Annotated in this window: 102 protein-coding genes and 2 pseudogenes (2 of these 104 running past the window's edge); 28 read left to right on the top strand and 76 right to left on the bottom strand. The window is 38.7% G+C overall.

Annotated features, from left to right (window positions below; all coding sequences use genetic code 11):
• Positions 1 to 1,275: the 5' portion of an MFS transporter gene (locus MMY79_RS08365; protein ID WP_252612938.1), read on the bottom strand. 36 nt of this gene lie to the left of the window's left edge; 1,275 of the gene's 1,311 nt are visible here — the first part of the coding sequence; the start codon lies at positions 1,273 to 1,275; the stop codon falls past the left edge of the window.
• 273 nt (positions 1,276 to 1,548) lie between these two features.
• On the opposite strand from MMY79_RS08365, the gene MMY79_RS08360 reads away from it, so the two are divergent.
• From MMY79_RS08360 to MMY79_RS19410, 3 genes are all read left to right on the top strand, one after another.
• On the top strand, positions 1,549 to 2,319 hold the full coding sequence (locus MMY79_RS08360; RefSeq protein WP_252612936.1) for an enoyl-CoA hydratase-related protein: 771 nt from the start codon (positions 1,549 to 1,551) through the stop codon (positions 2,317 to 2,319).
• Between the two features lie 384 nt (positions 2,320 to 2,703).
• Positions 2,704 to 3,180: a MarR family transcriptional regulator gene (locus tag MMY79_RS08355; protein ID WP_252612934.1), complete on the top strand. Its 477-nt coding sequence runs from the start codon at positions 2,704 to 2,706 to the stop codon at positions 3,178 to 3,180.
• A 122-nt stretch (positions 3,181 to 3,302) separates the two neighbouring features.
• A complete protein-coding gene (locus MMY79_RS19410; RefSeq protein ID WP_289781527.1) occupies positions 3,303 to 3,395 on the top strand; it encodes a hypothetical protein in 93 nt (30 codons plus the stop codon).
• 368 nt (positions 3,396 to 3,763) lie between these two features.
• Here the strand turns inward: MMY79_RS19410 and MMY79_RS08350 are convergent, their stop codons facing one another.
• The 6 genes from MMY79_RS08350 to MMY79_RS08325 are packed head-to-tail and all read right to left on the bottom strand — an operon-like array spanning position 3,764 to position 10,933.
• Positions 3,764 to 4,381, bottom strand: coding sequence for an NIPSNAP family protein (locus MMY79_RS08350; RefSeq protein WP_252612932.1), 618 nt, complete (start codon positions 4,379 to 4,381; stop codon positions 3,764 to 3,766).
• Positions 4,378 to 6,114 (bottom strand): FAD-dependent oxidoreductase, encoded by a 1,737-nt coding sequence (locus MMY79_RS08345; protein WP_252612930.1) that lies wholly within the window; start codon positions 6,112 to 6,114, stop codon positions 4,378 to 4,380. The genes MMY79_RS08350 and MMY79_RS08345 overlap by 4 nt, the downstream gene beginning before the upstream one ends.
• A gap of 12 nt (positions 6,115 to 6,126) precedes the next feature.
• A complete protein-coding gene (locus MMY79_RS08340) occupies positions 6,127 to 7,902 on the bottom strand; it encodes an FAD-dependent oxidoreductase (RefSeq protein ID WP_252612929.1) in 1,776 nt (591 codons plus the stop codon).
• 5 nt (positions 7,903 to 7,907) lie between these two features.
• Positions 7,908 to 8,735 (bottom strand): TIM barrel protein, encoded by an 828-nt coding sequence (locus tag MMY79_RS08335; RefSeq protein ID WP_252612928.1) that lies wholly within the window; start codon positions 8,733 to 8,735, stop codon positions 7,908 to 7,910.
• Complete coding sequence (locus MMY79_RS08330; protein WP_252612926.1) at positions 8,725 to 9,540, bottom strand: shikimate dehydrogenase; 816 nt, start codon at positions 9,538 to 9,540, stop codon at positions 8,725 to 8,727. The genes MMY79_RS08335 and MMY79_RS08330 overlap by 11 nt, the downstream gene beginning before the upstream one ends.
• Before the next feature lie 37 nt (positions 9,541 to 9,577).
• Positions 9,578 to 10,933, bottom strand: a complete 1,356-nt coding sequence (locus tag MMY79_RS08325) for an MFS transporter (RefSeq protein ID WP_252612924.1) — start codon at positions 10,931 to 10,933, stop codon at positions 9,578 to 9,580.
• 209 nt (positions 10,934 to 11,142) lie between these two features.
• On the opposite strand from MMY79_RS08325, the gene MMY79_RS08320 reads away from it, so the two are divergent.
• The gene (locus MMY79_RS08320) at positions 11,143 to 11,913 is read left to right on the top strand and encodes an IclR family transcriptional regulator (RefSeq protein ID WP_252612922.1); all 771 of its coding nucleotides are present in this window, start codon (positions 11,143 to 11,145) and stop codon (positions 11,911 to 11,913) included.
• A gap of 87 nt (positions 11,914 to 12,000) precedes the next feature.
• On the opposite strand, the gene MMY79_RS08315 is transcribed toward MMY79_RS08320, so the two are convergent.
• Positions 12,001 to 13,209 (bottom strand): MFS transporter, encoded by a 1,209-nt coding sequence (locus tag MMY79_RS08315; protein ID WP_252612920.1) that lies wholly within the window; start codon positions 13,207 to 13,209, stop codon positions 12,001 to 12,003.
• 101 nt (positions 13,210 to 13,310) lie between these two features.
• Here MMY79_RS08315 and MMY79_RS08310 point away from each other — a divergent pair, with 101 nt between their 5' ends.
• Positions 13,311 to 13,928 (top strand): TetR/AcrR family transcriptional regulator, encoded by a 618-nt coding sequence (locus MMY79_RS08310; protein WP_252612918.1) that lies wholly within the window; start codon positions 13,311 to 13,313, stop codon positions 13,926 to 13,928.
• Positions 13,929 to 13,966: 38 nt separating this feature from the next.
• Here the strand turns inward: MMY79_RS08310 and MMY79_RS08305 are convergent, their stop codons facing one another.
• The 5 genes from MMY79_RS08305 to MMY79_RS08285 form a co-directional block, all read right to left on the bottom strand.
• Entirely contained in the window at positions 13,967 to 15,313 is a 1,347-nt protein-coding gene (locus tag MMY79_RS08305) for a carbohydrate porin (protein ID WP_252612917.1), read from the bottom strand.
• Positions 15,314 to 15,513: 200 nt separating this feature from the next.
• Entirely contained in the window at positions 15,514 to 16,866 is a 1,353-nt protein-coding gene (locus tag MMY79_RS08300) for an aromatic acid/H+ symport family MFS transporter (RefSeq protein WP_252612916.1), read from the bottom strand.
• 87 nt (positions 16,867 to 16,953) lie between these two features.
• Positions 16,954 to 17,286, bottom strand: a complete 333-nt coding sequence (locus tag MMY79_RS08295; protein ID WP_252612914.1) for an NIPSNAP family protein — start codon at positions 17,284 to 17,286, stop codon at positions 16,954 to 16,956.
• Positions 17,276 to 19,060, bottom strand: coding sequence for an FAD-dependent oxidoreductase (locus tag MMY79_RS08290; protein ID WP_252612912.1), 1,785 nt, complete (start codon positions 19,058 to 19,060; stop codon positions 17,276 to 17,278). The genes MMY79_RS08295 and MMY79_RS08290 overlap by 11 nt, the downstream gene beginning before the upstream one ends.
• A gap of 311 nt (positions 19,061 to 19,371) precedes the next feature.
• Positions 19,372 to 20,178 (bottom strand): IclR family transcriptional regulator C-terminal domain-containing protein, encoded by an 807-nt coding sequence (locus tag MMY79_RS08285; protein ID WP_289781526.1) that lies wholly within the window; start codon positions 20,176 to 20,178, stop codon positions 19,372 to 19,374.
• Positions 20,179 to 20,368: 190 nt separating this feature from the next.
• Here MMY79_RS08285 and MMY79_RS08280 point away from each other — a divergent pair, with 190 nt between their 5' ends.
• A complete protein-coding gene (locus MMY79_RS08280; protein ID WP_252612909.1) occupies positions 20,369 to 21,109 on the top strand; it encodes a glucose 1-dehydrogenase in 741 nt (246 codons plus the stop codon).
• A gap of 585 nt (positions 21,110 to 21,694) precedes the next feature.
• On the opposite strand, the gene MMY79_RS08275 is transcribed toward MMY79_RS08280, so the two are convergent.
• Positions 21,695 to 22,405 (bottom strand): helix-turn-helix transcriptional regulator, encoded by a 711-nt coding sequence (locus MMY79_RS08275; RefSeq protein ID WP_252612907.1) that lies wholly within the window; start codon positions 22,403 to 22,405, stop codon positions 21,695 to 21,697.
• A gap of 130 nt (positions 22,406 to 22,535) precedes the next feature.
• Between MMY79_RS08275 and MMY79_RS08270 the strand changes: the two genes are divergently transcribed.
• Positions 22,536 to 23,936: an MFS transporter gene (locus MMY79_RS08270; RefSeq protein ID WP_252612905.1), complete on the top strand. Its 1,401-nt coding sequence runs from the start codon at positions 22,536 to 22,538 to the stop codon at positions 23,934 to 23,936.
• 133 nt (positions 23,937 to 24,069) lie between these two features.
• Here the strand turns inward: MMY79_RS08270 and MMY79_RS08265 are convergent, their stop codons facing one another.
• The 3 genes and pseudogenes from MMY79_RS08265 to MMY79_RS08255 all read right to left on the bottom strand — a co-directional run bounded on the left by MMY79_RS08265 (position 24,070) and on the right by MMY79_RS08255 (position 30,741).
• Positions 24,070 to 29,226 carry a DUF4011 domain-containing protein gene (locus tag MMY79_RS08265; protein ID WP_252612903.1) on the bottom strand — a complete coding sequence of 1,719 codons (5,157 nt, stop codon included), beginning with the start codon at positions 29,224 to 29,226 and terminating at the stop codon, positions 24,070 to 24,072.
• Positions 29,227 to 29,346: 120 nt separating this feature from the next.
• Positions 29,347 to 29,558 (bottom strand): annotated as a pseudogene (locus MMY79_RS08260) (hypothetical protein); the annotation flags it as partial.
• Positions 29,559 to 29,679: 121 nt separating this feature from the next.
• Positions 29,680 to 30,741, bottom strand: a complete 1,062-nt coding sequence (locus MMY79_RS08255) for a sigma-54 dependent transcriptional regulator (RefSeq protein ID WP_252612901.1) — start codon at positions 30,739 to 30,741, stop codon at positions 29,680 to 29,682.
• Positions 30,742 to 31,228: 487 nt separating this feature from the next.
• Between MMY79_RS08255 and MMY79_RS08250 the strand changes: the two genes are divergently transcribed.
• Both MMY79_RS08250 and MMY79_RS08245 read left to right on the top strand, forming a co-directional pair.
• On the top strand, positions 31,229 to 32,425 hold the full coding sequence (locus tag MMY79_RS08250; protein WP_252612900.1) for an acyl-CoA dehydrogenase family protein: 1,197 nt from the start codon (positions 31,229 to 31,231) through the stop codon (positions 32,423 to 32,425).
• An 82-nt stretch (positions 32,426 to 32,507) separates the two neighbouring features.
• Positions 32,508 to 33,584: a sigma-54 dependent transcriptional regulator gene (locus MMY79_RS08245; protein ID WP_252612898.1), complete on the top strand. Its 1,077-nt coding sequence runs from the start codon at positions 32,508 to 32,510 to the stop codon at positions 33,582 to 33,584.
• Positions 33,585 to 33,651: 67 nt separating this feature from the next.
• On the opposite strand, the gene MMY79_RS08240 is transcribed toward MMY79_RS08245, so the two are convergent.
• From MMY79_RS08240 to abaQ, 14 genes are all read right to left on the bottom strand, one after another.
• Complete coding sequence (locus MMY79_RS08240; protein WP_252612896.1) at positions 33,652 to 34,431, bottom strand: ABC transporter ATP-binding protein; 780 nt, start codon at positions 34,429 to 34,431, stop codon at positions 33,652 to 33,654.
• A 17-nt stretch (positions 34,432 to 34,448) separates the two neighbouring features.
• Positions 34,449 to 35,846 carry an ABC transporter substrate-binding protein gene (locus MMY79_RS08235; protein ID WP_252612894.1) on the bottom strand — a complete coding sequence of 466 codons (1,398 nt, stop codon included), beginning with the start codon at positions 35,844 to 35,846 and terminating at the stop codon, positions 34,449 to 34,451.
• A gap of 43 nt (positions 35,847 to 35,889) precedes the next feature.
• Positions 35,890 to 36,960 carry a branched-chain amino acid ABC transporter permease gene (locus MMY79_RS08230; protein WP_252612893.1) on the bottom strand — a complete coding sequence of 357 codons (1,071 nt, stop codon included), beginning with the start codon at positions 36,958 to 36,960 and terminating at the stop codon, positions 35,890 to 35,892.
• Positions 36,961 to 36,963: 3 nt separating this feature from the next.
• A complete protein-coding gene (locus MMY79_RS08225; RefSeq protein ID WP_252612892.1) occupies positions 36,964 to 37,845 on the bottom strand; it encodes a branched-chain amino acid ABC transporter permease in 882 nt (293 codons plus the stop codon).
• A 41-nt stretch (positions 37,846 to 37,886) separates the two neighbouring features.
• Positions 37,887 to 38,678, bottom strand: coding sequence for an ABC transporter ATP-binding protein (locus MMY79_RS08220; protein WP_252612891.1), 792 nt, complete (start codon positions 38,676 to 38,678; stop codon positions 37,887 to 37,889).
• A 9-nt stretch (positions 38,679 to 38,687) separates the two neighbouring features.
• Positions 38,688 to 39,845 carry an AMP-binding protein gene (locus tag MMY79_RS08215; protein WP_252612889.1) on the bottom strand — a complete coding sequence of 386 codons (1,158 nt, stop codon included), beginning with the start codon at positions 39,843 to 39,845 and terminating at the stop codon, positions 38,688 to 38,690.
• Positions 39,846 to 40,332: 487 nt separating this feature from the next.
• Positions 40,333 to 41,922 (bottom strand): rhodanese-like domain-containing protein, encoded by a 1,590-nt coding sequence (locus tag MMY79_RS08210; protein ID WP_252612887.1) that lies wholly within the window; start codon positions 41,920 to 41,922, stop codon positions 40,333 to 40,335.
• Position 41,923: 1 nt separating this feature from the next.
• Positions 41,924 to 42,487, bottom strand: coding sequence for a cysteine dioxygenase (locus tag MMY79_RS08205; protein ID WP_252612885.1), 564 nt, complete (start codon positions 42,485 to 42,487; stop codon positions 41,924 to 41,926).
• Positions 42,488 to 42,489: 2 nt separating this feature from the next.
• A complete protein-coding gene (locus tag MMY79_RS08200; RefSeq protein ID WP_252612883.1) occupies positions 42,490 to 43,482 on the bottom strand; it encodes an ABC transporter substrate-binding protein in 993 nt (330 codons plus the stop codon).
• A gap of 17 nt (positions 43,483 to 43,499) precedes the next feature.
• Positions 43,500 to 44,588, bottom strand: coding sequence for an LLM class flavin-dependent oxidoreductase (locus MMY79_RS08195; protein WP_252612882.1), 1,089 nt, complete (start codon positions 44,586 to 44,588; stop codon positions 43,500 to 43,502).
• Between the two features lie 218 nt (positions 44,589 to 44,806).
• The gene (locus MMY79_RS08190) at positions 44,807 to 45,703 is read right to left on the bottom strand and encodes a LysR family transcriptional regulator (RefSeq protein ID WP_252612880.1); all 897 of its coding nucleotides are present in this window, start codon (positions 45,701 to 45,703) and stop codon (positions 44,807 to 44,809) included.
• 582 nt (positions 45,704 to 46,285) lie between these two features.
• Entirely contained in the window at positions 46,286 to 47,860 is a 1,575-nt protein-coding gene (locus MMY79_RS08185; protein WP_252612878.1) for an aldehyde dehydrogenase (NADP(+)), read from the bottom strand.
• A gap of 10 nt (positions 47,861 to 47,870) precedes the next feature.
• Complete coding sequence (gene araD1, locus MMY79_RS08180) at positions 47,871 to 48,869, bottom strand: AraD1 family protein (protein WP_252612876.1); 999 nt, start codon at positions 48,867 to 48,869, stop codon at positions 47,871 to 47,873.
• 11 nt (positions 48,870 to 48,880) lie between these two features.
• Positions 48,881 to 50,185: a multidrug efflux MFS transporter AbaQ gene (gene abaQ / locus MMY79_RS08175; RefSeq protein ID WP_252612874.1), complete on the bottom strand. Its 1,305-nt coding sequence runs from the start codon at positions 50,183 to 50,185 to the stop codon at positions 48,881 to 48,883.
• 169 nt (positions 50,186 to 50,354) lie between these two features.
• On the opposite strand from abaQ, the gene MMY79_RS08170 reads away from it, so the two are divergent.
• Both MMY79_RS08170 and MMY79_RS08165 read left to right on the top strand, forming a co-directional pair.
• Positions 50,355 to 52,088: an IlvD/Edd family dehydratase gene (locus MMY79_RS08170; protein ID WP_252612873.1), complete on the top strand. Its 1,734-nt coding sequence runs from the start codon at positions 50,355 to 50,357 to the stop codon at positions 52,086 to 52,088.
• 82 nt (positions 52,089 to 52,170) lie between these two features.
• Entirely contained in the window at positions 52,171 to 52,887 is a 717-nt protein-coding gene (locus MMY79_RS08165) for a FadR/GntR family transcriptional regulator (RefSeq protein ID WP_252612871.1), read from the top strand.
• A 66-nt stretch (positions 52,888 to 52,953) separates the two neighbouring features.
• On the opposite strand, the gene MMY79_RS08160 is transcribed toward MMY79_RS08165, so the two are convergent.
• Positions 52,954 to 53,748: a TorF family putative porin gene (locus tag MMY79_RS08160; protein WP_252612869.1), complete on the bottom strand. Its 795-nt coding sequence runs from the start codon at positions 53,746 to 53,748 to the stop codon at positions 52,954 to 52,956.
• A gap of 81 nt (positions 53,749 to 53,829) precedes the next feature.
• Positions 53,830 to 54,744 (bottom strand): LysR family transcriptional regulator, encoded by a 915-nt coding sequence (locus MMY79_RS08155; protein ID WP_252612868.1) that lies wholly within the window; start codon positions 54,742 to 54,744, stop codon positions 53,830 to 53,832.
• Positions 54,745 to 54,844: 100 nt separating this feature from the next.
• On the opposite strand from MMY79_RS08155, the gene MMY79_RS08150 reads away from it, so the two are divergent.
• The 7 genes from MMY79_RS08150 (at position 54,845) to pcaD (MMY79_RS08120) (ending at position 61,240) form a co-directional block, all read left to right on the top strand.
• Positions 54,845 to 55,951, top strand: coding sequence for a muconate/chloromuconate family cycloisomerase (locus tag MMY79_RS08150; RefSeq protein ID WP_199112665.1), 1,107 nt, complete (start codon positions 54,845 to 54,847; stop codon positions 55,949 to 55,951).
• A 23-nt stretch (positions 55,952 to 55,974) separates the two neighbouring features.
• Positions 55,975 to 56,265 carry a muconolactone Delta-isomerase gene (gene catC / locus MMY79_RS08145; protein ID WP_003651954.1) on the top strand — a complete coding sequence of 97 codons (291 nt, stop codon included), beginning with the start codon at positions 55,975 to 55,977 and terminating at the stop codon, positions 56,263 to 56,265.
• 161 nt (positions 56,266 to 56,426) lie between these two features.
• Positions 56,427 to 57,347, top strand: coding sequence for a catechol 1,2-dioxygenase (gene catA, locus MMY79_RS08140; protein WP_252612866.1), 921 nt, complete (start codon positions 56,427 to 56,429; stop codon positions 57,345 to 57,347).
• A gap of 144 nt (positions 57,348 to 57,491) precedes the next feature.
• The gene (locus MMY79_RS08135) at positions 57,492 to 58,163 is read left to right on the top strand and encodes a 3-oxoacid CoA-transferase subunit A (RefSeq protein WP_252612821.1); all 672 of its coding nucleotides are present in this window, start codon (positions 57,492 to 57,494) and stop codon (positions 58,161 to 58,163) included.
• 18 nt (positions 58,164 to 58,181) lie between these two features.
• Positions 58,182 to 58,835 (top strand): 3-oxoacid CoA-transferase subunit B, encoded by a 654-nt coding sequence (locus MMY79_RS08130; RefSeq protein WP_252612864.1) that lies wholly within the window; start codon positions 58,182 to 58,184, stop codon positions 58,833 to 58,835.
• Between the two features lie 400 nt (positions 58,836 to 59,235).
• Entirely contained in the window at positions 59,236 to 60,450 is a 1,215-nt protein-coding gene (gene pcaF, locus MMY79_RS08125; RefSeq protein WP_252612863.1) for a 3-oxoadipyl-CoA thiolase, read from the top strand.
• A 10-nt stretch (positions 60,451 to 60,460) separates the two neighbouring features.
• Positions 60,461 to 61,240, top strand: coding sequence for a 3-oxoadipate enol-lactonase (gene pcaD, locus MMY79_RS08120; RefSeq protein ID WP_252612862.1), 780 nt, complete (start codon positions 60,461 to 60,463; stop codon positions 61,238 to 61,240).
• 59 nt (positions 61,241 to 61,299) lie between these two features.
• Here pcaD (MMY79_RS08120) and MMY79_RS08115 read toward each other — a convergent pair whose 3' ends face one another.
• The 13 genes from MMY79_RS08115 to MMY79_RS08055 form a co-directional block, all read right to left on the bottom strand.
• Complete coding sequence (locus tag MMY79_RS08115; protein ID WP_252612861.1) at positions 61,300 to 62,787, bottom strand: NAD-dependent phenylacetaldehyde dehydrogenase; 1,488 nt, start codon at positions 62,785 to 62,787, stop codon at positions 61,300 to 61,302.
• A 33-nt stretch (positions 62,788 to 62,820) separates the two neighbouring features.
• The gene (locus MMY79_RS08110; protein WP_252613484.1) at positions 62,821 to 64,038 is read right to left on the bottom strand and encodes a hypothetical protein; all 1,218 of its coding nucleotides are present in this window, start codon (positions 64,036 to 64,038) and stop codon (positions 62,821 to 62,823) included.
• Positions 64,039 to 64,182: 144 nt separating this feature from the next.
• Positions 64,183 to 66,498, bottom strand: a complete 2,316-nt coding sequence (gene tynA, locus MMY79_RS08105) for a primary-amine oxidase (protein ID WP_252612859.1) — start codon at positions 66,496 to 66,498, stop codon at positions 64,183 to 64,185.
• Positions 66,499 to 66,707: 209 nt separating this feature from the next.
• Positions 66,708 to 67,622 carry a transcriptional regulator FeaR gene (gene feaR / locus MMY79_RS08100; protein ID WP_252612858.1) on the bottom strand — a complete coding sequence of 305 codons (915 nt, stop codon included), beginning with the start codon at positions 67,620 to 67,622 and terminating at the stop codon, positions 66,708 to 66,710.
• A 197-nt stretch (positions 67,623 to 67,819) separates the two neighbouring features.
• The gene (locus MMY79_RS08095; RefSeq protein ID WP_252612856.1) at positions 67,820 to 68,776 is read right to left on the bottom strand and encodes a p-hydroxyphenylacetate 3-hydroxylase reductase component; all 957 of its coding nucleotides are present in this window, start codon (positions 68,774 to 68,776) and stop codon (positions 67,820 to 67,822) included.
• 45 nt (positions 68,777 to 68,821) lie between these two features.
• Entirely contained in the window at positions 68,822 to 69,775 is a 954-nt protein-coding gene (locus MMY79_RS08090) for a PDR/VanB family oxidoreductase (RefSeq protein WP_252612855.1), read from the bottom strand.
• Positions 69,776 to 69,809: 34 nt separating this feature from the next.
• The gene (locus MMY79_RS08085) at positions 69,810 to 70,547 is read right to left on the bottom strand and encodes an SDR family oxidoreductase (protein WP_252612853.1); all 738 of its coding nucleotides are present in this window, start codon (positions 70,545 to 70,547) and stop codon (positions 69,810 to 69,812) included.
• Positions 70,548 to 70,557: 10 nt separating this feature from the next.
• Entirely contained in the window at positions 70,558 to 71,043 is a 486-nt protein-coding gene (locus MMY79_RS08080; protein WP_252612852.1) for an aromatic-ring-hydroxylating dioxygenase subunit beta, read from the bottom strand.
• 10 nt (positions 71,044 to 71,053) lie between these two features.
• Positions 71,054 to 72,331 carry an aromatic ring-hydroxylating dioxygenase subunit alpha gene (locus MMY79_RS08075; protein WP_252612850.1) on the bottom strand — a complete coding sequence of 426 codons (1,278 nt, stop codon included), beginning with the start codon at positions 72,329 to 72,331 and terminating at the stop codon, positions 71,054 to 71,056.
• Between the two features lie 29 nt (positions 72,332 to 72,360).
• Positions 72,361 to 72,894: a nuclear transport factor 2 family protein gene (locus MMY79_RS08070; RefSeq protein ID WP_191901099.1), complete on the bottom strand. Its 534-nt coding sequence runs from the start codon at positions 72,892 to 72,894 to the stop codon at positions 72,361 to 72,363.
• A gap of 4 nt (positions 72,895 to 72,898) precedes the next feature.
• Entirely contained in the window at positions 72,899 to 73,258 is a 360-nt protein-coding gene (locus MMY79_RS08065) for a hypothetical protein (RefSeq protein ID WP_000387554.1), read from the bottom strand.
• Between the two features lie 25 nt (positions 73,259 to 73,283).
• Entirely contained in the window at positions 73,284 to 74,432 is a 1,149-nt protein-coding gene (locus MMY79_RS08060) for an acyl-CoA dehydrogenase family protein (protein WP_252613483.1), read from the bottom strand.
• A 36-nt stretch (positions 74,433 to 74,468) separates the two neighbouring features.
• A complete protein-coding gene (locus tag MMY79_RS08055) occupies positions 74,469 to 75,578 on the bottom strand; it encodes an amidase (protein WP_252612848.1) in 1,110 nt (369 codons plus the stop codon).
• A 149-nt stretch (positions 75,579 to 75,727) separates the two neighbouring features.
• Here MMY79_RS08055 and MMY79_RS08050 point away from each other — a divergent pair, with 149 nt between their 5' ends.
• The 3 genes from MMY79_RS08050 (at position 75,728) to MMY79_RS08040 (ending at position 79,326) form a co-directional block, all read left to right on the top strand.
• On the top strand, positions 75,728 to 76,195 hold the full coding sequence (locus tag MMY79_RS08050; RefSeq protein ID WP_009392094.1) for a MarR family winged helix-turn-helix transcriptional regulator: 468 nt from the start codon (positions 75,728 to 75,730) through the stop codon (positions 76,193 to 76,195).
• Positions 76,196 to 76,610: 415 nt separating this feature from the next.
• Positions 76,611 to 77,960, top strand: coding sequence for an MFS transporter (locus MMY79_RS08045; protein WP_039252245.1), 1,350 nt, complete (start codon positions 76,611 to 76,613; stop codon positions 77,958 to 77,960).
• Between the two features lie 109 nt (positions 77,961 to 78,069).
• Positions 78,070 to 79,326 carry an OprD family outer membrane porin gene (locus MMY79_RS08040; RefSeq protein WP_252612847.1) on the top strand — a complete coding sequence of 419 codons (1,257 nt, stop codon included), beginning with the start codon at positions 78,070 to 78,072 and terminating at the stop codon, positions 79,324 to 79,326.
• A 36-nt stretch (positions 79,327 to 79,362) separates the two neighbouring features.
• Here the strand turns inward: MMY79_RS08040 and MMY79_RS08035 are convergent, their stop codons facing one another.
• Genes MMY79_RS08035 through MMY79_RS08020 form a run of 4 tightly spaced genes read right to left on the bottom strand, consistent with a single transcriptional unit; the run spans position 79,363 to position 83,200 of the window.
• Positions 79,363 to 80,106, bottom strand: a complete 744-nt coding sequence (locus MMY79_RS08035) for an SDR family oxidoreductase (RefSeq protein WP_252612845.1) — start codon at positions 80,104 to 80,106, stop codon at positions 79,363 to 79,365.
• Between the two features lie 15 nt (positions 80,107 to 80,121).
• Entirely contained in the window at positions 80,122 to 80,820 is a 699-nt protein-coding gene (locus tag MMY79_RS08030; RefSeq protein WP_252612843.1) for a histidine phosphatase family protein, read from the bottom strand.
• Entirely contained in the window at positions 80,817 to 81,938 is a 1,122-nt protein-coding gene (locus MMY79_RS08025) for a phosphotransferase family protein (protein ID WP_252612840.1), read from the bottom strand. Before MMY79_RS08025 ends, MMY79_RS08030 begins: the two co-directional genes overlap by 4 nt.
• 17 nt (positions 81,939 to 81,955) lie before the next feature.
• Complete coding sequence (locus MMY79_RS08020; protein WP_252612839.1) at positions 81,956 to 83,200, bottom strand: acyl-CoA dehydrogenase family protein; 1,245 nt, start codon at positions 83,198 to 83,200, stop codon at positions 81,956 to 81,958.
• A gap of 88 nt (positions 83,201 to 83,288) precedes the next feature.
• On the opposite strand from MMY79_RS08020, the gene MMY79_RS08015 reads away from it, so the two are divergent.
• Complete coding sequence (locus tag MMY79_RS08015) at positions 83,289 to 84,209, top strand: LysR family transcriptional regulator (protein ID WP_252612837.1); 921 nt, start codon at positions 83,289 to 83,291, stop codon at positions 84,207 to 84,209.
• 42 nt (positions 84,210 to 84,251) lie between these two features.
• A complete protein-coding gene (gene pcaU / locus MMY79_RS08010; protein WP_252612835.1) occupies positions 84,252 to 85,064 on the top strand; it encodes an IclR family transcriptional regulator PcaU in 813 nt (270 codons plus the stop codon).
• A 92-nt stretch (positions 85,065 to 85,156) separates the two neighbouring features.
• Here pcaU and MMY79_RS08005 read toward each other — a convergent pair whose 3' ends face one another.
• From MMY79_RS08005 to ftsB, 19 genes are all read right to left on the bottom strand, one after another.
• Complete coding sequence (locus MMY79_RS08005) at positions 85,157 to 86,023, bottom strand: MBL fold metallo-hydrolase (RefSeq protein ID WP_252612834.1); 867 nt, start codon at positions 86,021 to 86,023, stop codon at positions 85,157 to 85,159.
• Between the two features lie 4 nt (positions 86,024 to 86,027).
• On the bottom strand, positions 86,028 to 86,441 hold the full coding sequence (locus MMY79_RS08000; RefSeq protein ID WP_013197677.1) for a DUF6691 family protein: 414 nt from the start codon (positions 86,439 to 86,441) through the stop codon (positions 86,028 to 86,030).
• 4 nt (positions 86,442 to 86,445) lie between these two features.
• Complete coding sequence (locus tag MMY79_RS07995) at positions 86,446 to 86,859, bottom strand: YeeE/YedE thiosulfate transporter family protein (RefSeq protein ID WP_174766254.1); 414 nt, start codon at positions 86,857 to 86,859, stop codon at positions 86,446 to 86,448.
• A gap of 135 nt (positions 86,860 to 86,994) precedes the next feature.
• Positions 86,995 to 87,453 carry a DUF6438 domain-containing protein gene (locus MMY79_RS07990; RefSeq protein WP_080645698.1) on the bottom strand — a complete coding sequence of 153 codons (459 nt, stop codon included), beginning with the start codon at positions 87,451 to 87,453 and terminating at the stop codon, positions 86,995 to 86,997.
• A 650-nt stretch (positions 87,454 to 88,103) separates the two neighbouring features.
• Entirely contained in the window at positions 88,104 to 90,533 is a 2,430-nt protein-coding gene (locus MMY79_RS07985) for a glucose/quinate/shikimate family membrane-bound PQQ-dependent dehydrogenase (RefSeq protein WP_252612832.1), read from the bottom strand.
• Between the two features lie 81 nt (positions 90,534 to 90,614).
• Complete coding sequence (locus MMY79_RS07980; RefSeq protein ID WP_252612831.1) at positions 90,615 to 91,934, bottom strand: carbohydrate porin; 1,320 nt, start codon at positions 91,932 to 91,934, stop codon at positions 90,615 to 90,617.
• A 69-nt stretch (positions 91,935 to 92,003) separates the two neighbouring features.
• Positions 92,004 to 93,458 (bottom strand): right-handed parallel beta-helix repeat-containing protein, encoded by a 1,455-nt coding sequence (locus MMY79_RS07975; protein WP_252612830.1) that lies wholly within the window; start codon positions 93,456 to 93,458, stop codon positions 92,004 to 92,006.
• A 19-nt stretch (positions 93,459 to 93,477) separates the two neighbouring features.
• Positions 93,478 to 94,305, bottom strand: coding sequence for a type I 3-dehydroquinate dehydratase (aroD, locus tag MMY79_RS07970; protein ID WP_252613481.1), 828 nt, complete (start codon positions 94,303 to 94,305; stop codon positions 93,478 to 93,480).
• 69 nt (positions 94,306 to 94,374) lie between these two features.
• A complete protein-coding gene (gene pcaG, locus MMY79_RS07965; RefSeq protein ID WP_252612828.1) occupies positions 94,375 to 95,004 on the bottom strand; it encodes a protocatechuate 3,4-dioxygenase subunit alpha in 630 nt (209 codons plus the stop codon).
• Between the two features lie 14 nt (positions 95,005 to 95,018).
• On the bottom strand, positions 95,019 to 95,744 hold the full coding sequence (gene pcaH, locus MMY79_RS07960) for a protocatechuate 3,4-dioxygenase subunit beta (protein WP_252612827.1): 726 nt from the start codon (positions 95,742 to 95,744) through the stop codon (positions 95,019 to 95,021).
• Positions 95,745 to 95,754: 10 nt separating this feature from the next.
• Positions 95,755 to 96,168: a 4-carboxymuconolactone decarboxylase gene (pcaC, locus tag MMY79_RS07955; RefSeq protein WP_005306044.1), complete on the bottom strand. Its 414-nt coding sequence runs from the start codon at positions 96,166 to 96,168 to the stop codon at positions 95,755 to 95,757.
• A gap of 15 nt (positions 96,169 to 96,183) precedes the next feature.
• A complete protein-coding gene (locus tag MMY79_RS07950) occupies positions 96,184 to 97,539 on the bottom strand; it encodes an MFS transporter (RefSeq protein ID WP_252612825.1) in 1,356 nt (451 codons plus the stop codon).
• Between the two features lie 42 nt (positions 97,540 to 97,581).
• A complete protein-coding gene (gene pcaD / locus MMY79_RS07945) occupies positions 97,582 to 98,367 on the bottom strand; it encodes a 3-oxoadipate enol-lactonase (protein ID WP_252612824.1) in 786 nt (261 codons plus the stop codon).
• Entirely contained in the window at positions 98,364 to 99,722 is a 1,359-nt protein-coding gene (gene pcaB / locus MMY79_RS07940) for a 3-carboxy-cis,cis-muconate cycloisomerase (RefSeq protein WP_252612823.1), read from the bottom strand. The genes pcaD (MMY79_RS07945) and pcaB overlap by 4 nt, the downstream gene beginning before the upstream one ends.
• 2 nt (positions 99,723 to 99,724) lie before the next feature.
• On the bottom strand, positions 99,725 to 100,936 hold the full coding sequence (gene pcaF / locus MMY79_RS07935) for a 3-oxoadipyl-CoA thiolase (RefSeq protein WP_252612822.1): 1,212 nt from the start codon (positions 100,934 to 100,936) through the stop codon (positions 99,725 to 99,727).
• A 12-nt stretch (positions 100,937 to 100,948) separates the two neighbouring features.
• Positions 100,949 to 101,602, bottom strand: a complete 654-nt coding sequence (locus MMY79_RS07930) for a 3-oxoacid CoA-transferase subunit B (RefSeq protein ID WP_174730018.1) — start codon at positions 101,600 to 101,602, stop codon at positions 100,949 to 100,951.
• A gap of 18 nt (positions 101,603 to 101,620) precedes the next feature.
• A complete protein-coding gene (locus tag MMY79_RS07925; RefSeq protein ID WP_252612821.1) occupies positions 101,621 to 102,292 on the bottom strand; it encodes a 3-oxoacid CoA-transferase subunit A in 672 nt (223 codons plus the stop codon).
• A gap of 340 nt (positions 102,293 to 102,632) precedes the next feature.
• The gene (gene ispD, locus MMY79_RS07920; protein ID WP_252612820.1) at positions 102,633 to 103,349 is read right to left on the bottom strand and encodes a 2-C-methyl-D-erythritol 4-phosphate cytidylyltransferase; all 717 of its coding nucleotides are present in this window, start codon (positions 103,347 to 103,349) and stop codon (positions 102,633 to 102,635) included.
• Complete coding sequence (ftsB, locus tag MMY79_RS07915; protein ID WP_004643028.1) at positions 103,315 to 103,704, bottom strand: cell division protein FtsB; 390 nt, start codon at positions 103,702 to 103,704, stop codon at positions 103,315 to 103,317. The genes ispD and ftsB overlap by 35 nt, the downstream gene beginning before the upstream one ends.
• 408 nt (positions 103,705 to 104,112) lie before the next feature.
• On the opposite strand from ftsB, the gene MMY79_RS07910 reads away from it, so the two are divergent.
• Positions 104,113 to 104,784: an HAD family hydrolase gene (locus tag MMY79_RS07910; protein WP_252612818.1), complete on the top strand. Its 672-nt coding sequence runs from the start codon at positions 104,113 to 104,115 to the stop codon at positions 104,782 to 104,784.
• Positions 104,785 to 104,915: 131 nt separating this feature from the next.
• Here the strand turns inward: MMY79_RS07910 and MMY79_RS07905 are convergent, their stop codons facing one another.
• Together MMY79_RS07905 and MMY79_RS07900 are read right to left on the bottom strand one after the other, a co-directional pair.
• Complete coding sequence (locus tag MMY79_RS07905) at positions 104,916 to 105,896, bottom strand: bifunctional helix-turn-helix transcriptional regulator/GNAT family N-acetyltransferase (RefSeq protein WP_252612817.1); 981 nt, start codon at positions 105,894 to 105,896, stop codon at positions 104,916 to 104,918.
• 119 nt (positions 105,897 to 106,015) lie between these two features.
• Positions 106,016 to 106,384, bottom strand: a pseudogene (locus tag MMY79_RS07900) (TonB-dependent receptor); the annotation flags it as partial.
• A 259-nt stretch (positions 106,385 to 106,643) separates the two neighbouring features.
• On the opposite strand from MMY79_RS07900, the gene MMY79_RS07895 reads away from it, so the two are divergent.
• Positions 106,644 to 107,324, top strand: a complete 681-nt coding sequence (locus MMY79_RS07895; RefSeq protein ID WP_252612815.1) for a hypothetical protein — start codon at positions 106,644 to 106,646, stop codon at positions 107,322 to 107,324.
• Between the two features lie 23 nt (positions 107,325 to 107,347).
• Here the strand turns inward: MMY79_RS07895 and MMY79_RS07890 are convergent, their stop codons facing one another.
• The gene (locus MMY79_RS07890) at positions 107,348 to 107,725 is read right to left on the bottom strand and encodes a hypothetical protein (protein ID WP_252612814.1); all 378 of its coding nucleotides are present in this window, start codon (positions 107,723 to 107,725) and stop codon (positions 107,348 to 107,350) included.
• Positions 107,726 to 108,087: 362 nt separating this feature from the next.
• Here MMY79_RS07890 and MMY79_RS07885 point away from each other — a divergent pair, with 362 nt between their 5' ends.
• Positions 108,088 to 108,765 (top strand): YetF domain-containing protein, encoded by a 678-nt coding sequence (locus MMY79_RS07885; RefSeq protein WP_252612812.1) that lies wholly within the window; start codon positions 108,088 to 108,090, stop codon positions 108,763 to 108,765.
• A gap of 83 nt (positions 108,766 to 108,848) precedes the next feature.
• Here MMY79_RS07885 and eno read toward each other — a convergent pair whose 3' ends face one another.
• The 3 genes from eno to MMY79_RS07870 form a co-directional block, all read right to left on the bottom strand.
• Positions 108,849 to 110,138, bottom strand: a complete 1,290-nt coding sequence (gene eno / locus MMY79_RS07880; protein WP_017392264.1) for a phosphopyruvate hydratase — start codon at positions 110,136 to 110,138, stop codon at positions 108,849 to 108,851.
• A gap of 61 nt (positions 110,139 to 110,199) precedes the next feature.
• Positions 110,200 to 111,057 carry a 3-deoxy-8-phosphooctulonate synthase gene (kdsA, locus tag MMY79_RS07875; RefSeq protein ID WP_003652054.1) on the bottom strand — a complete coding sequence of 286 codons (858 nt, stop codon included), beginning with the start codon at positions 111,055 to 111,057 and terminating at the stop codon, positions 110,200 to 110,202.
• Between the two features lie 30 nt (positions 111,058 to 111,087).
• The gene (locus tag MMY79_RS07870; RefSeq protein ID WP_252612810.1) at positions 111,088 to 112,725 is read right to left on the bottom strand and encodes a CTP synthase; all 1,638 of its coding nucleotides are present in this window, start codon (positions 112,723 to 112,725) and stop codon (positions 111,088 to 111,090) included.
• Between the two features lie 223 nt (positions 112,726 to 112,948).
• On the opposite strand from MMY79_RS07870, the gene MMY79_RS07865 reads away from it, so the two are divergent.
• Both MMY79_RS07865 and MMY79_RS07860 read left to right on the top strand, forming a co-directional pair.
• Positions 112,949 to 113,422: a hypothetical protein gene (locus tag MMY79_RS07865; RefSeq protein ID WP_013197658.1), complete on the top strand. Its 474-nt coding sequence runs from the start codon at positions 112,949 to 112,951 to the stop codon at positions 113,420 to 113,422.
• A gap of 232 nt (positions 113,423 to 113,654) precedes the next feature.
• Positions 113,655 to 114,500 carry a metal-dependent hydrolase gene (locus MMY79_RS07860; protein WP_252612808.1) on the top strand — a complete coding sequence of 282 codons (846 nt, stop codon included), beginning with the start codon at positions 113,655 to 113,657 and terminating at the stop codon, positions 114,498 to 114,500.
• A 63-nt stretch (positions 114,501 to 114,563) separates the two neighbouring features.
• Here the strand turns inward: MMY79_RS07860 and MMY79_RS07855 are convergent, their stop codons facing one another.
• On the bottom strand, positions 114,564 to 115,343 hold the 3' portion of the coding sequence (locus tag MMY79_RS07855) for an alpha/beta fold hydrolase (RefSeq protein WP_252612807.1). The gene runs 315 nt beyond the window's last position; only the last 780 of its 1,095 coding nucleotides appear in the window; its start codon lies beyond the right edge, outside the window; it ends in the stop codon at positions 114,564 to 114,566.

Genomic DNA, 115,343 nt, shown 5'->3' with positions numbered 1-115,343 from the left:
TAAAGCAATTGCACCAATTAAACCTGCTGCTGCAATCACCATGAAATTTTGTTCAATCGGTAAATTCAGGGCCATAATCATTCCTATCAGTAATGGCGCACCTATCGCTCCTAAACGTCCTACACCCGATGCCAAACCAATGCCGGTTGAACGAATCTCAGCAGGATAAAACTGACCGCAATAAGAATAAGCAACAATTTGAGCACCAGTAGAGCAAGCTCCAACTACTGCAATCGTGATATACAACATATGTATTGGCATTGGCAGAGTCATTAAGTACAAAAATACACTTCCCAAACTGTACATAAACACCAATACCCACTTGATATGCATACGGTCAGCCAGCCAACCTCCACCTACGGCACCAATGATGCCGCCAATATTTAGAGCAACCACGAAGCTTAATGCTGAACCAAGCGTATAGCCCGACATAGCCATTAATTTAGTCAACCATGTACTTAATGAATAGACCATAAACAGTCCAGTGAAGAACGCCACCCAAAACATAACTGTGCTAAAACCACGGCCATTAGCAAATAATTGTGTAACAGGAATATGATCAGAGCTAGTATCTTTCATACTGAGTAACTCTGTTTCATTATTTATCTGAATATTTGGTTCAATAAGCCGAACAATCTCTTTTAGTTCTAGATCTTTTTTATTCTTACTTAGATATGCCAATGATTCTGGCATTGATTTCATAATAAAAGGAATGAGTAATACAGGGATACCTGCCGCAAAAAACACAACCTGCCAACCAAATTCCACAATAAATTGTTTACCCAGCAAAGCTGCCAGAATTCCCCCAATAGCATAGCCAGAAAACATCAAGGCAGTCATGAAATTACGTATTTTTTTCGGGGCATACTCAGTCATTTGTGCTACAACATTAGGCATAACACCACCGATACCTAAGCCTGCAATAAAACGCATAATACTGAAACTAATAGGATCATTCGTCATTCCAGCTACTGCTGTGAAGACACTAAATAGGAATACACAGATCGCGATAGTCAAACGCCGGCCAATTTTATCGGATATAGCTCCTAAAAAAATGGCACCAACCATCATACCGAATAATGCAGAACTAGCCATAAAACCTGCAGTCGAAGCACTGACCCCCATCTTTTCCATAATTGAAGGGATAGCTATACCAGCAACAGCTATGTCATAGCCATCAATAATAATAACAATGAAACACCAAAGTAATACTTTGGCATGAAACTTATTAAACGTTGCATCACTAGCAATTTTGTGTACATCAATGTACTGCATGATCATCTCCTTGATATGCATGACTCTTTATTATCTGCAATTTTATTAATTACATTTTGCCCATACTTGTTGATTGAAGAGTTCACACTCCATTTCAATCAAGAGTAATGAGAGTGATATTTTATGTCAATATATTGATATATTTTTATTTTAAATAATTTTAAATCTTTGTTTTTATTTAATATAAATATTTTAAATAAATAAATAATGTAAATACATTGACATAAATAAATATTTCAATATGCTTTTTAGTATCAAGAAGGAGGTTGAAAAATGAATGCAACGCTAAATTATCAGAATGATATCGCTATAATTACTCTTTGTCGGCCAGAGGCAAGAAATGCTCTAAACAAGGAAATGATTCAAAATATTGATGACTTACTTAACAAAGTTAATCAGGCCCATCCTCGTGCTCTCATTTTTACTGGGCAAGGTGAAAAAGCCTTTTGTGCTGGAGCAGATATTACAGAACTAAAAAATAAAACGCCTGCTGAATATCTCGAGCTTTCACATAAAGGGCAAAGTGTTTTCAATAAAATTAGCAACCTACCATTTCCTACAATAGCCGTAATTAAAGGTACTGCTTTAGGCGGAGGCTTAGAATTAGCTATGGCTTGTACTTTTCGTATCTGCCGCCTTGATTCTAAATTTGGTTTACCTGAAATTAAATTAGGATTACTTCCTGGTTATGGAGGTACACAACGCTTACCTCGTATCGTAGGCTATACAAAAGCGTTAGAATTGATTTTAAGTGGAAGAATTTTCGATGCAGTAGAAGCAAAAGAAATTGGTCTGATTACACAAATTACGGCGACTGAAAGTTCTACTCAAGCAGGTTTGGAGTTCTTATCAAATTTTGGAGAGAAATTTCCTGCATCCACAGCATTTATCATAAAAGCTGTTCAATCGGCATTAGATTTAAATATTACTGATGGTTTAGCGCTCGAAAGTGAAATGTTTCTTGCCAGTACCCAAACTAAAGATGCTGCTGAAGGCATCCAAGCATTTATTGAAAAGCGTAAAGCACAATTTACAAATCAATGATATTTAAACGGTGAAATTAACTCATAAGGATATTAATGTTCTGAATGGTGTTTGTCGTGCTATAGCAGATATTCAATACTTTATTTGGTATTTGTAGTCCGAAGCCAGGAACAGAAAAATAAAAGATAAATTCGTACATAGAGTTGTTGATAGCAATTTCCCAGCTATGTTTACAGATCTAAAACTAATGGTTAAATCGACTTGAAATATTGCCTAATATATAGCTGATTTGATAATTTTTGGTAAAAAAACTACCAAATCAGACTATCTAAATCGATACCGATATTACATAAATCATCAATATTCCATTTTTTATTTTCAATAAATGCATCTGCTTATAAGTATATAATATAGATAAATCCTCAATACTTAGCAGTTTAGATTATGACCCAAAAAGATCAACAAAGTTATGATCAATCTCTTTATGCAATCCACAACAGATTATTCTTCAGATTATTTCAACTTGGAAACTCATTAGATCGCCAATGCGTAAATGAACTAGGAATCTCATCAGTACATTGGGCAGTTTTAGGTGCATTATCAAGGCCACAAACTAATTCAGTTATGTCATTTACTGAATTAACTGAATATCTAGATGTAAGTAGACAAAATTTAGATGGTGTTTTGAAGCGACTCGAGCGTGAAGGATATGTAATACGTCAAATTGATACAACAGATCGTCGTGCAAAAAATATCATGCTAACCCAAGAAGGAATTGCTCGATGGGAACAATTACAAGAAAATATTTATAACTTTTATAAGCAGGCTCTAAATGGCTTTACACTTGACGATATGATTTCATTTACTCATTTAGCAAATAAATTAACAAATGGCCTTAATGATATTAAAATAAACGGTTAAGCTAGAGTGCTCTATTAATATTAACTAATAAATTAGGAAATATTGTTTTTCCTAATTGTACAATTCCGTACGCCAATGACGGCCAAAATGCTAGAAATTCGTCCTACTGATAAAATTTTCCACTGGACCGTTTTGTTGAAGCGTCTGAAGTTGCCGAGTTAGCTATTTTCCTCGCTTCCGATGAAGCGCGCTTTATGAATGGCTCATGCAATTGATAGCGGATATACTATTATTTAATAAGATATTTTTAGTCGATTTTCATCTTTATTTACTTGTAAGAAACTATTTATACAACTTTTAGTACTCTAGATAAGTTTTCTAAAAATTAAAAAAAAGACAAATATCTCATCTTTTCTGACTGTAATTATATATAAAAACTACGCTAGATAATTCTACGCTTAGATGTTATTGGGGATGCTCAGGTGGTACTTAATTTGCCAGTTAAAATTTAGTAATGCTTGTATTCAATAATAATTAAAGTAGCTAAACTAGTTATATAAACCTATTTCTTACTTGTATTTTCTAAATTTAAAAGCCTACTACCTAAATAGTAGGCTAGTTTTCAATCCATTCTTACCAAATTTTATTTCAGTGGCGATACTGAAGTTGGTAGTGCAATCATTGACTTCATTGCATGAGTTAACCACTGTGGGCCGCCTTTTGGTGGCCAAATGCCATCTGCCACTGATTTGGCACGAACTTCCGAACGTTTATTCAATGATGCGTATGGCCAAATACTTACAATACGTGGTGTACCATCAAGAGCATACATCGCTATTGTTAATTTTGAGTATTGAGTACGAGTTGGCACTGCATTTTTCCATGCCTCAAGGACATGAGGGACACCACCATGTTTCAACTCATAAGTACGGATTTCATATACAGGACCAAATTCACCTACCTCAACTTCTGGTAAGAAGTCAAAACCAGCAAAATTTTCTACTGAATATCTAATAATATTTTCAGATGTCTCAAACAAGTTTTCTTGTGCTGCTAAACGCGCATTTTCATCACCTAATTCTTGTTGTGAAGCATAGCTACGTAATACAACAACTTGGTTGAGCTCGCCTATATCAGAGAAAAATACTCCAAGTAACTTACCCTTAGCTGTCTCATCTTGGTAAAAACTTTGAATACCTGCTGCAACAGTTGCAGTTGTACCCATTTTGATAGTGATGTTAATCAGTTGATAAAGCTTCATGCGGTTCTCCGTGGTTGTGTCATTTGTGTAGGTTGCTCAGTCACTTGTTTATTTAGTTTTCCTGCGGCAAATTGAGCAATTCGCCAAGCAAATACCATCCCTGGCCCTAGTGTTGTTCCTGGGCCTGGATATGTTCCTTTAAAAATTGAAGATAGGTCATTACCGCAGGCAAATAGCCCAGAGATAACCTGATTATTCTGATCAAGCACTCGACCATAAATGTCGCCAGCTAATCCACCACTACTCGCACAGTCCATTGGAATGACAGGTAAAGCGTAAAAGGGGCCTTGCTCAAGTTTGCCCAAACATGGATTAGGTTTGACTTCTGGATCTCCGTTAAACCGGTTCATTACACCACTACCTTTACCAAAGTCAGTGTCTACACCCTGTTCAACGAGGTGATTAAAACGTTGAACTGTATTCACTAATCCTTGAGCGTTAATCCCAACCTTTTGGGCAAGCTCCTCTAGTGAATTTGCAGAGAATAAATATTTTTCTTTGAGGTAGTAATCGAGTTTTTTTGCACCAGGCAGAACAAAACCTAACCCATATTTTTCAATCGCAGTTTGGTCGCAAATCAGGTAAGACTGAATTTTTGCTTTACCTTGATTTGTTTTAAGCTGAGCCATACAAAAGTCGTGGTACGAATCTGACTCATTGACAAAGCGGTTACCATCGTCATTGACAGCTATTACACCCGGTTTAGCCCGATCTAAAATAATGTGTGGCCAAATAGCTTTATAACCGTTGGCATGAACATGGATGGAGCATGGAAAATAAAGCACACTACTATCCACAGAGGGGTCAAGTTTTGCACCTTTTTCCATAGCTTTACTAAGCCCATCACCCGTGTTTGAGTAAGGTGAAAGTGAGTATGAAATTAAACCTTTTGGGAACAATTGTTGACGTAACTTTATATTCCACCCCACACCACCAGTGGCTAAAACTACACCTTTTCTGGCACGAACAACTTTCACACCTTGCTCGGTTTCAATTTTGGCTCCCACCACTTTGCCTTTTTCAACCAGTAGCTCTTGCAGTGATGCATTGAACCAAACAGGAACATGTTTTTGTTTAAGGTTATAAAATAAGTTACCTACCAAAGCATTACCCATAACAAGCCGGGTACCCCGATTAAAGCGTAGACGTGACAGAAAATAAGGCACCACAACTTTCAAGGTAGTCATAAAGTTCTGAAAACTGTGTATAGGATTTAACAGTGCATTTAATTCAGTACGGTTGACCATCATGCCGCCTAAGCCCATAAATTCCGCTCGTGGAGGACGTACATATTTAAAGTCAGCACCTAAAACACTTGCATCAAATTCAGCAGGAGCAAGTGCACGACCACCAAATGCTTCTCCTGGTTGGTTTTTCACATAATCGGGATGTGCTAAACAAGCATTAAGCTTAACTGTAGTTTTCTCATCTAAATCACGAACCATATCAGCACATGACGCTAGAAATGCTTCGCGAAGTTCTTCACCACCACGTTCACCCACTACAGATTTAAGAAAAATTCGAGCTTGCTCAATATCATCGGGAACACCTGCTTGAACACTTAAATGTGATCCTGGCGCCCAAATCGTTCCACCTGATGTTGCTGAAGTACCACCTACTTGGGAAGCCTTTTCGCAAAGTAAAACATCTAATCCATTAAGCTTGGCAAAAAGCGCTGCGGACATGCCTGCGGCGCCACCGCCAATAACCAATAAATCAACTTCTTTATCCATGTTCAATTCTCCTTAATCTTGCTTATGTGGCGTGAACGCTACTGTTTCAGTTCGAGCTTGTTCAGCAATTTTTTTTGCAGCAAGATAACCAAATGTCATGGCTGGACCTAAGGTAATTCCACCACTTGGATATTGGCCCCCCATGATGCTATTGAGGTCATTTCCAGCCGCAAATAATCCATTAATCGGTTGCCCAGCTTTATTTAGAACTTGGGCATATTCATCTGTAATCAGTCCTGCAAATGTGCCTAAACTTCCTGGCACCACTTCAACTGCATAAAATGGTCCATTTTCAATCGGGGCAATACATGGGTTCGGATGATGATCAGCATCACCCTGTGCTTTTTGATAAGGAGTACTACCCCGCTGAAACTCGGGGTCTTGGCCTAAATAGGCATATTGGTTGTACTGCTCAACTGTTTTTAAAAACTGAACTGGATCTATACCGCATGCCACAGCCAGCTCTTGAATAGTGTGTCCTTGTTTTAAATAACCATTGTCTAGCCAAGGCTTTAGAGAAATTGGAAAAGGTTTAACAGCGCCTAAGCCGTAACGGCGAATGAACTTGTGATCGCAAATCAACCAACAATGTGCTTGTTTGCCTTGCGGTGTATGTTTGAATAGATCTTTAATAAATGCAGGATAAGAATCTCCTTCATTCGTGAAGCGGCATCCATTTTTTAAAACTGCAATTAATCCCGGTTTACCTCGCTCAACCAAATGTGGAAAACGACCTAAAGTTCCATCTAAACGCGGAATTAATGAAACAGGTGCCCATGCGCCAGACCAAGGCAAAGTTTGATCAACAGTTGCTCCTATTGCTTCTGCTGCAATTAAGCCATCACCTATATTTGTTTCAGGGGCAGCTGAATGATGGGGAGTACCTTCACTCACATGTTTGAATAAAGCTTGTTTACGTTTTTCATCATGCGGAAAACCACCAGTTGCTAATATCACGCCATGTTTTGCGATCATCTTGACGATGCCAGCTGGTGTTTTAAATAATGCTCCAATCACTCGACCATTTTCTTCAACTAATTCAGTCATGGCATGATTTGCTAATAGTTGTACTTTGTAATCAAATGCAGATTTGAGTAGTCGAGCCACCAAAGCATTACCATTCACAATTTGAGTTGAGCGCTTAGTAAAAATTAGATCAAAAAAATGTCGTAATACGCGTTTGGTCGCATAGATGAAGGATGGAATTGCATTAAAAGTATTAATGAAATGCTTCATATCTGTGCCAGAAGCGATACCCATTCCCCAAAGTGTAGTTTCAGGAATTGGTGGACGTAGGATATTTAGTTTCTGACCAAGTAAACGGCCATTATAAGGTGCTGCAACAATCGAACGCCACCCAACCCTAGCACCTTCAATATTGAAAAAGTCAGGTACCGCCGCACCAATATTAAATTTAACTTCCGTTTTGGCTTCGAAAAATTCCACCATTTTGGGTGCTTGAGTTAAATAAGTATGAATCTTTGTTTCATCATACTTTTCACCCAAAATACTTTTTAAATATAGCTTCGGTATATCAATTGGTTCAGCTTGGCCTTCCCGTTCAGCATGAGGTGTATTAGGAATCCATAACCACCCTCCCGATACAGCAGTTGTTCCACCAAATACGGATGCTTTCTCTGCGACAATAACCTTTAATCCTTCATATGCTGCGGTCACGGCGCTTGAAAGCCCACCTGCACCTGAGCCAATGACTAAAACATCACATTCGTAGCATTCACGAATTGGTATCGGAATCATCTGAAATGGTTGTTGGGTTTTTGCGTTCATACTTCTTACCCCGTAACAGTGCCCAATTGAGCGAGCGCAACGAGCTGTTTCATTGCTTGCAAATTAATTTCAGCGCGTTCGAGAGCGGGACGTTCAGCTAGTACCAAATTGGGGACTTCTGCAGCTAACATAATTTCTTTGGGTAAAGCACGAATTAACCCTATAAGATCAATTTCGCCTTGTCCGGGCACTAATCGATTAGAACGTGCGATCTTAATTAAGCCTTCATCACGCGGATCATATTCAGCAAAACCATCGCAAAGCTGAACATAGTTTAACTGCTTTGGATCAAGTGCTTTGATCTGCTCAAGTGTTGAATCTGATCGGTCAAAATGTAATGCATCAATTAAAATGGCAGCATTTTCTTGCCCTGATTGATTCACGATATATTCAGCCTGCGCCAAATTTTTCACATTGGTCCATGGCATGAACTCTAGGTCACAACTCAAGCCAAACTGTTTACTTAATTCACAAAATTGTGCGAAGTGATGTATTTGTCTTGACTGCTCAGGATCATTTCCTGCAACTAAAATATGCCTAGCACCGAGCTGCTCAGCGGTACTTAAAAACTGCAAATATTTATTTGCTTCAAAGTCAGAAGTAATTCGTACAATTTCAACATCAGCGATACGAACACCTGTGTCATCCAAAGCAGCCCTTGTTTCCTTAATCAGCTTGCTATCATTTAAAATTGGATAATCTACTTCGTTAGGTGCTGCTGGCAGCAGGCGTAAGCCCACTGCTGCATAACCACACTTTGCTGCAATTTTGACTGCTTCTACAGGACTCACATCTGCAACTGTCAAAAATGAAAGTGAATATTCACGCGACATCTTGTTGCTCCTGCTCTTTCTCAAGTAAATAAGCAATCATTAAGTCGCGAACCTCAATAAACATGTCCGTTCCTTTGACTGCGTTACATCCCAAAGTCGACGCATGTTGAATAAATGGTGTGTTTTCAGGACTAGTCACGACATCTGCAACCGACATTTGTGCAGTTATTTTTTCTAATTGAAAAGCTGCTGAAGGATCACCATTCATTCCCATAGGTGTCGCATTGACTACAACGTCGAATCCTGTTGGATCATTGTTATGTGCAACAACTTTGCCTTTGCCTAACTGTTGAAGTTGTTCAACTAGTTGTTGTTGACGCGTTTGATCTACATCAAAAATTGCTAACTCAGCCACTTCAGCAAGAAGTAATTCATAAGCAATCGCTTTACCTGCTCCACCAGCTCCCGCCAAAATGGCGCGTTTATCTTTCAACTTGATTAACTTATTTCGTATCGCTTGTACCATGCCTTTACCATCAAGCATGTCTCCTTCCCACCCTTCTTTACAGCGGCGAATCGTATTTACCGCCCCAATAAACTGTGCGCGTGAAGTTAATTTTTGGCAGCAATTCAAAGCCGAAATTTTATGAGGAACCGTGACAATCAAGCCGTCACTATTATTTAAATACAAATTTTGCTGAACAAAATTTGGGAAGTGTTCTGGTGCTACATCGGCTGGTACAACAACTGCATTTAAATCCTTTTTAAGCAGCTCCATCGTTACACCCTCAGGTGATTTGACCTGTACAATCGGATGTCCGACCACAAAATAAAGACGAGTTGCTCCATTCAATTGAATATCCATTATTCAATCTCCTTAAAAATCGGTGAGTTAGAAAATTTTAGATTTGAACTTTTTTAAGTTCGTGCTGACGTATCTTTGTTGGTGAATATACCAGTTTCATAATAATTAATGCGGCGACCATACCGGCAGTTGGCAAGCAAAGCACAAGGAAAATTTTGCTTGTCTCCCAACCTAGGCTTAAAAAATATGCTCCAGCAAATGCACTACCCACTGCTCCTAATCGGCCTATACCATGCATCCAGCTGTTTCCTGTTGCACGTGCAAAAACTGGATAGAATGAACTTGAAACACTGTTGAGACCTGCATTCGCACCATTCATCCACATACCGATGAAGAAACACATCATGCTATACATTACAAAGTTATGACCCACTGCACCTAGAAAGAACATGAAGCCAATCGCTAAAAGATATGCAATCACTAAACCAAGGTGTGGATTCAACTTGTCCATCAAATAACCGCATGCGATACAACCTATTGGGCCTCCTAGCTGATAAATCGCAGTGATAATTGAAGCTTCACTAATGCTGAAACCAAATTCATGGCTCATCATTGGTAACCAACTTCCAAGTAAATACACCACAAACAAACCAGAGGCGTAGCTCCACCAAAGCAAAAAGCTGCCTAAGAAATAAAAAGGACTGAGGACTGCTTTTACTGGATTATCGACCGTGTTGGTTTTTGCTTTAGGTAAAATAAAAACCGTGTTAGTTGTATCAAAATCTGGTGCCATTTTATGAATAATGGCATCAATCTCTGCTTTTGGATGTTCTTTAAGGACTTTATAACCAATAGATTCGGGTAATTTAAATGCTGCGATAACGGCTAAAATAAGTGGTAGGACTCCACCAATAATCATCATGGCATGCCAGTTAAAATGTGGAATCACCCAAGCAGCCAAAAAACCTCCAATAGCAGCACCAATTGTGAATCCACTTAAAATGATGGTAACCATACGGCCATTCATTTTCATGGGTGAGTAATCTGTTACCAACGTAACAGCTTGCGGCATTACTCCTCCCATAAATAAACCAGCAATAAAACGGAACATCATCAGTTCTGTCACATTGCTAGAAACTGCTGCACATAAAGTAAATACGCCAAAACCAATTAAGTTAATAATGAGTAGTTTTTTACGTCCAAACTTGTCTGCCAAAGGTCCTGAAATCACTGCGCCTACAGCTAAACCAATTAAAGCTGCACTCATTACGGGTGCAAGATCAGTTGTAGTAATTCCCCATTGCTGCTTAATGACGGGAGCTACAAATCCCATGATTGATATATCAATACCATCAACAACGATAATCATTAAACATAAAAAGATGACTAGTTTTTGTATTGGGGATATGCGATTTTCATCAATAAACTCCCTTAAATTTACCTGTTGAGTCATACACTTACTCCATTAGTGTGTATCAGCAAATATGCGTTTTCCATCGCTTATTCAGTTTTGCTCCCTAGTTATTATCAAAAGCTGAATAATTAGGAAACTCCGTATCTGAATGATTCATCTGTACAGCATTTGAGATAGAATCTAAAACAACTATAATCTGTTTTTAATTTTTTTGGAACACCGTTCCAAAAAATAATATTAGGATTTTTATGCTCAGCAATACCGATCGTTCTTTGCTCATCCTTGAAGCACTATTAAAAGAAGTGGATGGATGTGCACTTAGTCAGCTTTCTGTTGATCTTGATATCCCAAAGTCTGCAATGCATCGCATCCTGACTGCGATGAAAGACATGGGGTACATCTATCAAGATGAAATCACGCAGCACTACAAGCTCACTCTTAAAATTGCCTCAATGGGTTTGAGTTTTCTATCATCGCGCTCGATTACCGAAACATTTCAACCCTATCTTGATGAATTGGCAGAAACCTCTTCTGAACTGGTTCGCCTCGGTTTAATCGAAGACGAAAAAATTATCTGGATTGGTAAAGCTCAAGGAGCCAAATCAGGTCTAAAATATGATCCTGACTCTGGCAACGTGGCCTATTTACCTGCTTCAGCTTGTGGTTTAGCGTATTTATCTACTCTTGATCAAAATGACTTTTCACGAATTGTGGAACGTGAAGGTTTCGATAAAGCTAAGAACTTTGGACCAAACTCACCAAAAGACCTTACAGAACTAGAGCAAATGATTAAGGCTTCTAGAGAGCGAGGTTATGGTGTGATTAGTGACACCTATGAGCTAGGCATGTCTGCTATGGCTAAAATCATTCTCAATCCACAGACAGGTGAGCCTTTTGGTACAGTCAGTATTGCAGGGCCTTCTGTACGCTTAAGTCCTAAACGTATTGAAGAGCTAGCACCAGCACTCATGGTCACTTCAGAGAAAATTGCTTCCATCATCAATTTAATCCATATCTAATTTTTAGCCTCTAAGGCAATCAAAATCATATTTCGATTGCCTAAATACCCTTTAAACATATTTTAAGTTCCCAAAATTGATCAATCGTTATTTATGACGAGCTAATGTAGGCGCCACCTTAAATTTAAGTTGATGCATCAACCATACGATAGTCACCATTAATAATGCTGCTATCAGCCCTAATGTGATGACAACTCCGAAATATTCAATAAAATAACTGGAAAGGATGACAGGCCAGATCGTACCTTGATAAGCAATAAACAAATAACTAGAGAAGACCAGCGGATTTTTTTCCCGATCCATCATATTGCCAATAAAGTGATAGGCAGCACTTAGGGTAAAACCATGTCCCATACCCGTCAGCAAAATACTGATCAATAAAAACCAAATAATGTGTTCAACTTCTGCCATAACCAAACTAATCGTTCCAAGCAATAAAGCTAATAGGCCTGTATACAACACATGCAATTCTTTAAACGATTTACAAAATAATTGACTCAGCACTGACACAAATAAAATGATTGAAATCGATACACCTGTTAAGGTGGCTGATGATGTAATCGGTAATTCTTTAATAAAAGTCCCAGCCAAAGCTGCATATAAGCTGAAAGCCCCGAAACTACAAAGTGCGGCCACACTACAGACCCAGAAAACTTTGCGTGAAGCTACCTGCGGCAATACTAAACCTTGTAGTTTTAATAACTCATTTAACTGATATTTTTTCTCAACTTTAAATCTTGGTTTGACCCAGAACACACTGATAAATATCAGAATTGAAAAAAAGATAATAATCCAATAAGGATCAGCCAATGGCCGCGCGGTATGGTCAGCCAATATACCACCGACCAAAGGCCCCAAACCAAAACCCAAAACAGTAATTATAGAAGTAAGCTTTTCAGCTAATGCCTTATTACGAAACGGATATTGGTCTTTGAGTCCTACCATTGCAGCGGTGGTAATAAGTCCTGAAGCAATTCCTATCAGAAACCTTGAAAAGCCCAGTAACCAAACAGAACTTGCCAATGCAGACAACATTAAACCTAAAATGGTTAAAGCCAAACTGACCAAAATCACATTTTTATAGTGATAAATTGCATTGAGTTTATTTAAAAACAGGAGTGAAAAAACTACGCCTAACATATAGGAAATAAAGATATAGCCTATTTGAGATGTTGAAACGCCCCACTGTTGTTCATAGATTGCATATAGAGGACTTGCTAAAGCTGTGCTTAAAGCAGCAAGGCATAGTGCAAAACTAATAATACAATATTGAACACTGGACTTTGGTGTCTGCATAATTCAACCAAAAGTGACTTTTAAGTCGATTTTAATTCAAATATGACCCACGGGTCAATTTATGTTAAAATAATCTTGTTAACAATGAAATCTAGTTCAACATGACGAAATCTAAAACACGCGGCCCAAGCCTAGAAAAGACGCAAGAAACTAAAAAGAAAATTATTGACTCTGCTCTACAACATTTTATTGAAGTGGGTTTTGCAAGAGCAAAAATTTCAGATATTGCTAAACATGCTGAATTAGGCAAAGGTACAATTTATTCTTATTTTGAAACTAAAGATCAGTTATTTGAAGCAGTAATTGATGCTCTCATCAACGATTCATTTCGCCCTATTCGCGCCTCTGAAATCACTCAAAATGAAACCGTTTACGAGTTCATTTGTAAAAAGATTATTCCCAGTGTTTTAACGCTTGAAACGACTGGTCGTGCGGATATGGCACTCTTAATTTTACGTGAAGGAAATAATTTTCCGCATATTCGTCAAACTTACGTGAATAAGATTTTTTTACCTATTCAGTATGAGCTTGAGCAATTAACCAGTTTAGCGATTCAACGTGAAGAATTATCAGCCACGATTTCCCCACAGCAATTTGCATTGCTTATTGTGAGCCCTATGTGGATGGGTATGATTCACAATGGCATCCTGAATCCCAATGAAATTTTATCACTTGAAACGCTTTTTCAAGAAAATCTAAAAATCTTGTTTGGAAAATAAAAAGGCAAACCTTTGTTTGCCTTTTTACTCATACATATTTAAAAATTAAGCTTCATGGTCATACCTGCTACCCAAGCATCATCCACTTGTTTTACACCACCAGGTTGATGCACATATTGAATATTTGGTCGTAAAGCAATACTAGGTGACCATTGAAAGTTATAGTTCAATTCAATATTCAATTCGTCATGCTGAATCGGTGTATATTTCGGATTCGCATAGTCAGCTTCGGTTAATCCCAGTAATTGATTAGATGCATTTTGGCGTTCTTGGACACGATCATTCACATCAAAACGTGCCAGACCCAAACCGATGGTATCATTTGGTCGATGCTCGAATATGCCCTTATACCAAAGCGCTAGTTGCTGTGTGCTTTCAACAACAGTTGTAGATTTATCATTAAAAGTAAAGTTTGCTGAAATAAATAAACCGCGCTTAGAGTCGTCCGCAGGCGCAAAAACCTGTTGTTGTGCATTTAACCAGACACTATGCTTATTGTTTTGCCATTTTCGATCTGCTGCATTTGGCTCAATATTACCATTTTCATCTGTACTAACATTACGTGCATCTGCCGTTGACAAAAATGCACCGACTTTATATTCACCACTTAAGCCATCGAAAAATGCTAGATTGGGTTTCCACGATAGTTCCGCAGGAATTAAAATACCTTTACGTTGATCCATATCCAAATTAAAACCATGTTGCTCTAAGGCATTTTCAGGATTGACCTCATAAATCCCTGTTCCAAACCAGAGTGAAGGTAAAACTTGATATTTGGCGTTAATTCCCCATTGGCTTACAGGACTATTGAACCAAATATCTCCTACCGTTTTACCTAACTGACCTCCGCATAACATTAAGTTCTGAAACTCACAATGCGATGCATTAAAATCATCTGAAAGCCCCATACGACCTACCTTAATTTGTAGATCATTATTCAAAAATCCTTTTTTAACCCATGCACTGGTTAAGCGCCACCATTGTCCACGACCATAAATCTCTTGAGCACTACTAAATTGCGGCGCTCTAGGATCACTAATCCGATCAGTAGAAAGCGGTTGTCCATCTCGTTTCGTTATGCTCAACTGTGCTTGAGTATCTTTCCAACCTGCGATTTTTTCTAAATCTAGACGTGTACCAAATGTCCATTGGTTTGCATTAAATAGTCGTGATGAATCGTCATATCCCCCACTCAAATTAACAGCACTTTCATTTTGAAAAGCGGTGGTAAATTGATAACCTTGCTGTTCGAGTTGAGTCCGTTTTCCGTTCCAATCACCCAATATCCATTTTTGATCCTGAGCCAAAGGATCGAAAGCGAATACCGCACTACTTGCTAATGTAAAAGTTGAAATCATCGCAAGCGAAGTCATAGAAAATTTCATTAATGCTGTTCCTTAGCACATTGTTTATCATGAACATAAAGCCTTGAATTATTTCAGCTGAATCAACTGCTATACATTTTTTAATGTGTATTTATCCTTACCTGACCAGCATGCTGATCAAGCTAATTCAAAGCCATAGAGAATATTTAACAAGCAAATATAGATTTTAAAATTGTTAATCAACTTGCTTTATTACTGATTTAACTCAACTGTGTTTTAGTTTGCACAACAGACTGTTTCGTTTTAATACCCTGAATTAAAACAGCAAAACCAGAAAGTACAGCAGGAATCATTAACAATGAGAACATCATAGAAAATGGCATACCTGAACTGATCATCGCAGCTCCAGCAAACGCACTTAATATTGCACCAAAGCGCCCAATACCATTCATCCAGCTTGCTCCGGTTGCACGAGCAGAAGTCGGATAATATCCAGTCGCTAAAGCACTCAAACCAACGGCCCCACCATTAAAGGTAAAACCAAGAATCCATGCAAAAACACACATAAGCACCATATCATGACCAAAATGCCCTAACCCAAAGGTTGCAAGTGCACCAATTAACATGGCAATAAAAAGAACCAAACGCGGACGATAATGATCCATACACCAACCAAGAGTGATACTTCCAACAGGACCACCAATTTGAAAGAACGAAGTCACAATGGCAGCTTGAGAAATCGTAAATTGATTCGACTTAATTAAGGTTGGTAACCAGCTACTGCATAGGTAGATTAAAAATAATGCCATGAAATAACTGATCCAGAGCATAATCGTGCCATAGCGATATTTACTAGATAAAATTAGACCTAGACCAGATTTCTCGGTTTTTACTTCATTCAGATAAATTTCTTGATTTAAAAAAGAAGATTGTGGAAATAAGCGTTTTAAAATCGCTTTGATTTTATCTTGTGAGTACGATTGTTTGACTAGATAGGTAATTGATTCAGGCATTTTCCAATATAAAAATGGTACCAAAATCAAAGGCAGTACGCCGCCTAATATCAACATACTACGCCAGCCAAACTCCGGAATAAGCCATGCTGCTAAAAAACCACCTGCTGCAGCGCCCAGAGAAAAACCACAGTAGGCAACAGTAACTGAAAATGAACGGCGATGATCTGCTGCATATTCTGAAACTAAAGTCGCTGCATTGGGAGCAGCAGCACCGGCACCTAATCCTGTAAGAAAGCGATAAATTAAGAGATGTGTGATATCAGTTGAAAATGCTGTCAGCAAAGTAAAAATACCAAAGCCAAGTACGCTTAAAATTAGCACTGGTTTTCGGCCAAATTTATCTGATAAAGGTCCAGAAACTAATGCACCTATTGCTAATCCAATCAATGCTGCACTTAAAACTGGTGCTAACTCTTGTGCACTAATACCCCACTCCTGAATAATCTGAGGAGCAATCAATCCCATGACTACGACATCCAGACCATCTAGAGCAATAATAGCAAAGCAAAAAAATAGAATGAGCTTTTGTAGTCTACCCATCTTATTTTCATTTAATATGCTTTTTACATCTTTCCTTTGTATTTGACTTGTGCTCATGAGTTTCTCCTTTTAAAAGCACGAAGTTTCCCTCGGTGTTTTTCTCAAAACACCGTTCCTTAAGGGAATTTTTAAATAAACTGCTGTTTAAGGCTTAGTTAATGAAGCTAAGCTCACTGGCCTTAAAATTTGATTCACCTGTGACGTCACTAAACCTTCAGATGCTTTCAAATAAATTTGGAAGTCAGGATCTGTATCTCGAGCAAAACTACGCTTTTCATAGTCATCCAGGCTGTCATAACCCCACAAATGTACAACCTGATTTAACGTACCGATATTACTAATATAAAAACCAAGCGGCTCACCCAAGTGCTTTTTCAAAATAGGCATCGCCAGCTGATCGAATACCTCAAGAAATCTAGGCATACATCTTGGTGTAATATTATAAATACGGTGATCAACAATCGGTTTATGAAACATGAAAAGTCTCCTTAACGGATTGAGAATTGGCAGATTTAGAATTTTTAGATGATATAAAACCATTCCCTCCTTTAGCTAAATCAGCAATATGTGATCCTGTGATATAACCAAAAGTCATGATTGGCCCTAAAGTAATTCCTGCACCTGGATAGTTTCCTCCCATAATACTCGCACGGTCATTACCTACTGCGTATAAACCTTGAATGGGTTGATGAAACTGATTTAATACCTCACCAGTAACGGCAGTTCTAATACCATCAAATGTTCCTAAATCACCCATAAAAACTTTTACAGCATAAAATGGGCCTTGCTCTATTGGTGCTACACATGGATTTGGTTTGTGATCTGGATCGGCCAAATATCGGTTAAACGAAGTAGAACCACGATGAAATTCTGGGTCTTGGCCCTTCACAGCACCCTCGTTATAACGCTGTACCGTCTTAACTAACTGCTCAGCATTAATTCCTGCCTGCTGTGCCAGCTCTTTTAAACTATTACCTTTAAAGAGATATCCTTTTTTAATTAAAGATGAAAGTGGCATTGGGGCTGGTTTGGCATAACCCAAACCATATTTGCTAATCGTTTTATGATCACAAATCAACCACATAGCAGTTTCATCAAGCTCCTCACAAGCCCTAAATAAATCTGCACCAACGTCATGATAAGAGTTTGATTCATTGGTGAAACGCTTACCATTTTTAAGTACACCAATAATTCCAGGCTTATAACGGTCTAATAAATGTGGGAACACGCCATAGCTATCTGTATAAGGGACTTTTGACACAGGCATCCATGCAGCAGAGTCCGCATAGTGAATATCCACCACACCGCCAACCGATTCAGCAAGGCGACATCCATCTCCTGTATTAGTCTTTGGTACAGGAGAGATGTGTTCACCTCCACGTTTCAGGTGCGCGTAAACTTGTTTGAGTCGTTCAATATCATGTGAAAAACCGCCACATGCCAGCACGACTCCATTTTTAGATTTAATCTGGCAGTGCTGATCTTGTTGTTTAACTTGTACGCCAACAACTTTGCCATTTTCAAAATTTAACTGCTTAACTTCAGCTTCTGTATAGATTGGAATATCTAAATCAAATGCAGATTTAGCCAAACGTGCAGCCAAAGCATTACCACTTGTGACATTAGTACCACGACCATAGATAGCCAGTTCTTTTAAATGAATAGCTAATCGCTTTGCCACATAGATAAATGAAGTAAACGATTTAGTAGCATTAAAAAAGTGCTTTAAATCCGCATTAGATGAATTAAACATCATGCCAATAAAGGTAATCGTTTTAAGAGGCGGACGTAGACGTTTCATATTCTCGCCCAAACCACGAATATCATAAGGTGCAGCTAGTACAGAGCGACCAATATCAACCCCACCAGGAGCATCTGGATGATAGTCTGGATAAAGTGTCGGGATAAATTTAACTGAGGTGTATTGTTCGAAAAAATTTAGCATTTCAGGTGCATAATCCAGAAATACGTTTACAGCCTCAGCATTAAAAAACTCTTTGGTTTCATGCTTTAAATAGGTCAACGCTGCTTCACGACTATCTTGTATACCATTTTGTTTTGCATGATGGTTTCCTGGAACCCATAGTACTCCACCAGAAAAAGCTGTTGTACCTCCGAACACATCATCTTTTTCAAGGACAATAACATTTAAGCCTTTTTTCTTAGCAGTAATCGCAGTCGACAAACCGCCTGCCCCTGCACCCACCACAACCAAATCGCATTCAAGCTGTTGAGGTAATTTGGTATTCATTGTTGTCACTCCTTGCGACAGATCCATGCGTTCACTTGCCTGAAATAGCTGGCTACACCATCCTGATAGTGTTGTATCGAACGCTTTTCTTTTTATTAAACTACGGGGCTATCACAGTTCCGACTAGACCACTTTCTTTTAAATTGAACGATGATCGCGCAAACACATCTTATATCGTTCACTGTTTATAAAATCATCTCTTCCAACGGTTATATAAAACAAAATAAATAGTCTTAAAATATTGATAAAATTATTTTAAATATAAAAAAACGCCCAATAAGGACGTTTTTTTGAAACCACAGAACAATAAACTAAATCATGTCTCGAATTTCTTTGGCCGCCTCTCTTAGTAATGGCAAAACCGTATTAATCAGATAGATATCATTTACTTTAGAAATCGGAGCAACAGCATTTAGTCCTGCAATAATATCACCAGTCTGATTAATAATCGGTATCGCAATTGCTGTTACGCCTAGTTCATATTCTTCAGCGGAAATACAATAACCATTGTCCTTAATGGTCTGTAATGCAGCTAGAAAACTGGCTTTTTCTGTGTATGTATATGCAGTAAATCGTTTAAGTCCATATAACTTAATCCAGTTTTTCTGCTCTTCTAAGGATTTATGCGCTAATAAAACTTTACCCGTAGATGAAGCATGAGCAGGAATTCGGTTACCTAGATGAATACCAAAAGGACTTACTCGGAAATGATCATTTTGCGGGACACTTCTAGCAATCGGAACAACCTCATAATTATCTTGAACCACCACTGAGAAAACTAATGTCGTTTTTTCAGATAAATGATTTAACACCGACTGCGATATTTTTGGCAAATGTGCTGTACTTAAAAAAGCCCCTGAAAACTTAAGTACCTTATGTGTTAACCAGTAATAATATTCATCAGTTTCAAGATAGCCTAAAAACTTGAGTGTCTTTAGATATCTACGTGCTGCTGTACGAGTAATATTAGTTCGTTCTGCGACCTGAGTAACATTTAAACGCTGTCGATCAGTCCCAAACGCCTCAAGAATATTTAGGCCCTTTGCTAAACCTGCAATATAGTCATCGTATTTGATCGTCTCTTCAGAGAGCGGATGTTGAATAATCTGATCCCTCATCATTTTCCCTTTTCAAAATTCCCTGTCCGATATTCGCTCAGTATGTCTGAATATCGTCTTCATTCCCAGATTGTATCTAGAGCTAGTTTAGCTAAATACGTATTTTAAGTCTTACAGGAGAACTTCAATATTTAAGCATCTATTTCACAAAGAGAGCTTAGATCAAAACTTAGGATTTAGGAAATGTATTATGTCTAGACTACAAAATAAAGTCTGTATTATCACAGGTGCAGCTTCCGGTATGGGAGAGTCAGAAGCAATTGCTTTTGCACAACAAGGAGCAAAATTAATGATTGCTGACCTGAATTTAGAACTGGCTAACCAAGTTGCCGAGAAGATCATCAACGCAGGTGGAGAAGCCTTTGCATTTCAAGTTGATGTCACTCAATTTGATCAGCTCAAGCAGTTAGTTGAATTCACATTAGAGAAGTTTGGACGAATTGATGTACTACTTAACAATGCAGGTATTTTCGACAAATATACCAATAGCTTAGATACGACCGAAGAACTTTGGGACACTATGTTCGCCATAAATGTAAAAGCCGTATTCAATTTAAGTAATTTGGTTCTACCAAAAATGATTGAACAGGGTTCTGGTGCAATTATCAATATTGCATCTATTGCGGGCCTAGTTGCTCAAATGGGAGGCGCTTCTTATACAGCCTCAAAACATGCTGTAATTGGTTATACAAAACATCTGGCAGCAGTGTATGCCAAACATGGCATCAAAATTAATGCTATTTGCCCAGGCACTATTCGTACGCCAATGACGGTCAAAATGCTAGAAACCCGTCCTACTGATAAAATTCCATTGAACCGTTTTGGTGAAGCGTCTGAAGTTGCCGAGTTAGCTATTTTTCTAGCTTCCGATGAAGCTCGTTTTATGAATGGCTCATGTATTACAATTGATGGTGGATATACTATTATTTAGTAGGATATTTTACTAATCTAATAGTTATATCTATTAGATTAGTTGTACTTAAATATTTTTACTTATAAGCAATATATTATTTTTTCAATCATATCCGTTACCAGAGTTTTTGAATGATATTAATATCAGAGATTATCCTTTTTGTTTAAAGACCAGAAACAAGGCGGACATATCTTAACGTTTGAGAAGGGATAATTTAATAGTAGAAGTTACCGAATTGAAAATCTATTAGCCTTGCACTTTTCATAAAAAGGTAATTTGGCAATCGGAATTATTTTATAATGGCGAATCTTTCTATGTATCGAAAATAGTAAATTCGAAATAATTATATTTAAGATATTGCTTAAATAGATTAATAATTACTCCTAAAGTATTTAATTAGTTGAAACTCTAAACATAAACTCAACCGAGAAGAATTAATTACTTTAACATTGGATTAAATGAAAGCTTAATAGTGCTGATCCTAAAATTGCTTTACTACTCTTTCATTTCTAATTGTCATCCTTAAATAGTATACAACTATAATTTTAGTAATCTTTTAACCCCTTGACTAGATTCGTTTAAGAATATATTGAGGAACATAAATTAATTAATAATATCAATAGATGTTATATCTACACCGAGTTGCTTGTTCAACTCAACTATTCCTCTCTGAGTAATTTGTACTGCACGGGACGATTTTGAATAACGTAACCAACCAATTACTGACAAATGATTCATGAGGTGTACCCCCAATGGCCCACCTAGATGATGAACACGTTCTGTCCAATCCAGACATTGTCGAGCAAGCCCTCTACGACTTGATTTAATTAAACTGACATTTAGACCAATAGAGGAAAACCATTCTATTCCTGATGATGTAACAATAAACTGCTTATCTTCAACTACTCGAATATAATCATGATTCTCCAAAGCTGTGGTTATCGCTACCCCCACTTGTCCTGCTAGATGATCATAACAACGGCGACAAAACCGTAATTGGCGATCCTTTTGACTCAATACTTTTGTTCTGCCTGAAACTTCAGGGGAAACAACTGCAAGATATTCGAGAATTTGTGCTATATGACTACCCGCGAGCCGATAATAACGATGACGACCTTCCATTTCGACGGATATTAAACCACCCTCCAATAATTTAGTAAGGTGGGAACTAGCAGTCTGAGCTGTCACTCCAGATATGCGAGCAAGTTCACCAGCTGGTAATGAACGCCCGTCTAATAAGGCAACAAGCATAGCCATACGTGTTTGATCTGCAATTAAAAAAGCTGTTGATATAACATTCGAGTAGGCTGGCACTGCAATCTCCTTGTCAAAGATAGAATCATAGCCAGTTCGTTATAGACAATGTTTCGATATTGCTCGAAGCATCTTCCCAAATCCAGCCATATACTCGTGAATATTAAGTTTTAAATTTGCAGATATGAGAATGAAATCACCAAATAATCTAAACGATACAAAAAAATTAAATGAAACTAATAAAACTACTCAGCATCATAGACTCGCATTAATAACTCTTTGTCTCGCTGTTCTTGTTGCTCAAATCGATACAGCTATTATCAATCTTGCAACACATTCTATTGCGAGTGATCTAAACATTGGAGTTAGCACATTACAGTGGATTATAGATAGCTATAATTTGGTCTATGCTATTTTTTTGTTAACAGGAGGCTTACTTGCTGATCTCTATGGTCGTCGCTTTATATTCATGATAGGAGCAGCTATTTTTACAATAGCTTCCTTAATTTGTGCAGCGGCTCCTTCTGCTTTTATTCTAATAATTGGCCGATCATTAGCAGGACTTGGAGCAGCTTTATTCATACCTGCATCATTAGCAATTATTCGAGTCACTTGGCTTGAAGCTACTGAACGTGGACGTATCCTTGGCATTTGGGCAGCCTGTAATGGCCTAGCTTTTGTAATAGGACCAACTCTTGGAGGATTACTCATCAGCCACTTCAGTTGGCGAAGTATTTTTATTATCGTAATTCCTATCAGTATAGCCGCTCTAGCTTTTTCCCCTATCTCTATAAAGGAATCATCTGATCCACAAGGACGACAGGTTGATGGACTTGCTCAGATTTTAGGTGCAGTTTCACTTGGGTCCTTAGCTTTTGCTGCCATCCAGTTTCATATAGCGCCGAAAACAGCTATTTTCGCATTCGCTTTGGCCTTAATTACGCTATTTCTTTTTATTCGTGTAGAAGCAAAGAAAGGCTCAGCAGCACTAATACCATTGGATATATTCAGTTCATCCTCATTCCGTGGTGCAATGATCGCAACAGCTGGTATGACTTTTGGCATGTATGGTGTACTGTTCATATTACCACTAACATGGCTAACTACCGGTCAGTTTAGTACTGCCATGGCAGGAGTTGCCCTGATCCCTATGGCACTCGTATTTGCTATCGTCTCTCCATTTTCTAGTACACTTTCGCATCACTATGGCCTACGAACAATGGCTATCGGAGGAAGTGCAATTATTAGCTCAGGATTATTTTTAATTTCTGCAAGTGCTAATTTTCAATCAATTATTTTCACTGAAATGGGTTTAATTTTGACTGGTCTAGGTATGGGATGTGCCACTGGCCCCTTGATGAATATTGCGATTAGCTCAACTATCGCAGCGCGATCTGGAACTGCAAGTGCGCTTATTAATGCTGCCCGTATGTTTGGTGCGACGATCGGTGTTGCTATTCTTGGAACTATATTTACCATAATGAATGGTGGTACAAATGGTTTACAGCTAGCAATCTTAATTGGTGGGATAATTCAAATTATATGTACTATTATTGCCTTTAAAACAATAAGACACACCTCAATGTTATAGAATTACACTAATGAGATAGATTCAAAATTAGCCTAGAGCAATTCAAATCTCACAACCGGCTTCCTCTCAGTCAGATATAAATTTTTTCAAAAATACAGAAACAAATAAGCCTCCTTACCTGTTTCTATATAATTTAAGCAACATTTTGATTGGCTTTTATCTCTTCTAATACTTTTACAAATTTAGTTAAGTTTTGTTCTGGATCTAACCACCAATCCACCGTCCAAACAGATAAGACTTCCCAGCCTAATCCATTTAAAACCGTTGGTCTAAGTTGATCTCGATCTCGTGCTGTAGCTGCTTTAGCATAGTTTTCACCATCTACTATAATACCAGCAATATAACTACCCGAATTCAAATCATCCTTAATAGCTAAATCTACACAGCTATCACCCTGACCTATTCCAAGATCCACACTCCAGCCTTGTTCTTGTAGCTGAGTTTGTAGGTACTGTACAAATTCTTTTTTAGTTTGCTGTTTACCTTGATCCGTATAATTTAAATGCAACTGACCACTACGAGCAAAAATCAGGAAGTCTTTTAAATCTCTTACACCCTCATTATTCATACGTGCCAAATTAATTTCTTCTGGACTCAAGGCAGAGAAAACATGTAATCCTTGACGAGCACGAGTAATTGCTACATTTAGACGGCGCTGACCACCTTGACGGTTAAGCGCACCAAAATTCATTGATAAGCGACCATCCTGATCTTTTGCATAGGTAATGGAGAAAACGATAATATCACGTTCATCTCCTTGCACATTTTCTAAATTCTTAACGAATAAAGGTTCAATGCCTGATTTACTGAGTGTCTCTAACTCGGGATGAGTTGCTAGCTCATTATCCAACAAATCTTCAATCAACTTTTGCTGCGTCATATTGAAAGTCACAACACCTAAGGTCAAAGGGTTCTCTTGTCCTAACTGTGACTGTAAATGCTGAATAATAAATTCAACAATTGCTTTAGCTTCATTCGTATTGGTACGCGTATCCCCTTTGTCGTAGACACCCTCAACCATATGAAGTTTTACAGCGGTATCTTTAGCAACAGGTGCAGGGAAAGTAAATAAACCACCTTTGTAGTATTTCTGATTACTAAACTGAATGAGACTTTCATAACGACTGCGGTAATGCCAGTTCAAAGCCAACTCAGGTAACTGAGCAGCAAGGCATTCATCCAAAATACTTTCTAAGTCTTCAGTAACTTCCTCATCGACTTCTTCTTCAGAATCTCCCTTACCAAAGAAGCTTGTTGGTGGCATTTGTTTATTATCCCCCACCACAATTGACTGCTTACCTCTCGCTAATGCACCAATCGCATCCCATACTGGAATCTGTGATGCTTCATCGAAAATCACTACATCAAATTTTGCTTCAGTATCCAGATATTGAGCCACAGATAAAGGACTCATTAATAGACATGGCTTTAGACCTACTAATACGTCAGGAATCTGGCGCATTAATTCACGTACAGGAATATGACGACGTTTCTTACCTAATTCTTTATTTAGAACAGTCCACTGTGCCTTATATTTATCTTGTTCATTAAAAATAGCATTCCAACGATGAATAATCTCATGGCTCGCAGCAAGCTGGTGTTCTCTATCCTGCTGTGCAAAAGTCTGGATTTTCTGTTCATGTTGCTGGCTATTGAACTGATTTAATTCTGGATGTTGACTAAATTGATGAGTAATCCAGTGTCTTGCTAAATTAATATTCAAACTTTTTAAAGCAGCATCCAGTTCCAATCGGGTATTTAAAAGTTCAAAGGCGAAGGGTTTTAATCCTTGTTTAATCAACTGGCTCTTTATAGCTTGCCAATTTAACCAATGTCTCCAAGATGAACTGTGTTGCTGTAATTGCTTTTGTCTTTCAAGAATTTCACTAAAATTAATATCTAGATATGGAGTGAGTTGGATATCGCCTTTCAGTGCATGATCATTCAACAATTGACCGAATGTATTTTCCACCTGAACCATGTTTTGTTTTATTTCATCCAAACTATTATTTTTACTAAACTCCACGGCTTTTAATAAAGTTGCTTGATCTGTAATTGTCGATGCAACTATCTGCTTAATCTCTTGCCACTGATTGTGAATAGTTTCAAAACTTTGCCACGCGCTGTCTTCACCCTGCCAGTAAGGACCAAGTTTATTCGCTAACTGATTTTCATATTCAGTGAATTGTCTTTGTTGACTTTGAATATGTTGTAAAATTGGTAAGTCATGAGCAACCGCCAAAGCAGTAGGACGTTGAGTTGAGCTTTGATAGGTTTTAACTAAGTTTCTTAGTTGGAACTTGGCAAACCATGAGAATGGGAAAATTTTTGATTCAGCTTCACGCCATTTAAAAGCAATTTGATTTAAATCTGCTTGATAAATTTGAGACTGATATTGCCCCACTAATGAAGAACGCTGCTGTTTTAAATCTTGGACTAACTGCTTCGCTTGCGTAATAGTACTTAAATCTAAATCTTTAATAACACTTAATAGTTCTAAATCGATTTGTTGAACAAGATCGGATAATGCCTTAAAAATAGAAACATCATGTTTAACCAGACTTAGATTTTGCTTTTCACTAAAACCAAAAACTTCTTGCCAAGTAGAAACTGAATTTTGCAACCGCTGTATCTGATCTACAAGTTGATCTTGTAATATCTGATATTGTTCTTGCCATGCTAGGCTCCAAATTGGCTCAGCAAGATCCTCAGCAAAACCATTCAATACATCTTTCGCATTTTCGTTGACGAGCTGACGTAAACTTACTGCTTGTGTCACTGTCTCACTCATTAGCTCACGTTTTTCTGCTGTCAACGTCGTAATATTGATATCAGGAAAACGTAAATGCGGAGTATCCCGATAACGAAGTTCATCACTCATTGCAGCATACAAACTCCAGCCAATAGGATGTGATGTATGGAGATTTTTTACATGTTGATTCAGCTCATCTCGTGTTTGAATTAATCTGTCTGAAAGTTTCTGCCATTCTGTTGTTTTAGGTTGAGCACTTAAAAAGTAAGGATCATTATTTTTCTGCGCTCTTTCTCTCAGTTGATCAAGTACCTCCATTTTTTGAGATTTTGATGAATGTAACTGCAAGCACAATTCACTTAAGCCAATTTGTGTCAGACGGCGATAAACGACTTCTAAAGCAGCCATTTTTTCAGAAACAAATAACACCGATTTACCATCTGCCAAACATTGAGAGATCATATTGGTAATGGTCTGTGACTTACCTGTACCTGGAGGACCTGACAATACAAAGGTGCGCCCTAATGCTGCGGACATGACTGCGGCTAGCTGCGAAGAGTCAGACGATAAAGGTGTAAATAATTGCTGTGGCTTATATTGTTGATCTAATTGAGCAGGTTGCGGAAACTCATCTTGTTTAATAAAAGGCTCCCGTGGCGATTCAATCAGATGATTTACCACAGATTGATTTTTTAGTTGATCCATTCGTGAAGACAAATCAAGCCACATTAAGTATTTAGAGAATGAGAACTGACCAATTGCAGCCTCAGCTTTTACTTCCCATCCCGGTATATTGACAATCGCTTTTCGTACAATGTGTAAAACCTGATTAACATCTATGCCAGAATCATCTGTTGGTAAAGGATTTAAGCCCGCAATATCAAGTTCAAAATCCTGTCTTAATAATTGTAGTAAAGTAGAGTTAAAACGTGGCTCATCATCATACATAAATAAACGATAGCCTGTTTTAGCGGTCTCACGCGTAATCTGTACAGGAATAAGTAGTAATGGTGCCTTAAATGTACGTTTCGATCGTTCTGACTCTTTCCACTCAAGAAAACCGACCGCAAGAAATAATGTATTAGCCCCACCTTCCTCTAAAGCAGTACGTGAAGCACGATAAACTTCAATCAAGCGCTTTTCTAATAATGGTGTATCTAACGGGCTAAATAATAATTTTCTTGAAAGGTTTTCATCAACGTACTGATCAATATGTTGGCTTTCATTGTCACGCTGAACATCTTTTAGCGAAATACTATCAATACTCTTAAATAAGAAACCTTCCTGATTTGCCAATGCATCTTCAAGTTTGCTAAGTGTTAACTCAGAACACTGTAAAGGAATACTGTAACGATTATCTTTAAAATTTAAGAGCTTATTACGAAGACTTAAATCTAACAAGCGGCGTAACCATCGATCAACCCGTGTGGCTTTGCTTTCAACAGGGAGGTCAATATCGTAATTAGGAATAGAAGCAGATGCCCATTCAATTTCTGTTTCATCTAGATGATTTTTCTTTTCTTGATATGCAGAAATCGGTTTAATACCACGCAATCGAGACTGACGAACATCAATTGCAATATAAAATTTATTCTGACGAGATTCATCCTTAATATATTGTTTTGCCGTTTCAAGCGCGGAAGCGAATTTTGCTTGTTGTGTAAGTAGAGTCGTTTCTATAAAAACGACCTCACCTAAATCATAACGTTTTCTTAATGCCTGAATATCATCAATAATTAAATCAACATTTGGGGTTTCATTTAACCAAACTCCAAGATAAGCATGTGATTCTTCAATAATGATTAAGGTATCAAGACCAATTTGTTCAGCCAAGCCACTTAACAATATTGTTGTATCTAAACAACATGCCAGTTTTTCTTCAAAAATCTGCTTTGCTAAACGTACTCGTTGTCCCGATTTTACAAAACTTGCTGGACTAACAATGTAATGAATATCTTGTGATAATAAAGAATCCCATAGCGCATTTAATTGAGATAAAACAGAGTCGCGATCACGGTCTAGGTATCCACTTAATGAACCGAGTTGTTTTGTTTTTAAAATCTCACTTGCTTTAACTAAAATTGGACTGAGCGCAGAAGAATTAGGTTGTGAAAAACTCGCCAATAACTCAATTGGCTGACGTTCTCCGCCCCATGTATCAATAGTTAATACATCTATTTCTAACTGTTGTTCTGCCAGCACTTCTTCTTTTTCATTCAACCAGAGTACTTCAATACTCCCTTTCATATTTTCAGGTAGCTCTTGCAACATTTGAATATCAAAAGCTAATTTTGGTTTATCGAGAGCTAAGACTTGACTGCCTTCTAGGCTCGCCATATGAATGGTATGTTCTTTGAAATACTCAGGATTAGAACGAATAACAATACGAGAACCCGAAATTGTTTCAGTTGAAGAAATTAGAACTTGTCGAATTAGGGGCACTGAATTTTGTTGTAAAATGAAACTCAAAGCTGAAGCACAATCAACTTGTAATGAATATTCAGAATTAGTTTTTTGTTTATTGTCAGCTTCTGACATTATTTACCCCTTATCAATTTTATTAGATCTAATTAAAGATGTGCTTAAAAACTAAAGTTACAATATTAAATGATTTATGTCTTATTTTGAAATTAAACAGACAGCAATATTAGATCTTTCTTAGCTAAGAAGAATAAGTCCGTAGCGGCATGTTGATGTGCTTACTCGCCCACATCCCAACCATATGGAATTCAATCGGTGATCTCTACTCAGCGTACGACGGTCTTGGACTACAAACTCAGTAATGCTACAAAGCAAGCCATAAGTCACCATATTTTTGCTGAACTTAACGCTACCCCTCGTCTTTGTCCATTGAATATAGTCATAGCTTCTTAGTTTCAACAGAAATTAATTTAAATTGGGAGACCTTGATAATGAATTACCGTTACTTTTAAATCAAAAATAAAACCCAAGATCACATTGTAATTTTGGGTTGATATAAAAATAAGTACTCTATATTCGAATATTTGGAGACAATAAACCATGTTTAATCAATCTTGCACGAATAATATTTCGGCTTATTCCTAATAGTTTTGCAGTATGCAATTGATTATGATGACAATACTCATAGGCAGCTTCAGTAATTTCTGCCTCTAACTGCTCATTTAAGTCTTCGATCCCTTCTTCAAACCAACTAAACAGCAATTGTTTTAAAGTTTGATTTGAATTGCGATAAATCGAAAAATCATATTCCGAAGTAAGTAATTTATGCTTAAAACCTGAAAGCTGGAAATCATAACTTTGAATCACACCATTTTTACAAATCAGCAGTGCGTGATGAATTGCATTTTCTAATTCACGAATATTGCCAGGCCAATGATAATCCACAAGTAATTGTTGAGCTTCTTCACTCAGCACAGGCTGTTTCCTGTTCAGACTCTGCGAATAATCATTAATGAAGTACTCGGCTAGAGGTAAAATATCACCTGTTCGTAGTCGAAGTGGTAAAACATGGAGCGATGCAACTTTTAAACGGAAATATAAATCTTCTCTGAAATTGCCTGCATATACGGCTTCTTCTAATCGAATGTTCGTTGCAGCAATCACCCTGACATCAATTTTTTTGGTTTGCCGAGAACCAACCCGAACTACTTCATTTTCTTGTAAAATTCGCAGCAGCTTCACTTGAATGATCGGTGACAAATCACCAATTTCATCTAAAAAAATGGTTCCGCCATGCGCAGCTTCAAACCAGCCAATCTGCTGGCTCACAGCACCAGTAAATGCTCCTTTTTCATGACCGAACAACTCTGTTTCAGCCAAAGTATCGGATAAAGCACCACAGTTTACAGCAACAAAGGGTTTGTTTTTTCGATTGGATAAAGCATGAATTTTTCGGGCAACCAGTTCTTTACCTGTTCCTGTTTCACCAATAATCAAAACGGTCGCTTCACTCGGTGCAATTTGTTCAATATAAGACATTAAACACTTTGAATTTTGATCTTCAAATACATATGCACTAGCTTTAACCGTACGTACGAGTTGACGAGATTCGGGATGTTTGACGATATCCATAATCATCTCCAAAATTTAAAGTGGATGAGATAAATGTGAACAAATATATTTTCTTAAATCAGAAAATTAGCTAAACAATGCACCTTAATCTAAGTTTTCTAAATAACTAATACCAATAATATTAAGTGCAAATAATATTAAATTTAATTATTTGCTCATTTAGGACACCCCATGTGAAATATGGCAACATTACCAAAGCATCGTGTTGCTTCTACAAGAGCACATCAACATTTTGCATTTAAAACAACCTACCACATGAGAAAAAAACCAGACTATTGAAATGTAATAAATATTTTATTGGCTTAGTGCTTGCCAGCAGTATGCTATGAGACTTTAATCTGGTTGAATCTCTTATGATTTATCTAGCCATGACACCTTATAAATCAATTGAGAAGTGCCAAGCAATTTTCTTATTCATCCTTACGCAGCATCATGAAAGTAAATCTTAAATTATGTAAAAAATAGATAAATAAAGGATAAGGCAAATATGAACGTTTTAAATCAGAGCCACAGTATTCGTAGTCTTTCTGATGTTATTCCTGTTGCACAGTCTCTGGCTCAGCAGTTTGCGCAAACTGCTATAGAACGAGATAAAGTTGGCGGTACTCCTAAACATGAGCGCGATTTAATTCGTCAAAGTGGTCTTCTCTCCTTATCCATTCCAGAGCAATTTGGTGGCTTGTCCGGTCAGTGGAAAGACATCTTTAATGTTGTCAAAATTTTTGCTCAGGCTGATAGTTCACTTGCCCATGTTTTTGGTTTTCATCATTTGCTTTTAGCAACGGTTCGCCTATTTGGCAATGCACAGCAATGGCAAAGCTGGTACAAACTCACGGCTGAAAAATCATGGTTTTGGGGAAATGCATTAAACCCTCTCGACAAACGTACAGTCGTAAAAAATCAGGATGATTGGTATGAATTTTCTGGTAAAAAAAGCTTTTGCTCAGGTGCGCTCGACTCGGAAATGCTTATTGCATCAGGTGTAGATGAAGCAACTGGTAAACTATTAATTGCAGCCGTACCAACTTCACGCTCAGGAATTACGCTTTACCATGACTGGGATAATATTGGACAACGTCAAACTGACAGTGGTAGTTCCATTTTCGAACGTGTTCGTGTTGAAATAAAAGATATGTTGCTTAACCCAGGCCCACTGAGTACGCCATTTTCAACGCTAAGACCTTTAATTGCACAATTGGTTTTTGTGAATATGTTTTTGGGTGTTTCCGAAGGTGCAATGCTTGAAGCCAAACGCTATACAAAAACTGAATCACGTGCATGGTTTTTATCTGGCGTGGAACATGCTGACCAAGATCCTTACATCTTGCGACACTATGGCGAGTTCTGGTTAGAACTAGAGGCCTTACGTCTGTTAAACAAAAATGCGATCACCAAATTACAAGAGGCATGGGACATTGCTGAAAACCTGACAGAACAACAACGTGGTGAAGTTGCGATTGCCGTAGCAACAGCAAAAGTGGCAGCAACGCGTACAAGTCTGGACATTACCAATCGTATTTTTGAGGTGACAGGAGCCAGAGCAACTCAGGCATCTTTACGATTTGACCGATTCTGGCGCAATGTACGAACACAAACCTTACATGACCCAGTGGATTATAAGCTGCAAGATTTAGGACTTTGGGCTTTGAATGATCTTTATCCCAAAGCGTCATTCTATTCATAACATCATCAACAAGTGAATACTCAGGAATAAGCGATATGAACCGACCTCCAAACAATTTGCTATAATGAGAGAACTATATTAGATGCGGCATAATATTGTTACGCTACCTGAAATTACCCAACGCAGTGACTCGCATAAAGCTACGGCACAGGTATTTAACGACCCAGAATCGAAAAAGTTGCTTGAATATATCAAGCAGATTGCACCCAGCGAAGCGAGTGTATTAATTCATGGGGAAACAGGTACAGGTAAAGAGCTCATTGCCAGACAAATTCATAACCACAGTAAACGGCGTAATAAACCTTTTATTGCCGTGAACTGTGGTGCTTTTTCTGAGACACTTGTCGAAAGCGAACTCTTCGGCCATGAAAAAGGTGCATTTACAGGGGCATTATCGAGCAATGCCGGATGGTTCGAGGCTGCAAACGGTGGAACGTTATTGCTTGATGAAATCGGGGATTTATCTAAACGGATTCAGGTCAAACTTCTAAGACTATTACAAGAACGTGAAGTGGTTCGCTTGGGTTCTCGCAAAAGTATTCCAGTCAATGTAAGAGTATTGGCAGCAACAAATGTAAACTTAGAGCAAGCCATTATTAGTGATCAGTTTCGTGAAGACCTATATTACCGCCTTAATGTAGTTACCTTAAACATCAAACCTTTACGTGAACGAAAAGGAGATATTTTACCTCTCGCCTATCACTTTATTGATAAATATCATGCTCAGCTTGGCTATGAAAAAGCCAATTTTTCCGATGCTGCAAAAGAAAAAATTAGCAATTATTGGTGGCCTGGTAATATTCGTGAACTAGAAAATATGATCCATCATGCGCTATTAATTTGCCAAAATGGCATTATTGAAAGTCATGATCTCACATTGATTCAACCGCCAACTCAACTATATCAAAATAAACTTCAAGAGAAAAAAGTAAGTGAACCCGTCATAAATCCCAAATTAAAAGAAGTTTTTCATCAGTTATTTCAGCAAAATGATGGTCAGGTTTATGCACAATTTGAAGAGCAATTATTACGAATCGCCTATCATTATTGTCACCAAAATCAGGTCAAAACTGCACAAATGTTAGGTTTAAGTCGTAATGTCATTCGTTCTCGACTTATTGACTTAGGTGAGTTGGTTGTAAATAAACGCGGCGAATAAATCATTTTTTTATCTATTGATATGAAATCAGCCATCGATCATTTGATTGATGGCTGGCTATTAAAAACTAAGCAATCTCCCCTAAATATGCTTTTTGAATTTGTCCAGTTTCATATAGAACTTGAGTCTGTCCAGAAACTTTGATCTCACCGCTTTCAATGACATAAGCATAGTTGGTGTAGGCAAGTGCCAAACGAATATTTTGTTCGGCAACTAAAAAACTCACGCCTTGCTGTTCAGATAGTGACTTAATTAATTCAAAAATTTCATAACTAATCTTAGGAGCCAACCCCATTGAGGGTTCATCTAATAAAACCAACTTTGGCTCTGTCATTAATGCTCGACCAATAGCAAGCATTTGCTGCTCACCACCAGAGAGATAACCTGCCAATGTCTGTTTTTTTTCTGCAAGTCTTGGAAAATATTGATAAACTTTTTCTAATGCAGTTGAGAGTTTGGCACCCGAATGATGTGAAATAAAACCGCCTGTCCGTAAATTTTCATCAACAGTCAAATGTATAAAACAATGACGCCCTTCAAGGACTTGTACCAAACCTTTTTTGACAATATCACTTGGATTTTTTCCAAGTATGGATTCACCCTGATATTCAATTTTGCCACGGTGAATTTGTCCATTTTCAGCAAAAATCAACTGTGATATTGCTTTTAAAGTCGTACTCTTACCTGCTCCATTGGCACCAAGCAATGCAACAATAGAACCAGAAGGTATAGTTAAACTCACCCGTTTAACTGCCAGAATACTCTGCTCATATACGACTTTAATATTATCGACATTTAGCAACGGTTCACTATTTTCAGGCTCGGTACTGTTTAATGATTTAGACATGCAGTCATCTCCTGATCTTATTCTTCAGTTGCACAATCTCGAATTTTTATGCCTTGCTCTTTGGCATATTTTTCTGAAGATTGTTCAATAATCGGACGTAACAAGGTACGATCTGCTTGTACCCAATCGCTAATTACTTTCCACTCTTTACCATCCCATTGTTGGAAACGTACCGCACCACCACCTTCATGGTCTTCACACGATAGTTTTAAAGGCTGTACCAAACCATATGCACCGAGTTCTTTGAGACGTGCTTCAGTTAAGTTAATATGTTCAAAGCCCCAACGGACTTCTTCACCAGTAAGCGGACGTTTACCAAATTTATTTTGTGCCACGCGCACTGCTTCTACATTCAAAATGCCATTTACCACCCCAAGGTTATAGTAAACCGTACCGAAACGATTTTTATCAGCAAGATCTGACTGACCTTTATCAACAACAAGTTGTTTAATTTCTTGCAATACAGGGAAATTAGTTCCTGATGGATGAGTCGTAATTGAGATAAAACCATTTGCCGCAGCGCCCGCTGGTGCAGCATCTTCTTCTGAATTTGACCAGATATTCCCAATGATTTTATTCGTTGGATAACCCACTTTCTGCGCAGTTTTTAATGCAACAGGATTCATCACACCCCAACCACGAAGAATGACCCAATCCGGTTGAATCCGTCTGATGTTTAACCATTGAGATTGCTGCTCATTACCCGGATGCGGTACTTCAATGTTGGTTACTTCAAAGCCATATTTTTTCGATAAAATCTCAATGACTGGAATCGTTTCTTTCCCGTAAGGAGAACCGTGATATAGAACTACGATTTTCTTACCTTTCAGTTTTTCCAGTCCACCGCTTTGCTGACCTAAATAATTAATAATTGCAGATACTTCACTATACGGATTGAGCTGCAATGGAAACACGTACGGGAAAACACGGCCATCCGTAGAATCTGTACGCCCATGATTAATCGTAATCAAGGGTAATTTATCTTTCGTTGAACGTTCCAAAGTTGCATAAGCAATACCGACAGATAAAGGGTTGGTTGCCGCAGCAGGTGCTCCATTTAAACCATTCTTCAAACGCTCATAGCATTCCACCCCTTTTTCTACGACATACTCCGTTTCGCACTCAGACCACACCAGCTTTACGCCATTTACACCGCCCTTGGCATTGACCGCTTTCAGGTAGTCAATAAAGCCTCCGAAAAAGCCCGTTCCACCAGCGGCATAAGGGCCAACCCGATAACTCTGCAAAGGAAAATACTGGGCATTTTTATCCGACAATTGTGTCTGTTGCTCAGTTGCTGCTTGTTGTTTTTGCTCAGGTGGATTTTGTTTGTCCTTTTTGGTGACAAATACAATAGCGACTAAAGCAATGGCAACCACCACCAGCCAAAACCACAAGGATTTAAATAATTTCATAAATTAATCTCTAAATAAACAGACAAAAGTATTGTTAAAACAATTAATAACGTAATGGCCATTTTCTTAATCTGTGATAAAGATTACGTAGTAAACGGCTTAATCCCTCTGGTTCTTTAATCAGGAAATAAATGATCAAAGCCCCAAAAATAATTTTTTGTAGATTCTGTAGCAGTGCTTGATCGATAGCTTGTCCAAAAACAGCTTGCCCCAAAACACTCAATAAAATAGGCAACAGCACAATAAATGCCGCCCCAAAAAAACTGCCTGTTAGACTGCCTAGACCACCAATAATGATGATGAATAAAATTTGAAATGATCGATTAAGATCTAGTCCATCTGCTTCGATAGTTCCAAGGTAAGCAAAAGCCCAAAGTGCTCCAGCAATACCGAGATAAAATGAACTAATCGCAAACGCCAGTAATTTGGTTTGACTTACGGGAATACCAATGGTGATTGCCGCAGTTTCCATATCTCGTACAGCTCGAAAATTACGACCATATTGACTATTGATCAGATTGCGAGCCAAAACAGTTAAAACCACAACAATACTTAAGGTTAATAAGTAGTGCCCAACTGGGCTATTTATGGAATAACCCAATATTTCCATACGTGGAGCAGTAATCACGCCCGAAACATTATTGTTGGTAAACCAGCCATACTGCGTGAATAACCACGGCACAAAAAACTGTGCAGCCAAGGTCGAAACAATTAAATAAAAGCCTTTAATTCGAAGACTTGGCAAACCAACCACAACTCCAGCTAAAGCAGCAATTACGCCACCAAGAAAAATGCTAAACAGTAATGGCAATTGAGGAATTCGCAGCTCTAAGTTATATGTTGCAAATGCGCCCACTGCCATAAAAGCCGCAGCACCTAAAGAAAGTTGTCCGGTATAACCCGTCAAAATATTGAGCCCCAATCCAGCAAGTGCCAATACTAGAAAAGGGACTAAAATGGCATTGAATAAATAATCTGGCCCGACAAATGGAACGAACAGAAAAGCAATCAACAGTCCAAAAATAAATAGAATACGATGCTCTTTAAGGCGAAAAATGCGCTTCTCATCTTGATACTGCTGTACGTATTGTCTAGTTTGGCTAAATAGAAACATGGCTTATACCCTCGTCACTTGTTTTTGACCAAACAGACCAGTTGGGTATACCAATAAAAAGAGAATCGCCAACACATATGGAAACCAGTTTTCAATTCCGGAGCCAATAATGCCGCCTAAATAAATCTCTGCCAGTTTCTCGGTTGCCCCCACAATCAAGCCCGCTAAAATTGCACCTGCAATTGACGTAAAACCACCAATAATGAGCACAGGTAATGCCTTAAGCACTACCAATGAAAGTGAAAATTGAACACCTAAACGTGCGCCCCAAAGTAACCCAGCGACCAATGCAACAAACCCTGCCACAGTCCAAACCAATATCCAGATATGATTTAACCGGATACCCACAGATTGTGCTGCTAAAGGATCATCAGCAACTGCACGTAGTGAAATGCCAAAGCGGGTTTTACTAAATAAAAGGGATAAAACAATGACCAATGTTCCAGCAATGCCTGTCGCAAACAGGTCAAACTTGCTCAGCATGATGCCAAAGAAATTGATTGGTGCATCGGAAATCCCCAAGTCCAAACCATGAACCTGTGTTCCCCATACAGTTTGAGCCAATCCTTCAATGACATAACTCAAACCCAATGTCGCCATGAACAATGTAATGACAGAACGATTAATCAAATGCTTTAAGATCAATGCATCAATCAATAAAACCAGCACAAAAATGACAAATAGCGTGACAATAAAAGCCACCACAAATGGAATGCCACGTTCAGTTAAATTCACAAAAGTTAAGGCTGAAAATAAAACCAAAGAACCTTGTGCAAAATTAAACACACCCGATGCCCGATAAATCAAAACAAACCCAATGGCAACCAATGAATACATGACACCTGCCAACGTACCACCCAACAAGACTTCTAGAAAAAATGACATAGAAAAAGCAACCTCTTATTTTTTGATTTATTTATATATGCTCAATGCACTTCAAGCGTTTGAATCCCTAGATATGCGCTCAGCACTTCGGGATGTTCTTGAATTTGTTGTGGTGTGCCTTCTGCAATCTTTTTTCCATAGTCCAGCACCACAATGTGGTCGGAAATATCCATCACGACAGCCAAATCATGTTCAATCATGAAAATGGTTACACCTAACTGCCGATTTACTTTCTGAATAAACTTGGCAATATTTTGTTTTTCAGCATGATTCATTCCAGCCATAGGCTCATCTAAAAGCAGAAACTTTGGTTCTGCTGCCAATGCTCTTGCCAACTCAACACGTTTTTGCAAACCATAAGGCAACGCACTGACCAGTTGATCGCGATACTCTTGCAAATTAAGAAGCTTTAGAATCTCTTCAGCTTTAAAACGTTGTAAATCGTCATTTTTTTGAGTCGGCGGTAAAGACAACAATGCACCCAACAATGAGTGGCGACTTTTTAATACACGCCCAGTCAAGACATTATCTAATACCGACATTTGCTTGAAGAGTGCTAAATTTTGAAAGGTCCGCGCAATTCCTAAATAAGGTGCATGTTTTGCCTTATAGTTATGCAAAACCTGACCGGCAAAAATGATCTGACCCGATTGCGGCTGGTAAATACCATTAATAATATTGATCACTGAACTTTTACCGGCACCATTGGGGCCAATCAAAGAATAAATCTCGCCTTCTCGTACCTCTAAACTGAGCTGCTTTAACACTTGTGAAGAGCCAAAAGATAAATCAATCGCCTTAAGTTCCAGCAATATCAAAGATGATACCGACATATATCGTTCCTAATTTATTGTTGTTATGGGTAAAGACTGGAGCGAATGATTTTCTAAGGGAGTATTTTGCCATTCGGCGTACTCCCCCCAATCATGCAACTCAACTCCTAGGCTTTGATAAAAATTTCGCGTTGCAATAGTTACAGGCTGCCCCACGATTAAAGCTACTTTGAGTTGAGAAAAACCTAATTCTTCTAAAATGACCTGCTTAAATAAGACAAAGCTGAACTTATCAATCCAGGATAATTTTTCTTCATTTTTCTGTTTTTGAAGTGCGTGCTGGTAATGTTTGGCAAGCCATGTATCATTTGGTAAGCGGTTATAAATTAACTGCTCAACACGTGCATAGGTTTCATTAGTCCCTAAAATCAATGTTGGCGAAATAATCTGTCTATCCTGATCGCGAGTATTTAAGGTTTCAGGAATATTCAAGTTAAAACCAGCGAGTAGCCATGACGACCATAGATAACGAATGTGCCCGACACTAGAAAAAGCACGCGTGACAAATGCTTCCTCATGATGATCTAGGTGGTGGTTTTGAACTAAATGTTTAGCTTCTTCAATCAACTCTTGATGAGAATATTGCACTCTCAGTCGTTGATTAGATTCAATCCGCTCAAAACTAAACGCAATTTGTGCAGGTTCAACCTGACTCGTTTTAAAATCAATACGATATTTCTCGTTGGAATTTTTTAGTAATGTATCGACAGCTACAACATAGTCATATTCAAATGTACTTAATTTACTTTGTTCAATATAAAAAATATAAATTGGGTGATAACGTAATGTCTCAATTGAAACAAGCTGCTCTAGCCGTTCTACGAGAATATAGTCTGGCTTTAAAATCGCAAGGTGTTGTAAGAAGTCTTCTGTTTCTAATGTATCAACACTTTGATCGATCAATTGAACTTCACCACCTAAAGCCTGTATAGCCAGACTGATAGCAACTACCTCAATATTAGGAGCACTGACGATAAGAAAAGTTTGTTTGTTTTGAAAACCATATTCATAAAGAGCAGACGCGTATCTTTCGCTAAGTCCTAGTAAGTCTTTCCATGACCAATTCTGCCACAGACCTAGCTTTTTATGTCTTAACGCAATTGCATCTGGACGTACTGTTGCATGATAAGCCAACAGTGAAATAAGACTTTGAGAATAATCTGACATTTTGCAATAACCCCCATAACGTCTATTGCTAAACGATGAGATAAAAAATATTACTGTTATAATTCAATTTATATGCCAAATATTTTTATAAATATTTTCAATGCCTTATATAAACATCTTTCTCTATCTGTGCATAAAAATAATAGTTTATTGTTGAATAACTGTTTTTCAGGCAACAGTTCGTAATTTGGTTTCAAAAAGACAATTTTAGAAAAAGCCGAAGAACAAATTTTGATTAATAATACTTTTAACTCGCTTCACTCATATACATTCAAAAACTAAAAAACACAGTATTTTCTGCTAAAGCTTCATTTAATTTCAAAGTTGAAAAATATTAGTTTTTTCTCATACAACTTGGTCCGTACTAGTGAAAATTCCCTAAAAATGCTCATCCATTTCTAGTTAATTTTTTAAGCCATCATAACAGCTCTTCTTGGCCTTAAAGAGCTGTTATATTTTTTTCAGCATCTAAGCTAAAAATTTTCACTTAAACTACAAAGAAACCATGTGTGCCATCTGTATTCAGTTGAGCAACCAATCCATATTCCCAATCTAAATAATCTTGCATAGCTTGCACAGAATTATCTGTTCCTTCATAAGGACGTTTATAACGATCTGTACGGGAAGATAAGTACACATGTTTGTCAGCTTCCAAAACAAAAGTTTTTACCCATGCTTGATTACCACCTTCCAATACATAAACATTTTCTGAAGTTTTGGTTTGAATAGCAGATACAGCATATTGTGCTAACAGACTAGTCCCACAAGTCACAACAATTTTATGATCTGTTGGAATTTTTTTCTCATTAAAAAGTCGTTCAATATCTGCTTTTAATAACCACTGGGCAGTAGGAATATGCCCTTTTTGATAGTTTGCACTGCTTGTGAAATCCAGAATGGTGACTTTTTCGCGAGCATCTAACCATGTTTGCAATTGTTCAGGTGTAATGCGATGTTTTATATGCAATAGAGGAACAACTGGTTTCCATCCTCCTTGCTGTGTAAATATTGTCTGAAAATCCGCATCCAATACTGAGACATCCCAATTCATTTGTGCCAACCAAGATGCAGTCATATAAGCACGGACGAGTTGATCATCAACTAGTACAACTCTTGCACTGCGCACACTCGCATAATGATCAGTTTCCTGAACGAGTTGTCCACCACCAATCCAGCGACTATCCGGTAAATGCGCTCGTATATACTCCTGTTCTGAACGTACATCAAAAATATAGGTTGTACGATCATCCTGTTGTTGCAATTGTTGAAGTTGCTCCGAACCTATTGTTTTCACACCAGACCTTTCTGCCAACTCCTTAGCATTCTTTAAAACTTGCCCGACCTCGTTTTTTTCAGGGAAATTTGTATATTGCTGCTGTTGCCCTAAAGCCAATTGTTGCTGTGCTAATGTCCAACCGATAGTACCATTTCGCAAAGCATAGACTTCATGTCCAATTTTGGCATTAATCAGCGATTGTGTACCTATCAGACTCCGAGTACGTCCAGCACAATTCACAATAATTTTAGTATTTTCATCTTTAACAATATTTTTAGCACGGAGTGCCAATTCAGCACCTGGCACACTAATACCATTAGGAATACTCATAGTTTGATATTCATCAAAACGGCGAGCATCCAGAATGATAATATTTGCTTGATCATCAATCAGCTGTTTCACTTCTTGGGCAGACAGTGACGGTGTCCCTTTATGATGCTCAACGAATTCACCAAAGGCTTTACTTGCAGAATTGACATCAATAAAAATCTCACCGCCTGCATCTTTCCAGCCTTGTAAACCATCATCCAATAATGAAACCTGCTGATAGCCCAATGTCTGTAACTGTTGATAAGCACGTTCTGCCAAGCCTTCGCCATTATCGTAAAGAACAATATCCGTATTTAAGCGTGGCACTCGATTAAGAATTTCGACTTCCAATTTAGACAAGGAAATATTGACGGCAAACAATGGATGGCCTTGTGCAAATGGATCTTCTTCCCGTACATCAATCAGTGCGATTTCCTGACCTGCCAATAGTTTTTTACGGATGTCTTGATAGGTTTGAATATTGGTTGTCATATTAATGCTCCTGATTTGAATAACCTGAAATAAAACGCTTTGCTGTGCCATCTAATGCAAAGGTATAACGTTCTACTTTGCCAATATCTGCACCATAAACGTGGATGCTAATAGAAACCTGATCGGAAAGTGCATTACTCACTTGATGTACATCACCCAAGGCTGGAGTAAAAAAATCAATTTCCCCAACATTTAAATGATCAGGTTCATCTGTGATCTCAAAATGCCCTAATGCATTTCTTTGATAGCGCTGTGAGATTTCTTCGCCTTGCAGGACACCAACGACACCCCAAACCTCATGATTATGGATCGGTGTAACTTGTCCCTTGTCCCACACAAAACTGACAATTGAAAAACGATTTTCAGAGTCACGATATAACAAAAATTGTTGATAACGCTCAGAATTCGGTTGCCGATAAGGGATCGGTAACCAATCATCTGAATGCAGCAATGTACGAAACTCTGGAATAAAAGATTCTATGAGATCAATATCTTCTAATTGCTGTGAAATTCCATATTCAATTCTTTCAATCAATGGCTGAAGAGCCTGTTGTAACTGACTCATCTTTATTTTTGCTCCACTTTAAACTCAGTATCAAATGAAGATGTCACATCAAATTTTTTGTCAATCAGCTTATATTTGGTATAAAAATCAGCAGTATGTTGAGAAACCTTGATCACTTCACTATCAATTGGTTCCCATGAGGCATTACGGCGTTTAAATGCTTTAATTCCCACATCTTCTGGTAGTCCAGTTATTTTGGCATAAGCTTTACCAAACTCATCCCCGTGTTGGCCCGCCCAAGTTTGGGATTCTTTTAAACGATAGACAAAATCTTGAATTGCCATACGTTTGCTTTGATCGTTTAAAGACTTATTCGTTGCTGCTAAAAAGGTGTAGCCTGAATATAAACCACGGCCATTAACCACGACACGAAAATGATCTTTGAGCTCAGCATAGGCCGTGTATGGATCCCATACCACCCAAGCATCCACTGAACCATTGGCAACTGCTAATTTTCCATCAGCAGGCGGTAAAAATTTAAACGTCACATCTTCAGGCTTTAAACCTTGTTGCTCTAAGGCCTTTAATGTTAAAAGATGACTAATTGAGCCTTTATTGAATGCTAAACTTTTACCTTTTAGATCTTTAGCAGACTTAATTGGACTATTCTGTGGCACTAAAATAGCGACTGGATATGGATCTGCTTTATACACGGCAATAGCTTTGGCCGTTCCCCCATTAGAATTGGCAAAAATAAAAGGTGCATCGCCCAAATAACCAATATCAATTGCATCCAATTTTAATGCTTCTGCAACTGGTGCTGCAGCAGGAAATTCATACCAATTGATCTTATACGAGATATTTTTTAAAGCACCTGATGCTTCAAGTTGTGCACGCATATTCCCTTTTTGATCGCCAATATTTATCACCACCTGACCATTGCCTGCTTTAACTTCAGATGCCTGAGTATGTTCAGATGAAGTCTCTTTTTTTGTACAACCCACTAAAATTGCTGTTGTGACAACACCCAATAAAATTTTTCCATATTGATTCATTCTTATTTCCTTTCCAATTAAGCTGAAACAAGCTGTTGCTGTTGATCATATTTTTCTGTTTTTTCACGAATTTGGGGTAACAGCTCTCGACCATAATCAATTGCGTCCTGAACAGGATCAAAACCACGTATCAAGACACTATGAATACCAAGTTTGTAATACTGCAAAATAGACTCTGCAACTTGTTCTGGAGTACCTACCAATGCAGTCGAGTTATAACTTCCTTGAACTAAAGAAGTTATACCTGTCCATAAATTAGTATCTAAACGTTCGCCCTGACCCGCTGCTGCGAGTAAACGCTGACCGCCTGTACTTTGTGGTTTTTTTCTGGCAGCCTGTAAGCCAAAATTTTCTAACTGTTTTTTAGATAATTGATAAATATCTTGTGCTTTTTCCCAAGCTTTCGACTCAGTATCAGCAATAATTGGACGGAATGAAATGTTGTAATCTAGTTGGCGTCCGTGCTGTATTGCTAACTGATTTAGTGTTTCAACTTGTTCTTGAGCACCAGCTAAAGGCTCTCCCCAAAGGGCAAAAACATCAACCTGTTTTGCTGCAACCTGTAAAGCTTCTATTGAAGAACCGCCAAAATAAATCGGTAAAAGTGTTTGTAATGGTTTAATTTCAGAATAAGCATCTACTACATGGTAATAATTACCCTCATAACTAAAAGGTTCCTGGCTATACCATGTTTTCTGTACAACTTCGATGAACTCGGCACTACGTACATAACGCTGCTGTTTATTTAAAAAATCTCCATCTTTCTTCTGATCGATATCACTACCGCCAGAAATAACATGTAGCGCTAAACGTCCATCCGTCAATTGATCCAGTGTTGCCAATTTACGGGCTGCCAATGTTGGAGAAACAAAGCCCGGACGATGTGCCAATAGAAATTTTATTTTAGATGTGTGTGCAGCAGCATATGCTGTCACTAAGAAACCATCAGCCTGATCCGACCAATAACCACATAGAATACGGTCAAATCCTGCTTGTTCATGAGCCTGAGCAATTTTGACAATATAGTTTTTATCAAAAGTTTTTGTCGCTGGAATAATTTCAGATGCCTCACGGTGCCAGATCATTCCTAAAATTTGAATTGCCATATTAAAACCCGATGTATTTTTTATAAGAATACGGCAGGCCTTAGTATGTTAAAAACAAATATTAAATATATAATAATATTAAAAAATGGAATACTAACAATTTATCTGGTTCTCGGAACATCTCTGGTAGAACTAATGAATCATATTCAATTGAAGCTTTTAATATTGATCAAGTTCAACAAAAGTTCTCGACAACATATCTTCGTTTAAGATTTAACTTACCCCCATCCTAGTATGCTCTGTACTTTGCGGCTCATCTCTTGGCAAATTAATTGATAAACTTCATTCAAATCGGATTGAATCAAACAGAAAAGTTGTACTGATAAATTAAAATCAGTGAGCTCGATTGATGTAAGTTGAGAAGCATAAATACTATTTTCAAAAACTTCTTTCGGTAATAACCCCACTCCAAGACCTTGAGCCAATAAATTCATCTGTAAATTAGTTCCTGTAACCTCAATTTTTATATTAGGTAACTGATTCAATTTATGATATTCCGATACAAGATATTGTCGAAAACCGCATCCCTCTGTATTAAGAATCCATCCTAAAGACTGACAGTCAGCAAGATGCTGTACAGACATCTTTTTTAGTTTTTTAGAAACGGTTGGCACAATTTGCAACTGACCTAAAATATCCATGTTCATTTGGTCACTCTGACCATAGGTTTGGGCCGTGGTTGAAAAAATACAATCAAGTTTTTTTTCCTTAAATTTATCTAATAAATCGATGCCCCATCCTGTACTAATTTCTAAGTTTAATGTTGGATAACTCTGTTTTAAGTCTTCTACGATACCAGACAAGATTATGTCGGACAGACTTGTCGCAATACCAATACGTAGATTCTGAGTCGATAATTTATAACTGTTAACTAATTGCCCTAAAGCATCTATTTCTGCGGTAACTTGTGCGCACTGCTCAAAAATTTGAAATCCTAACTGAGTCAATTTTAAAGGGCGTGTATTGCGATCAAAAAGTTGCAATCCCAAATCTGATTCTAGATTTTGGATACGTCTGGTAATCGCTGGTTGTGAAATACCTAATTGCTGGGCAGCAAGACTGGTAGATTGAACATTGACAAAACAAACAAAAGCTTCGATATCTTCAATTTTCATAATAGATTAGGATAAAATTTATAAATAAAAGTTCTACTGGATTATGAGGTTTTTTTATGTAATAAACAGTAACTTACTATTCATTTTATTTCATATCATCAATATCGAATTTGATAAAAAGCTATATAACTTTCGAATAAGAAGTATAAGAAACAGTGTTACTAATAGCATTCAACTCCAAACTTATCTTGAGTTCAATCGATGTCCTCAGATTCATCACGTATCGTTCATGGTCCAAAAATTCAGTAATACTTCAAATCAAACCATAAGCCATGTCGTTAGCTAAAGTTAGCTCTGCACATACTCAGGACTTTAAGTATATCTTCTCAAAATCCTTTTTCTAACTTAAGATAGTTATATTTAATTTTTATACAGCCCAAATACTCTAGATAAGTTTTTTAAAAACTAGAAAATATACTAATATTTTATCTTTTCTCATCTTATTTATATAAAAAACTATGCTGGATACTTCTACGTTTAGATGTTGTGGAAGATGTTCAAGTGGTACTTAATTTTGCTATAGAATTATTATTAGAGGTAACAATAAAAGAGACCAGCTAGTGATCTCTTTTATTTATTTTACTAAATAGTTTCTCTGGTCATCTCACCATTGACGAGTCTTAAAATCTGCAAGGGGTTACTGTCTTTTAAGGCTTCCGGCAATAAACTTTGCGGATAGTTCTGGTAACACACCGGACGTAAATAACGGTCAATTGCTAAGGTTCCAACCGAGGTACCTCTAGCATCTGATGTTGCTGGGTATGGCCCACCATGTACCATGGCATCACACACTTCTACACCCGTTGGATAACCATTTAAAAGCAAACGACCAGCCTTTTCTTCGAGCACCGGAACCACATCTGCAAACTCGGTTAAATCCGCTTCATCGGCAATTAAAGTCGCCGTGAGCTGACCATTCATGCTTTGTAAAGCTTGAAGGAGCTGAGCTTTATCTTCAACTTCAATGATGACAGTTGCTGGCCCAAAGATTTCTTCTTGCAAAAGCTGATCACCCGCCAGTAAAAGTTCAACATTGGCTTTAAACAATTGTGGCTGAGCCTGATTGCCTTGTTGGGCTTGGCCTGCCAAATATTCAATGCCTTGATGCTGGGTTAAATGCTCAAGACCTGCCGTATAGCTTTTTAAGGTTCCGGCATTCAGCATGGCTTGAGCAGGTTTTCCGCCCATAATGTTGGTCAAGTTGCTAATGAGCTGGCTAAACTCGACTGATTTAATTCCCAGGATTAAACCTGGATTGGTACAGAACTGACCGCAGCCAAGAACGACTGAATCTGCCAAGTCCTGTGCAATTTTTTCACCACGGTTTTTTAAGGCTTCTGGCAACATTAACATCGGGTTAATACTGCTCATTTCAGCAAACACAGGAATCGGTTGTGGACGGGCTGCTGCCATGTCACATAAAGCGCGACCACCGCGGAGTGAACCGGTAAAACCCACCGCCTGAATTAGGGGATGCTTAACTAAAGGTTCACCCACGCCGTTACCGTAGATCATGTTAAATACACCTTTAGGCATATTTGATTTTTCTACGGCACGTTCGATTGCCTGAGCGACAAAGTCTGCTGTTGCCATATGTCCACTATGGGCTTTAACCACAACCGAACAGCCCGCGGCGAGTGCAGAAGCGGTGTCACCACCTGCGGTTGAGAAAGCTAACGGAAAGTTACTTGCACCAAATACTGCAACAGGTCCAACACCGATTTTAATCTGGCGTAGGTCTGGACGAGGTAGAGGCTGACGCTCAGGTAAAGCAGTATCAAGGCGGGCACCTAAAAAGTCACCACGGCGCAGCACTTTGGCAAACAAACGCATTTGCCCACTGGTACGACCACGTTCACCTTGCAAGCGTGCAAGTGGCAAAGCGGTTTCTTGTGAGGTGATTTCTAGAAAATCGCTACCTAAGGCATCGAGTTCATCGGCAATGTTTTCTAAAAAAGTAGCACGCTGTTCAGGTGAGGTATGACGGTAAGTCCTAAATGCTTGACTTGCAGCTTCGCAGGCCTGATTGACCTCTTGCTCGGTTGCATGGTGAAACTCATAAGGCAAAGCTTCACTTGTCGTTGCATTCACACTTTTTAATAAGGTTGTACTTTGCGCGCTGCGTGAACCGCCAATAAAGTTGTGTCCGATAACCATTTTATATTCCTTAGAGTGTGATAACTGAACCGATCGGTAGCTCTGGTTGGGTATGGGCAAGTTTGTTTTTGAGTGGAAGTCCGAACTCTTTCATCTCTATTTCGAACTCATCGTTTACTTGCGCTTGAATACCATCAGCAAAAGATAAAGTCGCTGTACCGAAATAGTGAATGTGAACATCCCCTGCTTTTAAAAATTGTTGATACTTAAAGTGGTGATATTCTAGATTTGCCAAGCTATGGCACATATTATCTTCACCAGACAGAAACTCTTTTTCCCAAATGATTTGTCCATCACGGCGCAAGCGGCTTGTTCCCACCAAATGTTTCGGTAACTCGCCTGTACGTAAAGCTGGGCCAAAACTACAAAAACGTAATTTTGAATGAGCTAAATATAAGTAATTACGGCGCTCCATCACATGGTCAGAATATTCATTGCCCAGCGCAAACCCAATGCGATAAGGCTTTAAGTCTTCTCCAATGACATATAGACCAGCAATTTCCGGTTCTTCCCCACCGTCTTCGGCAAATGGCGGTAAAGGCAACTCCGCTCCCGGTCTCACCACAATTGAACCATCGCCTTTATAGAACCATTCTGGCTGTGCCCCAATCTGACCTTTTGCTGGTCGCCCTTTTTGTAGCCCCCATTGAAATATCCGCATGGTGTCGGTCAGTGAGCTGTCATCACTTAAATTTTGCTGATGCATTTTGTCGCGTGCCGATGCAGAACCTAGATGTGTTAAACCTGTGCCGGAAACTAAACAGTGTGTTGGGTCTGGATGGTCTAAAGGTGGTAAGACCTTTAAGTTAGCCAATAAAAATGAATAGTCATAAGTTTCGGACTCAAACCCTAATGCCTCAACTTGTTGATCCAATGAAACTTTATTGCGGATTGCCAAAAGTGCTAAATCACGAACTGATTGAATATTTTTAATCGGATATGCCCTATTGCCTTCAACTTTGGCGACTGCACGTTGATTTTCACGATTTTCAAATTGAATAATTTGCATATTTCATTCCTTTACAATGGCTTTTGAATATTCACTATTTGTGTTTTTTGGCGTTCGAGCTTGGCATATACGATGTAGGTCAGAATCAAGCCTAAAACCATGACAATAGATAAGAAATACAAACCAGCAGCCATATTTCCTGTGTATTCTTTTAAAAGTCCGATACCAAATGGACCAACATAACCTCCTAAATTCCCAACAGAATTAATTAAGGCAATTCCCGCAGCAGCACTTGCACCAGTTAAGAAACGACCCGGTAATGTCCAAAACACGGCAGTTGATGAAAATAGGCAAAATGCAACCACAGCCAAAGCAGCCAATTGCATGACTGGAGAATGTAACCAGCCACTTAAAAACATTGCGCAAGCACCTAGTGCGTAGAGAAAACTTAAGTGTCCGTAACGGTCATTTAGACGATCGGTACTACGTGGAATAATTAATAATCCAATAATTCCGAAAACGTAGGGAATGCTAGATAAGAAACCAATTTGAAGATCGGTGCCGCCTCCAAATTGCTTGATAATAGAAGGCAACCACAGATTTAAACCATAAATACTTAAAGTCACTGGTAAGTAATACAATGCCAACAATAGTACGCGTTTGTCTTTTAAGGCATGCAGTGGATTGGCATGTCGTGTTTGGTCGTATTCAGTCTCATCTTTAACAAGTTCATTTTTGAGCCATTGTTTTTGTTCAATGCTCAACCATTTCACTTTCTCAATGTTATCTGGCAGCCAAAGGAATGTAGGTAAAGCCAATAAAACAGCTGGCAATCCAACTGCAATAAATAACCATTGCCAACCATGTAAATTTGCAATGCCATCCATTCCGAGTAACAGACCAGCTAAAGGCCCAGCAATCATCATGGCAATTGGTTGTGAAAGTACAAACATGCCCATGATTTTTCCGCGGTGACGTACTGGATACCACTGCGTAATCAGGTAGAGAACACCGGGGAAAAAGCCAGCTTCAGCTACACCTAGTAGAAAGCGTAAAAAATAAAAGCTTTTTGGCCCTTGAATGAGTGCCATTGCCATGGTGATTAAACCCCACGTCAACAAAATGCGAGTAAACCATTTGCGAGCACCAAATTTGTCGAGAAGCAAGTTACTCGGTACTTCAAAAAGAAAGTACCCGATAAAGAATAGCCCTGCTCCTAGACCATAAGCTGCATCACCAATACCTACATCGGCACCCATGTGCAAATGGGCAAAACCAACAGCTGCTCGGTCAATATAGGCCACGAGATATAGTATGACTAATGCGGGTATGAGCTTAAACGTGATCGTCCGTATTACATCCTTTTCGAAATCCATCTTCGACTCCATTTCCTATTATTTACTTATAGAGCATCTTGCTCGTAAATTATCCTTTCAATTTAAAATATAGTAATACTATTTAAATTTCAAACCTTTTAAAAATAAAATTTATGGTGTATTTTGATTTAAATAAATTTAAATAGTAATACTATATAAGGAAATTTGTATGAATAACAAACAAGTTCTTCGTTCGGCAGCTTGGTTTGGTACAACGGATAAAAATGGCTTTATGTATCGCAGTTGGATGAAGAACCAAGGCATTCCAGATCATGAGTTTCAAGGCAAACCGATCATTGGAATTTGTAATACGTGGTCTGAACTCACGCCATGTAATGCACATTTTCGAAAAATTGCCGAACATGTAAAAAAAGGAATTTTAGAAGCTGGCGGTTACCCTGTTGAATTTCCAGTATTCTCAAACGGTGAGTCGAATTTACGACCTACAGCCATGTTTACTCGTAACTTGGCCAGCATGGATGTTGAAGAAGCTATTCGTGGCAATCCTATTGACGGTGTAGTACTGCTTACTGGTTGTGACAAAACCACACCCGCCTTATTAATGGGTGCTGCAAGCTGTGATATTCCTGCCATTGTGGTGACTGGTGGACCCATGCTTAACGGTAAACACAAGGGTAAAGACATTGGCGCAGGTACAATCGTTTGGCAAATGCATGAAGAGTTAAAAGCAGGCAAAATTGATTTAAATGAATTTCTATCTGCTGAATCTGGTATGTCACGCTCGGCTGGTACATGCAACACTATGGGTACCGCTTCTACAATGGCCTGTATGGCAGAAGCCCTCGGTACTTCTTTACCGCACAATGCAGCTATTCCAGCGGTAGATTCTCGCCGTTATGTGTTAGCTCATCTTTCTGGCATGCGTATTGTTGACATGGTTCACGAAGATTTACGTCTTTCCAAAATCTTAACTAAAGAAGCTTTTGAAAATGCCATTAAAGTCAATGCGGCCATTGGTGGTTCTACTAACGCGGTTATTCATTTAAAAGCCATAGCTGGACGTATTGGGGTTGATTTACAACTCGATGACTGGAACCGTGTCGGCCGTGGCATGCCAACCATTGTTGACTTACAGCCTTCGGGCCGTTTTTTAATGGAAGAGTTTTATTATAGTGGTGGATTACCTGCCGTAATTCGCCGAATGGGCGAAGCCAATCTTTTGCCTCATCCACAAGCTTTAACCGTGAATGGTCAAGCCATCTGGGAAAACTGTCAACAATCACCTATTTATAATGATGAAGTCATTCGAAAAATAGATAACCCAATTCGACAAGATGGTGGTATGTGTATTTTACGTGGCAATTTAGCCCCTAAAGGTGCAGTACTCAAACCTTCTGCTGCCACACCGGAACTCATGAAACACCGCGGTCGTGCTGTAGTATTTGAAAACTTTGATGACTATAAAGCCCGTATTAACGATCCAGATCTTGATGTCGATGAAACGTGTATTCTTGTGATGAAAAATGCCGGTCCCAAGGGATATCCTGGGATGGCTGAAGTTGGCAATATGGGGTTACCTCCAAAAGTTTTAGCCAAAGGCATTACCGATATGGTCCGTATTTCCGATGCACGTATGAGTGGTACTGCATATGGTACCGTAGTTTTACATGTTGCACCCGAAGCCATGGCAGGTGGACCTTTAGCGGTAGTTCAAAACGGAGACTTTATCGAACTCGACGCTTATGAAGGAAAACTTCATTTAGAAGTGAGTGATGAAGAACTTAAACAACGACTTGAACATTTGGCACCTCCGGCTGCACCAAGTTTTATTGGCGGCTACCGTAAACTCTATGTTGAACATGTCCTACAAGCAGACGAAGGTTGTGATTTTGATTTCTTGGTCGGCTGTCGTGGCTCAGAGGTTCCACGGCATTCCCACTAAATTTATTTCTAGAAAAGATGATCTTGTTAAAAGATAAGGTCATCTATACCATAGAATATTCAACGTGTCGTAATAGTAAAATATGAGTAAAGCTGATTATAAAAATCCTATTCCTAGCAAAAGCCAACATGCATTAATTGTTCAACAACTTGGACTGAAAATTGTTTCTGGAGAAATTTCAGAAAATGAAAAGCTGCCAAGTGAAGTTGATTTGTGTGAGGAATACAAAGTCAGCCGCCCTGTTTTTCGTGAAGCGATACGTGTTTTAAATGCTAAAGGTTTAACTTACTCAAGACCCAAAATTGGGACTGTAGTTAAACCTAAAGAAGAATGGCATTTACTCGACCCCGATGTACTGTTTTGGCTAATTCAAACGACTCCAGAACATGAGTTTTTTAAAACACTCTCTACCGTACGACGTGTTTTGGAACCAGAGCTTGCTTATATTGCCGCAAGCACAGCAACTGATGAAGATGTTCAGCGTATTAAACATGCCTATGATGGGATGGAAAAAGCGACAACAGTTGAAGAATTTATAGAGCCAGATATTCAATTTCACTTGGCAATTGCCAAAGCAACACATAATGACTTATTGGCATATATGTCGAAAATGTTGGTTTTACCTTTACAGCAATCGATTCAAGTCACAAGTCTACGCCCCAATTTACAAGGTCATTCATTACCAAGACACAAAGCAATTTTGACTGCAATTGAAAATAAAGATCCACTCTCTGCTCGCCATGCTTCACTTGTTCAGCTAGACGACACTAAAATGGCTTACGATTTAATTAAAAAATAATTTTATAGATTTATGGCATACCGCCTGATTATTCAAAATTAAGTAATCAGGCTTTTTACTTATAAGTTAGAACACTTTTTTGACTGAGACCGTAAATGTTGAGTCAATCGGATTCGAAATAGGTGCATCTGGCTCACCATTACTATACTTTTTATAGAACCCATTTTTATCCCAGGCTTTGGTATAGGCTAATCCTGTAGTCCAGCCAGCACCCAAATCTTTAATAAGTTCAGCTTTAACATCTTGAAAATTAGATTCTGAGAAATTTTTAATCCTTTCATAACCATAATGAGCACCAAAAGTCCAACTTTCATTGATGGGCTGGGTAAAGTTTAGGTCTAAATAACTTGATCCTCTTGATCGTTTACCTACCGGACCACCCATGGTGTTTGAGTTATAGCCTGCATAATCTGGTGTGTAGGTAATAAAATATTTAAGTGTCAAAGGCCCATAACCAATTTGAGGCACAATTTCACCATAGTTATAACTGCTACTCCCTGTTTCTGGTGTACTTCTCGCTCCTGGATAGTAGTAATAGAAAACTGTCATTCCAGCCGAAAACTTATCGAAAGTTTTGATATAACCTGTATAAAAATCCCACTCAACTGAAGCATCTCTCAAATAGTTAGAACTCACACTCGATGCCCAAGTCCCGACAAAAAAACCATTCGGGTTGGCATAATCCAGTCCACCTTGCAAAGCAGGTTTCCCCCAAGTCTGTTGAAATCCACGTGAAATATATTGGCTAGCAAAAGTAATATTCGCGCTATATGAAGAGCTTTTTTCTTGTTCGTTTAATTGTTCAGCATGTACAACACAGGTAGACATAATGAGAGAAGCTACGCCTAAAATTTTTCTCATCTATTAATTCCTTTTAAATATTACCTATAATCTTAAAGTTTTAAAATAACATGATAATTCAATTTAAAACGTATTAAAAAGTTATAAATTCAGATTCCTAGACACTTCTTCTTGGGTGTAGATCTCTTCAATACAATCTAAAATTTTTGGAATATAGGAACTTTGGTCCATGTTTCGCATGGATAAAGAAATTGGACTATAAGCCTCTAAGTCTAAGATATTTAAATAAATTAGATTCTTCATCCCAATATCACAGGCACTTTCTGGAATAATGCATATACCCTCACCGGATGCCACCAATCCAAGCGCCATGTGAATTTCTCGTACTTCGGTCAGCTTGGCTGGTATTAAACCTAACTTGGTAAATAAAGCTTGAATAGTAGTCGAAAAATTAGGCTTAGGCGTCGTTGGATAAGAAAAAATCGTCTCATTAATAATTTGAGATAAGTAAATTCCTGAATCTTGAAATTCACTTAATGGATGTTTTTTATGAATTGCGAGTTTTAATTTTTCTTTTCGAAGTAAAAGTCTTTTAATAGCAGGATCGCTAATTGGTAATCGGCCAAAACCCAAATCAATTTTACCTAACTTTAAAGCCTCAACCTGATCTCGTGTTCCACATTCAATAAGCTCAACATGAATGTCAGGGTTTTTTTGCCTAAATAGATAAATGACCTGTGGTAAACGCCCATACAGAAGTGAACTGACATAGCCGACTTTCACGATATTTTCGACCAGCTTCATTTTTTTAGCCATCGAAGCAGCTTGAGCCGTATGCGTTAAAATTTGAACGGCATGTTGGTAAAAAAATAGCCCTGCTTCTGTCACTTTTAATGGACGCGACCCTTTCACAAACAAATCAATGCCTAATTCTTCTTCTAATTTTTTGATTTGACGCGTGAGTGGTGGCTGGGCAATAAAAAGTTTCTCGGCCGCTTTTGTCAGACTTTGTTCTTCAACCACGGTAACAAAATAACGTAGATGTCTTAATTCCATTAATATACCTTTTTAGTATCTTAAAATACCGTTCTATATCTATTTTAGGCTATTACATTCTTCTATGGTATGTAAACAAGTTTGAAATAGTTGAAACTTCATGTATAGAACCATAGAAACCATACTTGTGGATATTCCAACTATCCGTCCTCACCAATTGTCTGTAACAACAATGCGTACTCAGACTTTGGTGCTGGTTAAAATTACGACCACGGATGGTATTGTAGGTTGGGGTGAAGCGACCACCATTGGTGGACTGAACTATGGTGAAGAAAGTCCTGAAAGTGTCAAAGCCAATATTGATACTTACTTTGCACCATTACTCGCATCAGTTAAAGATTTAAATGTTGCTCAAACACTAAAACTGATTCGTAAGAATATTAATGGTAACCGTTTTGCGAAATGTGCCATTCAGACAGCCCTACTTGATATTCAGGCAAAACGTTTAGGCGTGCCATTAAGTGAGGTTTTAGGTGGCCGTCTGCGTAATAGTTTACCTGTACTTTGGACGCTCGCGTCTGGTGACACAGAAAAAGATATTGCTGAAGCTCGAAAAATGATTGAGTTGAAACGTCATAACACGTTCAAACTCAAAATCGGTGCACGCCCTTTGCAACATGATGTTGATCATGTGATTGCAATTAAAAAAGCGTTAGGTGCAGATATTAGTGTACGCGTTGACGTAAATCGTGCATGGTCAGAGCTGGAATGTATTCAAGGTATTCAACAACTGCAAGATGGCGGGATTGATTTAATTGAACAGCCTTGTGCTATTCAAAATACTGAGGCACTTGCTCGTTTAACCCGTCGTTTTGATGTCGCAATCATGGCAGATGAAGCTTTAACTGGTCCTGACAGCGCGTACCGTATTGCAAAAAGTCATGGTGCAGATGTATTTGCGGTGAAAATTGAACAATCTGGTGGCCTGATCGAAGCCTGTGAAGTTGCCAAGATTGCAGGTTTAGCAGGAATCGATCTTTATGGCGGTACCATGCTTGAAGGCCCTGTAGGTAGCATTGCTTCTGCTCATGCGTTTGCAACCTTTGAAACATTAGCGTTTGGCACTGAATTATTTGGTCCATTATTACTTACCGAAGAAATTTTGAAAGAACCGCTACGTTACGAAAACTTTGAATTGCACTTGCCAACGGCTCCAGGCTTAGGCATTGAAATTGATGAAGATAAAGTTGAGAAGTTACGTCGTTAAGGCAACAGGATAAGGAGTTTTCCATGTTATTTCATGTACGTATGGATGTGCATATTCCACTTGATATGCCAGCCGACAAAGCAAATGAAATTAAGGCCGTTGAAAAGGCTTATTCGCAAGATTTACAACGCCAAGGTAAATGGCGTCACATCTGGCGAGTTACAGGCCAGTACTCAAACATCAGTATTTTTGATGTTGAGAGCAATGAAGAATTGCACAACATTTTACAAGGATTACCTCTCTATCCTTACATGAACATCGAAGTGATGGCACTTAATCGCCACCCTTCATCTGTTCGTGATGATGATTCGTAATTTAAGAAAATAGTTTGAGTGTGTGGTCTGAAACACACTTAAAAGCTAAATACATTGATTCAAAAGGTAACAAGGAACGTGGCAGTCATTATTCGCTAGCAAAACAAAATGCCAGCACCGCTGCCACCCAAAACCGTATTGCATACTTAAGGAGTTTTAGTATGAACCGTCAACAAATTGATGCGCTTGTAAAACAAATGAATGTCGACACAGCTAAAGGCGAAGTCGATGCACGTGTTCAGCAAATTGTAGTGCGCCTTCTCGGGGATTTATTTCAAGCCATCGAAGATTTAGACATCCAACCTTCAGAAGTATGGAAAGGTCTGGAATATTTTACCGATGCAGGTCAAGCAAACGAACTTGGACTTTTAGCAGCTGGCTTAGGTTTAGAGCACTATCTTGATTTACGTGCAGATGAAGCTGATGCAAAAGCTGGCGTTACTGGTGGTACACCTCGTACCATTGAAGGCCCACTTTACGTAGCTGGTGCTCCTGAAACCGTTGGTTTTGCACGTATGGATGATGGTACCGAGTCTGGCAAAATTGATACCTTAATTATTGAAGGTACCGTGACTGATACTGATGGCAATATCCTTGAAAATGCTAAAGTTGAAGTATGGCATGCCAATAGCTTGGGTAATTACTCATTCTTTGATAAGTCTCAATCTGACTTTAACTTACGCCGTAGTATTTTGACTGATGCTGATGGTAAATATGTTGCATTAACTACGATGCCAGTGGGTTATGGTTGCCCTCCAGAAGGTACAACTCAAGCCCTTCTTAACAAGTTAGGCCGTCATGGTAACCGCCCATCTCACGTTCACTACTTCGTTTCTGCGCCAGGTTTCCGCAAGCTTACAACTCAATTCAATATTGAGGGTGATGAATACTTATGGGATGACTTTGCTTTCGCAACACGTGATGGCTTAGTTGCAACAGCAGTTGATGTAACTGACCCAGCTGAAATTCAACGCCGTGGTTTAGATCATGCTTTCAAACACATTACATTTAATGTCGAACTTGTGAAAGATGCTGAAGCTGCACCTTCAACAGAAGTTGAACGTCGCCGCGCTAGCGCTTAATTATTGAACTCAGGTGGATTAAAAGCTCATATTTAATCCACCCTTTGGAAGCTTTATTTATGACCACCCCTAAGAATTTCAAATAAATTTTTAGCGGTAGTCATAAGTAATCCGTACCCTTATCCCAGTTTTAAGGTTTATCACATGATTGACAAAAGTAAGTCCTCTCTTAGCGAGGTACTATCGCAGATTAAAGATGGTGCAACCATTCTGATTGGTGGTTTTGGTACCGCAGGACAACCCGCTGAACTCATTGACGGACTCATTGAACTGGGTATTAAAGATTTAACGATTGTCAGCAATAACGCCGGTAATGGCGATTATGGTCTGGCTAAACTGCTTAAAGCTGGTTCGGTTAAAAAAGTAATCTGTTCTTTCCCACGTCAGGCAGACTCTTATGTGTTTGATGAACTGTACCGTGCTGGAAAGGTTGAGCTTGAAGTGGTACCGCAAGGTAATCTGGCTTGCCGTATTCAGGCAGCCGGTATGGGATTAGGTGCTGTGTTTACCCCAACAGGCTTTGGAACACTTTTAGCTGAAGGCAAAGAAACCCGCCAGATTGATGGTAAAGACTATGTACTCGAATATCCAATTAAGGCTGACTTTGCCTTGATTAAAGCTTACAAAGGCGACCGCTGGGGTAATCTGGTTTACCGTAAATCTGCACGTAACTTTGGCCCAATTATGGCCATGGCTGCAGATGTCACCATTGTTCAGGTTTCTGAAGTGGTTGAGCTAGGTGGATTAGATCCAGAGCACATCATCACCCCAGGTATCTTTGTACAGCATGTTGTACAAGTACAGCCCGCACAATAAGCAATAAGGAGAAATAACATGAGCTACCAGAAACTCAGCCGTGACCAGATTGCAAAACGTGTGGCACAAGATATTCCAGATGGTGCCTATGTGAATTTGGGCATTGGCTTACCAACCAAGATTGCAAGCTACTTACCTAACGATAAAGATATTTTCCTTCATTCTGAAAATGGTCTATTGGCATTTGGCCCACCACCAGCGGCAGGTAAAGAAGACCCTGAACTGATTAATGCAGGTAAAGAGTTTGTGACCATGCTTGAAGGCGGTAGCTTTTTCCACCATGGCGATTCATTTGCGATGATGCGTGGTGGTCACCTTGATATTGCAGTGCTGGGTGCATTTCAGGTTGCAGCGAATGGTGACTTGGCGAACTGGCACACGGGTGCACCGGATGCAATTCCTGCGGTGGGTGGTGCGATGGATTTGGCTGTAGGTGCTAAAAAAGTATTTATCACCACAGATCATGTAACCAAGCAAGGTGAACCGAAGATTGTGGCTGAGCTGAGCTATCCAGTAACTGGAAAAAACTGCGTTGACCGTATTTACACAGACCTGTGTGTGATTGATGTGACTAAAGATGGTTTAAAGGTGCTTGAGAAGGTGGAAGGTCTTAGCTTTGATGAGTTACAGGCTTTGACTGGTGCAACTTTGATTGATGCGACTCAAGGGTAAGTTTAAATAGTAGTAACTATCGTGACAGGCGACATGGATGTCGCCCGTTGGACAGGGAGGCAAGGAAGCCTCCTCTGTTCAACAAAGGTTTTTGTTACTTTTGACCTTTCAAAAGTAAGGTATCGCTTATACAACAGACCTACAGATATCACAGTAAATTACAGCCGTGATGTTATTCGTTGATATGAAAATTTATAAAGCCTCACAACGGAGTCTTATCTGTTTAAGCCAGATGCCACCAGTTAATTCGTGTCACTTTTTTAAAAAAGTAACCAAAAACCTTTGTTACTCAGACACAACATCCCTGTTGTGCTGAGCAACGAGGCGACATCCATGTCGCCACTGCGAAATACTTACGGAGAATGGCTAAAAAGGCCTGAAGTAAAGGACAAAATTTAGAATGAAAAATGCTTATATCATCGATGCCATCCGTACTCCATTTGGCCGTTATGCCGGTGGTCTTGCACCTGTCCGTGCCGATGACCTTGGCGCTGTGCCGATTAAAGCACTCATGCAGCGTAACCCAAGTGTAGATTGGGAACAGGTCGATGATGTGATTTATGGCTGCGCCAACCAAGCCGGTGAAGATAACCGTAACGTCGGCCGTATGTCAGCACTACTTGCTGGTTTACCATATCAAGTGCCAGCAACCACCATTAACCGTTTGTGTGGTTCTTCACTCGATGCGATTGCTATTGCTGCCCGTGCTATTAAGGCAGGTGAAGCGAACTTGGTGATTGCAGGTGGTGTAGAAAGCATGAGCCGTGCACCTTATGTGATGGGTAAGTCTGACAGTGCTTTTGGCCGTAGCCAAAAGATTGAAGACACCACCATGGGCTGGCGTTTCATCAACCCAAAACTTAAAGAATTATATGGTGTAGACACCATGCCCCAGACTGCCGAAAACGTGGCTGAACAGTTCAACGTTAATCGTGCAGATCAGGACCAGTTTGCCTTGGTAAGCCAACAACGCACCGCAAGCGCGCAAGCCAAAGGCTTTTTTTCTAAAGAAATCGTGGCAGTTGAAATCCCTCAGCGTAAGGGTGATGCTGTTGTGATTGATACCGATGAACACCCACGTGCATCGACCACGCTTGAAGCTTTAAGCAAACTTAAACCTGTGGTTAAAGCAGATGGTTCTGTCACTGCGGGTAATGCTTCAGGCATTAACGATGGTGCAGCCGCATTGCTTATTGCTTCTGATGAGGCAGTTCAAACCTACAACTTAAAACCGCGTGCCAAGATCATTGCTTCAACAGCAGTGGGTGTAGAACCGCGCATTATGGGTTTTGCTCCGGCACCAGCCATTAAAAAATTACTTAAACAAGCCAACCTGACTTTAGATCAGATGGATGTGATTGAGTTAAATGAAGCCTTTGCTGCACAGGCTTTGGCCGTGACCCGTGATTTAGGCTTACCAAATGATTCTAACAAGGTAAATCCAAACGGCGGTGCAATTGCTTTGGGTCACCCACTTGGTGCATCAGGTGCACGCTTAGTCACTACAGCTTTAAACCAGCTTGAACAAACAGGCGGCCGTTATGCCTTATGTTCAATGTGTATTGGTGTAGGCCAAGGCATCGCATTGATTATTGAACGTGTTGAAGCACTTTAAGGAGAAACAAATGCCATCTTTCCAATCTGCCGATGCACAAATTAACTATCAAACCTTTGGCAAACCATCTTCCCCTGCTCTGGTGTTTTCCAATTCTTTGGGCACCAACTATGGCATGTGGCAAAAACAGTTTAATGAGTTAAAAGATCAATTTTTTGTGATCTGCTATGACACTCGTGGTCACGGTTCATCATCTACGCCTGACGGTCCATATACTGTAGAGCAATTAGGTGAAGATGTTGTCCGTTTACTGGATCATCTGAATATTAGCAAAGCTGCTTTTTGTGGAATTTCTATGGGTGGTTTAACCGGTCAATGGCTGGCGATTCATTACCCTGACCATTTTAGTCATATAGTTGTGGCAAATACTGCCGCTAAAATTGGACAAGAACAGGCATGGTTTGATCGTGCAAAATTAGTACGTGAGCAAGGTTTACAACCGATCGCAGCTACAGCAGCTTCGCGATGGTTTACAGATCCCTTTATCCAAAGTCATGCTTCAATCGTCAACAACCTGTGTAACGACTTAAGTGCTGGCAGCGCAATGGGTTATGCCAATTGTTGTGAGGCTTTGGCTAAAGCGGATGTCCGCGAACAGTTAAAAGACATTAAAATTTCTGTATTGGTGATTGCTGGAACTCAAGACCCAGTAACGACTATCGCAGATGGTGAATTTATGCAACAACGCATTCCTCAATCAAAGCTTGCAGAAATAGATGCCTCTCATATTTCCAATGTCGAGCAGCCAGAAGCTTTTAATAAAATTCTAAAAGATTTTTTATTAGGTTAATTTTAATGACTAAAAAATGGCCTATAACGGCCATTTTTTATATCTTGTAACTTTTAAACTTAATACCGAATCATGACCGATTTTAATTCGGTGTAATCTTCGATAAATGCATCTGAAAACTCTCTGCCAATTCCCGAAGCTTTTACTCCGCCAAATGGAACTGATGGATCTAAGAACGTATGCATATTAACCCACAAAGTTCCTGCTTCAATTTTAGGAATTAAACGCAAAGCTTTAGACAAATCATTTGTCCAAATACTTGCGGTTAAACCAAAGCGAGATTGATTCATAAGCTGAATAAGTTCTTCATCAGTTTCGAATGGCATTACCCCGACCACTGGACCAAAAGTTTCCTCTGAAAATAAAGGATCATCCGTATTTTTGAAGGAAATCAAAGTCGGCTGTACAAAATATCCTGTCTGATCTAGAGTCTCACCACCAGCAATAATCTGGTTGTTGGCTTTAGCCATATCTAAATAATGTTTCACTTTATTAAAATGTGGCTGATTAGAGAGCGGACCAAACATACTTCCTTCATCCATAGCCGATCCAATTTTGAACTGCGAGAGTGCTTTCGAGAGTTTCTCGACAAGTTCATCATGTTTTGTACGGTGTACAAAAAAACGCTCTGGGGATGCGCAAACCTGACCTTGATGTACAAAAGTTGCTTGCAACAAAGTTGGTAAAATCTCATCAATATTTGCATCGGCTAAAACCGCTATGGCATTTTTACCACCCAGCTCCAGACTTACCCGAGTTAAATCACTGCTCATCGCAAGTTTACCAATCGCAATACCTGTGGGCACTGAACCTGTAAATGAGACTTTCTTAACGAGCGGTGACTCAATTAAATATTGTCCTGTATCGCCCTTACCTGTCACCACATTAATTACACCAGCCGGAATACCTGCCTCGATGGCAAGTTCAGCTAAACGTAATAAAGATAAGCTGGCAAACTCACTTGGTTTAAGCACAATGGTACAACCAGTTGTTAAAGCTGAACCAATTTTCCAAACACCGATCATCAGTGAAAAATTCCAAGGCACAATCCCTGCAACCACACCAATCGGTTGTCTTAAAGTAAAGGCCGTATATTTCTCACCTTGCATAGAAGGAATAGAGGGTTGCATGGTTTGACCATTAATTTTGGTTGCCCACCCTGCAAAATATCTCAAGAAAATAACAGATTGTGCGACTTCAAGATGTCTTGAAGTATTGATAAGTTTTCCAGTAGACAACGATTCGAGCTGTGCAAGTTCTTCACCATATTGCTCAATTAAATCGGCTAGCTTGTTCAGTTTAACGCCACGTTCATACGGCGTAGTTTCAGCCCAAGCATTTTGAAAAGCATGTTCAGCACTTTTCACCGCATTTTCGACATCATGTTGACTACCAATACTAATTTGAGCAACAACTTGTTCAGTCGATGGATTTACAATATCCACTTTATCTAAATGCTCGGCAGCAACTAACTTTCCATCAATAAAGTGTCCATGTTGACGTGCCATAAATTGCTTTACGCTTTGTAAAATCTGAACTTCACTCATTTTTATTTCTCTCAATTCATTAAAAAGGATCTATTAATAGATGTATTGCAGAATCAACTGCGCATACACATTGGTTTTATCATCGTAATTTTGAGTACCGCCGCTATGGATATCCTGTTTTGGTTTATAGAGTCCCACTAAAGGAATAACGTTGAATTTTTTATTCACTGACCAGACTGAAAAGACATCCAGCTCATGTCCATCCACATTGGTTAAAGACTTATTTACTGTTTTGAACTTATAGGCCAAAGCACCCAACATAAAATTTTCTTTCAAATTCATCATGTAAGAAACTTGATGAATATCTGCATTTTTATTGAATGGACCAGCATAGTTTCCGGCAACTTCGCCCTGAAACCATGTACCAAACCCGACTGTATTTCCATAAAACATGGTGTCATATTGGTCTGAAAAATGGCTAAAACGGTAGCCTAATGAGGGGGTATATTTTGAAGATAAAAAGTTATAGTTCAGCGCTAAGTAGCCAGCATTTTCTTGGCCATCTTTTTTATCTTGTACAACAAACTCAGTTTTAACCTGTAGTTCTGGCAAAGGTTGATAATTCAAGCGTAAAGCATAATTTTTAAGATCTTCGCGCCCTGAAATCTGTTCAGCATCTTCAAGGTCTAATACATTTAAGTAAGTGAACCCAACGCCTTTATCTTTAAGTTGATACATCAGATCAGTCACAAAGAGTTCTGGGGAAAATTGTGCTTTATTGTCTGACTTTAGATAAGCCAGTTTTAGCGTTGTATTCTCTTGCGGTTTATATTGAAGCAAACTTGTAAAATCAAAGCTTCGACGAGCTGCCAGATAATATGCCCCGCCACGATCTAGTGCGCCGTTTGCAGGTGCTTTACCGAGGTTTAACGCATCACCTGCAATGAAAAACCCATCACCAATCATGATATTTTGTCGACCAATACTTAAATCATAAGTCGTTAATTCATCTTTATTAGTACCGTCTTTAAAACCAATGATCCATTCATTCACATCCGTTTTACGTTCCTTACCATTACTATTTTGGCCTGCGTCACCATCGCCAAATGTTGCTGAGCTAATACCGCTCAAACTTGCATAGAGCTGATTGTTTTTGAAGGTATATTGCCCTTTAGCGCCATATTTAAGATGGCCTTCTTGCCAATTGATTCTTTCATCATCTAAGTTTTCGCCGTTATAGCTTTTACCGCTACTAAAAGCCCCAAAAGTTGCTTCAAAAGTCGGTTTAATTTCAAGCTCGCCAGCATGCACAGTTGAAAAAAATGAGACAAAGAGAGTCCCTCTCATGACTTGAGAAAGTAGAGTTTTCATACAAAATTCCTTTTTTGTGAATGGTCTACCAGACCCTAAGAATGGGTAATGAATAAGTTACCCATTCTTAGTTAATGTGCATTTTTAGTGATGGTCATGCTGCGTGTTTTGCTCTTCTTCACCCAAGTTTAAAGTCGGAGTGTTGTCAAAGAAGTTCCAAGGTTTGATGAGTGTATTCACCCACTCTGTCGGCATGATTGGCCATTCTTCAGCACGTGCCACATGGGTTGTACCTGTTGTCATCCACACCACAAGGTCTTTATTTTCAATATTTTCATTGTTGCCAATGAACTGTCCTAACCCTGTATCATGAGTTGAACGGTTTGAATATTTCCCTTCAGGGTAGCGTTCGTCTGGATTGTACTGAGTCACCCAAATTTGCTTATCCATAAAGTTCAAACGCTTAAATAACCATTCATCTTTAGAAAAATTGGCTCCTTTCGCCACAGGGTGTGTTCCACCTGCAAACGGAATCAATTGGTAAGAAACCGGATTACCTAATTTGTTTTCCTTGTTGAAATTCGTAAGTAAGCGAATAGTAGACGGATCAAATTTTTCAGCTGCATTTTGCTCATTCGTAATGACTTTACTATCGATTTGCATTGAGCTTGTACGAACACCACCTTTGTCATTGGCTTTCACCACAGGGTCCATATGCATAAAGCTGTTGTTTTCCCCATCTACATCCATGTCTAAGCGGAAGTTATAGATATGTTGGTGCGTTGTACCCACAATATTATGGTCAATTAAAGTTCCATATTTAGTGTCTTCTTTTGCAGTACTGTCATGCATGGTGCGTGATTTAACACCTTTAACAGCTTCAATACCCGTTGCACCCGCATTAATCCCAATTACACCATTTTGGGCAAATACCCAGTCAAACATGTAATCGTAGTTTCCAACCGTACTAATCCAGCGCACGACAAGTTCACGGCGGGCTTCACTGGCATCTTGGTTACCAAAAATTTCGTGATGTTTATATTCAGGTCCTGCATAACGTTCAAATACAGCAATAGCATTTGGAATCACTTGTGGCTGGCCTTTGTAATCTGCAATCACAGCATCAAGTAAAACAGCGTTGTCGGGTGCATCTGTTCCCGGAAGAATAGATGAGGTAAGTGTTCCCATCCCATATTCTCCAGAGTCCAGATAAGATTTGAAGTACCAACCAATATCAGGGTCACCATATGGAACTACCATTCCACCCAAGTTCCCTTCATACATGACTTTACGTTTAACGCCTTTATCTTTATAGGTCACTGTTGAAAGCTGTAAGCCAACACGAGAATCTAACGCCACATGCAAACACCAGTTGCCCCAATGTATGGTTTGACCTGTAATGCTAAAGTTTTTGCCCTCAGGTTCAGTAATATTGAGTGGTTTTATCTTGCTTGTTACTGGCTTATCCGACATATAAGGTCGATTTGCCATTGGCACGGGAATAATCGCACCTTCTTCAATCTTAATAATTTTTTCTTTATCTAAATCAATTACAGCAACTAAATTTTCAATAGGATGCGCCCAATAATTGCCATCGCCGACATCGAGATAAGCGACAACTTTTAATATATTGAGTTGTTTATCAAGCCCATCTTTACCGCCAAAATATCCAACAGTTAGCGGTGTAGCAATCACCTTCTTCACATCAGTAATGCCGCGTTTCCGTAAAGCTTCCTGATATTCTTTACTTGTCTCAATTACGCGTTGTACAGCTTCAAAATTATCGAGCAACACCATTCCATGAGTGTCTTTAAGTACATTCCATTTTGTGACTTGTTGAGTGTTAAGGTTAACTTCACCTTCAATCGCTTGGTTGCCTTTTAATAAAATGAAAGATGCTATGCGGTCTTCTTTAAATTCTTTGTGATTGATAAAGTAATCCCAAACTTTTGCTTTTTCCGGTTCCTTTAGCTTTAACTCTGAAAAACGCATATTTTTATAGGCATATTTTGAGCTGTTAATGACATCAAATGTCTTTTTGATTTCGTCAGAATTTAAACTATTAAGCGGATGGAACGTATTTTCAATTTTAAAAGTTTGATCTAAACCAGACTGGAATACTTCATTAAAAAAATCTTTCCCAATAACTGGCTTACCATCTTTGATTAATAGAGGCACACTGAGCTTGAAAGGTTTACCATTCACCAAAACCTGATTTGAATTTGGCTTAGCTCGAACCATCATAGAGCCTTTGGTAATCATATAAGTGTTGGTAAAATCGTCTTTGACAACTTTAGCGCCTTGCTCACTCATGTTTTGATAAAGAGACACCATTTCGGCATGTCCACCATGAGCATAAGCTTGAGTATTTAATCCCCAAAAGCTCGCAGCTATTGATAAATTAAGCGCTAATATCTTTTGTATATCATTCAATAATCGTTGTTTACGCATGGGTTTCATCCTTTTCATCTATCCCTGAACTATCTGTATCAGACAGTTAAAATGCACTTTCCTATGTGTGAAATTTATTAGATCAACTTAATAGTTCTAAGCTTATTAAGCTCATCTAACCTGTTCTAATTAATTTAATTTCAACACACTTGCATGGGGCTAGCTTGTTCAAGAATGACGTCGAACTTGTCTAAAAATGACATTGAGAGATGAAAGTTTTAAACAGACATACCTTCTCTAAATTCTTTAGGAGAAATACCATAAGCCTTTTTAAAGATTTTTGAAAAATGGGCACCATCCCAAAAACCCCATTTCAAGGCAATTTGGGTAATAGAGCTTTGTTTATTTCTTTTATCGAGTAAATCTGCTTTGACTTTTTCTAAGCGTTTAAGCTGTATATATTTGTTAATAGATAGGTTTTCTTGAAGAAATAGACGGTAAAGATGACGCAGCGATACCCCAATATGTTCTGCAATTAACTTAGGTGTTAAATCTGGTTTTGCTAAATTTTCTATAATATAGCGCTCAGCTTTTTCCATCAGGTTATTTGAGCTGTTTATGTTTTTATAATTAATTGTGGGTTTGATTAAGGCAATCAGTGCATCTTCAAAAGCATTCCCATCTTCGGTTGCGTACCAAAGTTTAATGTTTTCAGCAGACATATTTTTCAAAATATTTTTGAGCAAAAAACCGCTCATATTTTGAGTAATAAGCTTTCCAAAATATTCGGTACTAATATTTTCTTTAAGTAATTTTTCACGCGACAAGTGTACTGAAATCTGGCTCACCAAGCCTTGCGGATACATCGAAATGGTTTCGACTGGATCTACCAACACAATATCGCCTTCATTCAGGCTTAAGGTTTCATTTTTATACTCAAGCAGCATTTTTCCCGAATACTGCAAAATCAAAAAACAAAAACGATTATTCACTCGATCGATTTCATCAGCTTTTCGGACAATTTTATTTGCATTGTTTTTGATAAAAGCAATTTCGGTATCGCCCAATAAAAAACATTGGACCTCACCAATGAATAAATTACGAGTACCGTCAAAATCTGTTTCAAAATTACCGCACACATTTTTAATATGGTGCGTCCATGTGAGTAATGCATCGCTTACATATTGGTTCATCCCTTACCTCTCTATACATGTGCCACTGCTTAAGATTTTCTTTTGCCGTGGTTCACAGTCTTGGCTTATTTACAATTTTGTTTTATTGATAAACAAATTGTGTGCCAAAAATTCCTTGTCCATGGAATTCTTTTGATGATAGTCAGCTAGATGTGAAGAAGCTGATAAATCAATTCAATTTATCAGCTTAATGGAGCTTATGCTACACCTGCAAAATCTCGCAGCATGGTAATAAAAATATCCTTTTGGTCATCAGAATATTTTTTAAACACTTCATTTTGATGGCTATCGGCAATATCAAATAAATACTGTGCCGTTTGTTTACCTTTTTCGGTCAGTGCATACAAATTATCGTGATCGACCAGCAACCCTTCAAATTTTAAAATCTCAGCCGATCTTTCAACTTCTTGCATTGGCATTGCGATATCTCGCGGTAAATCTTCCTTACTTGAAGCAGTACCACTGGCCAAAACGAGTAAGAGCCTTGATTCACTGGTACGGAACCCAGAAGCCATTTGCTTAGGAATATAGTCAGTTTGATAAGCTTTAAAAGCACGACTCATCAAGTAGCAAACATTATTATATAAGTGCCCATAATGTGTTTGGTCTACGCCGTTCTGTTCAGTTTGTTTAACTTGAAGGCTCGGATGCGGCATGACACAAGAATATGCACCTTGATGGTAAACCAGCGGGCTCCGGCCTTGGTCATGGAAACGAACCACTTTACCAATAATAATCCAGTGATCACCGCCTTCTATAATTTGGTGACGTTCGCACTCAAACACCGCTGAACAATTTTCTAAAATTGGTGCGCGCCCTGCACCAAGTTGAAAATTGGTGTCTGCAAATTTATCAATATTTCGTCTCGAGAACTTATTAGACAGCTCAATTTGAGTGCCTGATAAAATATTGACGGCAAAATGTGTAGCTTGTTCAAATACCGAAAAACTTGAAGACTTTTTATCAATACTCCACAAAATAAGTGGTGGGTCAAGCGACACCGAGTTAAAACTATTTGCGGTTACACCAACTTTCTCACCTTGTGCATTTTGTGCAGTAACAATAGTAACGCCTGTTGCAAAATTTCCTAATGCCCGTCGGAACTGTAGTGGATCGACCGTAAACTCATCTATTTGTTGTAATACATTCATCATCTTTCTCCTAAACCTTCTCTTACATCCATATAAATCGCGAGAGCATTAGATATCTAAAACTAGTCTCGGTGTTTTAGAGCGCGAACAACACACCAATATTTGTTCATTGCTGGCTTTTTCTTCATCAGTAAAATAAACATCTCGATGATCGGGTTCGCCTTCAATCACATCGCACATGCAAGTTCCGCATACGCCTTGCTCGCAAGACATTTCAATGTCGATGCCTTCTTTAGCCAAAGCCTGCAAAATGGTTTCGCCAGCCTCTACCATAATGATTTTTCCGCTACGCTCAGCCACCACCTCAAATGAACCTCCAGATGTGTCTGCTTCGACTTGGAAATATTCTTTGTGGATTTGCTGCTCAGGAAAATCGTGAGTCGTGGCAAGGTTAATCACCCAGTCCATGAAACCGACTGGGCCACACGTGTAAATATGGCTTTCAGAGTCAATATTTTTAATGGCAGATTCAAAAAATACTCTGTGGCTTGCACCTTCGGATTTAAAATGGAAGCTTGTGTATTTTGCTAACTCACCATTTTTAATTTCATGAACAAAAGCGCAGTTTTCAGGGCTAGCACCACAGTAGTGAAGCTCAAAGGATGCACCTTCGTGTGCAAGTTGATATGCCATCGTGATTAACGGCGTAATCCCGATTCCACCGCCAATCAATACACTGTGTTTGGCTTTTAAAAGTGGAAACAAATTTTTTGGTTCACTGACCTGAATTTGCATGCCATCTTTAATTTCATCAAAAGCCGAGACTGAGCCACCACGTGATTCAGGGTCACGTAAAATTCCAAGGCGGAACTTACCTTCGTCATTTGGATTTTGGCAAAGTGAATATTGGCGTACCATACCATTTGGTAAGTGCACATCAATATGCGCACCCGCTTCAACTTTTGGCAATGTTGCAGAAGTTGCAGATTCAAACTCCATGACTGCAATATTTCCACCTTCCACATGGCGATTTTTAACGACAACATCATAAAGTGTAGTCATGATTTAACTCCCTTTTCATGGTTAAGCGATTGGCTTAACGCATGAATAAACCACCGTTAATATCCCATGTTGCACCAGTCACAAACCCCGCATTTGGACTCGCAAGCAACCCACAAGTTTCAGCAATAAAATGCATACTTCCTAAGGCTTTAACTGGAATATTCTGGATGAACTGTTCCATTTTTTCGTCTGACACCACGCTATGAACAATCGGTGATTCCATCGGTCCTGGTGCAACCGCATTGACCGTCACCCCTTTTGCCGCAAACTCTTTGGCAAAAATTTTGGTTAACGTCACAATGGCACCTTTGGTTGCCGCATAGTGTGCACCCGTTGCAGTACCGCCATTTTGTCCCGCTAAAGACGCCATATTAATGATGCGTCCATAGCCTTTTTTAGCCATATATTGGCCAATAATTTGACAAGCTTGAAAGGTGCCACGTTGGTTGACTTGGGTTACCCAATCAAAATCGGCTGCGGTAATTTCTAATACCGGCGTTGCTTTGGTGACAGTGGCATTGTTAATCAACACATCAAGTTTAGAAAATTTCTCCTCAATCCATTGCACCGCAGCATGAAAATCTGCTTCGACCGAAATATCTAATTTCAAGGGAAACATATTTTGTGCATATTGACTTTGTGCCTTGGCGTTTTCGGCTTTTTCAAGCGTACTTGCTGACAAAATCACTTGATGGCCTTGGCTCGCAAAATATTCAGCAATGACATTACCGAGTCCAGAAGCAGTACCTGTCACTAAAACAACTTGTTTCATGTTACCGCTCCTAAAGAATGTAGCTAATACCGGCTAAGGTATCGGTTGAGTTAACCAAGTTAATGATTTTACGGTTAATCTTAAAGCCTGTAGCCCCATCACGAGTCAAATGGTAAGTAATATCTGCTGTGTAATGCTTGAGGTTTTCTTTACGAAACTCACGTAAGTTTTGAGCACAGCGTAAAACAATTTGATTATCTTGGTCTTGAATAACACGTACACGAGAAACACTACGCACCGTATTGGCTTTAGGTGCTGTAGAAATTGCTTCACCATTTTCAAGACGCTCCACACGTAAAGTACGCATATGGTTATCGTCATAGGCATAATTTAAGTTGTTTTCGTAGTCAGTGAGATTTGGGTCAATTGGAATGATATAAACACCTTTTTCATTCCATAAATTGAGCCATTCACGATATTCACTGTGGTCTAACATATCTGCTTCAGCCCAGATGAAAGCAGTGACTTCATTTAATAATTGCAGATTCATATTCATTGCTCTCTCCCTAAGCCTTCATCATCTTTTTCCACTGCTGATATGCTGCACGCATACCTGTTTCAGCGCTGACATCACTTTTTAAGCCATCTTCAGTTTGCACTTCGCCCGGTAAACCACGGTTCAACATGATCCATAAATCATTACCTGCATTGGCGCCGTGTTGTACGCGCTCCCAAGCTTCTGAGTCATCTGGAGTACCAAAACCAAATGGACCTTGGAAATGTTCATGCAAACGTAAGCGATATTGGTTGGCAATTTGCGGACCACCATCCATCGTAATCACCGAGTGATGAATTTCTGTTTCAGCCACTGAAATTGGCTGTAAAACACGGAAGAACGCCATTGAACATGCAATATTCGGGAATAAATTTAAGTTAAAGCCAGAACCACCGACTGCACGAACAATACGGCGTACTTCTAATTCTTCATGGCCTTCATCACGCAAAGCTTGAGCCAAATCTTCAAAACGCTCTTGAATTGGACGTTCCATGAGCTCTTCGTCTAAATCGATCAGATCAGGAATCATGACCATTACACTGTGACCATTACCTAAATCTTCAACAAAGCCCGGCTGGTTTTCGAAGTTAAAGAGTTCTTCGGTTTTTTCATCGACAGAACTTAAGAATGACTTGTGTACCAACGGAAAGTGATATGCATCGGTTGTATTTTCAAGCTGGATTTTCCAGTTACCCGGGAAGCGGAAACGGTGTTCACCTAACACTTTAATTGGATAACCCGCACCTTGTTTCATAAACAGGTCAATCCATTTTTTTGCTGGCCCAAGGAACTCTTCAAGCGGTTGAATGTCTTCTTTAAATGAAGCGAAGATCATGCCGTTATATTCTTCTACACGTAGACTCACCAGTGGTAATTCAGACTTATCTAAACAATCACCATAGCTTTCTGGAGATGGCACACCACGTAAACTACCGTCAAGTGCATAACTCCAACCGTGGTACGGACATACAAAACTATTGGTTTTTCCTTTTTTATGTTCGCATACGGTTGCGGCACGGTGACGGCAACGGTTTAAAAGTACATGGACTTTCTTTTTACGGTCACGCACCGCAACAACTGGTTGTTTACCAATGTTAATGGTTTTATAGCTTCCGCCTTCTGGAATTTCGCTGGCATGTGCAACCCACACCCAAGTGCTATAAAAGATTTTTTCCATTTCTTCATCAAAAATGCGTTCATCTTTATAAAGAGAAGTATGGGCACGGTCACTTTGAACCAAAGTATCGTAATCAGTGCCAATGTTATGCGTCGGGATAATACTGTTCATATCAATAGTCCTTTTAAATATGTCCTGGGTCATTCCTGGGAAGGTACTGGCAATTCGGCTTCACTGTGCCAATGCGATACGGGACGACTGAAAATATTCTGTGTTTGGAAATGTTTAATTTTCCATGTTCCATCTGCTTGCTTTTGAAACTTCACATTGAGCTTTGCTGTATTCAGATGACTACGGCCATCTTTAAACGTTGAAGTTTGCAACATCAGCCATGAAGCATTTGCATCATTTTGATTTACATAAATTTGTTCTGAATTTACAAAGTGTGCATTCATAACAAAGTGAGATTCTTTTTGGGTATAACTTTTAAACATGTCGTAAATCGACTGCCAAGAATCATAACGGCCAAAGGATTTGGCATATTTCTCGCCAACACCTTCCCAAATACAGTCTTGATCAAAAAGATTCATCAGCTCATCAAGATCTGTATTTGCATTGAGCTCGTCGCAGATTTCCATATAACGGTTCAGACAATTACGAATGGCGTTGTGCGCTTCTAACTGTTCTAGTCGCTCTATGATTTCTGCAAAATTCACTTTGTCATTCATTGCCATCGCCTTAACGTTGGATAATCAATTCGCGTCCAACACGAGCTTCAACTTTGCAATATTTCCAAAGCTTGTATGGACCTTCACCCACCACTGTCGTTCTAAACAAATTACAAGCCGCGTGTACTGTTTCAATATCTGGAACATCTGCAAGTAAGTACGTTGTCCAAGGCCAGCCCGCACTTGGGCCAACCATGCTTTGGTCATCATCAAGATTTCCAAAAACATGTACGCCCGGTAAGTCATGAATGCCATTCCACATTTCACCAAACGCTGCCCAAACTGCTTTCGCTTCAGCAGGTTCTGCATCAAAAAAGTTTTGATTAATACCCATACAGAACAAAACGCGTAATGATTTTTTAGCTTCCATCTCAATATCCTTTTAAAAATTAAACTTATAAATAACCTGGGGTGGGTTTTAACCCGAAACTGATTGAGCCTGCATTTTGTAAAGTCGCATCGCCCATAAAGGCATGCTGAGTGACCACGTTGGTGTCATTCACAAAACGGCTAAATGGATTGTTGGTATAAATTGCTGTCATGCCCGCGAGCATTTGCATTTTTCGGGTGACTTTGGCGCAAACTCGCGCTGCATGAGTACATGCCAGACGCATATCGCTAATTTGTTCAGCTGTTGCTTCACGACCAGCAATAATTTCATTCCAAACAATGTCCATGGTTTGATAAAACCAAGACTTTGCAGCCTGAAATTCTGCATCGGCTTGAGCAAACTCATATTGAGTCACTGGGCGGTTTGCAATTTCTGCCCCACCTGTAATCGATGCTTTACCCGGGGCTAATTTTTCAAATTCTTCTAATGCGGCAGCTGCAACACCAATCCCCACCACAGTTAATACTTGAGTCGCTAAAGACAGAGACGGATATTTAAAAAATGGCTCACTTAGTTTTGACGGTTCACCACGGACAAAAGTCCATTTCTTTTCAACCAATACATCTTCAACGACTAAATCATGGCTTCCTGTACCTTTTAAGCCAACGGTGTCCCAAGTCATTTCAATTTTAGCTTTTTTGGCAGGCATCACTGCCATGCGAGGTAAGCCCTGCATTTCATTATTTTTAAGCGGTGAAATTCCCACGCCAACAATGTCTGCTCCCATACAGCCGCTGGAAAATTTCCAACGTCCACGAACCACTACACCTTCATCGGTAATTTCAGCAGGTTGTGGCGGAAAAATACCTCCAGCAAACACCACATCTGGTCCGTTTTGGTACAATTCTTTAAGCGTTTCTTCTGGCAAACTTCCTAAATACGCAGGGCTCATACCGAAACTTGCTACCCAACCCACTGAACCATCAGCTTTAGATAAAGTTTCAATCAATTCACAAAACTGTCTTGGTGACCATTCTTCACCACCAAAACGTTTAGGAACCAGTGCACGGTAAACACCGATTTGCTTTAGCTTTTCGATAACGTCTTGGCTTACATAAGCCTGATTATCAAATTCACCTGTACAGGCACGCTCACGAATTTCTTGGCACAAAGCATCTAAGTCAATTGCTTTATCTTGAGAATCAAACTCCATTTTAGACAACTTATTCATCATCTAACTCCTTGTAATTTATTGCATTGCATCAACATAAAATTTAGCTATAGCGCATAATTGCTCATCTTTTTGATGCTTCGATACGATCTGTAAGCCCACTGGTAAACCTTCACTGGTTTCAAGTGGCACTGAAATAACGGGATGACCTGATAAATTAAATGGTCGAACTAAACCTGTAAGATTCAAAAAAGCGACTGTGTTTTCAGCTTCAGAAACTTTCGGTGGAATTTGTGGAAGTGTCGGTAAAACCAGTGCATCATATTTTTCTAATAAAGCATCGAGTTCTTGGGTGAGCTGCGCTTTCACAGCTTCCGCTTGTTTTACTTGCTCTAAAGTGGTGTGTGCCGCTTTTAATAAACGACCATTTACATCAGAACCAATTAAGCCGGTTTGAGTTAACTCACCAAAAGCTTGCCAATTTTCATAATTAATAATCTGCATGCCTGCGTCATAAGCTGCTTCAAAATGTTCAACTTTTTCTAAAGTGGTCTGTAAATTGGCTTTTTGAAGTGCTTGATGAATACAGTTCCAAACAACCTCATCTGCTTTGACATCGAGAACAGCAATTTTTGGTGCACTAGTAAATTCAGTAGGTTTGAAAGTTGGATCAATAATTTGCATGGCCTTTTCAATCATCTCGACTGAATTTGCAAAGGGACCAACGCAATCTAAAGAACTCGACGGCGGATATACGCCTTTTCTGCTGACACGACCAAAAGTTGGTTTTAAACCAAAAACTCCGCAGCACGCAGCGGGCATCCGGATAGAACCGCCCGTGTCTGTACCTAAAGTAAAATCAGCTTGTTTTGCTGCAACTGCCGCAGCCGAACCACTCGAAGAGCCGCCTGGAATAAGTTCAGGATATTTTGGATTAACAGGTGTACCAAAAGCATGGTTAATGCCTGTAATACCAAAAGCCAATTCGTGCAAATTTGTTTTGGCAATAATTTCACAGTCAGCTTTTAAAATGTTTTTAACCACCTCAGCATCATCTTGAGCAGGTTCAACATTTAATAAAGCTCGACTACCAGCAATGGTTTTTAGACCTTGAATATCAATTGTGTCCTTGACCATCACCTTGAGCTTGCCACTTCCTTTGTGCACGCTTTGGCTAACAATATTCATTCACTTTTCCATGTATTTTTATTCATTAATCAAAATATCGGAAAATTTAATGGAATTGTCAAGTATTTTTTATAATTTGTTCCCAAGGAAATATCCAAAATTTTGTTTATAATAGGATTACCCTTTTTTCACTAAGTTATTGCTTAGCTATGCTTGATCATTTAGAACAATTTCTTCCTAATAAAGAACCGTCGAGTATTCAAAACTTCCCTTTTTTTTGGGTATCCCAAGTTAACGGAAAATATTCACAACTCATTGAAAAATCAATAAAAAAACTAGGTATTGATAATACACGCCGTAAAATCATTTTAAGTACTAATGCTTTGGGTGAAGCCAGTATTACCGATATCGCTAATCTTTCTACCTTAAAGTTAACTACGGCAACAAAAGCTGTATATCGCTTAGTAGAAGATGGAATTGTCGAGGTCTACTCTTCTACCACCGATGAACGCATCTCGATGGTGAAATTAACGGCCAAAGGTGTTGAGCTAGTTGAACAGATTAATCAAATTAGTGTGGTTACCTTAGCAGGCATCCTAAATGCTTTTTCAGAAGATGAGCTTCACAATTTAAATCACCAGTTAAAAAAATTATTTGATCTCATGCCATCAAGTTGATTATTTGACTTGATATGGGGTTAGATACGCTCAAGAGCAGCATGAAACAGTTCTTCTTTTCTCGCTGCTCTTTATTAAAATAAGTTTTAATATTAAAAAATAAATAAAAATCAGTTTCTTAATTCAATAAATTATTACTATCTGTTTACTTAACATACTTTTTAGGTATTCTAACATACTCAATAAGTAATGGAATTTTACATATAAAAAGAAAATAATAATTCCATGATCTTTAAAAACCCATTAACTCCTAATTGGGTTTAGATGCACTCTTCCGGTCTGTACGAGACCAAATTACTCATTTCTAGCCTATTTATTATTCTTATCTAAAAGGGGGAAATATCGAAAACTTCAGAGGAATAATAAAAGTTAGATATCAATTTCTTTAAGCGTTTTATACATAAGGATTAAGTGTATGAACCAAAGTAATATCGCTGTTGAAAGGACACAAAAGAAAAGCAATGCTTATGCATGGTATGTCGTCACACTTTGTATGTTGGCATATATATTTTCATTTATTGACCGCCAAATTCTGGCGTTGATGATTGAACCCATCAAAGCAGATCTCCAACTTTCAGATACACAATTTAGCTTGTTACATGGCCTTGCCTTCTCTCTGTTCTACGCGGTTATGGGTTTACCCTTAGCCTATATTGCCGATCGTTTTTCACGACCAAAACTGATTTCAATCGGGATTATTGTTTGGAGCCTAGCAACGGCAACTTGTGGTTTAAGTAAAAACTTTATTCAACTGTTCCTGAGCCGTATGGCGGTCGGCGTAGGTGAAGCTGCGTTATCTCCAGCCGCTTATTCAATGTTTAGCGACATGTTTAGTAAGGACAAACTAGGCCGCGCGGTCGGGATTTATTCAATTGGCGCTTTTTTAGGTGGTGGTATCGCCTTTTTAGTTGGCGGTTATGTCATTAACTTGCTTAAAGGCGTGACACTCATTGAAGTTCCACTATTAGGCGCACTTAAAGCATGGCAAATTGCCTTTTTTGTAGTAGGTTTACCCGGTATCATTATTGGTCTGCTATTTATTCTGACTGTTAAAGACCCTGCACGTAAAGGCCAACAGCTCAATCAAAATGGACAAGTTGACCAAGTCAAATTTTCACAATGTCTTCAGTTTATTAAAAAGCATTCGAAAACATTTGCTTGTCATTATTTAGGTTTTACCTTTTATGCAATGGCACTCTACAGTCTGACTAGCTGGACACCTGCATTTTATATTCGAAAGTTTCAACTTGCACCGACTGAAACAGGTTACATGCTCGGTACGATTCTGTTAATTGCAAATACCTTAGGTGTGTTTTGTGCAGGTTGGTTAAACGACTGGTTTATTAAAAAAGGTCGTCAAGATGCGCCGATGTTCACTGGTGTGATTGGAATTGTTGGCCTAATTATTCCAATTGCATTTTTTACCCAAACAGATCAACTCTGGCTTTCAGTAAGCTTACTGATTCCTGCAATGTTTTTCGCATCTTTCCCTCTAGTAATTTCGGCAACTGCTTTGCAAATGTTAGCCCCAAACCAATTTAGAGCACGCCTTTCTGCCCTATTCCTTTTGGTGAGCAACTTAATTGGACTCGGTATTGGTACAACATTGGTGGCCATTATCACAGATAAAGTTTTTGGTAGTCCGTTAATGGTGGGTTCGTCTTTATCTATTGTGGGCGGCTTGTCGTGTGTACTGGCTTTGGTCCTACTTTTTAAAGGCTGCAAATTCTTTAGTGAAAGTATGAAGCTTGAAAAATTAAATTAATAGGTCTCACCAATTGCAAAAATGTACTCTCTAACTAAACGCTTAGAGAGTACCGAAATATTCAAAATTACGTAGTGCCGAGGACTGGCATACATCTGGGAAATGGATTATGGAATTATTTCACCGTTTTAAACCACACACTTTAGCTGTTGCCACTTTATTACTGATGTGTAGCAACTCATGGGCCGCAAATCCAAATCAACAAACTGAAGATGAATGGAAATTCACTTTAAAAAATGCCTATATCAACCGTGATTTTGATAATGATGCCTTAAAAGATACTGGCAGTTGGTCTCAGGCAGCGTCTTTATTTTATAAATCAAAAATGCATGACACTCCGTTAGTCATAGCAGATAAGCCGCTTACGATTGGGGCTGATGCTTCTGCTCAATACGCCGTGCGCTTAAGTTCAGACAAACATGTCGCAGATACAGTTTTGCCTTTTAATAAAGAAACGCAATCTCAAGCATCAGATTATCTAAAATACGGTGCGACTTTAAAGCTGGGCTATGACAAAACCCTTTTAAGTGTCGGTGAACTCTGGCTAGATTTACCTGTAACGGCAGTCGATGCTAGTCGTCAGTTACTCACATCGTATTGGGGAACCAACTTAAAGTCTCAACTTTCAGATCAGCTCTATGCCGAAATTGGCCGAGTGGAAAAAGTGTCGCCACGAAATGAAGAAGACTTTAAAAGGTTTTCCTTTACGGCAAATGGGGTTACTAAAGAATCTGATGGTTTGAACTACATTGACTTACGATATCAATTCACGCCGTCTTTAAAGGGCGAATACTACTTTGGTAATTTAGAAGATCTGTATAACAAGCATTATGTTGGGCTTGAACATACGTGGAAGCAGCCAACTTTTGCTCTCACCTCTAAATTCAAATACTTCAATGCAAAAGATGATGGCAATACTTTTGATATTGATGCGCAGAACATTGGATTACTTGAAACCGTTAAAGTAAAAAACCATACCTTTGGTTTGGGTTACCAACAGATTATTGGTGAATCAGCTTACCCGCTACCAGATGGCTTCTTACCAGAGACGTATTTCATTAACTGGAATGCCACAGGTTTCTTTAAAGAAGATGAAAAGTCTTACCATGTCATGTATGGCTACGACTTTAAAGATTATGTGCCAGGCCTAAACGCGATGGTGAAATATGTTTACGGACATGACTTTAAAGCAGCAAATGGTGAGAAAAACCACGAAACCGAGTCGAATGTGATTTTAAACTATGCGTTTCAGCAGCCGCTCTTAAAAGGCGTTGCCCTGCAATATATTCGTATTGATTACAACGTTAAACATGGCAATGATTTTGGTGAAGACCGTTTATTCGTCAATTACACCAAAAAATTCTAAATAAAAATTACCCCCTAAAATTTAGGGGGTAATTTTTTACCCTAATTTATTGACCAATCTTAAAGGCAAAACTTTCATAGCAATACTCATTGGTAACCATGGCCACTGTGGGACATAAGCTTTTACAGGTTGTTTTTCGATAGCTTTTACCAAAGCTTTACATCCTGTTTTGGCATCTACTTCAAAGGGTAAATGTTTAGCACCTTCATTCATTTCGGTACGGATGTAACCTGGGAAAATGGTTGAGACTTTAATTGGGGTATCTAATAATTCAGCACGAATGCCTTCGGCCAAGTGAGCCACTGCAGCTTTACTCGCCGCATAGGTCGATAAATGTTTTGGTAATCCGCGCATAGCACTCATGGATGACATCACCACCAAATGACCTGCGTTTTGCTCTCTAAAAATTTCAGTTGCTGCCTCACACTGTGCTAAAGCAGAAATAAAGTTTGTTTCAGCCGTGGCTTTATTAATTTCAAAATTACCTTTACCAATACGGCGACCATTTCCGACTCCAGCATTTACAATAATTCGGTCTAAATAGCCAAATTCTTGTTTAAAGGCACGAAATACTTCAAAAACCTGATCATAATTGGTGACATCCAGACTTTTTGCAATTACTTTTATACCGTACTCATTCTCAAGTTCAGTTTTTAAAGTTTCTAATCTGTCTAAACGGCGTGCACAAATCGCTAAGTTATAGCCTTTGGCTGCAAATTCATGCGCCATACCTGCGCCCAATCCAGAACTTGCACCTGTAATCAAAATTGTCTTTGCCATGCTTTTATCCTTATTTTAAATCCATGTCAGTAAATCTGGACGCTCAGCTTTTATAAAATGATGTTCATTTAAACTTAAAACCTGAGCTTCATTTCCAACCAAACGCAAAGTCGTGAGGCTTGTATTAGCAATTGCCCAATTCAACGCAAAAGTTCGATTGGGGCTAAGTTCAAGCAATTTTCCAATTGCTACAGAAATCACACCACCAGAAGTAAAAACAACTGCATAGCGAGGCTTGGTTTTTGCTAACTCATCACAAAGTTGCTGCAACGTCGTTTCGACTCTTTCTTTAAAGTGTGGCCAAGACTCATCATACTCATGATGAAAATCGCCATCTGTCCATCGTCCTATTGCACCTTCAAATATTTTGGCAAGATAAGCACGTGGGTTCTGTTCTTGTGCTACATCAGCTTTTAACAGTTCAGGCTGTTCAAATCGTGGTTCATAACGTGCAAAAACCTGTTGATGGTTAAACTCATTCCATAAATTATTATGTTGAATCACCGCATCTGGAAAGCATTCATTAAGTGCGAGCTTTGCAGTCTGCTCATGGCGCTGCATGGTTCCTGCAACCACATAAGGTTGTTCTTTCAATATTTGCTTAAAATAATGGCCTAATAAAGTCGCTTGAGCTTCACCATTTTCAGACAACTCATCATAGTTACTTTTACCAAATGATGCCTGTCCATGTCTTACCAGATAAATTGTGGTCATCTTCTTAAAATACCCTGTATTTTCTGTAGAGATTGTTGAGCAAATTCAGATTCTTGCAATTTTTGCTGTGCGATAAGTTTTAAAGCTCGGATATGCAGCGCATGAATCACGATCCAGAAATCTTTAAAGGCAGGGTTTCGGGTTTGTTTATGGTAATAACGGTAATAGATTTGCTGGGCAATCACTGCCAAACGGAATACACCAAACACTTCATAAAAAGCCCAGTTTGCAGTTTGCAGACCTGTTTTTTGCAAATAATAGTCAACGACTTCTTTGCGAGAGAACATTCCCTTTAAGTGAGTCGGCTGACGGCGTGTTGATTTAAAAATCATGTTATCAGTAGGCTCAACCCAATAAGCTAAAGCACTACCCAAATCCATTAGTGGATCACCCAAGGTCGCCATTTCCCAATCCAGCACGCCAATCACTTCTGTTGGATGCTCTGGATCTAAAATCACATTATCAAAACGCCAATCATTGTGAATAATACAAGTGGTGGAGTCTTGAGGGATATTATCATTTAGCCATTTTCGGACATATTTAAATGAAGGAACATTGATTGTGCGGACTTTTTCATAGCGCTTATCCCAACCTTCAACTTGTCTACGGCAATATCCTGTTCCTTTGCCTAGTTCAGCTAAAGGCGTGTTCTCATAGGGAACTTGATGTAGCTCAATCAACTTATCAATAACATTCACACAAAGTTGATGAACATCTTCTTCATTAAAGCCAAGCTCAGGCGGCAATTTTGCACGAGGAATAATGCCTTCAATGCGTTCCATGACATAAAAATCACAGCCAATGACCGATTCATCCTGACAAAGTGCCACCATTTTAGGAAGCACTGGATAATAAGGCACAAGATTTTTTTGCACCATATATTCACGGGCCATATCGTGGGCCGATTTCGCTTTTGTTCCTTTTGGAGGACGGCGTAAAATTAAATCGGTATTTTCATATTTTAAACGATAAGTCCAATTCGACGCCCCACCTGTATATTGAGTAACGACTGCTGGGCCAATCAACTCAACACCTTGGTTTTTTAACCAGTTTTCAACTGCCCCAATATCAAGTTCTTCACCTTCACGTACTTCACCGCCTATATCAATTACCGACATCTTCACTTCCTTTAAACTTATACTTTCTTATGACGACCGAAATAACCACGTTTGGCCAACTCTAATTTGGCAATCATGCCTTTATGTACTTCATCCGGACCATCGGCTAAACGTAAACTGCGTGCTTGAGCAAAGAAACCCGTTAATGGTGTATCTCTTGAAACACCCGCACCGCCATGTAGCTGAATCGCCATATCGACTACTTTTTCTAAAACACTCGGAGCGACCACTTTAATTGCAGATATTTCTGTTAAAGCAGCCATATTTCCTAAAGTATCCATTTTATAAGCAGCATACAAGGTTAAAAGTCTGGCTTGATCTATAGCTACTCGCGCATCGGCTACACGCTCAAGGTTTCCACCAAGTTTTAAAATTTCTTTTCCAAACGCCGTTCTAGACATGCCTCTATCAATCATAAGTTCTAGAGCTTTTTCAGCAGCTCCAATACAGCGCATGCAATGGTGAATACGCCCTGGCCCTAAACGACCTTGTGCGATTTCAAAACCTTGCCCCGCTCCACCAATAAAGTTTTCAAGAGGTACTCGAACATTATTAAAATGAACCTCACCATGTCCATGTGGTGCATCGTAGTCACCAAACACAGGTAACATACGTTGAATTTCGACACCCGCCGTATCAATCGGTACTAAAACCATAGAATGTTGATGATGGCGGTCTTTAGTTTCATCTGGAGTATGTGCCATAAAAATAATGACTTTAGCATTTGGGTCACCTAAGCCAGACGACCACCATTTTTTACCATTTAAAACAATTTCATTACCCTCTATGAGTGCAGTCGCTTGCATATTGGTTGCATCGCTTGACGCAACATCAGGTTCAGTCATACAAAAAACAGAGCGAATTTTTCCGTCCAATAAAGGCTCTAACCATTGTTGTTTTTGCTGCTCACTACCATAGCGCCATAACAATTCCATATTTCCAGTGTCTGGTGCATTACAGTTAAAAACAGTAGGTGCCAATAAACTACGACCAGTTAATTCGGCTATGTGCGCATATTCTTGAACACTTAGTCCTGCACCCAACTTTTCATCGGGTAAAAACATATTCCAAAGACCAGCTTGTTTAGCTTTAGATTTCAGAGTTTCTAAAAGCTCGGGCCACTGCCACTTTTTCCAGTTTCCATCTGGATTTAACTCGTGAACTTCTTCCCAAAATTTTGCTTCGACAGGTTCTATTTCTTCTTGAATAAATTTTCTTGTTCGCCCTGCAAAATCCTGAGCTTTCTTTGAGAGTTCAAACATTCTTTTTCCTTTACATCATTATCTGGTCTTTACATCAACATAACTTGAAACTTAATATGAATGAAATGATTTTATTAAATAACACCTCATGAATAATATTCATAACCTACATGGCCTAGACTTAAGTTTTTTTCACCGGATTGATATCAACTTATATCCGCTATTTATCGCAATTTATGAGCAAAAAAGTATTTCAAATGCAGCAAGTAGCCTCAATATTACTCAGTCAGCCGCAAGTCATGCTTTACAACGATTACGTCAGCAACTTGAAGATGATGTATTTATACGTGTAGGTAATAAAATGTCTGCAACGCCTTTTGCAGAACAGATTTACCCGACTGTTAAGCAAGCACTTTTAACGATTCAAAATATTAGTCAGCAGAAACATGTTTTTGATCCAACCAGTTTAAAAAGCTTAAAAATTGCCGTTCATGATGAGATTGAACCGATTATTCTTCCAAGGCTTGCTCAACATTTTCAAAATCTTAATTTAGATTTACAGTTTGTAAGCATGAAGCTAGATCGAAAACATATAATGGCGGACTTGGCGACGCAGCAGCTCGATTTTGTCATTGACCTAGAACAATACTTATCTCCAAAAATTACCTTTGACCATTTGGTAACAGATGAGTTCGTCATTTGCAGTCAACTTAAAGAAGTCGATTTATCAAATTATATTAGTGGTCGACACATTGGTGTTTCATCACGCCGTACGGGCGCTTTGCTTGAAGATATTTATTTAAACCAACATCAAAAAATTTCAAGAAATGTATTTATGCGCTGTCAAAACTACTCAACGGCGTTACAAGTTCTGGCAGCTCAAGCCAACGCAATATTGACCATGCCACGTATGATTTTGCAGCATTTATCTTATAGTCCTGAAATTTGCTTACATTCTCTGCCTTTTGAGATAACCAATATTAAAATGGGTATGTTTTGGCACGAAGATTTAAGGGATAATTTAAGACATCAATTTTTGCGACATGAAATTATTAAACTTTTTCAGTAAAGCAAATTGATCTACTAAGCTTCTATCGTACAAGGACCAGTAATGAGTAAAGATGAACGGATAATCCAGAATCAGGACAACAAAAAAACGATTCGTCATGAAGATTACATTGCTGGCATTGGTAAAGGCATGGCTATTTTAGATAGCTTTAGCAGTAATCAACATCGTTTAAATATTTCTATGGCTGCCGAAAAAACCGGACTTACCCGAGCGGCTGCAAGACGCCATTTACTAACTTTAGAATATTTAGGTTATCTTGAGTCTGATGGCCACTATTATTATTTAACTCCGAAAGTTCTTAAATTTTCAGGAGCTTATTTAGGTGCAGCTCAGCTTCCAAAAGTTTCTCAGCCTTTATTAAATCTATTAACCAACCAAACCTCGCTGATTTATTCGGTGATGGTACTTGATGGTTATGAAGCCATTACCATTGCACGTAGTGCTGCCCACCAACAAACTGACCGTGTAAACCCATATGGTTTGCACTTAGGTAACCGCCTGCCTGCTCATGCGACCTCGGCAGGTAAAATTTTACTGGCACATTTAAGCCAACAAGAACAACTCGACTGGCTTCAAAAATATCCTCTTCAACGTTTAACTAAATATACGCATGTCGAAAATGATAAATTTTTAGAGTTACTTAATGAAATTAGAGAACAAGATTGGTGTTATTCACGTGAAGAACACGAATTAGGCGTTCATGCGCTCGCCGTACCCATTTATGGACAAGACTTTAAAGTTGTTGCAGCTTTAAATATTGTCTCTCCGACCATGAAAACAACTGAAGAATATTTAGTTCAACACATTCTGCCTTTATTGCAAGAGACTTCGCGGGACTTAAGACAAGTTCTTTAAATCTTACTTAGGCTATTTTGATAGGGTAATTTTTTTATTTGCTTAGGCTATTTAGAACATGAAAATATCCAAAATAAATGCTTAGGCTATTTCTAGAAGTAGTTGAAAGGAATTTTCAAATAACGAATGCCGTTTGATTCTGTCTCCGGAAAGTTTCCACCGTTCATATTAATTTGAATTGAAGGCAGAATTAATTTTGGCATGGCCAAAGTTGCATCTCGTTCTTGGCGCATTTTGATGAATGAGTCCTTGGAAACTCGTCGATTTAAATGAATATTGCTTTGCTTTTGAGTTCTAATATCTGTTTGACAGACATATTCATCGCGGCCTTCGGGTTTATAGTCATGGCATAAAAACATGCGCATGTTGTCAGGAAGTGTATAAAGTTTTTGTACCGAATCATAAAGTGCAGCAGCACTTCCTTTAGGAAAATCGCATCTCGCTGAGCCATAATCGGGCATAAATAAAGTATCACCTACAAAAACAGCATCGGCAATCACATAACTCAAGCAAGCGGGTGTATGCCCTGGTGTAGGAATGTTATAGGCTTCTATATCCCCTATTTTGAAATGTTCATGATCTTCAAACAAATAATCAAAAGGTTGATTTTCATTGAATTTCTTAAAATCAAAATTATAAATAGCGGAAAATGTTTCTTGGATGATTGAAATCTTTTGACTAATTGCGATGTCACCACCCAATTTAGATTTTAGATATTGGGCAGCAGTCATATGGTCGGCGTGGACGTGGGTTTCTAAAATCCATTGCACTTTAAAGTTTTGAGCCAAGACATAATCGACAATCAGATCAGCATTGGTTGTTTTTGTAGTCGCTGAAGCTGCATCGTAGTCAAGCACACTATCAATAATAGCGCATTGACGAGTCGCTAAATCCGCAACAACATAGCTAAAAGTATTGGTGTTTTCATCAAAAAAATCTTTTACTAGAGGTTGTTGCATAGGTTTAATTTCCTTTATTTAAGACTCGGTAAATAAACATTCCTAATAACATGGCCACAATAAAATACAGCGCTTCAAAATGTCCTAATCCGATAAGTGTTAAAGCGGGCGCTGGACATATCCCTGCTATTCCCCAGCCTATACCGAAAATAAAAGCACCAACAATTAACCTTTGGTCAATCTGTGTATTCATTGGTAATTGAATTTTCTCATTAAAAAGCGTTTTAGGACTTTTTATAGCCTTTTGAAATGGAATAAATGCCACAGCAATCGCGCCTAACATCACAAACATTAAGCTAATATCCCACTGCCCAAAAATATCTAAAAAACCTAATACTTTTTCAGGATTAGACATGCCAGAAATCATTAAACCCAATGAAAACAAACCACCAAATATAAAAGCAAAAATGTTTTTCATAAGATTATCCCAACACATGACGAATGATATAAACGGTTAACATGCCAGCAAACATGAAAACTGCTGTCGCTATCATCGAGCGTTTTGATAGCCTGCTCATCCCACAAATGCCATGACCACTTGTACAGCCTGATCCTAGCCGTGTTCCAAAGCCAACGAATACACCTGCTAAAATAAGTGCAAATGTATTGGCTTTAATTTCAATTTCAGGCTGATAAAAATAACCATATATGAAAGGTGTAATCACAAGTCCTGCAACAAACCAAAATGCAGAACTTTTAAACGTATCTTTGGTGGGATTAATGATTTGAGCAAGCAACCCACTAATTCCAGCGATACGACCATTTATATATAAATATCCAACTGTTGCGATGCCGAGTAACAAACCACCCAAAAAGGCATAGACAATATTTGACATATAACCACTCTTAACAATATATGTTTTTATAATATGTATTATACGCTGATTCTTTTAGAAATACTTTAAATAAAACTTTTAAGTATATAATTCTTCTTAACAAGAAAAAGCCCCAAAGTTCTGGGGCTTTTATCATTAAATTAGATCTTTAATGCCTAATTGTTCAGGCAATTTTTCCATGACTTTATTCAATCTATTATTTGCAGGAGACATACAACCTGTGTAATGGCTTAATTTTGTTTCCGTGCCATTTGGTTGAATCCATGAAATGTAATAGCTAGACATATCAGTTGCCGTTTGCTGACAACCCGCAGTTTTAGATTGTGTACCTGTTTCAGGACGATAAGCTTTTAGATCATCTGCAAGTTTTTTATAATCTTTTACGCTACCTTGAATTTCTTTAACACCGATAGCTTTAGTATATTGCTTGCCTTCAAAACGAATTAAACCCGTAGGTGTTACTTCTACAGAATAAATTGGGCATGCACCAAAGCATGGACTAGAAGCATAACGAATTGTCTCTTGTGTATTCGGTGCCTGCTGAACAGAAGCACAACCCATCAGAGCTAAACCAGATAAAGTTGCAAGAACCAAAAATCTCATCGTATCACCTATTATTATCAAGTGGCTTTAATTTATCAAATCATACACTTTTTGTCATTAACGACTATTTTATGTGATTGTTTTCATTAATTCATACAGTACAATACTTAGGCTATTTCTATAATAATCCAATATTCTGATTTAAATCACATAAAAAAAGGCCCATCTTTCGATGAGCCTTAAGCCAATAAAAGCTTAAATTCCTGAAATACAAATTATTACTGGGTAGTAATAACCTGCGATGACCATTCTAGCGTAATGCTATAAATTATATAAATATAATATAAATATATATTTACGCTTGTTTTTTCAGCAAAAAAATCCTACTTTTCAGGTCTAAAAAGTCAATAATGTTTATTTCTAATTAAAATTCACAAATTTAAGTTAAACAAAACTTAATAAACAAAGAAGATTTATTTATAGGTAAAACATTGTGAAAAATATCTAATCATTCGGCCACATCTAGGGTCCAAGCATTATTAATCTTAAGAATATTTTAAACTTTGCAATAAGTTAAAGCACTTTTTTACTATTTGGTAAAGCTATCTTATTAAAAAAATAGAACTTACCAATGCACTTTAATACAAAAAATATATTAAAATTAAAGGCAAAAGAGAATTGCTCCCTTTTGCCTTATTTAATTATTGTTCTAAGCTATAAGCGACTACATAATCACCATGATCAGGCGACTGGCGAGCTCCACCTGCCGTAACAACCACATATTGTTTACCTGTTTTAGGTGAAACATAGCTTATTGGAGTTCCTTGGCTGCCTACTGGCATGCGTGATTTCCACAGTTCTTTACCTGTAGATGAATCAAATGCACGTAAGTAGTAATCTTGTGTTGCAGCAAAGAAAACCAAACCACCTTGAGTTGCCATCGGCCCGCCAATTGTTGGCATACCGATCGGTGCTTTTAAGCCCATCTTAATACCCATAGGTCCTGTATCTTCAACCGTTCCTAGCGGTACTTGCCATGCAACTTGACGAGTTTTCATGTCAATTGCCGTCATCGTACCAAATGGTGGTTTCTGACAAGGAATACTTAGAGCCGACATAAAGCGGTTTTTATTCACTTTATACGGTGTACCTTTCATTGGTACAGCACCCATACCCGTATTTACTTTTTCTCCACCACTCGCCTGAATCTTAATATCTTCAGGAGTCTGTTCCATTAATTGAACCCATAAGCCAAGGCGCATATCGTTCACGAACATATAACGATGAGTCGGATCAAAAGCAATGCTACCCCAGTTCATGCCACCCAAAGAACCTGGGAAGCTTAATGAAACGTCAGTACCCGGTGCAGTAAATAGACCTTCGTAACGCATTGACTTGAAGTTAATACGGCACATGAGCTGATCAAACGGCGTTGCACCCCACATATCTGATTCAGTTAAAGTCTGATTACCAATTTGAGGCATTTCAACTGAACGTGGTTGAGTTGCGCTGTATTGCTCACCCGGAATATTGGCAGGCTTAACTGGCTGTTCAATCACTTTAGTCAGTGGTTTACCAGTTACGCGGTCAAGCACAAAAAATTGACCTGATTTGGTTCCAATCACAACAGCTGGTTTCGTCGTACCATCTTTTAATGGGAAGTCGACTAGACTCGGTTGCATTGGTAAGTCAAAGTCCCATAAATCGTTATGAACAGTTTGATATACCCACTTTTCTTTACCTGTTGTCGCATCAAGTGCCAAAACAGAAGTATTGTATTTATGATCTAACGGATTACGGTTACCACCCCAAATGTCGACAGATGAGCTACCCATAGGTAAGAACACCGTATTCATTTGCGGGTCATATGACATTGCAGCCCAAGAGTTTGCCGAACTACGTTTATAAGTTTCACCCGGTTTAAGCACATAGTTAGGATCTGGATTACGTGCGTCAAATGCCCAGCGAAGTTTGCCAGTAATGACGTCATAACCACGAACAACACCACCCGGCATATCTGCTGCTACGTTATCAGCAATACGGCTACCCACTACAATGGTTGTTCCAGCAATAGTCGGTGCAGAAGTCACTTCAAAACGTGGAGCTTTAGTTCCAGCTCCCAGACCTTCTAACAGATCAACCGTTCCATTAACACCAAAATCAGCACAGCGCTGACCGTTATCTGCATTGACCGCAATTAAACGACCATCAGGTGTATTGGTATATAAACGACGCGGACATGCCGTATTGGCTGCAACTGTAGTTATTGCGTTTGCACCAACCAAAGTTGGTTGTACAAGTGGTTTGGTCGAATCAAAGTATGCAACCCCACGGCAACGCTCCCAAGCATCAGCTTTAGAGTTCACTTCAGCTTTCCAGAGTTGTTTACCCGAGTCAGCATCTATCGCAAAAATGTTGTTATGTGGTGTACATAAAAAAACTTTATTTCCAACTTGTAATGGGGTCATTTGGTCTTCAGCACCATTACCACTACCCGTTGTAAAATCACCTGTTCTAAAACGCCAAGCTTCTTTTAGTTTATGAACGTTATCTCGATTAATTTGATCGAGAGCAACAAAGCGACTACCACCTGCATCATTTCCATAATTTTCCCAATTCACCTGTTTTTTAGCAGGGTCAACTGGTACTAAAGGTAGCTTTTCACCTGAACTTGCTACTGTTGGATGCGGTTGGAACATTTGATAAAACGCAATCAACATACCGATAACAACTAACCCACCAACTGCATAAGATGAAGATGCCAAGCTAGTTTGAAATTGGTAACGTCGAATTGAAGGCAAGGTAAATAACAATGCGGCAAAAAGACCTGCAGGAAACATTAGCCGAGAAAATAATGGCCAAAATTCCCATCCAGCATCAACAAATGACCAAATTACGGTGCCAACAAAAACAGCCGCAAAAATCCAGACACCAAGTGCCTTTTTACGAAAAATACTAAATGCAGAAATGGTGATTAACAGTCCTGCAACTAGGAAATACCAAGATCCACCTAATGAAACTAGCTTTCCACCGCCTACGATGTAAAAAACACCAGTAGCCAATAAAACTAGGCCTAATAGAAAACACCATATTTTGAATAAGATATGAAACTTAGAATCTGACTCAGACATAGATCCTACTCCACATATACTGAACACAATAGTTCAAGCATTTGGGCCAGTTAAACCATGTCTAACCAGCCATCAATATTGTTAAAAATTGACTTTCACGCTTAAGCCCGCGACCCAAGCATCATCGACTGCTTTTACACCAGCAGGTTGATGGATATATTGAATGTTTGGACGTAACATAACGGCCGGAGACCATTGATAGGTATAGTTCAACTCAACGTTTAATTCGTCGTCTTGGATTGGAATATAGTCAGATGCAATCGCATCATAGCTATAATATCCACGACTTTCGTTAGTTGCGATTTGCTTATCTTTAGCACGATCATTGACCACATAATTGGCAATACCAAACCCAATCGAATCATTTGGACGGCTATCAAATGGCCCCTTATACCAAAGTGCAAGTTGTTGCGTACTTTGTACAAAGGTGGTTGCTTTATCGTTCACCACACCGTTCAAACTTACATATAAACCGCGTTTAGGGTCTTCGCCTTTATGCGTAAGTTGTTGTTGTGCATTAACCCAGAAACTTTGTTTTCCATCATGAACCTTACCCGCTGTTTTAATATCATTCGCTTCTGCGGTTGAGTACAGCGCACCTACTTTATATTCACCTGGTAAACCATTAAAAGCAGCGAGTTTTGGTTTCCATGCGAGCTCAACAGGTATAGTTGCACCCTTCACGTTGTTCATATCCAGATTAAAACCATCACTATTCGATTCGGTTTTAATGTTGTCTGGGTTTACTTCATAAACACCGACACCCAAAGTCCACTCAGGCGCAAATTGATATTTAACGTTTGCAGCCCAGACACCAACTGGTGAGTTGTACCAAATTGAACCAATTGATTTTCCTAACTGCCCACCACAAAGCAATAAGTTCTGAAACTCACATTGAGAACTATTGAAGTCTTCTGACATGCCCATACGGCCAACTTTGGCCTGTACGGTATTATCAGCGAAGCCTTTTTTGATCCATGCTTGGGATAAGCGCCAGATTTTACCGCGGCCATAAATCTCTTGAGCATTACCTAATTGGCTAGAACGTGGATCTTTAATACGCTCGAGAGTTAGTGCATTTCCGTCACGTTTAGTCACGACTAAACTGGCTGTTGTATCTTTCCACCCAGCAATCTTTTCTAAATCGAAGTTTGCACCTAAAGAAAGTTGTGCAGCATTTTCAAAAGTATTGCTGTCGTTGTAACCACCATCTAAATTTGTGGCGGCTTGGCTCATGATAGAAGCTGTAAATTTATAACCCTGTTGCTCTAACTGCTGGCGTTCACCATTCCAGTCGCCTAGCAACCATTGACGGTCTTGTGACCAAGGCTCATTAGCAAGTGTAAATTGGCTGCCTAATACAGCGATTGTTAACACACTCAATTTCATTATATTTGGCATTTCAAGTCCCTTTTATCATTTCTATATTTCTATGCTGCGCCTCAGTTTGAGGCGCTTCCCTTATTGTTATTATTTAGTTTGTACGGCTGAACTAAGTTCAGACGTCGCTCCAAAGCGATCAGTGATATTCGCTGTAATTGAAGCAACTTTTACAGTTGGTTTCCAATTCAGTTTTGCATTGCCTTCAGCATTTGTAGCAACGGTAACAGCTCCTAAATATTGCTCAGCTTCTTTTGATGCAGCATTTTGATTTCCAAAGAACTCAACTTGATAGCGTTGGTTTGGTAAACCATTAATTTCTACAGTAACTGAGCCTTTAGTAGCGGTTAACTTAGGTGCTTTAATGCCCTGATTCGGCTGAACATTACAGTTTTGTTGATTTGGTTGAGTACATGTTTTTTGTTGTTTAGATGGATCAACAACTACACCGCCGCCACGAGAACCGACAAAACCTTCATGCTCAAGTGCAGGTACACCAAATACAATTGCACCTAAACGCTGATTTGGTACACATGAACCGCCAGCTTCACAGCGTTTAATATCTTTACCATTGTCCCAAATCAGGTTTTTAGTCAATGTAATTTTTGCGTTTGCATCTTTTTCGGAGCGTATAGCAACACCGATACGGTTACCATGTACTCTATTGCTATCAAGAATGTTGCCATCACCCGTCATGTTAAAACCAATCGAGTTATTGGTCATTTCGTTGTAAGCGATATAGTTACGCTTGCCCCAGTTAATCTGTAAGCCATCCGAATAGTTTTCGAATTTATTACCAACTACGGCATTGTCATTACCCCACAAAATTTCAATACCTTGTGATGGCTCTGGGTTAGCTTTTGTTGAAACAAAATGGTTATTCGCAATTAAGTTAAACGCAGCGCCACGTGTCATCTCTAGACCATCACCATTGTCTTGGAAGATGTTGTCTAAAACCTTATTATTATTGGTCGTGGTTGCAGTTGGGTTACCTTGTCCATCATCACCAGTAAGCATGACACCAGCACCACCGTAGTTATTACTAATACGGTTATGTTGAATAAGGTTATTGCTTGAACGGTTAACCAATACACCAATACAGAAACGATGAATATCTAAACCTTTTAAAGTGACATTGTTGACGTCACGTAGTACCAAGCCCGGTAAGGTCATGGTACGTACATTAGTTCCGTATTGTTCAGGGTTTGCACCAGGGCAAGCTTTTGCCCCTTCACCTTTAATATAATTTGAACCATCAATTGCGATATATTCACCGGTTTTATCCCATTCGGTACCAATGATTTTGACGGGTGCTTTAATTTCAGGAAGCGCGCTGTTTAATTTGATTGCATAAGGTGCTTTGCCTACAGCCTGAATCAAAATTTCGCTTGCTTCGCTTGAATTTGCATTGGCTTGTTCAATTGCCCAGCGTAAAGAACCTTTATTGCTATCGTCTTGATAACGGTCAACAACATAAGTTTGTGCCGCGGCCATTCCTGAAACCATCAAACCTAATGCAAGAGTAGTTAAACGTAATGTATTCATTTCATCATGTCCTTATGATTTATGGGTTTGTTGGTTGAACGATTTTTAGAATCTGTTTGAGCTTGGTCACATCAATTTGGCCCGGTGCTGACGCCTCGCCAATCATGCCAAAACTATAACTTCCCCCCATATTGGCTGTGGCAACACGAGAAATCGTACCTAATTGCCCCATCGACATCGTCAACAATGGTTTAGTGGTTTGCTGACTTACTTTTAAAGTCGCGTTCATTAAAGTGAAAACGTCTTGTTTAGATTTTGGCATTACGGCAATTTTTAGAATATCTGCGCCCATTTGATCTTGTTTTAACAAGCGTTTTTCAATTTCATCTTGGCTTGGTGTTTTTTGGAAGTCATGATTAGACATCACCACTAATACTTTCTTTTGATGTGCTTTTTGAACAATCTCTGAAACTACTTTTTGATCACGGAACATTTCAACATCTAACCAGTCCATGAACGGATTTTTTAAATAAGCCTGATATGTCTTGCCATAATCAGCATCGCTAATTTCAAGCTGACCGCCTTCGTTTTTGGTACGAATTGTGGCAATCATTGGTTTATTGCCTAAAATCTTTTTCAATTCATGACCCAAGGCAATCACTTGTTTTGTATCACTCGCAAAACTGAGTAAATCGATACGAAACTCTGCCAAATCAGCATCTGCTGTATTTGCAATGACTTGAGCTTGCGCTAAAGCTTGTTCTTTGGTTTTTGCTGTAATCGGAACAATTGTTTTAACAGCTGTAGTCGCAGATTGTGTTTGAGTAGCTAAAGCAACAGGTTCAGCATTTGCCTGTGCTGTAAAAAATGGGAGTGCAAGCAAACTTAAGCTTAATAATGTTTTCATGTTCATATCATTCATCCTAAAAAAGGCTACACGCATCCATGGCCGATCATGTGTAGCCTTAGGTACTTCTTAAATATCAAAAAATACAGTTTCGTCATCGCCTTGAATACGAATGTCAAAGCGGTAAACAATTTCACCATTTTCTTCAAAGCGTTTTGCAATAAGAGTTTGGCGACGAGGTGCCCATTCAATGCTATTTAGAATTGCATCATTGCCATTTGCTTCGGCTTCATCTTCAAAATAAACACGTGTGTGAAGACCTAAGTTAATACCGCGAGCGAAAATCACTAATGCAATATGAGGCGCCTGAGTTGAACCTTTGCGACCTGCTGTAGCACCCGGCTTAATTGTATTGAAGCTCCAGATACCTGTTTCAAAGTCAGCACCAGTACGGCCCCAACCCTGAAATGCAGGATCAGCTTTTTGCTCACGCGTATCTGCCTGACTTGGGTAAATACCATTCGCATCGGCTTGCCAAATCTCGATCAGCACGTCGCGCAGCGGTAAACCTAATCCGTCAAATACTTGACCTTCAAGACGAATACGCTCGCCTTTAGTTTGGTCTTGTACTAACTGGTTATTAAAGTTGTTTTCAAACACTTCAATATTTGCTTGTTGTGGCAATAAACCAATGTGGACGTAAGGACCACCTGTTTGAGATGGAGTTTCTTTTAATTCCTGAAAATTCCAGTTATTCATGCTCGTGCTCCCGATTAAGTCAAATCATTTTCGAAGTAAGTCGCTCGACGACCACGTAAAGTGATGTCAAAACGGTAACAACGGCTATCTGCTTCGATAAAGTTGTTTTTATCTTCTAGTGCAATCAGTGCACGACGTTGATCTTCAGAAGGAATCGTTTTTAAAATCGGGCAAGTGTCAATTAATGTATCTCCTTCAAAATAAAACTGCGAAATTAGGCGCTGAGCCCAACCATCAGCAATTAAAGAGAAGTGGATATGAGCTGGGCGCCATTCATTAATACGGTTACGCCACGGATATGGACCTGGTTTAATGGTACGGAAAATATAAAAACCATTTTCGTCAGTTAATGTACGACCACAACCACCGAAGTTAGGGTCCATTGCACCAATAAACTTATCGTTTGGATGGCGATAACGACCAGAAGCATTGGCCTGCCATACTTCTAAAAGTGCATTTTTTACAGGACGACCAAACTGGTCACGGACATAACCATGAACAATGACACGCTCACCAATTGGTAAACCATCTTTGGCATAGTTCAAAATCAAATCGTTATCTTTTGGACCAAATAGGTTTGAAGAAAAATGCGGTGAAGTAACTTCAGTTAAAGTCTCATTAATAGAAATCAATGCATTTTTTGGCGAACGTAAAACACTTGTCTTATAACCTGTCGCATATGCAGGTGGATGGTCTTCTGTATTACGTTGGGCGTAAGCACCCCAGCTATGTTGTGACATCTTTATCTCCTTAATCCTGTTCTTTTGCTGCAACTGAGTTGACTTCTATTCCCAACTCTTTAAAGACTTCTTCGGCCATATGCATTGCAGCATTTGCAGCAGGTAAACCTGCATAGAGTGAGCTATGTAAGATCAACTCTTTTAAATCTTCTTTAGTTACACCATTATTGAAACAAGCACGTAAATGCATGCGTAGTTCATCTTCGCGGCCAAGCGCCAATAAAATTGCGATCGTCACTAAACTACGTGTATGACGCGGTAGGCCCGGACGAGACCACACTTCACCCCATGCATAACGGCTAATAAAGTTTTGAAAATCTTGGTTAAAGTCATTTAAGTTTTGCAAAGACCGACCAACATGCTTTTCACCCAAAACTTCAGTCCGCACCTCAATGCCTTGTTTATAGCGTTGTTCATCATTCATTGTGATAGACCTCTATTAAGTTGCATCGGTATGCGCAACAAGTGATTTAACAAATACAGCAACAGCCGCAGCAGTCGCTGGAATTAGTAATAAACTGAGAATGGCAGTAAACGACCAATCATTACCGAGTAATACGGCACCAATCCAAGCACCAAATACCGCACCGAAACGTCCAATACCTGTCATCCAAGACACACCCGTTGCACGGCACTGCGTTGGATAGAAACGAGCACTTAAAGCTGGCATTGAAGATTGCGCACCATTAATCGCGATACCTGCGCAAAGAACCAATACAGCAAGTAATGTTGAGTTTCCTAAGCTTTGACCCACAGCAATCGCAAATAGACCCGCAGCAAAGTAGAAAATGGCAATGACTCGGTTCGGGTTAAATTTGTCCATCGCCCAACCAATGAACAATGCACTCACCACACCACCAAACTGGAACAAACCACCAATAAATGCAGCACGCTCCATTGAAGCACCAGTTTCACGCATAAGTGTCGGTAACCAGCTTGTAAGCAAGTAAACAACAACCAAGCCCATGAAATAGGTCAACCAAAGTAAAAGTGTTCCTTTTGCATATGGTTTAGAAAACATAATTCCAAAGACATTTTTCTTTTGAGCTGTTTCAGTTTTCTCTTCAGGTACGTGAAATGCAGTCGCATTTTGAACTTGAGTTGGTGCGATATGATTTAAGATTTTGCGTACTTTTTCAGGGTTCTTACCTTTAACAATTAAAAAGCGGTAAGACTCAGGTAAGACAAAAATCACTAAAACCATTAAGATCAAAGGTGACCAACCGCCAAGTAAAAATAGACTGTGCCAACCATAGGTCGGGATAAGCCAGCTACTAATAAAGCCACCTGTTGCCATACCTAAGTTGTAGCCACAGAACATGCATGTCACGAGTAATGAACGAATGCGTGTTGGACAGTATTCAGAAAATAATGTGGTGGCATTTGGCATAGCTGCACCCAAGCCAATACCTGTCAAAAAGCGTAAAACGACAAGGCTATCTAAGTTGGTTGCGTAAGCTGATGCCAAAGTGAAACCACCAAAAATCAGCATTGAAACGGCCAAAACAATTTTGCGACCGAACCGATCAGCTGTTGGGCCAGACACCAAAGCCCCAATAATCATCCCACCAAGTGCAGCACTCATCACTGGGCCTAACTGAGAGCGATCAACACCCCAATCTTGAGCCAAAGCTGGAGCGATAAAACCCATTGCAGCAGTATCGATACCATCAGTAAAAATAATTAAGAAACAGATGATTGCGATCATCCATTGATACTTACTAAGTGGAGCATCATTAATCAATGCTTGAGCATCGATACTTTTATTTGGTGCAGCGTAATCCTGAGACGCCATATTTGCCTCCTTAAGGCCAATTCCTTTTAAACGACTAAGCTCTTAGATTTGTTGAATAAACCTAGTCAATTCCTGAGTAAATCTTTGCGGTTGCTCAATATTAGAAAGATGAGATGCTTCCAATTTAGCAATTTGACTATTCTTGATAGCATTCTGCATAAACTCAGCATCTGCTACTGTCGTCACTGGATCTGCTGTTCCTGCAATTAGCAATACTGGAACTTGGATTTGCGTAATTTCATCTCTTAAATCAGCATGAGCTAAAGCACGACATGCATTGGCATAACCTTGTGCTGGTGTGTTTGCCAGACTTTGAATCGTCGTTTGTGCAACCACATTATGTTGATAGTCGAATTTTTCGCTAAACCAACGTGTGTGCGTGGTTTTAACCAATTCAGCCAGTCCATTTTGTTCTACTGACTCTGCGCGACTCAACCAAGCTTCAGCTTGACCAATTTTAGCTGCCGAGTTCGCGACAGTAATGCTTAGAAAGCGCTCTGGATAATGAACACCCAACCAAAGCCCTGTAATTCCGCCCATTGAAATGCCACAAAAATGAGCTTTTTCAATATTTAAGGCATCTAAAATATCAGCAACATCTTCACCTAAATTTTGTAAAGATGATTCAGCGATCACATCACTTTCGCCATGACCACGTGTATCGTATGTAATGACATTAAAATGACTTTTAAGCTCATCTACTTGCGGCTGCCACATTCCATGATCTGTTCCTAACGAGTTAGATAGCACAAGTGCTGGAGCATCTTTTAATCCGTCGGTATATACAGCGAGCTGCTTACCTTGTCGATTGGTTATAAGCTGTTTCACTTTATGTCTCCTCCTTGTGCTTCTTGCAGAACAGCATCAATTTGAGCTTGAATGTTGCCCAAATAGTTTTCTGCTTTAAATATTTCCAAAATTTCTGTTGGGCTAAAATGTTCTTTTACTTCATCTAACTGACTAACAACCTCAGATAAATGCTGCTTTTGAGCCACGGCTGTTTTACAAGCTGCTTCAACAACATGATGTGCATTTAAACGTCCAATTTTTGGAGCAAGCGCCATCATCACAGCTTCCGCCATAATCAACCCGTTGGTACAGTCAAGGTTCTGCTGCATATGCTCAGCATTAACTTCGAAACCTTGTAAAACTTCGTCAGTACGACTTAATGCTCCAGCACAAAGCTGAAAAATTTCAGGGATTGCTAACCATTCTGCATGCCATGCGCCTAAGCTACGCTCATGTTCCTGCACCATACTTTGATAGATGCTAGACATAAGTGCTGGTACACGATTCGCTGCTGCAAGTACTGAAGCTGCTGCGACTGGATTACGCTTATGCGGCATGGTCGATGAACCACCACGACCCTTTGCTGTTGGTTCAAACAATTCTGCAATTTCGGTTTGCATCATGAGTGACCAATCACGTGCCATCTTGCCCGTATTCCCGACAATGATGCCGAGCACACTTGCGATTTCTACAATGCGATCACGCTCACCATGCCATGTACTTGTCGGTACAGTCAGATTCAACTGCTGAGCAAATACACTGACCACAAGTGAACCTTGATCTTGCAAAGAAGCTAATGAACCCACAGCACCGCCTAACTGAGCAGTGAGTACACGTGATTTCATTGCTTGGATACGATCTAAATCACGTTTAAATGCAGAAGCCCAGCGAGCAAGCTTATGCCCTAAAGTAATTGGTAAAGCTTGCTGCAACCATGTACGCCCAATCATGACTTGATAGCGATATTGCTTAGCTTGTTGTAATGCAGCGGTGTAGCACTGTTGAAGTTGTGCTTCCACAATGTTTAACGCATCACGGCATTGCAAAATACAAGCTGTGTCTAAAATATCCTGACTCGTTGCTCCCCAATGCACATAACGTGAAGCATCTTCATCCACATCTTTCACAATTGCCGTAAGTTGTTTTACAAATGGAATTGCGATATTTCCAGCTAAGCCAGTTGCTACAGCCAACGCTGAAAAGTCAAACTTTTCTATTGCCTGCTCAGCTACTTGGGCAATGGTATTAGCCGCATCTTGAGGAATCACGCCAACTTTTGCCTGTGCTTGAGCTAACGCAACTTCAACCTGAATCATGTATGCGATTAAAGATGAATCACTAAAAATGTCAGTGACATCTTTTTGATAAAACAAGCTGGCATATAACTGGCTCATGATTAGACTCTCTCAATAATCAATGCGATGCCTTGGCCCACACCAATACACATTGAACATAAAGCATAACGGCCGCCTGTTTGTTCAAGTTGGTTTAAAGCTGTAGTGACTAAGCGTGCACCTGATGCACCCAGTGGATGGCCCAATGCAATTGCACCACCGTTTGGATTCACCTTGTTAGAATCATCTGGCAAATCTAAATCACGAGTCACTGCCAAAGCTTGTGCAGCAAAGGCTTCATTTAACTCAATCACATCCATCTGATCTAAAGTCAGGTTGGCTTGTTTAAGTAATTTTTTAATGGCTGGTGCTGGAGCAAAACCCATAATGCGCGGTTCTACACCCACTGCTGTTGAAGCAATGATCTTGCCACGCGGTTTGAGGTTGTAGGCTTGAACTGCATCATCAGAAGCAATCAGCAGAGCCGCAGCACCATCATTAATACCTGAAGCATTACCCGCAGTCACAGAACCATCTGCTTTAACCACAGGTTTAAGTTTGCTTAAAGCTTCAAGCGTGGTTGATGCACGTGGATGTTCATCGGTATCAATCACAACAGCATCACCCTTACGCTGAGGGATTTCAACTGCCACGATTTCTTTAGAAAAAAAGCCTTTGGCTTGCGCGCTTGCGGTGCGTTGTTGGCTTACCAAGGCAAACTGGTCCTGATCTGCACGATTAACGTTAAACTGTTCAGCCACGTTTTCGGCAGTCTGGGGCATGGTGTCTACACCATATAATTCTTTAAGTTTAGGGTTAATGAAACGCCAGCCCATGGTGGTGTCTTCAATCTTTTGGCTACGGCCAAAAGCACTGTCAGACTTACCCATCACATAAGGTGCACGGCTCATGCTTTCCACACCACCTGCAATCACCAAGTTCGCTTCACCTGCTTTAATAGCACGGGCAGCAATAGCAATCGCATCGAGTGAAGAACCACACAAACGGTTAATGGTGGTTGCTGGCACTTGATATGGTAAACCTGCAAGTAGTGCTGACATACGGCCGACGTTACGGTTATCTTCACCAGCTTGGTTAGCACAGCCATAGATCACATCATCGACCTGTTCCCAATCTACATTCGGGTTACGCTGCATGAGTGCTTTAATCGGCACAGCGCCAAGGTCATCGGCACGGACAGGTGCAAGACCACCGGCATAACGGCCGAATGGAGTACGGATGGCATCGATGATATAAGCGTTTTTTAATGTCATTTCCCTATTCCCTTACCCTTGAGTCGCATCAATCAAAGTTGCACCCGTTAAAGCCTGTAACTCATCAAAGCTAAGACCTTCCACCTTCTCAAGCACCTTTAAACCATCTTTAGTCACATCAATCACACACAGGTCTGTGTAAATACGGTCAACGCAGTTTTTTCCAGTTACTGGATAGCTCAGCTCAGCCACAATCTTCGGTTCACCTTGCTTGGTCACATGGTCTGTGGTGATAAAAACTTTTTTAGCACCTACAGCCAAATCCATCGCACCACCCACCGCAGGAATTGCATCCGGTGCACCCGTGTGCCAGTTCGCCAAGTCACCATTCGCTGCAACCTGAAATGCACCCAGCACTGCAATATCAAGGTGACCACCACGCATCATCGCAAATGAATCGCCATGGTGGAAAAAGCTACCGCCTTCAAGCATGGTCACAAACTCTTTACCTGCATTAATCAGTTCAGGGTCTTCTTCACCTGCCGCTGGTGGTGGGCCAAAAGCCAATAGACCATTTTCAGAATGAAGGAAAATATCTTTATCGTTAGGTAAGTAGCTTGCAATCTTGGTTGGTAAACCAATGCCCAAATTCACATAGGCACCATCTGGAATATCTTGTGCCACACGTTTTGCAATCTGGTCACGGCTGAGTTTCTGGTAGCTCATGTTATTTCTCCTTATTGCTTATTGTGCGGGCTGTACTTGTACAACATGCTGTACAAAGATACCTGGGGTGATGATGTGCTCTGGATCTAATCCACCTAGCTCAACCACTTCAGAAACCTGAACAATGGTTACATCCGCTGCCATGGCCATAATTGGGCCAAAGTTACGTGCAGATTTACGGTAAACCAGATTACCCCAGCGGTCGCCTTTGTAAGCTTTAATCAAGGCAAAGTCAGCCTTAATTGGATATTCGAGTACATAGTCTTTACCATCAATCTGGCGGGTTTCTTTGCCTTCAGCTAAAAGTGTTCCAAAGCCTGTTGGGGTAAACACAGCACCTAATCCCATACCGGCTGCCTGAATACGGCAAGCCAGATTACCTTGCGGTACCACTTCAAGCTCAACCTTTCCAGCACGGTACAGTTCATCAAACACATAAGAGTCTGCCTGACGTGGGAAAGAACAGATTACTTTTTTAACCGAACCAGCTTTAAGCAGTTTAGCCAGACCATAATCGCCATTACCGGCGTTATTGCTGACAATCGTTAAATCTTTAATACCCAGTTCAATGAGTCCGTCAATGAGTTCAGCGGGTTGTCCTGCGGTACCAAAACCACCAATCAGAATGGTTGCACCATCTTTAATCTGCGATAGTACCTCGCTAAGAGAGGACTTACTTTTGTCAATCATTAGACAACTCCATTGTGCTCATTCAGGAAGAAATAGATAAAAGATTTAGGCACAACGAGGTAGAATGAACAGATAGATATTTCACCCAATCCCGAGTGTTTCCCTTAGATTTCCTTTTAAACATTCTTGATAATTTTTGTAATTTGATCTAGTTATCAAACCATGGTTTTGTTCGGTATAAATATTTTTTGTTCGATGATCGAACATTATCTAATGTAGTTGTCCGATGTTGATAAATCCTAAAACGTATCAATGTAAAAGAATATGAGTTGTTATAAATAGATATGTAGAAAACTTGCTTAGATGAACAAATCATCCAAGCAAGTTAAAAATAAGAGAATTAAGACTGAGATTGAAGAATCAAACGCGCCAGTTCTAAATCATCGGGATAGGTAATTTTTATATTATCCGAACGCCCCATTACGACCTGTACAGTTTCACCCATATACTCGAGTGCACTTGCCTCATCGGTAATAGTAACGTCATTTTCTAAAGCATATTCAATTGCTTTTTTTAGTTTACCGATTTTGGTAATTTGAGGAGTTTGAGCTTGCCATAATAAATCTCGGCTAACTGTTTTATCAATTTGATTGCCTGATTTAACCTGCTTTAAAGTATCGCGAACAGGAATTGCTAAAATAGCACTCTCATTTGATTCAATTACCTTTGCCACAAGTGCATTTAAACAATCAATTGTTACACAAGGGCGAGCCGCATCATGCACAAGAACCCAATCATTTTCATCGGCAAAATTTAAAAGATGATTTAACGCATTTAACACTGAATGGACTCGCTCAGCTCCACCAATGCAAAAATGCGCCTTATCTATATTTTGAAATGCTAGAGTTTGAGCAAAGGTATCTTGTGTACCAATTGCTAAAACATAACCATTTAACGGAAGTTGGCTTATACGGCCAATCGTATGTTCTAAAACAGTCCTATTCTGAATATATTGATACTGTTTCAATTCAGTTTTAGAAAAACGACTTCCTGATCCTGCAGCTGGAATCACTGCCCATAATTTAGTCTGGGATATCTGGGGATGCAGGTGTCTCATTCGTTTCCAAATCAACTTTAGCGTTCGGGTCAATATAAATAGGCTTGTAATGGGTACTGATTGTACTCATTTGCACAAATGTCTCGTGAGGTTTAACCAAACCAAGATCAAGGCGGGCATGTTCTTCTATTGCTTCTGTACCATTTTTCAGGTCAAAAACCTCTGCTGCCAAAATACGGTTTCGTTCTTTAAGCTCTTCATTTACCTCAGCTTGTTGCTGAATTTGTTGCATGAGAGCTTGATGAGGGATATAGCCACCCTCACCTAACCAAAATTGATATTGCAGTATAGCTACTAAAACAATAACAAGTAGCAATATCAGTTTGCTTGAAGTGGATCGAAATACTTCTAACATATCATTAAGATTTTTAATTAAAAACTTTCGTTAAGAGTTTGTATTGTATAGTAATTAACAAGTAGCATGCGCAATTCCTGCAAAAATTTAAGCAAAATTATTAATGGGCATATTACTTTAATTGACCATTGTGACATGTTTCATTTTGTCAAAAATGAATGGAATTTGAAAGGGAAATAATATTTATAAGTACAATTGCTTATAAATCAATCTACGCACAAAAAAATCATTCTAAGTATGAGAAATTTATGTTGGAAAAAACATGTGATGACGAAGATTCTGCTCTCATCGTAGCAATTCAGTTAGACAACTTTTTCCTATCAATAAATAACTAAGCTACAAATTAAAAAATAATTCTGGCAACTAAGAACCTATAATTAATAAATCTATAAATTTAATAAAAGTAAAATGTTCAAAGCTATTTTATTTGATTTGGATCAAACCCTACTTGATCGGATAACCTCACTGATAAAATTTATCGAATGGCAAGTTGACTATTACCAACTCGTACCTCAGCAGAGTAAAAAACACTTCATCGCTAGGTTTGTAGAACTAGATGATCACGGCAGCGTTTGGAAAGACCTCGTTTATTCTCAATTAATCAAAGAGTTTCATATAGAAAAACTTGATACAGATGAGCTACTTCATTCTTATATAACTGATTTCAATAAATTTGCTATAGCATTTGAAAGAGTGCCTGAAACAATCCATTACTTATACGATCAAGGCTATAAATTAGGATTAATTTCAAATGGAAAATCTCCGTTTCAGGAAAACAACTTTCACGCGCTAGGACTAACCGAGTTCTTTTCAGCTATTACCGTATCTGAAGCAGTAGGTTTAAGAAAACCCGATCCAGAAATTTTTAAATATACATGCAATGAATTAGGTTGCACTCCAAACGAATGTATTTTTGTAGGAGACAACCTAAAAGCTGATATTGAGGGTGCAAAAAAAGTTGGGATGCGAACTATCTTTTTTCAACCCAATACCTCTGTGACTTCAGCTTCTGTAGATAGTTACATTCATCATTATGATGAATTGAAAAGTGCGATTAATTATTTAAGCAATCTGACTTAAAGCAATACTTCATACTATTAAAGAGCAGTAAACTAAAACCACAGAATTCCACTGACCTTTTCATGCATTTTTCAGATATTGTTGTAATAAACCTGAGATATAACTTTCCAAGCCTAATACATCAAAGATGGCTAATTTACATTATTTACCCGCGTAAATTGTTGCTCTAACATGGTGTTGCCCCATTGGTCTCCTTCCCATTCATTCATGAGTTTAAAACCAAAAGTTTCATAAAGTTTTCCTGCTGCACTAAGGCCACTGAAAGTCCATAATTGAACAGCAGAAAATTGTTTTTGATCACAAAAGTGTATTGCTTCTTTTAATAGCTTTTTGCCAATACCTTGTCCTCGACAATCGTCACTTAAAATAAACCACCGAAGATGAGCCTCGTTATTCCCTAAATCTTCGCCATCAATTGCAACAGAACCCACAATTTTATTATTTTTTATTGCCAACCAAATATTATTAGAGTCTTTATAAAGACGGCTAGAGAACTCAGCTAAATTGGTAGCCACTTTTCCTTCAAAAAAAGCTCCAAAATTATAATTTTCATAATAATAAGTACCATGCATTTCTGCGATTCTGCCAATCATACCTGCGCGGTAGCCACTCACAATTTCAATATTATTGTTATTTATAAAATCTTTATTATTTCGACAGTTTACTAAAGATTCAGCGTAGGCTGTCAAACCTTGAGCAATAACAAGTTGATTAGAAGAGTTTAATTTCTCAATGGCTTGAATAACTCGCATTTCTCCATAATTATTAATTTTTCTTACAGTATCCTCTCCTTTCGGAGTGAGTTGAATCACCTTTAATCTGGCATCATTCTTATCTTGTTCTTCTCTAATCTCACCAGCCGTAATGAGTTTAACCAACATTCTGCTCACACTTGATTTCTCTAAACCTAAAATTTGTCCTAATTGGCCAGCTGTTAGAGAACCTCTATTTTCAAGTTCAAGTAAAGAATGAACAGCTGACGGAGAATAATCAGTGGCAGCAAGGGTTGAACTCATAAAACCTAATTCTCGAACCATGATTCGAGATGAACTACGGATTTCATCAATAATTTTTTGCTCAATCATCACTGCACCCTCAAAATATAGTTGCATAATACAACCATATTTGTAAAAAAGAAGTCAAGATTTTCTTCACTTTTAAAACGAGCTTAAAAAGAATAAAAGCCCTCTTTCGAGAGCTTTTATAAATCGGTTTCTTATGTAAGTTTAAATCAGAAATTATAACGAACACTTACTGTTGCATTTCGTGGTGTGCCCCAATTCATTGAGTTAGCACCAATACCTTCATAATATTTTTCATCAAAAATATTATCGATATTAAATTGAAGTTTGATATTTTTATCTACTTGATAGCCAAGCATCGCACTTGCTAAAACATACGCATCTTGCTCAATACGATAGCTTCCACTACCCGTATAGTATTTACTCTTATAATTTAAACCAAGTCCTGCACTCCATTGATCAAGTTTGTACTTAATAAATAGATTCGATGTTGTTCGAGAGTTTGTCGTATTAACCTTTGTGCCTTTTGCATCTTTTGCTTCAAAATTAGCAATACCAAAGCTAATACCCCAATTGTCAATATTGCATTAAGCATAGAATCGCCATCCACACATCAAAATTTGGATTTTTAACAGATTGAATACTGATCTTGTTGAATAATGGTGTTGAAACCATAGGCTTTATATTATTGATTCAAAAAAGATAAACTAATTTTTAAACTCAAATTGACTGTTGAACCGCTCAAGAACCTGAGAAATAAAAAACTACACAGTATTTTCTTTTATATTTTATTATTCTTCATAAATCTCATGAAAGAGAATAAAGGTATAAACTGTAGTGCACAAAATTTTAGCGTTTTCTTTAGTAAGCTTAGGTTTAAGTGCTTGTGATCACCCTACTGATGATAGCCCTTCAAAAATAATTAATATGGAGAGCAATCATAAACAATATACACCTGCTAACCCCTATATATTTGAATATAATGATATTGTTTACAGTCTAAAAGCTGAACACCCCCAAGATTCTACCCATTTAAAATTTAAAAACTTATTAAAAAAAATTCCTCCTAATGATAATAATTTAGATATTTTAAAAACCAAACGCAAGGTACTTATTCACTTAGGTTGCCTTGAAGAGGCATATATAGTTACCGAAAAAATTTTAAATAAAACAGATAGTTCACAACTGCAAGAGATGCAATGCATTTTCTTAAGAAAAATGAAAAAAGATGCTCATGAAATAAAAGAATGTTATGAAAAAACGGCTCAAAGCTATCTAAACGAAATAAATTTAATTCCAAAGGCAGCCATACGATATCAATATGCACTGTGGGGCCATTATGCAGCGATGTTTCATGCGGGCCATATAGAATATAAGGATAAACTTCAAGAAATCATTGATTATCATCACATTGAGGATCATAAACAAACATATCAACAAATGTATGAAAATATACTGAATCCTAAGGTCTTTCAGAAACGTTTAGATACTATTCCCTACAGCCCTGATTGTAGCTGAGCCATATTAACAATTATTTATAATTAATCGTCATAGTTAAGATCATTTTCATCAACATTAATATAATCTGGTTGAGGGTCTTTATCAAATTGTACAGCACATATTTTAACCTTACCTAAAATTTTTGCTTTCCCTACCCTATGCATACCATCCATTATTCTCCCCTGTGAACATATTATTATTGGATAAGACAAATCTGCTTCTTGAACTAGTATCATATGATCAATGATATCTTGAGTAGTGGGGTAAGAGTCTGGATACCAATACGGCTCATTTAATTCTTTTATTTCTGATAGCAAAATTTCTTTTACTTTAAAACCTTTAGTTAATGCGACTAAATTATCTACATCCCAAATATAAGTATCATTTTCAATTTTCCTAAAATGATATTGCTTTCTCATGATATAAAAATTCGCTTAAAGCCCAATAATATTAAAATATATCATATATATGTTGAGACTAAATATTATAAAAAAAGAGAGGCTTAAATTTAGTAAACACATAAAGCTTTAAAATAAAATTCTAATAAATAACATTTTTATCTTATTTGATAACTTCAACAATGATTTTTTCTTGCTGTTTTATTTACGATTGAAGCTTTAACTGTATGTTTATTTTAATAAATATTATGAATGAGAGAAGTTATACAAAATCACATAAAGTTCGCACCCTTAACCAATAACTACTTAAAAAGTATGTTTTTTTATTTTTAATTTGCTAAGAATTTTATAAAGACTTCATCCATCTATTAGGGAAAAGAAAAATGGATTTTTTTAATATTTTCATAGGTGACACAACTTGGACCTTTATTTTGGAAATTTTGGTTCGATGTTTCATCATGTTTATCATTATTATTAGTTTTTTAAGGCTATCAGGTAAGCGTGGTGTTCGCCAACTTTCCCTTTTTGAACTCGCAATTATTTTATGTTTAGGTTCCGCCGCTGGTGATCCAATGTTTAACAAGGACTTACCTATTATTCATACTTTTGTCGTGTTTATCGTTATTCTTTTTCTCTATCGTATTGTAACTTGGACAATGGTGAAGCATAAGAAAATTGAAGACCTACTAGAAGGAAAAGCCCTTTGTGTAGTCAAAGATGGACTTTTAGTCTACAAAGATTTCCAGAAACAATCATATTCACATGATGAGTTTTTCTCAGAAATGCGCCAACAAAATGTTGAACATTTAGGTCAAGTGAGAACAGCTTTATTGGAGTCTGACGGTATTCTTAGTTTATTGTACTATGAAGATGGCGAAGTAAAATGGGGACTTCCCTTATTCCCAGATGCCTATTGCGAAGCCAACATACTTAAAATCAATACTTTTTATTCATGTATGAAATGCGGTGAAACGAAAATTCTAAATATGCTGGATCAAGAGTGTTCCCGTTGTAAACACCGTAGTTGGGCTAAGTCATTAAAAACCCATCGCCTAGGGTAATAAAAAAGGTGCCATTTCCTATTAAAATAGAGAAACAGCACCTTAAAATGTTAAAAAATTAATTTTAACTTTTTATTTAAAGATTAATTTAAACCTTTAAACTCAGCTTTACCGCGGTAAGCAGCTTTAGTCAATTCTTCAATACGAAGTAATTGGTTGTACTTAGAAACACGGTCAGAACGGCAAAGTGAACCAGTCTTAATTTGGCCAGCTGCTGTACCTACTGCCAAGTCAGCAATAGTTGAATCTTCAGTTTCACCAGAACGGTGAGAAATTACAGTCGTGTAACCATTTTCTTTAGCAAGGTAAATTGCATCAAGAGTTTCAGTCAACGTACCAATTTGGTTGTATTTGATTAAGATAGAGTTACCTACTTTCTCATTAATACCACGTTGTAAAATCTTAGGGTTTGTAACGAACAGGTCATCACCTACCAATTGGATTTTATCACCAAGGATAGATGTCAAGTAAGACCAACCTTCCCAATCTGATTCATCTAAACCATCTTCAATTGAGATAATTGGATATTGGTTTACAAGACCCGCTAAATAGTCAGAGAACTGGTTGCTTGTGAATGCTTTATTGCCTTCACCTGCAAGGACATATTGACCATTTTTGTAGAATTCTGAAGATGCACAGTCAAGCGCCAACATAATGTCAGAACCAGCTTTGTAACCAGTTTGACCAATAGCTTCAAGAATAACTGTGATTGCTTCTTCGTTTGAACGTAAGTTTGGTGCAAAACCACCTTCATCACCTACAGCAGTGTTTAAACCTTTTTTGTTTAAAACTGATTTTAGTGAATGGAAGATTTCAGCACCAGCACGTAATGCTTCAGCAAATGAAGTGAAGCCTACTGGCTCAATCATAAACTCTTGAATATCAACATTGTTGTCTGCATGCGAACCACCATTGATGATGTTCATCATTGGTACAGGCATAGTCAAAATCGTTTGACCACGTAAGTCAGCGATGTATTGGAAAAGAGGAATTTTCTTTTCATCAGCAGCAGCACGTGCAGCAGCTAATGACACAGCTAAAGTTGCATTTGCACCCAATTTTTCTTTGTTTTCAGTACCATCAAGTTCGATCATCGTATTATCGATGTCTTTTTGTTCAAATACTGATTTGCCCACTAAAGCGTCACGGATAATCGTGTTTACGTTGTTAACCGCAGTTTTAACGCCTTTACCTAAGTAACGTGATTTATCACCGTCACGTAGTTCTAAAGCTTCACGAGAACCAGTTGAAGCACCAGATGGTGCACATGCACGACCAACAACCCCAGATTCTAAAATTACGTCTGCTTCGATGGTTGGGTTACCACGAGAGTCCAAAATTTCACGTGCACGAATGTCAACGATTTGGCTCATGAACAATTCCTCTGTTGAATGAATATGAGCTGCGATTAAAGCAGCGTAAATGAGTAAAAACTCAATGAGTGTCTAACTTTTTGAATCCTTTAACCAAAGTATCCAATTCTTTTATTTGTGCCAAGAATGGCTCAAGCTGCGACATGCGTAATGCACAAGGTCCATCGCATTTTGCATGTTCTGGATCTGGATGACCTTCCAAGAATAATCCAGCCAAGCCTGTTGCCATTCCAGCGCGTGCTAAAGTTGTAATTTGAGCACGACGACCACCTGCCGAGTCAGCACGACCACCAGGCGTTTGCAACGCATGTGTTACATCAAAGAAAACAGGTACATTCATTTCTTTCATGATGTCAAAGCCAAGCATATCTACAACAAGATTGTTATAGCCAAATGCTGAACCGCGCTCACAAAGAATAAGTTTATCGTTTCCTGCTTCTAAACATTTATTCAGGATATGGCGCATTTCATGAGGTGCCAAAAACTGAGCTTTCTTAATGTTAATAATAGCCTGTGTTTTTGCCATCGCTTCTACAAGATCAGTTTGGCGGCTTAAAAAAGCCGGTAACTGAATAATATCAGCGACTTCTGCCACTGCTTCAGCTTGGTGTGGCTCATGAACATCAGTAATGATAGGAACATTAAAATGTTTTTTAATATCGCCTAACCATTCAATACCTTTTTCAAGTCCAGGACCACGGAACGAATGCAGACTAGAACGATTTGCTTTATCGAAACTCGCTTTAAATACATAAGGAATATCTAAGCGTTTGCAGATATCAACATAAGTTTCTGCAATTTCGAAAGCTAAATCTTTTGATTCAAGTACGTTCATTCCGCCAAATAATACAAATGGCAAATGATTTGCCATTTGTATATCGCCTAAACGTACAACTTCTTGTGGTTTTAATTGTGACATTTAAACTTTCCCAGTTTATTTAAAATCGCATTATTTACTTTTTTGATGCTGAGTTTTCGCAGCGCCAATAAAACTAGCAAATAATGGATGTCCATCACGTGGTGAACTTGTAAATTCCGGGTGGAATTGTACAGCAATAAACCAAGGATGTTCAGGAATTTCTACAGTTTCAACCAAATGTTGTGCCGTAGAATAACCAGAAATTTTCATACCAGCTTGTTCAATCGACTCAATGAAACGATTATTCATTTCATAACGATGACGATGACGCTCAGTAATTTCTGCTTTACCATAGACTTCACGTGTTTTTGTGCCTTCAACCAATTCAGATTTTTGTGCACCCAAACGCATAGTTCCGCCTAAGTCAGACTCTACGCTGCGTTGTTGCAACTCGCCACGCTCATCTAACCATTCGGTAATTAAACCAATCAATGGATACTTTGTAGAACGATTAAATTCTGTAGAAGATGCTTCTGGCATTGCAGCAACATGACGTGCATATTCAATCACAGCCAATTGCATGCCTAAACAAATACCCAAGAATGGAATTTTGTTTTCACGTGCATATTGAATAGCTTTCATTTTGCCTTCAGTACCACGCTCACCAAAGCCACCTGGGACTAAAATTGCGTCAGCTGTTTGCAAAATAGAAACATCTTGAGTTTCAAGTTCTTCAGCATTGACATAGTCAATCTGTACTTTCACAAGGTTTTGGATACCAGCATGTAAAAGTGCTTCATTCACAGATTTATAAGCATCTGGAAGTTCTACATATTTACCAACCATCGCAACACGTACCGTGTATTCAGGATTTAGTAATGCTTCGACTACATTATCCCAATCAGTTAAGTCAGCTTCTGGAAGATCATTAAACCCAAAACGTTCACAGATCAAGTCATCAACGTTTTGTTCGTAGAATGTACGTGGAATTTGATAAATCGTTTTCGCATCTTTACATACCACAACGGCACGCGCTTCCACGTTAGTGAACAATGCAATTTTACGTTTAGTATCAACATCTACATCATATTCAGTACGGCAGATTAAAATATCTGGCTGAATACCAATTGAAAGAAGCTCTTTCACTGAATGTTGAGTTGGTTTTGTTTTTAACTCAGCCGCAGATTTGATATATGGCAACAAAGTTAAATGCATTAGCATGGTACGTTTATGACCAAGCTCAACCATTAACTGACGAACTGATTCCATAAATGGAAGTGATTCAATATCACCAACCGTACCGCCAATCTCAACGATTGCAACGTCGTAACCTTCACCAGCGCGAAGTACACGTTCTTTAATGTTGTCTGTAATATGTGGAATAACTTGAACCGTACCGCCTAAGTAATCACCACGACGTTCTTTATTTAGAACATCTTGATAAACACGGCCACTGGTAAAGTTATTCAGTTTGGTCATTTTCGCACGACGTAAGAAACGTTCGTAATAACCCAAGTCTAGATCAGTTTCGGCACCATCCTCTGTGACAAAAACTTCACCATGTTGGAAAGGACTCATTGTCCCCGGATCGACATTAATGTAAGGATCCATTTTAACCATTGTGACTTTTAAGCCACGGGCTTCCAAAAGTGCAGCAACTGAAGCAGCAGAAATACCTTTACCTAGCGATGAAACCACACCACCAGTAACAAAAATAAAATGGGTCATTAAGTTTCTCGTACAATCAAGCCGAAATCGGCCTACAATGTTGGGCAATTTTACTGTACTCTGCCCCTATAAAGCAAAGTCAAACCGCACCAATTCAAAGATCATTAAACAACTGGCTATTCTATCAGCATTTTTAATAAAAAATTAGGTCAATCTCACATGATTTTTTCATTCTCTTTTGCTGTTATAATGCGAGCTCCTCAATTAAATGTTGTTTAGGACAATGGCAAATAAAAAACTTTTAATCTGTGCTGCTATTGCAGCTGGACTATTGTTAACCGCATGTGTCAAAAAAGAAACACCAGAAGAAGAGCAAGAAAAGGTTGAAACTGCTGTTTCAGAACCTAAGCCTGCTGAACCTGCAAAATTTGAGTCTTTAGAAAGTGTTAAAACTGAAGAAGCTCAAACTCAGGAACCAACGCAAGTCGAAGTTCATCACGAAGAAACAGCGAATACCACAACTGAAATTCGCCGTGAAACTCGTCCTGCCCATTCTGAGCAAAATTCACAAACAACTGTTTCTGAACAACCTAAAGCAGAGCCAAAGCCTAAGCCAGAACCTAAACCTGAGCCAAAAGCAGAGCCGAAGCCTGAGAAAGCTCAGTCTAAACCTGCTAAGCCAGCAGAACCATCTCAAACTGAAGATGATGCTGTTGCCGCTGCAATTGCTGCTGCTACACCAGCGCTTAAAAACTAAGTTCTTGTATAAATATGCCCAAATTAAACAGTTGATTTGGGCTTTTTAAATATTATTAAAATTATCAGTTTTACTTTTCTTACTTCAATTTGTCTTTAAAGTTTTCCTAGATATCAATTTAGGACAACCTACCCCTTTCACTTGAAAAAGCATTGACGTTCCAGATTCTGAGATGTAATTTTTAATCAAGTTCCTTTTTGGAACTTTAATTAAAAGAAGATTGGAGCTTAAAATGAATACCGTATCAAATCGCGTGCCTGCCTCATTTCCAGTCCGTCGTATGGACTATAATTTTGAAAACGTACCTCGCTATTGGTGTAATAACGAACCCACTTTTACACATTATTTTACGGGTTTATCTACATTGTTCCCCGAGGGTGAATCATATTTTGTTCGTTCAGTTCGAGCATTACGGTCAAAAGCAAAGTCAAATGAACTTCTAGATCGCGAAATCAGTGCTTTTATTGGGCAAGAAGCAATGCACTCTAAAGAACATCATGCTTTTCATGTGAGCGCACAACAACATGGTTTAGATCCTGAATCTTTAGAAAAAGTAACTGGTCTTGTTTTAAAGAGCATTGAAAAAGTTTTTAGTAAAAAATGGAACTTACTTGTAACGGTAGGCCTTGAACACTACACCGCAGTACTTGTGGTTAGCATGATGCAGTCTGTTAATGAACTGATGACAGACTCAACTATTCGTAATTTATGGTTATGGCATAGTATTGAAGAAACTGAACATAAAGCTGTGGCATTTGATCTTTATGAACACTTGTATGGAAGTGGGCTAAATGCATATCTCCCACGTATCACCGTCTTTACTTTAAGTTTATTTTTAATTACTGGCTTCTCAACAATCTATCAATTCGTTCTTATGAAACGGGATCGCCAACTACTTAATTTTAAATCTTGGCGTAAGTTTCTTGGTTTTATGACAACACAATATAAAGTTTTAACTCCGAAATTTTTTGACTATTATCGCTTTGATTTTCATCCTAACCAAACTGACGAAAAAGACCTCGTTGCTAGTACTAAAATCAAAATTGGACTAAAAAATTCAAAATTACTTTTATCCTGATCAGATAAAACCATAAAGCCCATCTATTGAATGGGCTTTATTTAATCAATTACGGCAATACCGTCACTTTTTATGATCAACCATAAAATAATCCGATATTAATTTAGCTGCCCATGAGGTACTTTTCCAACCTTCGTAAAAACCACAATGACTTCCCTTTTTAGTGGTTACCACCGCAATATTACTCATTTGCTGAATAGTTTCTTTATAAGGCTCTAAATTTTTAATTGAACATACTGGATCATCTTCAGCATTAAGAATCATTAATGGAATTTTGACATTTTCAAATACATAAATTGGATTAATTGCCTGACAATAACTTTGATAGTCCTGAAAGCCAGCCATTTCAAAGTATTCTTTTTCAAACTCTTCGAGACTCGTCGTTGCAAGAACTTTTTCTAAAGAAGCAACCTGGTTCCATGTACTTTGATAAGGATGAATAAAATATTTGAATAATTTTTTAGTCATCATTTTGCTATAGAACGGGTGAACATTTCTAAAGCCAATCTCAGTGTTGTAGCCTGGACACATTGCAAAAGCAGCTTTAAATGGTGTGTCAGTCCCTTGCTCTCCCAAATAACGAACTAGCAATCCTGTGCCAGCAGAAGACCCGACAGCGTACAAATCTGATTTAGGAAACAAATTTTGAATATGGGTGAGCTGTTCTTTAAGGTCACTGGTTGACCCAAAAAGAGAAATCTGCGGTACAGGCATAGGTAAACCCGCATGCCCACGGCGTAAGCATAGTGCTATTCTCCACCCCGTATATTGATGAATATCTCTCACCAATTCACGCATACTTTCAGGTGTTCCTGTAATGGTGTGCATGATAACAACTGTAGG

Source organism: Acinetobacter sp. XS-4 (assembly GCF_023920705.1).
GTDB lineage: Bacteria > Pseudomonadota > Gammaproteobacteria > Pseudomonadales > Moraxellaceae > Acinetobacter.
This window is presented reverse-complemented; position numbering and strand designations above follow the sequence as displayed.

Coding starts and splice junctions, on each gene's coding strand:
- MMY79_RS07870 (WP_252612810.1), bottom strand. CDS start 112,725: ATGACCCATTTTATTTTTGTTACTGGTGGTGTGGTTTCATCGCTAGGT.
- MMY79_RS08050 (WP_009392094.1), top strand. CDS start 75,728: ATGCTTGATCATTTAGAACAATTTCTTCCTAATAAAGAACCGTCGAGT.
- pcaF (WP_252612822.1), bottom strand. CDS start 100,936: ATGACATTAAAAAACGCTTATATCATCGATGCCATCCGTACTCCATTC.
- MMY79_RS08295 (WP_252612914.1), bottom strand. CDS start 17,286: ATGTTTCATAAACCGATTGTTGATCACCGTATTTATAATATTACACCA.
- MMY79_RS07925 (WP_252612821.1), bottom strand. CDS start 102,292: ATGATTGACAAAAGTAAGTCCTCTCTTAGCGAGGTACTATCGCAGATT.
- MMY79_RS08030 (WP_252612843.1), bottom strand. CDS start 80,820: ATGACCACAATTTATCTGGTAAGACATGGACAGGCATCATTTGGTAAA.
- MMY79_RS08335 (WP_252612928.1), bottom strand. CDS start 8,735: ATGTCGCGTGAATATTCACTTTCATTTTTGACAGTTGCAGATGTGAGT.
- MMY79_RS07910 (WP_252612818.1), top strand. CDS start 104,113: ATGTTCAAAGCTATTTTATTTGATTTGGATCAAACCCTACTTGATCGG.
- ispD (WP_252612820.1), bottom strand. CDS start 103,349: ATGAGACACCTGCATCCCCAGATATCCCAGACTAAATTATGGGCAGTG.
- pcaD (WP_252612862.1), top strand. CDS start 60,461: ATGCCATCTTTCCAATCTGCCGATGCACAAATTAACTATCAAACCTTT.
- MMY79_RS08340 (WP_252612929.1), bottom strand. CDS start 7,902: ATGAACGCAAAAACCCAACAACCATTTCAGATGATTCCGATACCAATT.
- MMY79_RS08150 (WP_199112665.1), top strand. CDS start 54,845: ATGTATAGAACCATAGAAACCATACTTGTGGATATTCCAACTATCCGT.
- MMY79_RS07995 (WP_174766254.1), bottom strand. CDS start 86,859: ATGTCAAATATTGTCTATGCCTTTTTGGGTGGTTTGTTACTCGGCATC.
- MMY79_RS08040 (WP_252612847.1), top strand. CDS start 78,070: ATGGAATTATTTCACCGTTTTAAACCACACACTTTAGCTGTTGCCACT.
- MMY79_RS08055 (WP_252612848.1), bottom strand. CDS start 75,578: ATGAATATTGTTAGCCAAAGCGTGCACAAAGGAAGTGGCAAGCTCAAG.
- MMY79_RS08305 (WP_252612917.1), bottom strand. CDS start 15,313: ATGAAATTTTCTATGACTTCGCTTGCGATGATTTCAACTTTTACATTA.
- MMY79_RS08240 (WP_252612896.1), bottom strand. CDS start 34,431: ATGTCTAAATCATTAAACAGTACCGAGCCTGAAAATAGTGAACCGTTG.
- MMY79_RS08330 (WP_252612926.1), bottom strand. CDS start 9,540: ATGGATATTCAATTGAATGGAGCAACTCGTCTTTATTTTGTGGTCGGA.
- MMY79_RS07985 (WP_252612832.1), bottom strand. CDS start 90,533: ATGTCTGAGTCAGATTCTAAGTTTCATATCTTATTCAAAATATGGTGT.
- MMY79_RS08095 (WP_252612856.1), bottom strand. CDS start 68,776: ATGATGAATGTATTACAACAAATAGATGAGTTTACGGTCGATCCACTA.
- eno (WP_017392264.1), bottom strand. CDS start 110,138: ATGAGCCAAATCGTTGACATTCGTGCACGTGAAATTTTGGACTCTCGT.
- MMY79_RS08255 (WP_252612901.1), bottom strand. CDS start 30,741: ATGGATATCGTCAAACATCCCGAATCTCGTCAACTCGTACGTACGGTT.
- MMY79_RS07980 (WP_252612831.1), bottom strand. CDS start 91,934: ATGCCAAATATAATGAAATTGAGTGTGTTAACAATCGCTGTATTAGGC.
- MMY79_RS08215 (WP_252612889.1), bottom strand. CDS start 39,845: ATGTCAGATTATTCTCAAAGTCTTATTTCACTGTTGGCTTATCATGCA.
- MMY79_RS07865 (WP_013197658.1), top strand. CDS start 112,949: ATGGCAAATAAAAAACTTTTAATCTGTGCTGCTATTGCAGCTGGACTA.
- MMY79_RS08315 (WP_252612920.1), bottom strand. CDS start 13,209: ATGCAGACACCAAAGTCCAGTGTTCAATATTGTATTATTAGTTTTGCA.
- MMY79_RS07905 (WP_252612817.1), bottom strand. CDS start 105,896: ATGCAACTATATTTTGAGGGTGCAGTGATGATTGAGCAAAAAATTATT.
- MMY79_RS07885 (WP_252612812.1), top strand. CDS start 108,088: ATGGATTTTTTTAATATTTTCATAGGTGACACAACTTGGACCTTTATT.
- MMY79_RS08280 (WP_252612909.1), top strand. CDS start 20,369: ATGTCTAGACTACAAAATAAAGTCTGTATTATCACAGGTGCAGCTTCC.
- catC (WP_003651954.1), top strand. CDS start 55,975: ATGTTATTTCATGTACGTATGGATGTGCATATTCCACTTGATATGCCA.
- MMY79_RS08155 (WP_252612868.1), bottom strand. CDS start 54,744: ATGGAATTAAGACATCTACGTTATTTTGTTACCGTGGTTGAAGAACAA.
- MMY79_RS08115 (WP_252612861.1), bottom strand. CDS start 62,787: ATGAGTGAAGTTCAGATTTTACAAAGCGTAAAGCAATTTATGGCACGT.
- MMY79_RS08235 (WP_252612894.1), bottom strand. CDS start 35,846: ATGAAATTATTTAAATCCTTGTGGTTTTGGCTGGTGGTGGTTGCCATT.
- MMY79_RS08005 (WP_252612834.1), bottom strand. CDS start 86,023: ATGCAACAACCTCTAGTAAAAGATTTTTTTGATGAAAACACCAATACT.
- MMY79_RS08350 (WP_252612932.1), bottom strand. CDS start 4,381: ATGAAGCTTTATCAACTGATTAACATCACTATCAAAATGGGTACAACT.
- ftsB (WP_004643028.1), bottom strand. CDS start 103,704: ATGTTAGAAGTATTTCGATCCACTTCAAGCAAACTGATATTGCTACTT.
- MMY79_RS08325 (WP_252612924.1), bottom strand. CDS start 10,933: ATGACTCAACAGGTAAATTTAAGGGAGTTTATTGATGAAAATCGCATA.
- MMY79_RS08300 (WP_252612916.1), bottom strand. CDS start 16,866: ATGAGCACAAGTCAAATACAAAGGAAAGATGTAAAAAGCATATTAAAT.
- pcaG (WP_252612828.1), bottom strand. CDS start 95,004: ATGAATAACTGGAATTTTCAGGAATTAAAAGAAACTCCATCTCAAACA.
- MMY79_RS08320 (WP_252612922.1), top strand. CDS start 11,143: ATGCTCAGCAATACCGATCGTTCTTTGCTCATCCTTGAAGCACTATTA.
- MMY79_RS08060 (WP_252613483.1), bottom strand. CDS start 74,432: ATGGAGTTTGATTCTCAAGATAAAGCAATTGACTTAGATGCTTTGTGC.
- MMY79_RS08310 (WP_252612918.1), top strand. CDS start 13,311: ATGACGAAATCTAAAACACGCGGCCCAAGCCTAGAAAAGACGCAAGAA.
- MMY79_RS08225 (WP_252612892.1), bottom strand. CDS start 37,845: ATGTCATTTTTTCTAGAAGTCTTGTTGGGTGGTACGTTGGCAGGTGTC.
- tynA (WP_252612859.1), bottom strand. CDS start 66,498: ATGAAACCCATGCGTAAACAACGATTATTGAATGATATACAAAAGATA.
- MMY79_RS08205 (WP_252612885.1), bottom strand. CDS start 42,487: ATGAGTCAGTTACAACAGGCTCTTCAGCCATTGATTGAAAGAATTGAA.
- kdsA (WP_003652054.1), bottom strand. CDS start 111,057: ATGTCACAATTAAAACCACAAGAAGTTGTACGTTTAGGCGATATACAA.
- MMY79_RS08245 (WP_252612898.1), top strand. CDS start 32,508: ATGCGGCATAATATTGTTACGCTACCTGAAATTACCCAACGCAGTGAC.
- MMY79_RS07930 (WP_174730018.1), bottom strand. CDS start 101,602: ATGAGCTACCAGAAACTCAGCCGTGACCAGATTGCAAAACGTGTGGCA.
- catA (WP_252612866.1), top strand. CDS start 56,427: ATGAACCGTCAACAAATTGATGCGCTTGTAAAACAAATGAATGTCGAC.
- pcaB (WP_252612823.1), bottom strand. CDS start 99,722: ATGAGCCAGTTATATGCCAGCTTGTTTTATCAAAAAGATGTCACTGAC.
- MMY79_RS08250 (WP_252612900.1), top strand. CDS start 31,229: ATGAACGTTTTAAATCAGAGCCACAGTATTCGTAGTCTTTCTGATGTT.
- MMY79_RS08290 (WP_252612912.1), bottom strand. CDS start 19,060: ATGAATACCAAATTACCTCAACAGCTTGAATGCGATTTGGTTGTGGTG.
- MMY79_RS08190 (WP_252612880.1), bottom strand. CDS start 45,703: ATGAAAATTGAAGATATCGAAGCTTTTGTTTGTTTTGTCAATGTTCAA.
- MMY79_RS08195 (WP_252612882.1), bottom strand. CDS start 44,588: ATGGCAATTCAAATTTTAGGAATGATCTGGCACCGTGAGGCATCTGAA.
- MMY79_RS08085 (WP_252612853.1), bottom strand. CDS start 70,547: ATGAAACAAGTTGTTTTAGTGACAGGTACTGCTTCTGGACTCGGTAAT.
- MMY79_RS08135 (WP_252612821.1), top strand. CDS start 57,492: ATGATTGACAAAAGTAAGTCCTCTCTTAGCGAGGTACTATCGCAGATT.
- MMY79_RS08265 (WP_252612903.1), bottom strand. CDS start 29,226: ATGTCAGAAGCTGACAATAAACAAAAAACTAATTCTGAATATTCATTA.
- aroD (WP_252613481.1), bottom strand. CDS start 94,305: ATGAAAACATTATTAAGCTTAAGTTTGCTTGCACTCCCATTTTTTACA.
- MMY79_RS08200 (WP_252612883.1), bottom strand. CDS start 43,482: ATGAATCAATATGGAAAAATTTTATTGGGTGTTGTCACAACAGCAATT.
- MMY79_RS08035 (WP_252612845.1), bottom strand. CDS start 80,106: ATGGCAAAGACAATTTTGATTACAGGTGCAAGTTCTGGATTGGGCGCA.
- MMY79_RS08270 (WP_252612905.1), top strand. CDS start 22,536: ATGAAATCACCAAATAATCTAAACGATACAAAAAAATTAAATGAAACT.
- MMY79_RS07975 (WP_252612830.1), bottom strand. CDS start 93,458: ATGAATACATTACGTTTAACTACTCTTGCATTAGGTTTGATGGTTTCA.
- abaQ (WP_252612874.1), bottom strand. CDS start 50,185: ATGGATTTCGAAAAGGATGTAATACGGACGATCACGTTTAAGCTCATA.
- MMY79_RS08090 (WP_252612855.1), bottom strand. CDS start 69,775: ATGACTACACTTTATGATGTTGTCGTTAAAAATCGCCATGTGGAAGGT.
- MMY79_RS08355 (WP_252612934.1), top strand. CDS start 2,704: ATGACCCAAAAAGATCAACAAAGTTATGATCAATCTCTTTATGCAATC.
- MMY79_RS08070 (WP_191901099.1), bottom strand. CDS start 72,894: ATGGCAATGAATGACAAAGTGAATTTTGCAGAAATCATAGAGCGACTA.
- MMY79_RS08130 (WP_252612864.1), top strand. CDS start 58,182: ATGAGCTACCAGAAACTCAGCCGTGACCAGATTGCAAAACGTGTGGCA.
- pcaU (WP_252612835.1), top strand. CDS start 84,252: ATGAGTAAAGATGAACGGATAATCCAGAATCAGGACAACAAAAAAACG.
- MMY79_RS07890 (WP_252612814.1), bottom strand. CDS start 107,725: ATGAGAAAGCAATATCATTTTAGGAAAATTGAAAATGATACTTATATT.
- MMY79_RS08170 (WP_252612873.1), top strand. CDS start 50,355: ATGAATAACAAACAAGTTCTTCGTTCGGCAGCTTGGTTTGGTACAACG.
- pcaC (WP_005306044.1), bottom strand. CDS start 96,168: ATGAATGATGAACAACGCTATAAACAAGGCATTGAGGTGCGGACTGAA.
- MMY79_RS08345 (WP_252612930.1), bottom strand. CDS start 6,114: ATGGATAAAGAAGTTGATTTATTGGTTATTGGCGGTGGCGCCGCAGGC.
- pcaH (WP_252612827.1), bottom strand. CDS start 95,744: ATGTCACAACATAGCTGGGGTGCTTACGCCCAACGTAATACAGAAGAC.
- MMY79_RS08020 (WP_252612839.1), bottom strand. CDS start 83,200: ATGTTTGAACTCTCAAAGAAAGCTCAGGATTTTGCAGGGCGAACAAGA.
- pcaF (WP_252612863.1), top strand. CDS start 59,236: ATGAAAAATGCTTATATCATCGATGCCATCCGTACTCCATTTGGCCGT.
- MMY79_RS08185 (WP_252612878.1), bottom strand. CDS start 47,860: ATGGTTATCGGACACAACTTTATTGGCGGTTCACGCAGCGCGCAAAGT.
- MMY79_RS08285 (WP_289781526.1), bottom strand. CDS start 20,178: ATGAGGGATCAGATTATTCAACATCCGCTCTCTGAAGAGACGATCAAA.
- MMY79_RS08210 (WP_252612887.1), bottom strand. CDS start 41,922: ATGACAACCAATATTCAAACCTATCAAGACATCCGTAAAAAACTATTG.
- MMY79_RS08165 (WP_252612871.1), top strand. CDS start 52,171: ATGAGTAAAGCTGATTATAAAAATCCTATTCCTAGCAAAAGCCAACAT.
- MMY79_RS08025 (WP_252612840.1), bottom strand. CDS start 81,938: ATGTCGGTAATTGATATAGGCGGTGAAGTACGTGAAGGTGAAGAACTT.
- MMY79_RS08160 (WP_252612869.1), bottom strand. CDS start 53,748: ATGAGAAAAATTTTAGGCGTAGCTTCTCTCATTATGTCTACCTGTGTT.
- feaR (WP_252612858.1), bottom strand. CDS start 67,622: ATGAACCAATATGTAAGCGATGCATTACTCACATGGACGCACCATATT.
- MMY79_RS08000 (WP_013197677.1), bottom strand. CDS start 86,441: ATGAAAAACATTTTTGCTTTTATATTTGGTGGTTTGTTTTCATTGGGT.
- MMY79_RS08220 (WP_252612891.1), bottom strand. CDS start 38,678: ATGTCGGTATCATCTTTGATATTGCTGGAACTTAAGGCGATTGATTTA.
- MMY79_RS08075 (WP_252612850.1), bottom strand. CDS start 72,331: ATGAACAGTATTATCCCGACGCATAACATTGGCACTGATTACGATACT.
- MMY79_RS08065 (WP_000387554.1), bottom strand. CDS start 73,258: ATGGAAGCTAAAAAATCATTACGCGTTTTGTTCTGTATGGGTATTAAT.
- MMY79_RS08045 (WP_039252245.1), top strand. CDS start 76,611: ATGAACCAAAGTAATATCGCTGTTGAAAGGACACAAAAGAAAAGCAAT.
- araD1 (WP_252612876.1), bottom strand. CDS start 48,869: ATGCAAATTATTCAATTTGAAAATCGTGAAAATCAACGTGCAGTCGCC.
- MMY79_RS07950 (WP_252612825.1), bottom strand. CDS start 97,539: ATGGCGTCTCAGGATTACGCTGCACCAAATAAAAGTATCGATGCTCAA.
- MMY79_RS08015 (WP_252612837.1), top strand. CDS start 83,289: ATGAATAATATTCATAACCTACATGGCCTAGACTTAAGTTTTTTTCAC.
- MMY79_RS08360 (WP_252612936.1), top strand. CDS start 1,549: ATGAATGCAACGCTAAATTATCAGAATGATATCGCTATAATTACTCTT.
- MMY79_RS07860 (WP_252612808.1), top strand. CDS start 113,655: ATGAATACCGTATCAAATCGCGTGCCTGCCTCATTTCCAGTCCGTCGT.
- MMY79_RS08230 (WP_252612893.1), bottom strand. CDS start 36,960: ATGTTTCTATTTAGCCAAACTAGACAATACGTACAGCAGTATCAAGAT.
- MMY79_RS08080 (WP_252612852.1), bottom strand. CDS start 71,043: ATGAATATGAATCTGCAATTATTAAATGAAGTCACTGCTTTCATCTGG.